The organism is Nonomuraea turcica (assembly GCF_030718205.1).
GTDB lineage: Bacteria > Actinomycetota > Actinomycetes > Streptosporangiales > Streptosporangiaceae > Nonomuraea.
On the sequence record NZ_JAUZQF010000006.1, the window covers coordinates 224,233 to 335,823 of the forward strand.

A 111,591-nucleotide genomic window follows, 5' to 3' on the forward strand; every position below is an offset into this window, starting at 1 on the left:
GGTAGCCGTACTCGAACCCCTCGGCGATGTTCACCCGCGGCCGGAGCATCTCCTGGAGCCATTCGCCCGGCACGATCCCGCGGCCGCCGTCGAGCACGAGCTGCCCGATGGCGGCCAGGTCGACCGGCCGCAGCCGGATCCCGGCCGCAGCCGACACCACCCCGTGCATTCCCTTGGACCAGTCGAAGTCGGTGATCCCGAGCGGCCGGAAGAGCGCCGTGGCGGCGTAGTCCTCCAAGGGCTGCCCCGTCCCGCGCGCGATGATCCCACCGAGCAGCGCGGTCGCGCCCCCGCAATAGTGCCAGAACTTTCCCGCCTCCTCGACGACCGGCCGCTCCAGAACATAGCGGTAGCGGTCGGGGGCGAACTCCATCGCGATCTCGCTGTTGGCCGTGCTCGTGTAGGGGGCGTCCTCGTTCCATTCGAGTCCGAGCGTCATGGTGATCGCATGCTCGACGGTGAGATGAGCCTTCTCCGGATCCTCCACCAAATCCCGATATTCCGGAAACTGCGCCACCAGCCCCGCCCCCGGCTCCGGTACCAGCCCATCGCCCAGCGCGATGCCGTACAGCAGCGCCACGATGCTCTTGGAGACCGACCGCATGTCGTGCAACGTGTCTCGATCGAACACGACATGCCCCAGTGAATCACCCAGCCGGTAATCGACCCCCGCCCCGTAACGCTCGAGAACGACCTCCCCACCCCGCATCACCACGAGCCCGTGGAAGCCAGGCGCCCCACCCGCCTGCAGTACCTCATCAACTCGCTCCGCCATCTCCACGATGTTCCTCCTCGAAGTAGGTACATCTGGCATACCTCCTCACACAGTGTCAGGCTCAAGCTCGTTTCCAGCCCGGCAAGGGCGCTGCAGCACGCAAGAGCTCAAGGTCATGCGGCCCGCGTCACCCCGGCGGTCGTCAGCGGCGCCGCGATGGCCTCCAGCCCCTTCCGCTCGGCCTTGACCCCGAGGAACAGCTCGACCAGCCCACCGGCGATCATCACCAGCGCGCCGATGGTGAATGCGAGCGCGGTGTCGCCGGGCACGCCGGTCTCCACGAGCGAGGCGAAGATCAGTGGACCCGCGATGCCGCCGCCGGCCGTGCCGATCGCGAAGAAGAACGCGATGGCCATGGCCCTGGTCTCCATCGGGAAGATCTCGCTGACAGTCAGGTACGCGGAACTCGCCCCCGCCGAGGCCACGAACAGCACCGCCGACCAGCATGCGGTCAACGTGACCGCGGTGAGCGCGCCCTCGTTGAACAGCCAGGCTGTGCCGAGCAGCAGCAGCCCCGACCCGATGTAGGTGGCCGAGATCATGGGGATCCTGCCGACGGTGTCGAAGAGGTGGCCGAGCAGCAGCGGGCCGAGGAAGTTCCCCATCGCGATGACCGCGAAGTAGTAGCCGGTGTTCGTGTCGATCTTGTAGAACGTGGACAGGATCTGCGCGTACCCGAACGTGATCGCGTTGTAGAGGAACGCCTGCCCGATGAAGAGGGAGAAACCGAGCACGGTCCGTTTGGGGTAGAGCGCGAACATCGTGTGCGCGATCCTGATGAACCCGATCGACTTGCGCTGGTGCACGGTCATCGACTGATCGGGCTCAGGCAGGTCCTTGCCGATCTCCCGCTCGATCTGGTCGACGATCTCCTCGGCCTCCCTGTCCCGGCCGTGGATGAACAACCAGCGCGGGCTCTCCGGCACGTGCCGCCGGACCAGCAGGATCGCCAGCCCCAGCACCACGCCGAGACCGAACGCGACCCGCCAGCCGATGTTCACGGGCAGGTCGTTCAGCAGCGGCACGGTCAGCAGCGCGCCACCCGCCGCGCCGAGCCAGTAGCTGCCGTTGATGATGATGTCGATGCGCCCCCGGTGCCGGCTCGGGATGAGCTCGTCGATGGCCGAGTTGATGGCCGCGTACTCGCCGCCGATGCCGAACCCCGTCATGAACCTGAACAGGAAGAACCACCACGCGCTGAACGAGAACGCCGTCATCAGCGTCGCCACCAAGTAGACGATCAGCGTGATGATGAACAGCTTCTTCCTGCCGAACCTGTCGGTCAGCCAGCCGAAGAACAGCGCCCCCGAGCAGGCCCCCGCCACGTAGAGTGCCGCGGCCAGGCCCGCGACCTGCGCTTGGGTGATGTCCACGCCGCTGCCCGGCTTGGCCAGCTGGGCGGACAGGTTTCCGACGATGGTGACCTCGAGCCCGTCGAGTATCCAGACGGTGCCGAGACCCATGACGATCATCCAGTGCCACCGAGACCACGGCAACCGGTCCAGCCGCGCGGGCACCTTGGTGCTGATCGTGCCGGTTTCCACGTCGCTCATGGAGAGCCATGGATACCCAGCGGACCGGCGGCAAACGTTTCTCTCAGGAAGGTTTGCGAGCTTCGAGAATGTCCGTGCGGAACCACGGGCCGCCGTGCCAGAAGCGCCAGCCGGCGTCGCGGTGACGGACGTCCACGACGCCGAGCCCGCGTAACGCGGTCTCGTACGCGGGCGTGTGCCGGGAGTCGGCGATCAGCATTAGCCCGCCGGGCCGCAACACGCGGTGCGCCTCGCTGATGACCCGCTCGCGCCCCTGCGCGTCGTGAATCTTGTGGATGGCCAGGCTGGACACGACCACGTCGAAGGCGTCGTCACCGAACGGCAGGTCGCGCAGGTCGCCCGTGACCAGTTCGACGCGGTCCTCGACGCCTTCGGCCGCGGCGTTCGACCTGGTCGCCGACTGCCCGTTGGCGGACTGGCCCCGTCCACTGGAGCCCGGCCACAGATCGACACCCGTCGCTCGGCCGGTGTCCAGTCGCTCGGCCGCCAGGAGCAGCACCGCGCCCCGCCCGCAGCCGAGATCGAGCAGCCGCTCATCGCCGCCCAGCCGCTGGAGCTCCTCGGCCCAGACGGCGAACTTGCCGCGCCGCGTCGTGTAGAGGTAACTGACCGCACTGGCCACGGTGTAGAGCGCGCCGAACAGGAACACGACGCCCGCCGCCAGGATGTCCACGGCGAACGAGATCACGGCCAGGGCGACCAGCACGATCGCGCCGAAAAGCAAACCCACCATGGCCCACGGAGCGTCCAACCCATAGCTACCGTGTCGTTTGCGCACATTCACGTTATATCTCAAGGAGGTCTTGACGGTGACTTGACCGACACCTTCCCCTTCGCACCGTCAATCACGCACATCCCATTCCTAGGGTTGCGTGGATAGCCACGTAATGGGGGTTTGACCAGGCATGACGGAGAAAGAGCGCGGTATCGGCCTGGGGGCGAGCATCGCGCTGACACTGGCGTCGGCGGTGCTGTGGGGGGTGGCGCATCTGGCCGTCGAGCGCCGCAAGGCCGGCCTGGCGCTCATGGCGGCTCATGTCGTGATGCTGGCCGGGATCCTCACCGTGTTCACCGCGTTCAGCACGAACCTCCTGTCTCTCGCCGTACAGCCTCGCTGGCTCGCCTGGCTCACCGTGGGACTGGTGGCGATCGCCCTGGCCTGGACCGGTGTGATCGTCTGGTCCTTCGTGCTGGTGCGCCCGCCACGCCCGGACAAGATCGGCCGTTTCCTGACCACCGCGCTGACCATCGCGCTCTGCGCGCTCGTGCTGGCGCCCACCGTCTACGCCGCCCGGGTGGCCTACCTCTCGCGCGACGTCGTGACCAGCCTGTTCACCGCCACGGGCGCCTCCCCCGTCATGGCCGACGACCCGTGGAACGGCGCGCAGCGCGTCAACTTCCTGCTTCTCGGCGCGGACTCGGCGCCGAGCAGGCCCGGCGTGCGTACCGACAGCATGACCGTGGCCAGCGTCAACGTCGAGACGGGCGCGACCACCCTGTTCGGCCTGCCGCGCAACCTCCAGCGGGTGCGGTTCCCCCGCGGCCCGGCCAGGGACCGCTTTCCCTGGGGCTTCACCGGCAGCGGCACCGAGACTCCCGGCCTGCTCAACGAGGTCTTCCAGTACGCCGAGGACAACCCGGACGTGGTGTCCCGCGCCGGACGCGACAAGCCGGGACCGACCCTGCTCAAGCAGACGATCGGCGACATCCTCGGCATCCCCGTGAACTACTACGCAATGATCGACATGAAGGGCTTCGCGGAGATCGTCGACGCCATGGGCGGCGTGCAGGTCACGATCAAGGACCCCATCGTGTACGGCCGCCACCGCGAGGGCCTCATCCCCGCCGGCACCCGCAAGCTCTCCGGCGAGCAGGCGTTGTGGTTCGGCCGCTCACGGACCGACAGCGACGACTACGTCCGCATGGGCCGCCAGAAGTGCCTGCTCAACGCCGTGGCCAAGCAGGCCGACCCGATGACCGTGCTCAACAGCTTCGAGAGCCTGGCCGCCGCCACCAAGCGCGCCATCTCCACCGACATTCCCCAGGACCTGCTTCCGGCCATCGTGGACCTGGCTCAGAAGGTGAAGGGCACCAGGATGCGCAGCCTCAACTTCGTGCCGCCGCTGATCAACACCGCCTACCCCGACTGGTCCTTCATCCGGCGCAAAGTCTCCGAGGCGCTGGACGACCGCCGCTCAGCCAAGTCGGCCACCTCGGCCCGGACCCCCGAGCCACACACGGACGACCCGGTCAATTTGGACGCCACCTGCGGCTAGACCGTCTCGTCCAGGTTGTCCGCGTAGTACGCGATGGCTCGCTGGTAACCGCCGGTCTTGTCCGACTCGGCGACGACCTTGAGCAGCGTCGAGACCGCCTCGCCCGACCGTCCGGCGTTGTGCAGCGCCATCGCCATGAACGTGCGCAACGCCGGATTCCCGGGAAACTCCGCCAGCCCGCGCTCGAACGCCGCCAGCGCCTCCTCGAACCGCCCGAGCACCCGCAACGTGCTCCCGTACCCCGTGTGGGCTCCGAGCCGGTCCTCCTCGCTCAGCCCTTCGCCCGCCAGCGCCCGCTCATAGTGGGGCACCGCCTCGGCCTCCAGCCCGAGCGAGTCGTGCACCCACGCGGTCTGATAGGCCACGTCGACGTCGTCGGGATACTGCCGCACCAATTCAAGCAACAATTGCCGGGCTTCGTCCTTTTTGCCCTCTTCTCGCAGCCGCGCCGCCTGCGCCAATTCCTCGTTATGCATGATCCGAGTGTGGCATGATGGTGGCGACCCATTCGGAAACGATTTTCATCCTCACCATGGAGTTCCCGTGAGAGTGGCCTTCGTCGGCAAGGGCGGCAGCGGCAAGACCACGATGTCGGCCCTGTTCGCACGGCACGTGGCGAGCCAGGGCGCGCCCGTGGTCGCCATGGACGCCGACATCAACCAGCACCTGGCCCTGGTCCTCGGCCTCGACCGGCAGCCCGAGCCGCTCGGTGCCCATCTCACCGAGATCAAGGACCGCCTCCGCGGCGCCAACCCCCGCATTTCCTCCGCCGCGGCCATGGTCAAGACCACCCCGCCGGGGCGCGGCTCCACGCTGCTGAGCTTCAAGGACCTGGCCGCAGACCCCTACGGCCTCACCACGCCCGACGGCGTGCGCCTGCTGGCCACCGGCCCGTTCACCGAGGAAGACCTCGGCGTGGCCTGCTACCACTCCAAGGTCGGCGCGGTGGAGCTGCTGCTCAACCACCTGATCGACGGCCCGGGCGAATACGTCGTGGTGGACATGACGGCGGGGGCCGACTCCTTCGCCTCGGGCCTGTTCACCCGCTTCGACCTGACGTTCCTCGTCGCTGAGCCCACGCTGCAGGGCGTAGGCGTCTACCGGCAATATCGCGACTACGCCGCCAAGCACGACGTCGCGCTCGCCGTCATCGGTAACAAGGTCCACGACCGGTCCGACGTCGACTTCCTGCGCGAGCACGTGGGCGACGACCTGCTCACCTGGATGGAGCACTCGGCCGCCGTGCGCGCCATGGAGCAGGGCCGCCACTTCACGCTCGACGACCTGGAGCCGGTCAACGCCGACGCGCTGGCCCTGCTCCGCAAGACCCTCGACGAGCAGGACAAGGACTGGGAGCGCTTCGGCCGGCAGACCGTCGAGTTCCACCTGCGCAACGCCCGCGCATGGGCCAACGAGCGGACCGGGACCGACCTCGCCGAGCAGGTGGACCCGGACTTCGTCTACGGCCCCTGATCACATGACTGTGCCCGTCAGGCATCTGGAGATTTCCCCTCGCTCACCTAGCGTCAGTTCCGACCCTTTCGAGAGGAGACAGCATGTCGCTGACCGTTCCGAACGATCTGCTCGACCAAGCCAGGGCCGGTGACGTCGACGACGCGGCGTTCCTCGCCTGCGTACGCGACTCACTTCCCTACGCCTGGTCGCTGATCAGCGAGCTGGTCAAGCAGCGTGAGCACACCGGGGCCGAGTTCGCCGACAACCAGGTGCCGCCGCCGTCCGAGGAGGCCCGCGGCGAGCTCCTGCGCTGCCTGGCGAGCGACTCGATGCGCGGCGCGCTGGAGCGTCACTTCGGCGTACGGCTGGCCTTCCAGAACTGCCATCGGGTCGCGGTCTTCGACCCGGCGGCGGCCAAGGCCCTGGCCGACTTCGTCACCCCGCGAGCCCAGATCCTCAACCAGAAACCGGAGCTCGTGGACTGCTGAGCGCTTCCGGCGAGCCGGCCAGGCCGGCTCGCCGGACCATCGGCAGCACCTCGTGCCCGAGCCGGCGCACGTTCTCCAGCGTGCGCCGGTGCTCTCCGAGGCCCTCGACCATCAGGATGACGTGCTCGATCCCGGTGTTCGCCGCGGTACGCAGTATGGCCTCGGCGCAGTGCTCGGCCGATCCGACCGGGTGGATGCGGGTCAGCAGGTCCACGTATGCGCCGACGTCGCGCGAGGGCGCTGGCCGGCCGTCCACCGGCGTGTATCCCGCCAGCCCCGGCCCCAGCCACTTCGGCATCGACTCTTTGAGCTCGCGCACCGCCTGCGCCGTGGAGTCGGCCACGTAGCCGACGGCCGCCGCGATGTGCCCGCCGGCGCTTCCGTGGCGCGCCACCATGGACGCCTTCTCCGCGTCGCCGATGTGCATGCCCAGCAACATCGGCAGCCCGCGCTCGGCCGCCATCGCGACGGTCGGCTCCGAGGTGCACGCGACCACCGGCCGCATGCGGGCCTCCGGCACCATCCGCACCTCACGGAAGCGGAAGAACTCGCCCTCGGCGGCGACCCGATCCCGGGAAAGCGCGTCGAGCAAGAGGTCGAGGGACTCCCCGAACCCCCGCTCGAACCGCTCGAGACCGGTCCCGAACACCTCCAGATCCACCCACGGCCCGCCCCTGCCGACGCCGAGGGTGAACCGCCCGCCCGACAGGTGGTGCAGCATGGCCGCCTGCTCGGCCAGCGCCACGGGATGGTGCGTGGACAACACGCTGACGGCGGTGCCGAGCCCGATCCGCGTCGTCCGGCCGGCCGCGACGGCCGCCAGCGTGATCGCGGACGGGCAGACGCCGTAGGACATGAAGTGGTGCTCGGCGATCCACGCGTCGTCGAATCCCGCCTCCTCGGCCGCCGCGATCAGCTCCACGGTGTCGGCCAGCACCCGCCCGGCCTCCTGGCCGGGGAACTGCGCCGCGATGAGAAAGACCCCGATGCGCACCCACCCGATGATGCCAGGCCCGTCAGCTGAACAGAGTGACCTGGCCCTCGCACGCGAGCGGGTCCCGATGGAGCTTCAGGTGCCGCCACTGCGGAAGATCGTCCAGGTAGGACCACGAGAGCCGGTGATGCGGTGTGGGCCCCAGCCGGGCCAGGGCCTCCTGGTGGACCGGTGAGGGGTAGCCGGCGTTGTCGGCGAAGGCGTATTCCTCGTGCCCGATCGTCCCCATGTAGGCGTCCCGCCGGACCTTGGCCAGCACGGACGCGGCGGCGACCGAGACGCTGGCCGCGTCCCCCTTGACCTCCAGGCGCACCGGCCAGGGGGCGCCGATGTAGTCGTGCTTGCCATCCAGGATCACCACGTCCGGGCGGGCGGGGAGCGCCTCCAGGGCGCGCCTGGCGGCCCGGCGCAGGGCCTCCGTCATGCCGAGCGTGTCGATCTCCGTGTGCGTGGCCTCGCCGTACCCGATGCCGGCCGCCCACGCGGCCAGCTCGGTCGCCAGCGGCCCGCGTCTGGCGGCGGTGAGCTGCTTGGAGTCCGTCAGTCCCAGTGGCGGCTCGGACAGGTCGGTGACGACCGCGCACACCGTGACAGGACCGGCCCAGGCGCCCCGGCCCACCTCGTCGACGCCCGCGACCGTGCGGACGCTCGGCTGGGAGAGCAGCAACTGCTCGATCTCGTACGTCGGCCCCATGACAGCAGACGCTACCGCCAGCGGCGTTCTCCCCGGGTGCCGAAACCTAGTCGTCGTCGGTCCTGTGCCGATCCGCCAGCCGCAACGGCTCCAGGTCGGCGGCGATGTACCGGGCGGCCACGTGGATCGCCCGCAGCGTGACCGACACCGAGGGCCGGTGCACGCTGGAGCCCCGGGCCACGGCGTGCACGTCGCGCCCGACCGGATTACCGGGGAAATGGCGCACGGCGAGCCCGCGTATCCCTGCCGACAGCGCGAGCGCGGGCACGGCGGCGATGCCGATGCCCTTGGCGACGAGCGAGAGTATCGTCCCAAGTCCCTCGAACTCCCACGGCGTCGGCCGGGTGCCGCCCACGTCCACCAGTAGCCGGTCCACCGCCAGCCGCGACGGCTCACCGTCAGGCGTGGCCATCCACGGCTCGTCCCGCAGCTCGCGCAGATCGAGCGGCACGTCAGGATCGGCCAGGCGATGTTTACGCGGCACCACCAGCACCAGGGGATCGCGCAGCAGCGGGAAGACGCGCAGGCTCTCGCTGTCGCGGACGCGCCCGTACCAGTCGTCGACCAGCGCGATGTCCACCTCCCCCGACTGCACCTCCCGCATGCCCCGCCCTGACCTGCTCTGCCGCAGCCGCAGCGTCAGATCGGTGTGCCGGCGCAACGTGCGCGCCAGCGCGGGCGCGAAGGCCACCGCCGCCGTGGGGAACGCGGTGAGCACGACCCGCCCCGCCGGGGTGCCCGCGTGCGCCGACAGGTCGGACTCGGCCTCCTCGACCATGGACAGGATCCGCTCGGCGTGTGCGACCAGCCGGCGGCCCGCATCGGTGAGCTCGGCACTGCGCGCGGTGCGGTCGATCAGGGCCGTGCCGGTCTCCCGTTCAAGCGCCACGAGTTGTTGCGAAACCGCCGACGGGCTGTAGCCGAGCGACGCGGCGGTCGCGGCGATGCTGCCCCGACGGGCGAATTCGCAGATCAGCACCAAACGTCGCAATTCGAGCATCGGACTTCCTTATGCCTACCCACCAAAAGCCTCGCTTGTGGTGATGCCTTCATCCAACCACCCTGGGAACGTGACAACTATGAGCGTGACCCTCTCCGCCACTTTGGCGGCAAATGAGGACATCGAGCGAAGACGACGCGCCGGGGAACGTGTGCTGCACTTGGCCTTCGGTGAGGCGGGGCTGCCCGTCCACCCGGCGCTGCGCGACAAGCTGGCCGCCGCATCAGAACGCAACGGCTACGGGCCGGTCGCGGGGGCGCCCGAGTTGCGGGCTGCGGCAGCGGGCTACTGGGAACGACGGGGGCTCATCACCGACCCCGGGCTGGTCGTCTGCGGACCGGGCAGCAAGTCGCTGCTGTACGGCCTGCTCCTGGCGATCGGCGGAGACATCGTCCTGCCCATGCCCAGCTGGGTCAGCTACGCCGCACAGGCCGACCTTGTGGGCTCGCGCCCGATCCTGGTGCCCGCACCACCAGGAGAGGGCGGAGTTCCGGACCCCGATCTCGTGGCCGCCGAAGTGCATCTGGCCAGGGCCCAGGGCAGGACCGTGAGATCCGTGCTGGTCACGCTGCCCGACAACCCGACGGGACGGCTGGCCACGCCGGAGAGCATCCGCCGCCTGGTGGACCTCGCCCGAGAGCTCGACTTGATGATCATCTCGGACGAGATCTATCGGGATCTGATGCACGACCCGGACCTGCCGTACACCTCGCCTGCCGATCTCGCGCCCGAGCGCACGATCATCACCACCGGGCTGAGCAAGAGCCTGGCGCTGGGCGGCTGGCGGATCGGCGTGGCCAGGCTGCCCGCGGGCGCACACGCGCTGCACAGGCAACTACTGGCGGTGGCCAGCGAGATCTGGTCGGCGCCCGCCGCACCCGTCCAGGAGGCCGCGGCCTACGCCTTCGAGGAGCCCGCGGAGCTGACCCGGCGCATCGCGCTCAGTCGCCGGCTGCACGGCACGGTGGCGCGGGCGGTCTATGAGAGGTTCACCGAGATCGGCGCCGCCGTGCCGGTGCCGCAGGGCGGTTTCTATCTCTATCCCGATCTGAGCCACCTGCGACTCGGCGGCTCCGCCGAGATCACCAAGATCCTGCTGGAGGAGCACGGCATCGGCGTCCTGCCCGGCCACGCGTTCGGCGACGACCCGGCCGCGGCCAGGATGCGGGTGGCGGTCAGCCTCCTCTACGGCGAGACCACCGAACAACGCATGGCCGCTCTGACCAGCCAAGACCCGCTCCAACTGCCGTGGATCGCGGGCAGCCTCGACCATCTGTCGACGGGTCTGAAGGAGCTCGCTCTGGTACGGCACTGACCACTGCCCGGGCGCCATGTCACAGTTAGGCGAATCTTTCCCCAAGAACAGGTTTACCATCCCTCAAAAGGGGGCTCTGACCTGCGGAAACACCCTGTCTGCAGAAACCTGCAAAAGATCTTCCTAACTGCATGGTTACGTGCACGGTGCGCACCCTCCATCATGTGCACATGCCCGCTCTTGTCACCCTGTCCGGGCGCTCCGTGCGCCTGGAACCTCTCAGCCTCGCGGCGGTCGATGACCTTGTCGCGGCGGCGGGTGAAGACCGTTCCACATACGCCTTCACTCGTGTCCCGCATGGCCGGGACGAGATGGTCTCCTACGTGGAGGCCGCTATGGCTGAGCAGGCGGAGGGCCGCACGTTGCCCTTCGCCATCCGGTGGCTGAACACCGACCGCGTGGTCGGTGCCACCCGTCTCATGCACCTGGAGTATTGGCAGGGCCCCATGCCCTGGCCTCCGGGTGCACGCGGTGCGGTGGGCGATGTCCCGTCCGTGGCCGACATCGGTTACACCTGGCTGGGCGCCTGCGCCCAGGGCACGGGGGTTAACCGGGAGAGCAAGTTCCTCATGCTCTCGCTCGCCTTCGAGACATGGAACGTCCACCGCATCACCCTGAAAGCAGACGTACGCAACACCAGATCCCGGGCCGCCATCGAGGCCCTCGGCGCACACTTCGACGGGGTGCGGCGAGCGGATAGCCGAGGCGCCGACAACACGGTCCGAGATACCGCGTTCTACTCGATCCTGAACTCCGAATGGCCGCTCGTGCGGGAGCGCCTGGCCATGCGGCTGGGACTGGTCGAGGCAGCCTGAGAACCCGTCCACCACGGCCCCGCCCCAGTTTCCTGGGCGGGGCCGGTATTTTTTCCTGCCTGCCGTCGCTCTGCATGACACGCCCCCGCGGTGCGTCATGGCCCAAGCCGACACCCATCAGCATCCGGGGGCATGCTCAACACCTAATTAAAGGCGGATCAACAGGTCAGTTAACGATCAACCTGGATCTAGGTGACGGGCAAGGATAGACCTATCATTTGGTAACAAATCGTTCCATTGGCTTGGAGACAGACGGCATGGCTGGTCAGAGCGTTGAGGGCGGGCTGCGGTTCGCCGTGCTCGGTCCTGTCCGCGCGTGGCGTGATGGCCAGGAACTCGACCTGGGCACCCCGCTGCAGCGTTCCATTCTCGGCATGCTGCTCCTGCGGGAAGGCCGCGCGGTCACACCCAACGAGATGATCGACGCGGTCTGGGGCGAGGAGGCCCCGCCGCGCGCCCTGGGAGCACTGCGCACCTACGTCTCCAGGCTGCGTACGGTGCTCGAGCCGGAGCGGCCGGCCCGCTCCCGTCCGGAGCTGCTGACCTCCATAGGCCGGGGCTACGCGCTGCGCCTGCCCGAGGACGGGCTGGACCTGACCAGGTTCGAGCGCGGCATCGCCGGCGCCGAGACCGCGCGTAAGGGCGGCCGGCTGCGCGAGGCCGCCGAGGGGCTGCGGGCCGCGCTCGCGTTGTTCGAGGGCGAGCCGCTGGGCGGCGCCGTGGGACCGTACGCCGAGCACCAGCGCGATCGGCTGATCGAGCGGCGCATCAGCGTGGTCGAGACGCTCATGGACGTGGACCTGGAGCTGGGCAACCACGCGAAGATCGTCTCCGAGCTGATCGCGCTGACCGCGGACCACCCGCTGCGCGAGCGGCTGCGTGCCCAGCTCATGCTGGCCCTCTACCGGTGCGGGCGGCAGGGCGACGCGCTCAACGTCTTCACCGAGACCCGCGAGGCGCTGATCGACGAGCTCGGCATCGAGCCGGGGCCCGAGCTGGCCGCGCTGCACCAGCGCATCCTGGCCGCCGACCCGGCGCTCGCCGCCGCGCCCCTCGCCGCCGAGGCGCACGCCGACGAGCCCGCCGGCGAGGAGGAGCCGCCGCACCCGCACGAGCTGCCCCGGCCCGCCCAGTTGCCCGCCGCCGTCAACGACTTCACCGGCCGCAAGGAACTGGCCGGACGCCTGCGCTCGCTGCTGTCGGTCCAGCCGTCCTCGGCCGAGGGCGTGCCGGTCGCGGCGATCTCCGGCATCGGCGGCGTCGGCAAGACCACGCTGGCCGTGCACGTGGCGCACGCGGCGGACGACCTGTTCCCCGACGGCCAGCTCTATGCCGACCTGCAGGGCTACACCGACGAGGCGACCGCGCCCGAGTCGGCGCTCGGCGGGTTCCTGCGCGCGCTCGGCATCCCGCCGGACGTGATCCCCGACGGGCTCGCGGAGCGGTCGGCGCTGTTCCGGTCGATCCTGGCCGACCGCCGCATCCTCGTGCTGCTGGACAACGCCCGTGACGCCCGGCAGGTCGCCCCGCTGCTGCCGGGCTCGCCCGGATGCGCGGCCATCGTGACCAGCCGGGGCAAGCTGGCCGACCTGCCGTCGGCCAGGCTCATCGACCTGGACGTGTTGGAGCCGGACGAGGCGTTGTCGCTGTTCGCGGCGGTGGCCGGGCCCGAGCGGGTGGCGGCCGAGCACGGCGCGGCCATGGACGTGGTGGCCGCGTGCGGCTTCTTGCCGCTGGCGGTGCGGATCGTGGCCGCCAGGCTGGCCGCGCGCCCGTCGTGGACGGTGGCCTCGCTGGTGCCCAGGCTGGCCGACGAGCAGCGCCGCCTGGATGAGATGCGGGTGGGCAACCTGGCCGTGGAGGCCACCTTCGCGCTCGGCTACGGGCAGCTGGACCCCGCCCAGGCGCGGGCGTTCCGGCTGCTGTCGCTGCCCAGCGGACCCGGCATCTCCGCCGGTGCCGCGGCGGCCGTGTTGGGGATGAGCGCGTTCGAGGCCGAGGAGGTGCTGGAGTCGCTCGTGGACGCGAGCCTGCTGGAGGCGCCCGCGCCCGGCCGCTACCGCTTCCACGACCTGCTCAAGCTGTTCGCCCGCCGCGAGCTGGCCAAGAGCGAGCGGCCGCAGGCCCGTGCCCTGGCGCTGCGCCGGCTGCTCGGCTTCTACCTGGCCTCGGCCCAGTCCGCGCATCGGCTGGCCTACGAGGGCAGCATGATCCCGGCCAATCTGGTGGTGGTCGGCAGCGGGCGGGCGTTCGGCTCCGCCGACGAGGCGGTGGCGTGGCTGATCTCCGAGGGCGACTCGTTGTTCGCGGCCATCAACCAGGCCGCCGCGACCGCGCGTACCGGAGAGCAGCTGCTGCCCGCCGCCGACCTGCTGGTCGCGATGGAGCCGCTGCTCGAGTCCGGCACCCACACGCGCGAGTTCGACCAGGGCACCCGCGCCGTGCTGGCCGGCGCGCAGAACATCGGCGATCAGGCGAGCGAACTGCGCGCCCGTTACGTGCTGGGCCGGGTCCTGTTCGCCGGCAACCGGCTGCGCGAGGCCGAGGAGCAGTTCAGGCGCGTGCACGATTTGTCGGCCGAGCGCGGCGAGAAGATCGTCATGGGCGAGGTGCTCAACGCCCTGGCCGTGGTCGTCGGCAGGCAGCGCCGCCACACCGAGGCGCTGGCGCTGTTCGACGCGGCGATGGACTTCTACCGCGAGAACGGCGTGCCGGCCGGCGAGGCTCTGGTCCTCAGCTATTCGGCCCGCGACCACCTGGGCCTGGGGCGGCCCGAGGACGCCATCGCGGCCGCGGAGAAGGGCCTGGCCATCTTCACCGAGATCGGCAGCGGCGCCGGCACCGCCCGGGCCCGCTACCACCTCGGCATCGTCCTGTCCCGGGTCGGCCGGCTCACTGAGGCCGTGCACCACCACGCCGAGTGCCTGGCCTTCTTCCGGGCCAGCAAGCAGCGCGTCTGGGAGCAGCGCGTGTGCTCCCGGCTGGCCGAGACGTTCATCGCGGCCGAGCGTCACTCCGACGCCGTACGCCACGCCGAGCAGGCTCTGCTGGTCTCCCGCGAGATCGGCCACCCCTACGGCGAGGCGCTCTCGCTGACCGTGCTGGGCAAGGCGCTACGCGGCCTCGGCAGCGTGACGAGGAGCTCGGACTGTCTACGGCAGGCCTTCGAGATCTTCTCCAGGCTCGGCGCTCCGGAGGCCGGCGATCTCAAGGTCCTGCTCGACAGCCTCCCCGACCCCGCCGGGAAGGTCGTCGAGTCCTGAGTACAGCTCGTCGTCCAGACGTGTCATCCACACATGGTTGATCAAGGCTGTCCTTAGGGAGTCACGAGGGCGCTCGTGAACGGCATCAAGCGATTCAGCCCGGCCGGTCATCTTCACCACCACGCGTCGCTAGGGGGCCCGGTTATCCGGATGCTCCGCGTGGCGGCTAGCCGCCTCACACAGACGACCGGCCGGACCTGACACGGCCCTCGAACCCCCCAGGTCCGTGTCCTGACTAGAGACTCCACCCGGGGGGTCAACGTCCAATCAACGGCGGATTAAAGCACGAAGTAACCCTCGGCGATGAGGGGCCGGACCGCGTCGGAATCGGCGATCTCGCCGTCGCCCACCAGCTCGGCGATGACGTTGAGCAGCGGGCCGAGCGCCAGCTCGCCGTCGCACACGCCGGCCAGGGCGGCCTCCACCGTGCCGACCTCCCGGCTGCGCCGCAACCCCTGCGTCTGACGCAGCACGATGCGGATCGGGTCCTCCGCGCCCGGCAGCCCGATCCGCTCGTCGAGCAGGCCGTCGACGGTACGCAACCGCGCGGCGTCGAGCCCCTGTGCCCGGTGCGCGGTGGCGATCGAGTCGAGCACGGAGTCCACGTAGTCGCCGACCGGGAGCACGACCTGGTGGGCGAGATGCTCGACGCGGACGACCGGGTCGAGCGTGCCGGAATTGCGCATAGTGATCCAGCCGAAGCCGATGCCCTCGACCTTGTGCTCGTCGAACCAGGCCAGCCAGCGCTCGTAGAGCTCCGCGTAGCGGGCCGTGCCCTGCTCGGCCGCGTCCCTGAGCCACAGCTCGACGTATTCGGCCGGGTCCTGCACGTCCCGTTGGACGACCCAGGCGTCGCAGCCCGTCTCACGCAACCAGCCGCCCACCCGGTCGTGCCAGTCTTCGCCCTCGACGTGCAGCCAGTTGGCCAGGAAGTGGGCCTGGCCGCCGGGATTGAGGTGGCGGGGCGTCCGGCGTACGAGGTCGCGGCAGAAGCCGTCGCCCTCGGCGCCCGACTCGCGATAGGTCAGCATCCGCTCCCGAGCGGGAGCGATGACGAACGGCGGGTTGCTCACGATCAGGTCGAACCCCTCGTCCCCGACCGGCTCGTACATCGAGCCCACCCGCGCCCGGACACCCTCGACGCCGGACAACTCCCAGCTCAGCCTGGCCAGCTCCAGGGCCCGCGGATTGAGATCGGTGGCCACGATCTCCTCCGCCCTGCCGGCCAGGTGCAGCACTTGCACGCCGCAGCCGGTGCCCAGATCGAGCGCGCGCTGGACCGGGCGGCGGGTGACCAGCTGCGCCAGGTTCGCCGAGGCGCCGCCTGCCCCCACGACGTGGTCGGGGCGGAGAGTGGGGTCTCCCGGCCGCACCTTACGGTCGGAGACCAGGTAGCCGCCGGTCTCCCAGGGCTGGAGGTGGACGTTCGCGCGGACCTGGTCGCCGTCGGCCGTGACCAGCCCGGACTCGAGGACCTCCGGCGCCACGTCCGCGGCGGGGACGGGGACGCCCAGCCACCACAACCTGATCAGCGTCGCCAGCGGGTCGCCGTCCGCGGTCGCGCGCAGGGCCGGGACCACCTCCTCGCGGGCCAGGGCCGACGCGGCCATGCTCCCTAGTCGATCGCGTACGCCGTCGATGGTGTAACCGGTCTCCAGGAAATGATGGCGCAGTCGTTCCACAAGTCCATCCTTTCACCGCAGACGCCCACGCATGATCTGATACCGATGCGATGGTCCCCAGACTCACTGCGCTCAGTGCCCATACTGTTACTTAAATAGCCAAGCAATCTGCAAGCGGGAAACAAGTGGGGCGCGGTATCTCTATGGATGCCAGCACGTCATCCCGAGGAGTGGACCCCATGCTGATCCCTTGCTTGGCTTGCGAGTCCCGCTTCGGGCCGGACGAATACTTCAGCGCCTGCTCCGACTACAACCGCGGCTTGGACCTGGTCTCGTGGACGTGCCCCCGCTGCGGGAACCGCGACGACCTGCGCGTGTTGCCCGGGGAGCTGGGGTTCGGCTATCCGCACCGCGGCAGGTTCAACGTGCACGACCGGGTCCGCGTGCCCGGCCTGCGCAGGCAGCGCGGCGATCTGCGCCTGGACATCTCACTCGACCGGGCGAGCTGGCGCGTGCCCACACGCCTCCGGCAACCGGCTTGACCGGACGGGGGCTACGCACGCGTGTCGGCGAGCTCGGGTTCCGCCGCTACGCACGCGTGGCGGCGAGCTCGGGGTCCTCTCCGCCCAGCAGCCGGGTGATGTCCGCTACCAAGGCCTCCGCCAGCTCCTCCCTGGTCTCCCCGGTCGCCTCGCTCAGGCGGGGCGTCAACACCACGTTCGGCAGGCCGATCAGCGGATGTGACGGGTCGAGCCACTCGCCTTCGAAGTGGTCGAGACCCGCACCGCCCACCTGGCCCCGGCGCAGCGCGTCGACCAGTGCCGTCAGGTCGTGCAGCGCGCCACGCGAGGTATTGAGGTAGATCGCCCCCGGCCGCATCGCGCCGAACTCGGCGTACCCGAACAGGCCCCTGGTCTCGGCGGTGAGCGGCACGTGCAGCGACACCACGTCCGCCTCCGCCAGGAGCGCGGGCAGCGTGTGGGTGGCCTCGGGCTCCTGCGGATCACACGCGATCACCCGCATCCCGAGGCCCTCGCAGCGCCAGCGCATCGCCCTGCCGACGCGTCCAAGCCCGACGATGCCGAGCGTCCTGCCGGTGAGCCGGCGGCCGCGATGGCGTTGCGCCGGCGGCACCTTGCTCCGGTAGACGTGCCCTCGACGCACCTCTCGGTCGGCCGTCACGATGTGCCGGCTGACGGCGAACATCAGCGCCAGCGTCAGCTCGGCGATCGCGTCGGGGTCGCGGTCGCGGGCGTGCAACACGCTGACGCCGTATTCGGCGGCCAGGGCCAGGTCGACGCTCGTGGGCGGGCCCATGACGGCCACGACGTCCAACTGCAGGCTGAGCACCGACGCGCGAACCTGGTCCCCGTCGGTGACGAGCACGGTCGCGCCGGTCTCGACGACCAGGTCGGCCAGCTGTTCGTCGGTGAAACCGAGGCTCGGGCGTGCTGGAGTCTCGATCAGATCGGTCACCTCGCCCAGGCGGGCGAGCGCGCGCTCCGGCAAAGCGGGCAATACCAGCGCCCGGGGTCGTCTCACATTTAGGACAATAACACCACAGAGCGTACTCGGATCATCGCTCCCCGCATTGGCCCGGCGGTCCCCGGGCAGGTGGGGCGCTCGCTTCGCATGATCTGGGCCGGGTGTCACTCCGGGCGCTGGCGGAGGCTGTGCCAGGCGGCCTCGCCCAGGCCCTTGATCTCCTCCTCCGTCGGCGTGTGCGCACCGGCGAACCACAGCCGGCACATCTCCTGCGCGGGTCCCAGCCACAGCACGTAGCACATGGTCGGGTGGACGGTCTGGAGCAGGCCGTTCTTCATGTGCGGGCGCCACCAGTCAGAGACTTGGCGGAAGAACGCCCGCCGCTGCTCGGCCACCTCGGCCCCGCCCGGCTCCTGCTTGCGCGGCGGCCGCTCGCTGATCAGCAGCCGGGCCCGCTCCGGATGCTCTCCCGCCCACCGCATGTGGAAGGCCACGACGGCCTCGATGCCGTCGCGCGCCTCCTGATGGCTGACCAGCTCGGCGAGGAAGGCTTCCTGATAGGCGGTGAGGATCTCGCCGTACAGCACACCGAAGACGTGTTCTTTGCTGGCGAAGTGGTGGTAGAAGCTGCCGACGCTTACGCCGCTCTCCTCGCGGAGGCTGGCCAGCGTCGTGGCCGACACCCCGTCCTGGCTGAAGCGTCGGAGGGCACCCTCGATGATGCGGGTCCGGCCGTCGCGTCCGTTCTTGACACTCTTCACACTGTCAATGGTGTGGCACCAGAACCTTGTTCCGCAAATAAGGCGGCTTGATCGATCATAGCGGTAACCTCAACCGACCCGGAAGTGACCTTCATCTCAGCGTCCGGCCACAGGCGGCGGATGAGGCTGAGCACTCGCCGGTTCTCCCCCATTACGTCCATGCCCACGGTCCTCGCACCCCGTACGGCGGCCCTGAGCAGCAGCGTCTGGATCAGCCGCGGCCCGAGCCCGAGCCCCTGCCACTGGTCGGTCACCACCACCGCGATCTCCACGTCGGCGCATTCGCCCTTGTAGCTCATGGCGTGGCCGATGATCTCACCCCCGTCGATCGTCGCCACGAGCGCGTCCCTGCGCTCGTCCACCGCGATCAGCTTGTGCACGAGACCGGTGGCCGGCGTGGTGATGCCGGTGAAGAACCGCAGCGTCTGGGTGTGCAGCGACAACCCGGTCAGGAAGCGTCTGATCCGTTCCTCGTCGTCTGGACGGGCCGGCCGGATCTGAGTTCCATGCATAGACCCAGCCTGCCGCGCGAGGCCTGAGTCTGTCAATTGAACTCAGGTATAATACAAAGATGAACGTTCCCTTCCGGGTGAACAACTGCTCGATCGAGCGCACCCTGGACATCGTCGGGGAGAAGTGGACCTTCCTGGTGCTGCGCGAGGCGTTCAGCGGCGTGCGAAGGTTCGCCGACATGCAGGCGATCACTGGAGCCCCCCGCCAGGTGCTCAGCGCGCGCCTGGCTCGCCTGGTCGACGAGGGCCTGCTCCGCAAGGAGCCCTACCGCGAGCCCGGACAGCGGCAGCGCGACGAATACCGGCTCACCGAGAAAGGCCGCGATCTCTATCCGCTGCTGGTCGCGCTCATGCACTGGGGCGACAAATATCTGGCCGACGAGGAGGGCCCGCCCGTGCTCCTCACACACCGCGACTGCGGCGCCCCCATCGAGCAGCATTTCCGCTGCGCCGAGGGCCACGAGGTCGCCGGGCCACGCGAGGTGACCTCCCTGCCCGGGCCCGGCGCGGAGCTCCAGAGCGGCGAGCTTGGGGCGGAGAGCGGCAGCTTGCGTGACCAACGGAGCCCCGTGCGAGCGCGACCATAGACACAGAGCGGCGAGCCTGGGGCGGAGAGCGGCAGCTTGCGTGACCAACGGAGCCCCGTGCGAGCGCGACCATAAGCACAGCGCGGCGAGCCTGGGGCGGAGAGCGCCTGAGGCGCGTTAAGGGGCACCGGTGGCGGTGCCTACCCTTGAAAGCGTGTACCGGTTCCTTCTGACGCCCCGATGGCTGGCGCTGCACCTGGTGGTGCTGCTGGTCATTCCCGCCTTCGTGTTCCTCGGGCGGTGGCAGTTCGGGCGTTTCGAGGAGCGGTCGGCCAACAGCGAGCGGGTCACCGCCAACATCGAGGCCGCGCCGGTGCCGCTGGAGCGGTTGGCGACACCGGGGCAGCAGGTCAAGGAGAGCGACCGGTTCAGGTCCGTGACCGCCGCCGGCACCTACGACCCGTCCCACGCCCTCGTCGTACGCCGCCGCCCCCAGGAGGGCCGCAACGGCTTTTACGTCCTGACCCCGCTCGTCACCGGCAACGGCACGGCCGTCCTCGTGAACAGAGGCTGGGTCCAAGCGGGCGCCACCGCCGACACCCCGCCCGACGTGCCCCCTCCGCCCACCGGTCAGGTGACTGTCACCGGGCGGCTACGGCTCAGCGAAACCGAGGAATCCAGCGGGATCCGCGATCTGCCCGGACTGCCGACCGGCCAGGTGCTGCTGATCAACGCCGACAAGATCGGGCAAGGGCTGCCGTACCGGCTGGTGGACGGATACGTGGAATTGACCGCCCAGCAGCCCGCGACCTCCCCGGCGCCCGCACCGGTGCCCGAGCCCGACGTGGGCTCCGGAGGCGGGCTGAACCTGGCGTACGGGGTGCAGTGGTGGTTGTTCATCGCGATCGCGATCGGCGGATGGATCCTGCTCATCCGGCGTGAGCTCGCCGAGCGCCAGGCCAAGGAGCGCTCCGGCGAGGCGTCACCGGCCCAGGAGGCGGGAACGCCTGCCCCGTAAGGTGTTGGGGGTGATCCGCCACATTGAATTCAGCAATCTCTGCAATTTCCGTGACGTGGGTGGATATGCCACCAATGACGGCCGCACCGTCCAGTGGCAGCGGCTTTATCGTGCCGACTCCCTCGGCTGGCTGGCCGGGGACGACCTCACGGCCTTCCGCGCCCTGCGCGTGCGTACCGTCATCGACCTGCGGCACGCCTTCGAGGCCGAGAAGGCCGGGCGGGTGCCTGAGACCGAAGGGCAGAGCTACCACAACCTGCCCATCGAGGGCCGCCGCTGGGAGACCGCCGTTTACAGCGAGGAGGTCGGCGTCGCCCGCTACCTGGCCGATCGTTACCTCGAGATGACCGAGGACCGCGTTGAGAACCTCAGAACGGCCCTGGAGACGATCGCGAAGTCGGACAACGCGCCCGTGGTGATTCATTGTGCGGCGGGCAAGGACCGCACCGGCGTGCTGGCCGCGCTGGTCCTGTCGCTGGCCGGCGTGGGCGAGGACGACATCGTGGCGGATTACGCGCTCACCGGCCTGGCCACCGAGCGTTTCATCGCCGACTGGCGCAGGCGGCATCCCGGCACGCCCCTGTGGCCGGGATTCGGGCTGGCGCCCGCCGAGACCATGCGCTTGTTCCTGGCCGACCTGGCGAGCCGGCACGGCTCCGTGGAGGCGTACGTCACCCAGGTCCTCCAGGTCTCCCCCGCCACGATCAGCGACCTACGCGACCATCTCCTGACTGAAAGCACATCGGAGGGGTAGCGGGTGGCCGGGGTTCGCATGAGCAGCACCCTCTCTCAGCGGACCCCACAACGCCCGGGATCGCCCGCAATCCCCCTCCCGGCGGTCCCGGGTGCCGGCGACTCGGATATCCAACGGATACGTCGCAGCTTGTTCGACGTTATCCCCTCGTCGTACGGTTACCTGCGTGACTACGCCGCTGCTTCCCGACCCTGACCCGAGGCGGCGCGACTATGTGATCATCTCCGCCGACGATCACCTGATCGAGCCTCCCGACCTCTTCGAAGGCCGGCTGCCGGAGAAATATGCCGAGGTCGCGCCCAAGGTCGTGGAGACCGAGGCGGGTCACCAGGTCTGGCGCTACGGCGGGGCCACCTACCCGTGCGCCGGCATGGACGTCGGCGCCGGGCTGCCCCGCGAGCAGTGGACGCTGGACCCGGTGCGGTTCGAGCACATGCGTCCGGGCTGCCACGACATCGAGGCCCGCATCAACGACATGGACGTGGCGGGCATCTGGGCGGCGCTGTGCTTCCCCGGCATGCTGGCCGGGCAGTCGGGCATGCCGTTCGCCAGGACCCGCGACCAGGAGCTCGGCCTGGCCCTCGTCAGGGCGTGGAACGACTGGCACATCGACGTCTGGGCGGGCACCTACCCGGAGCGGATCATCGGCCTGCAACTGCCGTGGCTGCCGGATCCCGACGTGGCGGCCAAGGAGATCAGGGCCAACGCCGCGCGGGGTTTCAAGGCCGTCGTCTTCCCCGAGTTCCCGACCCGTCTGCGGTTGCCGTCCATCCACACCGGCCACTGGGACCCGTTCTTCGCCGCCTGTGAGGAGACCGGCACCGTCGTGTGCCTGCACACCGGCGACTCGTCCTGGTCTCCCGTGCCCTCGCCGGACACGCCCATCGAGGCGATCACCACGCTGATGCCCACCAGCGCCATGTTCGCCTGCGCCGACTGGCTCTGGTCGGGCGTGCCGCTGCGTTTCCCCTCCCTGCGCATCCTCATCGTGGAGGGCGGCGTGGGCTGGTTGCCGATGCTGGCAGAGCGCGCCGACTACGCCCTGGACCACCCAGTGGCCGGCGAGGCGTCTTGGGACGGCGGGCTCAAGCCCAGCGAGGTGCTGCGCCGCAACTTCTTCTTCGGCACGCTCGACGACCACGCGCTGTCGGGAGTGCGCCTGGCCGTCGGACTCGACCACGTCCTGCAGGAGAGCGGCTACCCGCACTCCGACTCGACCTGGCCCGACACGCAGAAGTCCGTGGCCCGCAACCTCGGCTCGCTCCCGCCCGCCGACATCGCCAGGGTCGCCTACGGCAACGCGGCCCGCCTGTTCGGGCACCCGCTGCCGTCCCGCGCCTGGTTGCGGATGGAGGAGATCTAACCTTCCTGCTCGGCGAGCCTGCCCTGGATGATGCGGCGCTCGTGCTCGACGTAGCGCCCGCTCTCGCCGAGCAGCGAGGCCATCAGCCACAGGAACACGCCGAAGTCGTCGGCGACGCCGATCACCATGAGGAATTCGGGCAGGACGTCGATCGGGGACAGGATGTAGACAACACCCATCGCCATCAGCGCGAGCCTGCTCTTGCCCATCCCCGCGTACCGGCCGCGCATCACCGCGCCGATCATGCGCGGGATCGCCCGCACCCGGGTCATCACGCCGGGCGAACCAGGCTTGGTCACCTCGCGGTACGTCCGCCACGCCGCCGCCGCCCGTGCTGCCTTCGCCATCATGTCGAACCCCCTACCCCCGCCTTTTCACGACATAACGTGTCGCTCAGGCGAGAGGTTCCATCGCGGGATGATCGAACGGCCTGACCTGTTCGATCTGCGCCGCCACTCTGATCAGCAGGTCCTCCCTGCCGGTAGCCGCGACGAGCTGCACGCCTACCGGCAGGCCGGCCGCGGTCCTGTGCAGCGGCAACGAAATGGCCGGCTGCCCGGTCGCGTTGACCGGCGAGGTGTACGACACGGCGTGCCCCGTCCTGCCGAAGGCGAGGCTGAGGTCGTCCGGCGTGATCCAGCCGAGCGGGAACGGTGCGACACCGAGCGACGGCATCAGCAGCAGGTCGTGGCCGGCTCGCCACCACGTGGCCATGCGGCGGCGGAAGACGTCCATCCACTGCGTGGCCCGGATGTGGTCGACCGCGCTGTGCGTGCGCGCGACGCTGACCATGGCGGCGTTGCGCGGCTCCAGTTCCTCCAGCTCGACCGGCTTGCCGCGGAGCTCGCCCAGGCTCGCAACCTGCGCGGCGAGGTTGTTGGCCACGATCGCGCCGAAGTGCCCGGAGAAGTCGCGGTCACCGAGCGCTTCGGGGCCGCCCGGCGCCACGTCATGGCCGAGCGACTCCAGCAGCGCCGCCGCCCTGGCGACGGCCTCGGTCAGCTCGGGCACGTCGGGCACGTCACCTCTCGGGTGCGTGGTGACGTACCCGATCCGCAGCCGCCCCGGGTCCCTGCCGACCTCGGCGGCCAGCGGCCCCGGCAGGGCGGGCGCGTCGTACGGGTCGCCGGGGTGGAAGCCCGAGACGACGTCGAGCGCCGCGGCCGTGTCGCGGACTGTCCTGGTGACGAACCCCGGGCACGAGAAGCCGCTCCAGCCCTCCCCCAGGGCCGGCCCCAGGCTCACCCGCCCGCGCGACGGCTTGAGCCCCACCAGCCCGCACAGGGACGCGGGGATGCGGATCGACCCGCCGCCGTCGCTGGCGGTGGCCAGCGCGACCATCCCCGCCGCCACCGCCGCGGCCGAGCCGCCGCTGGACCCGCCGGCCGAGTACGCCGGATCGTACGGGTTCCGCGTCGGCCCGAACGCCACCGGCTCGGTGGTGATCGTGCTGCCGAACTCGGGCGTGTTCGTCCGCCCGAGCACCACGAACCCGGCCTCGCGCAGCCGCGTGACCCCATAGCCGTCCTCGGCCACCTCGACACCGTCCCGCACCGCGGAGCCCGCGGCGTACGGCTCACCCACCTGCCGCCACCCGAGGTCCTTCAGCAGGATCGGCACGCCCGCGAACGGCCCACCCGCCGGTACGGAGTCGAGCTCGGCCAGCGCACGCTCGAAGCGGCGGTGGACTACGGCGTTGAGCTCGCCGTCGCGGGCCTCGATGGCGGCGATCGCGGCCTCGGCCAGCTCTCGTGGTGACACCTGGCCGTTCTTGATCGCCAGCGCCTGCCCGACCGCGTCCAGCCTCAGTACGTCACGCATCCGCTACTCCTTAGGCGCCAGGTCCCGTACAGCCTGCTCGATGGGAATCTCCCCGCCCGGGATGGGGGCGAGGACGGGGGTGTCGAGCCCGTTGTCCACGTACTGCTGGATCCTGGCCCGGCAGGTGGCCGCGTCGCCGTGCACGATCAGCGCGTCCACCACGTCGTCGGGGATGGCCTTGAGCGCCGCCTGGCGGTCGCCGGCCGCCCACGCCTCGTGCATGGGACGCAGCACCTCGCCCCGGCCCAGCCAGTCGTGGAACGCGGCGTACACGGGGACGGTCAGGTAACTGGCCAGCATCCACCTGGCCATTTCGCGCACTTTGTCGGTGTCCTCGCTCACGCACACGAACAGGCGGGCGATCAGCTCGGTGTCCGGGCCGATCTCGGCGCGTACCCGGCGCACGTCCTCGGGGGAGAGCCAGTTCGTGATCGCGCCGTCGGCCTCCTCGGCGGCCAGATGGAGCATCCGGGGCCGCAGCGCGGCCAGCACGATCTTCGGCGGGACCTTGGGCGCCCGCTCCAGCTTGAACCCCTTGATCTCGAACGTCTCGTACGCCTCCGAGACCTTCTCTCCGGCCAGCGCCTTCTTCAGGAAGCGCAACGTGTCGCGGGTACGCGCGTACGGCTTGGTGAACTCGCCGGCGTTCCAGCGCTCGACAATCGCCGGCGAGGACGCGCCGATGCCCAGCACGAACCGCCCGGGCGCCAGGTCGGCCAGCGTGGCCGCGGACATGGCCAGCAGCCCCGGGCCGCGGGTGGAGACGGGCACGATGGCGCTGCCCAGCCTGATCCCCGGCGCCCACTGGGCGGCCAGGGCCAGCGGCGTGAACCCGTCGGCCCCATTGACCTCGGCCGACCACGCGTCGGTGTAGCCGAGCCCCGGCAGCTCCGCGATGAGTTCCTGGGACCTCGGCAGGGAGCGGTCGTAGAAGGGGATCGTCATGCCCCAGTTCTGCGTCATTCACGGCCTCCAGATCTTTAAGGCCGACCATACCAACCGCTCGGTATGTTCCCCTAGGCGCGCAACTCGTGGACCGCCGCGATGAAGTCCTTCGTGATGCCCCGCAGCCCGGGCAGGTGGGACAGCCCGACCAGCCGGTCCACCAGCGGCACCGTGACCTCGATCAGCCGGTACGTGCGTGCGCAGCCCGGCGAGGTGTCGTGCACCCAGAACAGGACCATGCCCATGAACAGCAGCCAGAGCAGCTCGGGCAGCTCCTCCCGTAGCTCGGCGTTCATGCGGTCACGCGATCCCTCGACGACCTCGCGGTAAAGGGCGATGGAGGCCTCGCGGGCCGGGGACGACTGCGCGCTGAACGGGCTCAGCGGGTTGGTGGGCTCGGCCGCGTGCTTGAAGAACTTCACGGCGAACTCGTGGTAGGGCTCGGACACGCGTACCCACTCGCGCAACACGCCGCTCAGCCTGGCCGCGAACAACGTCTCGGTGGCCAGGAACTCCCTGCAGGCCTCCTCGTGCTCGGCCTGGGCGCGGTCGTAGTACGCCTGGATCAACGCCTCCTTGCTGTCGAAGTAGTAATAGGCGTTGCCCACGGAGACCCCGGCCTCGGCGGCGATGGCGCGCATCGTGGTCGCGTCGAAGCCGCGTTCCCTGAACAGTCGCAATGCCGTCTCGACGATGACCTCGCGGGTGCTCTCCGATCCGCGGTTTCGGGTTTGGGACACGTCCGTCACTTTACGTCCGTATGAGCCTTCGAGCAGGAAACCTGTTCATCACACTGCCGTCCCAGCATCGCGCCGGTCAGGACCGCGGCGGCCGTCCGATTTCGCAGGCTTCCTGCTCGTTGGTCATGAAGGCGCACGGTGATCACCGCCACAAGGCAAAGTTGCATCCGCGACAGGAGTTATCTCCTGTGAATGGTGGGATTGTCGATTGTGGCGGAAGGGCTATTTCCGCGAAAAGGCATCGACATGTGGATACGTGGAACAGTGCGCCTCACCGTAGTCGCGCTCCTCGGCATAGAAACCACCATAATCGCGCTCGCCTCGGCCGCCTCCGCGGCCACCCACCCCGATGGGGGCCCGGCGGTGAGCAGCCCGTACGAGGCCGAGCTTCGCAACGGGCCGCCGCAGTCCGAGCATCCGGCCGTGATGGCGGCGCTCTCGGACGCGCTCGGCCCGCAGACGGCCTCCAACTGGACGCTCCAGCGCCTCATGCTGGCCAAGGGACACGTTCAGGATCTCCATGAAGGGCCGCCGGCGTACGACGCCGGCCCGGCCTCGCCCGCGCAGGACATGAGAGGGCCTCAGGAGAGCCAGGAACGCCTTCCTGCGGCCCAGGAGGGCACTGAGGCGTACGCGCCCCAGGAGGAGACGCAGCCGCGCTCTCCGGCGATTACGGCGGCGCACACGAAGAAAGCCGCTCAGACGCGGGCGCAGAAGGACGAGCCCCGAAACCGGGCCGCAGGCAAGGGCCGCGCGGCGGCCAAGGCCCGGCAAGGTTCGGTGCGTAACGGTGTGCTGCGCATTCCGCTGGGCCGCAAGAACCTGCGCATCGACCTGAACCGCGTCATGCCCAGGCAGGCGGCCGTGCGCATGTCCCACACCACCGCCGCCGGCTGGCTGAAGAGCGCGGGACTGCGGACGACGTCCACCGGCAACTGCACGAGCAAGCACGGGCACAACTGCACGTCGCTCGACGAGGTGCGGACCGGCACGATCGTCCAGGCCATCGAGCTGAAGCAGCAGAGCGGCTGCCCCATCATGGTCACGGGCGGCACGGAGGCAGGCCACGCACCGGGCTACTTCAGCCACGGCAACGGCTACAAGCTGGACATCAGCCGCAACGCCTGCATCGACCGCTACATCACCGCGAACCATGAGAGGGTCGGCACCCGCAGCGACGGCGCCCCGCTCTACCGCTCCGCCTCGGGCACGACGTTCGCCAACGAGAGCGACCACTGGGACATCCTCTTCAAGTGACGGACGTCTTCATGTGACAAACAGCTGTGGTGACGCCTTTGGTGACGCCTGGTGGTACGGGCGCCGTCAAAAAGAACGTGGACGCCGCACGAAACGCACGGCGCCCACCACCACCTGGGGTTTTACAGCTCGGTCGCGACCAGCTCGGCGATCTCCGCCGCGTTGAGCGCCGCGCCCTTGCGCAGGTTGTCACCGCACACGAACAGGTCGAGCGTGTTGGGGAAGTCGATCGCCTGGCGAATCCGTCCCACATAGGTCGGATCGGTGCCCACCACGTCGAGAGGCGTGGGGTAAACACCGTTCGCCGGGTCGTCCATGAGGACCACCGTCGGCGCCGCCTCGAGAACCCGATGGGCGTCCGCGACCGTGATCTCGCGCTCGAAACGAGCGTGCACGGCCAGCGAGTGCGTCGTCACCACCGGCACGCGTACGCAGGTCGCGGAGACCTTCAGGTCGGGGATGCCGAGGATCTTGCGTGACTCGTTGCGGAGCTTGAGCTCCTCGGACGCCCAGCCGTCCTCCTTGAGCGAGCCGGCCCACGGCACCACGTTGAAGGCGATCGGCGCGGGGAACGGCGAGTCCGCAGGCAGCTTGTTGGCCAGCACCTTGCGGACGTCGCCGGCCGCCTGACCGACCGTGCGGTCGCCCGCCAGCGCCTCGACCTCGTCGTAGAGGCGGGCCGAGCCGGCCACGCCGGCGCCCGACACCGCCTGGTAGGACGCCACGACCAGCTCCGTGAGCGTGAACTCGGCGTGCAGCGCGCCCATGGCCGCCATCATCGACAGCGTCGTGCAGTTGGGCGTGGAGACGATGTTGCGTGGGCGGTTGCGCGCGTCGAGCGGGTTGACCTCGGGCACCACCAGCGGGACGTCCGGGTCCATCCGGAACGTGCCGGACTTGTCGATCGCGATCGCGCCACGCTCGGCCGCGATCGGCACCCACACGGCCGACACCTCGTCCGGCACGTCGAAGATGGCGATGTCGATGCCGTCGAACACCTCGGGCGCCAGCGCCTGCACGACGACGTCCTCGCCGCGCACCCGCAGCACCTTGCCCGCCGAGCGGGGCGAGGCGACGAGGCGGATCTCGCCCCAGATGTCCTCACGCGTCGAGACGATGTCCCGCATGACGGTGCCCACGGCACCGGTGGCGCCGATCAGAGCCAGATTAGGCCTAGTCATCGTCCAGTCCCTCCATACACCACGGCTTCGACCTGGTCGGCGTCGAGATCGAAGGCGCGGTGCGCGGCCGCCACGGCCGCGTCGATCGCGTCCTGCTCGACGATCACAGAGATGCGGATCTCCGAAGTGGAGATCATCTCGATGTTGACCCCCGCGTCGGCGAGGGCCGCGAAGAACGTCGCCGTGACGCCGGGGTGCGAGCGCATGCCCGCGCCGATCAGCGACACCTTCCCGATCTGGTCGTCGAAGAGCAGCGACTCGTAACCGATCTGGGTCTGGATCTTCTTCAGCGCCGCCAGGGCCGTCTGCGCGTCGGCCGTGGGCAGCGTGAAGGAGATGTCCGTGCGGCCGGTGGCCGCGGCCGAGACGTTCTGCACGATCATGTCGATGTTGATCTCGGCGTCGGCCAGCGTTTTGAAGATCGAGGCAGCCTCGCCGACCTTGTCGGGGACCCCGACAACAGTGATCTTGGCCTCGCTCCGGTCGTGTGCGACGCCGGAGATGATCGGCTGCTCCATCTCGGTTCCTTCGGTGTCTTCGGTGTATGGGTCGGAGACGACCCAGGTGCCTTCCTTGGTGCTGAACGAGCTGCGCACGTGAATCGGCAGGTCGAACCTGCGCGCGTACTCGACACAGCGGAGATGCAGGATCTTGGCGCCGCAGGCGGCCATCTCCATCATCTCGTCGTAGGAGATCCTGGGGATCTTGCGGGCCGGCGGCACGATGCGCGGGTCGGCGGTGAAGATGCCGTCCACGTCGGTGTAGATCTCGCACACGTCGGCCTCGAGGGCCGCCGCCAGCGCCACCGCCGTGGTGTCGGAGCCGCCGCGGCCCAGGGTGGTGATGTCCTTGGTGTCCTGCGAGACACCCTGGAAGCCGGCCACGATCGCGATGTGGCCCTGGTCGATCGCCTCCCGGATCCGGCTGGGCGTCACGTCGATGATGCGCGCCTTGCCGTGCGTGGAGTCGGTGATCACACCGGCCTGCGAGCCGGTGAACGAGCGGGCCTCATGGCCGAGGTTGGCGATCGCCATCGCCAGCAGGGCCATCGAGATGCGCTCGCCCGAGGTCAGCAGCATGTCGAGCTCGCGTGCGGGCGGCAGCGGCGACACCTGCTCGGCCAGGTCCAGTAGCTCGTCCGTCGTGTCGCCCATGGCGGAGACGATCACGACCACGTCGTTGCCGGCTTTTTTCGTCGCGACGATCCGCTGCGCGACCCGCTTGATGCAGGACGCGTCGGCGACGGACGAACCACCGTACTTTTGCACAACGAGCGCCACGAGAGTCTCCCGGTCTGGACTGTGAGCTGCCAGTCTACTGGGGCCCTCTCATGCGCCTGATGGCTCATACCACCATGTGGACGATCATCAGACCGTGGTGGCTTCCTCCGCCACGTCGAGGCGCGAGTGCGCGGCAAGCGCCTGCAGCGCGCGCATCGCGGCGCCCGCGTGGTTGCCCCAGGTGTTGAAGTAGGAGTATTGCCACCACCACAGCGCCTCGTGGGGACGGCCGGCATGATAGTGGCGCAGGCCGTGGATGAGGTCGGCGGCGACCGCGGTCAGATCGTCGGACAGCCGGTACGGCGTGACGCCGGTGTCCTTGTACGGGTCGAACACCTCGGCGTAGTCGTCGACGGGCCCGAGCCGCTCGGCCAGTGCGGTGCGCACGCCGTCGATGTCGGGATCATCGCTCATCGCCGGCTCGTAGTTGCCGGCGAGGATCACGTCCCTGTTCGCGCCGAGCTTGGCGCCGGCCAGGCTCACCTGCGCGACCTCCACCAGCAGCAACGACCAGATGGCGTCGCCGCCCTCGCCGCCGGCGACCCTGGTCAGGCCGTCCACGTAGTCCTGCGCGTGCACGGAGATCTCTTCCGCCAGCGCGCTCCACTGGTCAGACATCCAGCAGCCTCCGTCCTTCGAACGCACGGCCCAAGGTCACCTCGTCAGCGTATTCGAGGTCACCGCCAACAGGGAGACCGCTGGCCAATCGTGTCACTTTGATGCCCATCGGCTTGACCAGACGGGCGAGGTAGGTAGCCGTCGCCTCACCCTCGAGATTGGGGTCCGTGGCGAGGATGAGCTCGGTGACCCGGCCGTCGGCCAGGCGCGTCATGAGCTCGCGAATGCGCAGGTCGTCGGGGCCGATGCCGTCGATCGGGCTGATCGCGCCGCCGAGCACGTGGTAGGTGCCGCGGAACTCGCGGGTCTTCTCGACCGCCACGACGTCCTTCGGCTCCTCGACCACGCAGATCACATGCATGTCGCGGCGGGTGTCGCGGCAGATGCGGCACTCCTCCTCGGAGGCCACGTTCCCGCACACCCGGCAGAAGCGGACCTTCTCCTTGACCTCGAGCAACGCGTGGGCCAGCCGTTTGACGTCGGCCGGATCGGCCGCCAGCAAGTGGAACGCGATCCGCTGCGCGCTCTTGGGACCGACGCCGGGCAGCAGCCCCAGCTCGTCGATCAGATTCTGGACGACCCCCTCGTACATGCCTAAAACCCTGGCAACTGTCCGAGGCCGCCGCCACCCAGCCCCTGAGCGAGCGGGCCGAGTTTCTCCTGCTGCAGGTCGGCGGCCGCGCGTACGGCGTCGCGGACGGCCGCGATCACTAGGTCGGCGATCGTGTCGGCGGTGTCCTGCGGGTCGCCGGCGTCGATCACACTCGGGTCGATCTTGAGCTCGAGCAGCTCGCCAGAGCCGTTGACGACGGCCGTGACCAGGCCACCGCCTGATGAGCCCTCGATCTGCGCGTCGTTGAGCTCCTGCTGGGCGCTCACAAGCTGCTGCTGCATGAGCTGTGCCTGCTCCAGCAGCTGCTGCAGGTTGACATCCCCTGGGTTCACCGTCGTGCGCTCCTCGTGGCTCCGCGTTCTTGACTGCCACGAGCCTACGGTGTTTGGGCCGCGACATGCACCGGGGGCGTCCCCATGTTTCGTCACCGGCCGTCGTCCGGCACCGGCATTGATGCCTGATGCGCCACGTGAGACTGATGTTCCTTGTCCTGGTGTTGTGTTCTGGCCGGATCCCGGCCCCCCCTCCAGTGTCCGAGACCCGGCCATCACGCCGACGGAGCGGCCGCACCACGCCGACGCGTCGGGAAGCACGTTAGCCGGGGCAACGTTGCACACAGGTTGCGATCGTTCAACCACCCTCCGCAATCACTAGAACCAGTTGCAAAGATTGCCAGTAAGGCGGATGCTACTAATTGACTACCTGGAGTGACCAATGAGTTACGCCCATCTCGACGCGTATTCCCGCCTGCTGCGCGGAGCGTACGAAGCCGCGATGACCAAGCAGCGCTGGCCGGTGGCCCCCCGCCGCCCGATCGAGGCGTCCTGGCATCGCTCGCTCGCGGCAGGGATCGACCCGGGGATCACGAGCGCGCCTCTGGTCTACGACCTGGACTACATCGACGACGTTCGCCAGGCCCATCCCCTTCACCCCCTGCTGCCCCTCCTGTCTCGCACGCTCGCCGGCCTGGCCGACGAGATCGGCCACGTCATGATCGTCACTGACGCCCACGGCCGGGTGCTGTGGCGCGAGGGCGGCACCGCGGTCCTGCGCCGCGCCGACCAGATCGGCCTGTCCGACGGCCACCAGTGGGAGGAACGCAACGTCGGCACCAACGGCATCGGCACCGCCCTCGCGGTGGGCCGCCCGATGCACGTTTACTCGGAAGAGCACCTGATGCGGGCGCTGCACGTCTGGTCGTGCAGCGCCGCGCCGATCGTCGACCCGGACTCCGGCCGGGTCATCGGCTGCGTCGACATCAGCGGCACCGCCCGCACCCTGCACCCCTCCACCGTCGCCCTGGTCGGGACCGCGGCCAAGCTCGCCGAGAGCGAGCTCGCCCTGCGCATGCACGAGCGCGACGACCGGCTGCGCCGCCGCTACGAGTCACTGCGCGGCCGGCCCGGCATCCTGCTCTCCCCGACCGGCCGCGTCATCTCCGGCGACCCGGCGGGCCGGCTCGGCGAGCGGGTTCCCCTCCTGGACAGTCATCTCACGGACGATCCCGATCCGCCCAGCGATGGCATCCTCCTCCCCATCCGTCCCGGCGAGCACGTGCGCGTGTCCGGTCAGCGCATGATCCTGCGCGACGGCACGGTCGGGCTGCTGGAGTCGTTCTCCGACGGCTATCTGCTGCGCACCGTTCCCACCGCCACGCCGCCGGCGCTCGCCCTCTCGTTCCTCGGCGAACGACCGCCCTTCGTCACGTTGGGAGATCGTGAGCAACCGCTGTCGCTGCGGCACGCCGAAATCCTCGCCCTACTCGCGCTGCACCAGCACGGGCTGACGGCCGAACAGCTCTCGTTCCACGTCTACGGCGACTACGGCAATCCGGTGACGATCAGGGCCGAGATTCACCGGTTGCGCGCGCAACTGGGCAACGCGATCGCCGCGAAGCCTTACCGGCTGGCCTGTCCGATCGAGGCCGACTTCCTCGCCGTGCGCCGCCATCTCGCGGCCAAGGATCCGGCTGCGCTGGCGCGCACGTACTCGGGGCCGCTGTTGCCGCGTTCGGAGTCGCCGGAGATCCGGCGGGAGCGGGACGAGCTCGAGGCCCAGGTGCGGGCTTGCCTGCTGCGCTACGGCTCTCCCGAGCACTTGTGGGCGTACGCCCAGACCTCCAATGGCCGCAACGACTACGAGATCCTGGAACGCCTCGCGGCCCTTCCCTCCACCGACGCCCGCTCCGCCGCCGCGCGCGCCCGGCTTGCCTGATTTTCCCCCACACGCCTGCGCCTTGATCGCTTCCGGGTGCGAGGGCGCGGACCACAACGTCACGATGGCGCCCACCTCAGCGACCACGCCGGACCGGCGGGGCGCTTGGTCAGGTGTGGTCGATTTCGCCGATGACTCTGGCGCCGAGTTCGCGCTCCAGGAGCGCCATGCCCGTGACCGCATCCACGTCGGCGTCCGCGTCGTTCAGCGGGTCGACCTCGTCCGAGTCCGATCCCTTGGTGCGGCCGGGAACGGTCTCCGGCCAGGCCGCGGCACCAGTGCGGGACGACGAGGCCCGGGGACCGGCCTGGGCCGCCGCCTTCGCCGCCGATCGCGCGGCCGCCAGGCCCGCGCCCGGCGAGGATCCGGCGACGGGCACGGTCCTGGTGGGATCCGGAGTCGGGGGGATGCCAGGGCTGAGGTCGTCGGGGGCGTCGGGCCAGGACTCGTCTGTGGTCTGCCGCCCTGGAGAGGCCGCCGGAGGCTGGTCGGAGCCGCCCTGTTCGCCCTGTTCACCCTTGCCGCTTTGGCCGCCTTGTTCACTCTGGCCGCCCTGGCCGCCCTGGCTATCGCGAGAGGAGCCGTGTGACGCCGTGCGTCCCTGGGCGCCCGGCACACCCGGCGCACCGGACATGCCCTGGGGACCCGACTGGCTCTGGGGACCCGGCGCGCCCTGGGAGCCTGCGTGCGCGTGCTGAGGACCGGTCGCCGGCCCTGTGCCTGCGGAACCGCCCGGTCCAGGTCCGCCTGGCGACGCGGGAGCACCGTGGGACGGTGGCTGCGGCGGACGGCCTCGGGACGACTGCGGCGCAGGAGCGTTGCCGACGACGGCCTCGACGCGCCAGGTGCCGCCGAGCACGTCGCTGAGCGCGCTGGCCACCACGGCGTCCTTGCCGCCGCCCGTGAAGTTCTTCATCGCGCCGACCTGGCTGAAGCCGAGCGTGACCAGGTTGCCTTCCACGCCCACCACTTGGGCGTTGGTGCTCACATTGGCCCAGACCACGATGCTGCGCTGCTTGAGCGCGGCCAGCACGGAAGGCCACTGCTGCTGCATGCCCCCCAGACCAGTGCCACCCTGCCCGCTATCGGAAGACGGGGCGCCACCGGCAGGCACCCGCGGACCCCCGCCGGAAGCCTGCGAGCCACCGCCGGCCGTCTGCATGCCGCCACCAGCCACCGCGGGGGACGCCGGCCCTCCGCCACCCGCAGCCGGAGCACCGGGGCGGGCAGGCTCCGGCCAGTCGTTCGCACCCGCCGACGCGGCGGCCTGAGCCTGAGCCGGCTGAGCACCCGCAGGCGGCTGAGCACCCGCAGGCGATGGAGTGCCACTGGCAGACTCGCCTGCCGCAGCGCCGCCGACGGCACCAGTGTGCTGCTGCACCACCGGGACGCCATGGGCGCCGGCGGACGGCCCGGCCGCCGGAACGGCCGGCGTGGCCGCAGATGCTCGAGCGGCCATCTGGGCGACGGCGCCGCCTCGTTCCAAGCGTTCGAGGCGCGCGAGCAGGGCCTCCTCGCCGTGCGAGGCGCCGGGGAGCAGAACCCGGGAGCACATCAGCTCCAGCAGCAGCCGCGGCGACGTCGCGCCACGCATCTCGGTGAGGCCGGCGTTGAAGACCTCGGCCGCCCGCGTCAGCTCGGCGGGCCCCATCGAGGACGCCTGCTGGACGAGCCGCTCCAGCTCGTCGGCGGGCCGGTCGAGCAGGCCGCTGGAGGCCGCCTCGGGGACGTTGGCGAGAATCACCAGGTCGCGGAAGCGCTCGAGCAGGTCGGAGGCGAAGCGGCGGGGGTCGTGGCCACCCTCGATCACCCGGTTGACCGTGTGGAACACCTGGCCGCCGTCGTGGGCGGCGAACGCGTTGACGACCTCGTCGAGCAGGTCGCCGTCGGTGTAGCCGAGCAGGGAGACGGCCTTGGCGTAGGTGATGCCGTCCTCTTCCGCCCCGGCCAGCAGCTGGTCCAGGATCGACAGCGAGTCGCGCGCGGAGCCGGCGCCCGCGCGCACGACGAGGGGCAGCGCGGTCGGCTCGAAGGGCACGTTTTCGGCGGTGAGGATCTCCTCCAGCAGCCCGCGGAGGGTCGCGGGCGGCATCAGCCTGAACGGGTAGTGATGCGTACGCGACTTGATCGTGCCGATGACCTTTTCCGGCTCGGTCGTCGCGAAGATGAACTTCAGGTGCGGCGGGGGCTCCTCGACGAGCTTGAGCAGCGCGTTGAACCCCTCGCGGGTCACCATGTGCGCCTCGTCGATGATGTAGATCTTGTAGCGCGCGGAGACGGGGGCGAAGAACGCCCGCTCACGCAGGTCACGCGCGTCGTCCACACCACCGTGCGAAGCGGCGTCGATCTCGATGACATCGAGATGGCCGGGCCCCGTCGGGGCGAGCGCGACACACGACTCGCAGACGCCACAGGGATCGGGCGTCGGGCCCTGCTCGCAGTTGAGAGAACGCGCCAGGATGCGCGCACTGGAGGTCTTGCCACACCCCCGGGGGCCGCTGAACAAGTAGGCGTGGTTGATCCGGCCCGTACGCAGCGCCTGCCGGAGCGGGTCCGTGACGTGCTCCTGACCCTTGACCTCGGCGAAGGTCCCGGGTCGGTACTTGCGGTAAAGCGCAAGGCTCATGCGACCATCCCGCCTGCGAGGGGGCTCCCAACGAAGAGACCCCCCGCACACCCGCCAGAGCCCGCTTATCCTTGCTGCCTTCCGGCCCTGGGGAGGTTCACAGGATGACGCCGCGCGAGGGGTCCCTGGACAGTCTAGCCGGACACGGCAGTGCTCGCTCCACGCTCCCGCCACCCGATGAACGCGAAAAACGTGGTCTGCGCACGCCCGGAAGTCCGGTAAGCTCGACGGCGGAGGATTCGCCTAGTGGCCGAGGGCGCACGCTTGGAAAGCGTGTAAAGGGCAACCTTTCGGGGGTTCAAATCCCCCATCCTCCGCCAGTTCAGAAGGGGTGCGCCGGGATCGCGGCGCACCCCTTCTGGCGTTCCAGTCTCAGTTTTGGTCCCAGTTGGCGTCAGCGCGTCGCCTCGCTTCGGTGAACGGTGGCGGGGCGGACAACGTCATAGCAGTGTGAAGCCCATCCATTGGATCAGCGTCGTCGCGGCGGCTGTCCTGCTGCTCGTCGCGGTCGTCCTGGCTCCGGGCACGGTCGGTGAGCCTGCGCCGCCGATGCCGGCTTCGTGTCCCCAGCGATGGGACAGCGACGAGATCGGCCACTGGGTGCCGGATGCGGCCGACCTCGACGGGGTTGAGGACTCGCTCGTGCCCGGTACGCCCATAAGTGCGTTGATCTGTGCCTATCCCGGGCAGAACTCGGATCCGGGCAGGGAGCCGCTCGCCGGATCACGGACCTTGACTGATCAGGCCAGGTCGATGGCCTACGACCTGGGCTACCTTCCGGTCACCACCGATCGCGTCGGAAAGGCGTGCACGTTGATGGGCGGGGCGATGACGAACTATCTCATCCGGTTCGCCTACCGCGATGGCCAGGCGCTGTGGGTGGGCAGCGCCGAAGAGATCAACTCCTGCGTCACGACCACCAACGGCACGGTCGTCAGCAACTCGTACGTTGGGCGCAGCATCACCGCTGCCTACCGCACCGGGACCTGGCAACGCCCCCAGCCGAAGAACCCTTGCGACCCTGCAACTGGACGGCGAGGCCAGAACGACCAGATGGTGCCCGATGGCGCGATCAAGGTGCTGATCTGCAGGAATGAACAGAGCGGGAGCTCCACACCGCGCCCGTCTCACGGGGCGGAGCATGGGGAGCAGCAGGCGCGTGTGCTGGCTGCGGAGCTGAACTCACTGGACGCCGAATCGGGCGGGAACACGTGCAGAGAAGTCGGTGGTGGACGACGGGAGAGGTTCATACTGCACTTCGGTTACGAGGAGGGACCGCCGGCCTCGGTGCGGATCACTCCCCATTGCCGACCCTCGGTGAACAACGGGCTGCTTGTGGGGGATCTGGACGATGCGCTTCTTGACCGGATAGGTCGGCTGGCGCCGCCCGCCTGAAGCCTGCCTGCCCTGGCAAGGCACGCCGAGCACATTGCCCAACCAGCACCATCGTGGCGAGCGGAAGGGCGATGGAAACCAGGGCCGGCGTTTGACTCGCCGAGCGTGGGACCAACCCAGATGATCTCACGTGCCGAACGCTTCGGCCTACTGCGAAACGGACGTTATCCGGCACGGCAGACGGCACACTCCATCTACTCTATGGTGATCATGGTCAATGGGAGGTCGCCGTGGACAGGTTCGGCCGACGAAGCTTTGTGTCCGTATCCCTCTTGATGATCGCGGTGGTTTCGCAACCGGTCTACACCGCCGTGGCCTATCGAGAGCCTCCTATTGCGCATTTAGAGGTATCAACGAGAATCACGAAGCTGCCTGCCCCGCCTCTCCCGAAAAAGCTCTCGGAGCCGATCCGGTATGCCAACTTCCCCTGTGATGACTTCGCGAAGCCGTGTGGCATGTGGCATGTGGTCACCACCTCCGGGAAGCGGTGGACAGTCCCCGACGCGCTGACGGATGAGGAGATGGGCGATGTCGCCGTGTCACCGGATGGCGTCTTGCTCGCTTACCTGCACGCCAAGAGCGAACGCCTCATGATCCGCGACCTGGAGCGAGGGACGGTCCGTGTCGTTCCCACCCCGAAGGGCTGGGAAGGATGGGAGATGTCCTTCGGTTTCTCCCGCAACAGCCGGTGGTTGGCAGTCGATTCGATAGAGCACCCCAAGTCGCGCGCCATCCGCTATGACGTGAAAACCGCCAAGGTTCTCACCCTCCCGCGGGCGTGTTGTGTCATCGGCATCGCCGATGACGGCACCACCTTCGTGGGCGTTCACAAGGACTCCGCCAAAGTGACGGAGGCGAGCGCCGTGCGTCCGGGGAGGACGTCGAAGGTCCGATTTCCCATTCACCCTTACCTGATGCTGGCGAAGACCCACGTCTCTCCCGACGGCCGCCTAGTGGCATTCGTCGGCCAAGGGCTTGGGGTGCCATCCCGAAGCGTCGGCACCTTGGACGCGAAGACCGGCCAGATCGTTAGCCGCGTCACGCCCGACATTGACGGTCTATGGAAGATCGAAAGCTTCGTCTACTGGTACGACGCCGACAGGGTGCTCATTCACATCGAGACACAGCCGTATGAACGTCGGCTCTACCTGGTCAACGTCCGTACCGGCCAATCGGAGCGAGTGCGGTTGGCGGAGGAGGCGTTCGACCTCCATTCCGTGATCGTGAGCGCACAGGTCGAGGTCGCCAAGTGAGGTTCTAACTGTGCAGCGACACAAAGTCGATCAACCCTGGCAGGCCGTCCCGTCCCAGCGACATTAAGGGCTGTCACCGGCTGAGCCTCTGAACCCGTTTTGTCGGCGACTGCTGCGATCATGCCCCTCACGCGATCTCTCCCCCAGAGGAAGTCCTCCGCCGGTTCGGCGTGGACGAGGACACGATGGAGGAGGTGGCATTCGACCCAGAGGGATGGCAGATCGCCGTCGACTCCGATGCTTCCGGACGCGCGATCGGGCAGCGATCCGGACCGCTTCATCGAAAACATGCGCGACGTCGGACTGGACCCCAACCACGACATCGATGGACCGGGATCGACTACCCCGTGATCGGCAGATCGCTCCGCCAACCCCTGCGAGGACGTCCGCCGCCGCTGCCACGCCCCAACGTGCGGCGCAACGCCTCTGGGACGAGCGGGCATCGTCCCGTGCGGCTTTCAGCTCGAACGTGCCCAGACGTCATACGGATGGCGGCCAGGCCGGAAGCCTTGGGCTTCCACCATCGCCACCGCGACGGCGAAATCGTGTGCAAGCCCAGCCGGGCTGTGGGCATCGCTGCCAAAGGTGACCGCTTCTCCGCCTTCGTCGCGCCACCAGCGGACGATCTCCGGATCGAGTCGCCCGCGCGTGTTCACCTCCAAGGCCCGACCGCTGTCGGCTAGCGCGCGCAAGGCATGACGGAACTCGTCCTCGAAAGCGTTCGGATCGAACGGCCCGGCCTGCGTCGGCCAGTAGCGGATCGCGTAATCAATGTGGGCGAGCACGCCGAACGTGTCCGAGCTCTTGATCAGACGCGGTATCTCGGCCAGATAGTCCCGGACGACCTCGGCCGCTGGCCGGTGCCGGTACAGGTATGGCGGCTCGGAGAACCGCTGACCGACCGGAAGGCAATGCAGCGAACCGAGCACCCGGTCGAACTGCCCGGCGTCAAGCAGCCTCGCGACCTCATCGCCGTACCAATGCGGTTCGCCCAGTTCGACCCCGGTGATGATGCGCAGGCACGGGAACCGTTCGCGGCAGCGCTGCACGCACTCCAGATATCCGTCGAGATGGAATTTGGGCGGAGCCACCGTCCCGTCCGACGTGAGGAACGCCTGGAGATGCTGATGGTCATCGAGGTCACCGGCAAGAACCATCCAGGCCGTGAAATCCACGTGCTCGGTGAACGCGACTGCGGGGAGACCTATCTCGACCGCCCGCGCGCACGTCCGCTCCATTGAGCCGTCCGGCGCATCCCAGGACCACTCGCTGTGAACATGACCATCCGTTGGTAGCACCACGATCTCATCCCTTCCACCGGTGGGTGGACAGTCGCCCGTGCTCGGCGCGTCAATCGCTGCCCCTGGATGGGAGGCTCGCAGGTCCGAGCCTTACAGCATCGAGGCGACGCCGCAGTCGGTCTTCGCCGGCGATGTGGTTCGACCGGTGAGCGAGCGGGTCCCTGGCTTCCCCGCGGAGGCCAGGGGTCTGCTCAGGCGCTCACCACGGCCTTGGAGCGGTCGGTCGCCATGCTGATCGCGAAGCCGCCGAGCACCGTGCCCATGACGTACCGCTGGATCCGCACCCAGAGCGGGCGGGCGGCCAGGAATGCCGCCAGGCTGCCGGCCGAGATCGCGATCAGGCCGTTGACGGTGGTGGCGACGACGATCTGGACCGATCCGAGCGCCAGGCTCTGCAGCAGCACGTGACCCATGGCCGGGTCGATGAACTGCGGAAGCAGCGACAGGTACAGGATGGCGATCTTCGGGTTCAGCAGGCAGGTCAGCAGGCCCATCGAGAAGAGCTTGGCCGGGCGCTCGACGGGGAGGTCGCGCGGCTGGAAGGCCGACGTGCCGCCGGGCTTGACGGCGTTCCAGGCCAGCCAGAGCAGATAGGCGGCGCCGGCCAGTTTGAGCGCCGTGTACGCGGCCGGCACGTAGGCGAAAAAGGCCGTCAGGCCCAGGCAGGTCGCCGTGAGGTAGACGGTGAAGCCCAGGAAGACGCCGGTGAGGGAGATCAGGCCCGCCCTGCGGCCTTGGGCGATCGAGCGGGAGATCAGGTAGATCATGTTCGGGCCGGGGGTAAGCACCATTCCCAGCGAAACCAGCGCGATTCCGATCAAGGCACCCGTCATGTCGGCAGATTAGCTGACATGTACGGAATGTCGGCGAACCGCCCCCCGTAGCCGGCATCCCGCCCCAGGTCCGAGCGCTGGGTGGCCAAGCGCGGCAGGGCCGTCCCCGGACCGACCCTTTGTCCCATACCGTGCGTATTGGATCCGTTACGGGGGATGAAGTGCCTCGGGGGGACACATGCAGTTCGATGACGATGCGCAGCTCGACCCGTCGCAGGTCGAGGACGTGCGGGCCGGGGGCCCGCAGCGGCGCGCAGGTGGCGGCATGCCGGGCGGCTGCATGCTGCCGATCGGCGGCCGGGGCGGCGGATGCCTGATGCTGCTTCTGGGGGTGGCCGCGTTGTTCGTATTCGGGGTAGTCCCTTCGCCGTTCACCGGCGACGAGGGCGGTCAGCAGGGAGGCGGCCGGCTGCCCAGCGCTCCGCCGCAGCTGACCCCGAGCGGCAACCTGGCCGAGCGCTGCCGCACCGGTGCCGACGCCGACCAGTCGGAGGACTGCCGCATCGTGGGCACGGTCAACAGCATCCAGGCGTACTGGCGGCAGGAGTTCGAGGAACGCGGTCAGAGAGCGTATTCACCGGCCAAGACGGTGCTGTTCTCGCAGGCGGTCAACACCGGCTGCGGCACGGCCGACTCCTCCGTCGGCCCCTTCTACTGTCCCGGCGATCGCAAGGTCTACCTCGACCTGACCTTCTTCGGCACGCTCCAACGCGACTTCGGCGCCGAGGGCGGCCCGTTCGCCCAGGCGTACGTGGTCGCCCACGAGTACGGCCACCACGTGCAGAACCTCCTAGGCACCATGAACAAGGTCAGCAGGAACAGCAGGCCCGGCGCCGACAGCCCGTCCGTACGGCTCGAACTGCAGGCCGACTGCTATGCCGGCGTCTGGGCGAACAACGCGGTCAAGACCGGTTTCTACCGGGACCCGTTCTCCCAGAGCGACATCGACCAGGCGCTCAGCGCGGCCGCCGCGGTCGGCGACGACAGCATCCAGCGTCGTGCCCAGGGTCGCGTCACCCCGGACGCCTTCACGCACGGCACCTCGCAACAGCGCGAGAAGTGGTTCAGCACCGGGTACGAGACCGGCGACCCCAGGCGCTGCGACACGTTCTCCGGGCGCATCTAGACGGCCCTTCGGGGCAGTGGTCCCTGCGGGCGCCCCCGGAAGGAACGTCAGTCATGGACTTCAGGGACCAGGTCGACCTCGATCCCTCGCAGGTGGAGGACGCCGGCACAGGCGGCTCCGGCGGCGGCTTTCCTGGCGGCATGGTCGTAGGAGGCGGCGGCATCGTCAGCCTGATCATGCTGGTGCTGGTCTTCGTGCTGAACAACGTGGGCGGCGGCACGGAGCCGGCCCAGCGTCAGCCCCCGTCGAACCTGGCCGACCAGTGCCAAACGGGCAAGGACGCCGACCAGTCAGAACGGTGCCGCGTGGTCGGAGTGGTCAACAGCATCCAGGACTACTGGAAGCGTGAAATTTCCGAATATCGCCTGTCCAAGACCGTGCTGTACTCGGGCAGCTTACGCACCGGCTGCGGCGCAGCCAGCTCGGCCGTCGGCCCCTTTTACTGCCCCGGCGACCAGCGCGTCTACCTCGACCTGAGCTTCTTCGACCAGCTTCAGAGCGACTTCGGCGCCAAGGGCGGCCCCTTCGCCCAGGCGTACGTGATCGCTCACGAGTACGGCCACCACGTCCAGGACCTCCTCGGCGAACTCGAGTCCGGCAGCTCGGTCCCCGTCGAGCTCCAGGCCGACTGCTACGCCGGAGTCTGGGCCCGCAACGCCGTCACCACCGGCTTCTACGAAAAGCCCTTCACCCAGGCGGAAATCGCCGAGGCCCTCGATGCGGCGGCCGCGGTCGGCGACGACAGAATCCAGCGGAGCACCCGCGGCAGAATCGATCCTGAATCGTTCACCCACGGCTCCTCCGAGCAACGCGTCGCCGCCTTCCAGCGCGGCTACAAGACCGGCGCACCCGCTGACTGCGCGCAAGCGGACCTGGGCCGGCTCCCGGCCTGACGAGGCCGGATAGCGCAAGGATTCCGATTCTCTCCTAAAATCAGGGGGTGATCTTCAAGCTTGTCGGCGACGGACGCCCATATCCCGAACACGGTCTGACGAACCGAGAGTGGGCGCAGATTCCTCCACGGCAGGTCCGGCTCGACTCATTGATCACCACGAAGGCCATGCTGGACCTGCATTCGCTGCTCGCCGCCGACTCCACCTTCTACGGGGATCTTTTCCCCCACGTAGTCCAGTGGCAGGGCGAGCTCTATCTGGAGGACGGTCTGCACCGCGCGTTGCGCGCGGCCCTGCATCAACGATCGATCCTGCACGCCAGGGTCCTGGAACTGCCCAACTGAGAAAGGAAAAAAGGGAGCCGCGATTCGCGGCTCCCTTTTTGTTATGTCAACCATCAGGAGGACTCGGGCGTCACAGCAGCACCTTTCAACATCGTTTTGGAGAATGCCGTGTCCTACCCGCAGCAACCGCCTGGGCAGCAGCCACCGCAGGGACACGGATACGGCTATGGTCCACCGACGCAGCCCGGCTACGGCCACCAGCCGCCGCCTCCTCCGCCGCCTCCCGACAAGAGCGGCAACCTGGGCGTGATCCTGCTGCTGGTCATCGGCCTGCCGCTGCTGCTGCTCGGCGGCTGCGGCGCGGTCTTCTTCGTACTCACCGCCGACCACGGCAGCGTGGCCGTACGGGATGTGCTGGAGACGGAGGCCGACGACAACCCGCCGGACGTGCAGCTCGATCCCGGCACTGGCCCGCCGGCGAGCGCCGCACCCCAGCAGAGCACCGCACCCGAGCAGAGCACCGTGCCCGAGCAGACCGCGGCGCCCGAGCAGACCACCGCCCAGCAGCAGTCCGCGCAGACACAGCCGCAGACGGCCAAGATCGGTGACTCGATCACCTTGGAGGGCCGTGACCCCGGGCTGAAGGTCGCCGTGACCGTCAGCCAGGTCGTCTCTCCCGCGACCCCGGCCGACAGCTTCACCAAGCCGAAGACCGGCCAGCGGTTCGTGGCCGTCCAGGTGACGCTCACCAACCAGGGGCAGGCCGTCTACAGCGACTCGCCGACGAACGGGGCCTGGCTGATCGACGCCGAGGGCCAGCAGTATCGAGCGTCGATCATCGCGAACGTGCGGGAAGGCCAGTCGTTCGGCGGCACGGCCACGATCAACACCGGCGACAGCAGGAAAGGGGTGATCGTGTTCGAGGTGCCGGAGACGGCCAAGCCCGCCAAGTTCCAGTTCGCGCTCAACAGCGGCCTCGCCGACCAGAAGGGCGAGTGGGAGCTGAGCACAACGTGAAAGAGCCCCCGGATCTCCGGAGGCCCTCTCATAAACGGCGGTGGTGGTGGGATTTGAACCCACGGATGAGTTGCCCCATCACACGCTTTCGAGGCGTGCGCCCTCGGCCACTAGGCGACACCACCGCGAACGAGCTTACCGGATCCGCCGAGTGGCAAAGAACTGCTTTAGGAGAGCCGAGCACTCCCCTGCCAGCACCCCCATGACGACCTCGGGCCGATGGTTGAGCCGGCGATCGCGTACGACGTCCCAGAGCGAGCCCACGGCTCCGCCCTTCTCGTCAACGGCCCCGTACACGATCCGATCGACCCTGGCCTGCACCGCGGCCCCGGCGCACATCGTGCACGGCTCCAGCGTGACGACCAGCGTGCAGCCGGTCAGCCGCCACTGGCCGCGCGCCGCGGCGGCCTGTCTGAGCGCGAGGATCTCGGCGTGGGCCGTGGGGTCGGCGGTGGACTCGCGGTCGTTGCCCGCCGCGGACAGGACCTCGCCGCCCGGCCCGAGCACCACCGCGCCCACGGGGATCTCCTCCCTGGCGGCCGCCGCGACGGCCTCCTCCAGGGCCAGACGCATGGCCTCTTCGTGGGTCACCGGTCCGGCGGGGTCACCGCAGCCGGTCGAGCTCGTCGGCGAACGACAGCCGCTCGGCGATCACCGACAGGATGTCGGCAGGCAACAGGCCCTCTTCCATGCTGAGCTCCAGCAGCTCTTCCGAACTCACGCCCAGGTCGCTGAGCAGCTCGAAGTCGCCGGCCGGGCGGATGCCGAGTCCGTTGCCCTCCTTGTCCGGAACCACCCCGGCGAACTCGGCGAACAGCTCGCCCAGGCTGTCGGAGACCACGGCGTGCACGTCGGACAGGAACACGCGCGGCTCCTCCTCGCCCAGGTAGCGGGCGATGGCGAACCACTCGTCCTCGACCTCGACGCACAGCAGGGCCAGCTCGTCGCCGGTCAGCCCCAGCGCCTCGGTGACGGCGTCGCCGAAGTCATCGACGATCTCAGCATCACTCAGATCGACCTCGGCACCGCTCCAGCCGTCGGAGGTCCTGACGAAGGCAGCAGAGAAGGTGTTGGACGCCATGTCCGCGCTCCAGGGGGTCAGCCGAAGACCGATTCGATGGCACGCTCGAACGGCTCAGAGAAGCCGAGCCGCGCGGCGATGCTGGACAACACATCTTCGGGAAGCAGATCGATGTCGCCGGAGAGGATGCCCAGCTCCATCTCGTCCAACCCGAGATCTGCGAAGATCGACAGATCTCCGGCGGGGAGCACGGTCTCCTCGTCCTGGAGGATCTCGTCGAGCTCCTCCTCATCCGGTACGGGCACGTCCAGGTAGTCGAGCGCCTGACGCGCCAGCGGGAAATCCCATGAGGCGGCGATGTCGGACAGGAAGACGCTGACCCGATCACCCAGCACCCGCAGCGCCACGAAGAACTCGTCCCCCACGGCGACCAGGCCGATCGTGCCGCTCTCGCTGGGCTGCTGCCGCAGCGCGTGGATCAGTCCCTTCAGATCGGACGTGAGCGTGACAGGCAGCAGCTCGGCATCCCAGCGATCATCCTCTCGATAGACCACGATGGCGAAGTCGAGCGCGTCTTCGTCTGTCATCGCCATGCCCACCCGATCTCTGACCCGACAGATATCACCAGGACCCAATCGTTCCAGAACCGGCCACTAGGCGTGTGCCTCTCCGACCAAATTGTGATCAAAACCAATACCGCGAGGTGCTGTCACTTGCCCCACAAGATAGCGTTGTCCTCTATGGAGACCCTCGTTGTTGATCATCCGCTCGTGGCGCACAAGCTCACCACGCTGCGCGATGTCCGCACCGACTCGCCCACCTTTCGCAGGCTGGCTGACGAGCTGGTGACGCTGCTGGCGTACGAGGCCACCCGCGACGTGCGGGTCACCGACATCACCGTCCAGACGCCCGTCGCGCCCGCCAAGGGCGTGCACCTGGCCAGGCCCTACCCGCTGGTCGTGCCGATCCTGCGGGCCGGGCTCGGCATGCTCGACGGCATGACGAGGCTGCTCCCCACGGCCGAGGTGGGGTTCCTCGGCATGATCCGCGACGAGTCCACGCTGCAGGCGGAGACCTACGCCACGCGTCTGCCCGACGATCTGTCCGGGCGGCAGTGCTTCGTGGTCGACCCCATGCTGGCCACCGGGGGGACGCTGGCGGCGGCCGTGCAGTTCCTGTTCGACCGGGGAGCCGTGGACGTCACCGCCATCTGCCTGCTGGCCGCCCCGGAGGGGCTGGCGCACATGGACAAGGTGTTCGCCAACTCCGGCAAGCCGATCCGCGTCGTGACCGCCGCCCTTGACGAGCGGCTCAACGAGAACGGCTACATCGTGCCCGGACTCGGCGACGCGGGCGACCGCCTCTACGGCGTCGTCTGAGGCACCCCTATTTCATCACTCTCCGTCGTCGCTTCGTTACATAATGTGGTTGAGTGGGTACGAAGAGACGGGAAGGCAACTTCCGCATGCGCGTGGGGGAGCACGATGAGCTACATGCCCGGTGCCGAGGTGTCCTCGTGAACGAGCACATCGAGGCGGATCCGACTCCGTACGCGGAGGTCGAGGCGATGCTCCGCGAGGAGTTCGCCGGCGTTCACTCCACGACCACGGTAACGCGCTGCGTCGAGGCGGCGCACTATGGCGCGCTGGAGGTCACCGGCTACGCCCATCCGAGCCTTGTCGAACGCATCGCGCGCAAGCACCTCCACGTCCTGGCCCTGGTGGCGAGCGAACGTGGCTAACAAGATCAGAACCAACCTGCCAAGTCACCTTTACCCCGGCATCGGGGTGGGTAATGTATACGGCGGGTGGAGCGGGTAAGTGGCACGGAGGCGACGGTGCAGGTCAAAAAAGTCCTTACATACGGTGGTATCGCATTTGTGGCGTACTACCTCTTGGCCCGACCAACTGACGCCGCCAACGCGGTGAAGGGGGCGTTCGACACGGTGGTCAACGCGGCCGACTCGCTGGCCCAATTCGTGAACAGTCTCTCATGAGACTTGTGACCCACGGGGACTCCGCCCCGGCGTCGGTCAGTCGTTACCTTCTCCCCACCGAACAACAACACCTCATGGTGCGGCGGCATCCCGCCGTCCTGCTCCGCCCGGTTGCCGAGGTGTTCGCCGGCTTGATCGTCGCCGGCCTGCTCAGCAAGTTCTTCGGCGACAACCAAGGAGGCGGCACGGCGCTGGTCGTCGTGTGGTGGTTGTGGCTCCTGCTGTTGATCCGTTTCGTATGGAAAGTCGCGGAGTGGTCGGTCGATTACTTTGTGGTGACCTCGAAACGGATGTTGCTCACCACAGGCCTCATTACTCGCAAGGTCGCGATGATGCCCTTGAGCAAGGTCACCGACATGAGCTTCCAGAGAACTCTCCTTGGGCGCATGCTCGGTTACGGTGAGTTCATCCTGGAATCGGCCGGACAAGACCAAGCTCTGTCAACGGTTGAGTACATTCCGTATCCGGAGACCCTCTACCTCGAGGTCTGCCAGATGCTTTTCCCCAGCAAGGACGACGGCGACGATTAATCCCCGGGTGGAGAATTCTTCACGCGGGGATACCAGATTCGGCTACTTCATGCAATCATTGCGTGTTGTTGACCCTTCCCCGCCTTGAGAGATGAGATGCCGAGTCAGGGAACCATCGGTGACCGCGTCCGTGGACTGCGGCTGAACAGGCGGATGTCACAGGCCCAGCTGGCCGGACCCGACCTGTCTGACAGTTATGTCTCGCTCATTGAGTCGGGCAAGCGCACGCCGACTCCTGTCGTGGCTCGGCTGCTGGCCGAGCGGCTTGGATGCACAACCGAGTTCCTCCTTCACGGGATCGAGCCTCGGCAGCGCATCGACACCGAGCTCGGGTTGCGCCATGCCGAGCTCGAGCTGCACCACGGCGACGCCACTGTCGCCGCGGACCGCTTCACGGAGATCGTGAAGGCGGCCGACGAGGAAAACGCCATGCTGACCGCGCAGGCCCGTTTCGGCCGGGCCCGTGCCCTCGAGGCCCAGGGTCGCCTCGGCCAGGCGGTGGAGGCCTTCGAGCGTCTGCGCAGAGAGGCCGCGGCTCACCCCGAGCGGCTGGCCGACCTCCCGCTCACCATCGCGCTGAGCCGCTGCTACCAGCGGGCCGGCGACCGGCTGCGCGCTCGTGACCTGGCCACATACGCGCTGGAGCAGGCCGAGCGGCTGTCCATCACCGAAGGCGAGATCGCCGTCGACCTGGCCACCGCGCTCATCGAGGCACGCGGCGAGCAGGAGAGCGGCTCCCCCGAGCTGGCATACGTCAAGCGGGTGCTGGACACGGCAGGCGTACCACAAGTTATGGACCGTTCCGGAGAGATCCGCACGTTGTGGCACGCGAGTGCCGCAGCCGCGGCAGGCGAGGACTCCGCGCTGGCCGTGCGCCTGGCCGACGACGCGATCATGGCTGGTCGCGCGTCCCGGCTCGCGCTGCAGCTGGCCCGGGCCGCCATGCACTGGTCCAGGATGGCCACCGCGCCGATCTACGAGGCCGAGCCGCTCATCACGGCCGCTTCCCAGGTCTTCGCCGGCTTCCCCAGCGCCACCCGCGAACACGGCGAGAGCCTCATCGTGCACGCGCGGGTGAGACTGCGGGCCGGCGACCCCGTGCGGGCCGCCGAGCTGGCTCATGCGGCGTTGGAGCCGTCGTCCGACCAGGCAGGCATCACGCCTGTCGAGGCGCGCCTGGTGCTCGCCACCGTGGCGCTCGACCAGGGCCAGGACGCCACGGCGGATCTCGCCGCGGCTTCTCGGATGCTGAGCGCGCTGGACCGGCCGGTGTTCGGCACCGACCGGCAGGTCGCTCGCTGCTGGCGCGAGCTGGGCGACCTCTACGGCAGGGTCGGGTCCGTGGCGCACCAGACGGCGGCATATCGTAAGGCCCTCGAAGCCGCCGGAGTCCGCTCCGCCATGGCGGGAGTCACGGTCGACGCCATAGTTTCTCGCTGAACCTCCGGAGAGCTCCAGATTTGGCTTTTGAGTCTGGAATAATTAGGGTCTACCAGTCATTGACTCATAGGATGATTGGTTACCCCGGAGGAGGCGGACTGTGAGTCTGCGTACGGCGCAGCGGGCTTCGCTTGTCGACCAGGTGATCGACCAGCTCAAAGAGCAGATCACCTCAGGGTCGTGGCAGATGAACGGCAAGATCCCGACTGAGACCGTGCTCGCCGAGCAGCTCGGAGTGGGTCGTAACACCGTTCGTGAGGCCGTACGCGCGCTCACGCACGCCGGGCTGCTCGAGTGCCGTCAGGGGGACGGCACTTACGTCCGCGCGACCAGCGAGCTATCCGGCGCCATGCTGCGGCGGCTGAAGCAGGCCGAGCAGCTGGAGATCCTCGAGGTACGCCGCGCGCTCGAGGTCGAGTCGGCGCGCCTGGCCGCCACCCGGCGCACCGACGAGGACATCGTCCACATCGAGGCGGCGCTGGCGGAGCGCGACCGCGCGTGGGAGCTGGACGACCCCGACTTCTTCGTCGAGGCCGACCTGGCCTTCCACATGGCGGTGGCGCACGCCACGCACAACCTCGTGCTGATCGACCTGTATGAGGACTTCTCGGCGGCCCTGCGCGCCAGCATCACGGCGGCGGGCACGTCGCTCAACAAGACCTACATCCCGCACGACGCGATCGCCCGCGCCATCGCGGCCGGGGACGCGACGGCGGCCGAGCGGGCCGGGCACGCCTGCATGGAGCACATCCTCATCGCGCTCACCGACTCCTGAGCCGGTCGGCGTGGTCTTTCGCGAAGTCGGTGAATGACCTGCCGGGGCGGCCCGTCACGTCCGTGAACGCCGGCGTGGTGTAGTCGCCCCAACCCTGCGCGTACGCCGTGAGGTATTCCTTGGTGACCGCCGCGTCCCACTCCGGCAGCCCGGCCGCTTGCATCGCACGCTCCGCGTCGTCCACGGTGACCGGCTGGTAGTCGATCGGCGTGCCGTACACCTCGCTCAGTGCGACGGCCGCGTCCCCCAGTGAGATGCTGGCCGGGCCCGTGAGAGTGTAAGTCTTGCCCTTGTGCGGCGCCGGATCACGCAGGACCGCGGCGGCGAAGTCGCCGATGTCGCGTACGTCGATCATGCTCAGCCGGCCCTCGCCCGTCGCGCCGTAGAGGGTGTCGCCGTTCACCGAGCCGAAAAGGTTCTGCATGAAGAAGGCCGGGCGGATGACGGTCCAGCCGAGACCCGAGGCCGCGAGCTCGACGTCGGACAGGGCGTGCAGCCGGCCGTTGCGGGTCGGCGCGTCGTGGGCGGCGCCGATGGCCGACATGCGCACGATGTGGTCCACCCCGGCCTCCCTGGCCGCCCAGACGGCGTTCATGCTGGCATGGGGCGCCTGCGGGCCCATCGCGGTCAGCAGCCACAACGTGTCCACGCCCTTGAACGCCTGGCCGAGTGTGGCGGGGTCGTGCAAGTCGCCGACCGCCACCTCGACACCGGACGGCGCCTTCGCCGCGTCCCGCACCAGGACCCGCACATCCTCCGTGCCCGCCAAGGACCGCAGCACCGCGCTGGAAACGGTGCCGGTGGCGCCGGTGATCAAAATGGTCATCGTATTGTCCCCTCTTCCATGGACACGAGCTCGTCGATCAGATCGAAAAAGGCCTGGATGCCAGGCAGGTTCGCGCCTTTGGCGCGGGAGGCGGCGAAGTCCTCCGGCGTGCGCCACTCCACGATGTCCAGCCACTCGCCCTCGGACACGCGGACCAGCTTGGCGCTCAGGAATCCCGTCCGATCGGCCTGGAAGTCCGCGACCATCCGCGGGCGTGCCGCCAGAAGCAGGTCGGCCTGCTCGGGGGCGACACGGAACCTGGTGAGTTCCACCGTTGTCGTCATGCCACGAGAATATAGTAATGATTAGTGACGGTCAAGATTAGTGACTAAATGGAGGGTGTGAGGTGCGCAGGAGCCAGCGCAAGCAGGAGGAGCCCGATCTCGGCATTCTGTCCAGCCGGACCCTTTTCAGCCTGCAGCGGGAGCTGTTCACCCGGCTGAGCGAGCAGGGGCATCCGCAGGTGCGGCCACGGCACGGTGCGGTGATCGCCTACCTGGACGAGGAAGGCAGCAGGGCCACCGACCTGGCGGCGCAGTCCGGGCAGCACAAGCAGGTGATCGGCACCCTGGTGGACGAGCTGGTGGAGCTCGGGTATGTGGAACGCCGGCCGGACCCGGCCGACCGCCGTGCCAAGCTGATCGTGCCTACCGAGAAGGGCCGCGATCACATGGCCAAGTCGGACGCGATCCTCGCCGCGATGGAGGCGGAGCATGCGCAGGCGGTGGGTGAGCAGGCGTATGCGGACTTCAAGCGGGTCTTCAAGGCGGTGGCCGACCGCCAAACCGGAAAGGACCGCACCGACGTGCCACCCCGGGACTGACCCCGCCCCGGCGCCCCGCCTTCCCCGGCTGAAGCGGCCGGTCGGCGTTTGCAGGGAGGCGCCGGCCCCGGGGGGCAGAGTGCGTCTCCCGCGCGAAGCCGCAGGGTCCTTACTGCTGGCGGAGAGACATGACCAGGTAGCGGAAGGACGGGGCGGCGTCGCCCGGAACGTCCTGGATGAGGGCGGGCCTGGTCGGCGACTCCATGTTGATGCGGGCCAGGTCGCTCTCGATCCCCACCAGCCCGTCCAGCAGGAACTGCGACTGGAAGGCGATCTGGATGTCCTCACCCCGCAGCTCGCACTCGACCACCTCGGTGCCGCGCCCGATGTCGCCGCCGCCCGCCTGGATCAGCACCTGCCCCTGCGCGAACGACAGCCGGATGGCGGTGTTGCGCTCGGCCACCAGCGCCACCCGCTTGATCGCGTTGACGAACGGCGTCACCGGCACGTCAGCCCTGATCGACCAGTCGTTGGTCAGCCTGGCACGGTAGTCGATGAACTGCTCGTCGAGCAGCCGCACCGTCGTGCTGCGCCCCACGCTCTCGAACCCGGCCACCCCGTCGCCCATCGCGATCCACACCTCGCCGCCGCGCAGCGACTTGGCCACCTCGACCAGCACCCGGGCCGGCACCATCGCGGAGACGGCCACGTCAGGACTGGCCGGACGCCAGGTGAAGTCGCGGGCCGCGATGCGGTAGCGGTCGGTCGCCGCCATCGCCACGGACTCGCCCTCGATGTCGACCCTGATGCCGGTGAGCATCGGCAGCGTGTCGTCGCGGCTGGCGGCTGGCGCGACCTGGCCGACGGCCGAGGCGAACACGCCGCCGCCGACGGCGCCGATGGCCGGCGGCATCGTGGGCAGGCTCGGAAAGTCCTCGACCGGCATCGTGACGAGCCCGAACTCGGCACTGCCACAGGTCAGCACCGCCTCAGCACCTTCGGTGACGATCTCCACGTCGTCCGCGGGCAGGCTCCGGCTGATCTCGGCCAAGAGCCGGCCGGGGATCAGCACGCTGCCTTCCTCGGCCACGTCGGCGTCGATGACGGCCCGGGCGGAGACGTCGTAGTCGAACGCGGACAGGCTCAGATCCTCGCCTGCCTCCAGCAGGAGCCCGGACAGGACGGGCACTACAGGGCGGCTGGGCAGGACTCGGGCAGCCCACGCCACCGCCTCTGCGAGTACATCGCGGTTAACCCGGATTTTCACCTGTTACACCCCTTCGTCGCGCCGTGCCTCTATGAAAATATCCGAGAGGACCGACAACTCAGGGCCACGTTGTCAGCCGCGGCTGTTGAGGTACGTGAGCACGGCCAGCACCCGCCGGTTGTCGTCGTCCGACGGCGCGAGGCCCAGCTTGGCGAAGATGTTGGCGGTGTGTTTGGCGACGGCGCTCTCGCTGAGGTAGAGCCGCTGGGAGATCGCCGCGTTGGAGCGCCCTTCCGCCATGGCCTCGAGCACCTCCCGTTCCCTCGGCGTGAGCGCGGCCAGCGGCTCGTGCCTGGCGTTGCTGGCCAGCAGCTTGGCGATGACCTCCGGGTCCATGGCGGTGCCGCCTTTGGCGACCCTGCGTACCGCGTCGATGAACTGCTCGGCGTTGAAGACCCGATCCTTGAGCAGGTAGCCGATCCCGCCTGAGCCGTCGGCCAGCAGCTCGCGGGCATACAGCTGCTCGACGTGCTGGGACAGCACGAGGATCGGCAGGCCCGGCACGGACTTCCTGGCCGCGAGCGCCGCCTGCAGTCCCTCGTCGGTGAACGTGGGCGGCAGCCGCACATCGACGATCGAGACGTCCGGGCGCAGCTCGATCAGGCCCTTCAGCAGTTCGGGGCCGGATTCCACCGCGGCGACGACGTCGAAGCCGTGGGCCTGCAGCAGGTGCACCAGGCCGTCTCTGAGCAGGTAGAGGTCCTCGGCGATGAGCACACGGTTCATAGGCATGGGCGCCAGGGCTTGGTCGGGGTCGCTTCCACCATCCAGCGCTCCCTGTTGTGGGTCACGGGGATACGAATGGCCATGAAGTGCATGCTAAGCCCAAGCGCGATCATGCCGATGATCGTCGGCCACTGCCAGACCTCGGGGAGGTGCAGCGCCAGGAACCAGGACTTCTCGTCAAAGTCGATGATCTTGAAGATGGCCGGCACGAACCCCTGCGGGAACGTCGGGCACCAGGCCGTCGCCCACAGGAAGCCGAGCAGGATCGCCTTTCGGCGGGGAAGCCTGCCCAGGTCGCCCGACCAGTGCTCGGGCAACGCCCTGGGCAGCTCCATCGTCACCGTGGTGGGGCCGCCGGGCGGGCTGTTCAGCGCGAGCACACCGTCGAACGCCGCCAGCCTCCGCTCGATGCCGGACAGGCCGCTGCCCTTGGCCGGATCGGCGCCGCCCATACCGTCGTCGGTGACCGTGATGCGCAGGTCAGGGCCGTTGGAGCTGAGGTCCACGGTCGCCGACCTGGCGTCGCCGTGCCGGGCCGCGTTGGAGAGCAGCTCGCTGACAGCGAAGTACGCCGCCGCCTCGACCGGCGCCTCCGGCCGATGCGGCAGGTCGACGTCCACGGTGACCCGCATCGGGCTGTCCATGGCCAGGGCGCGGACGGCGTCGCCCAGTCCGCGTTCGGCCAGCACCGGTGGGTGGATGCCACGGATGACCCTGCGCAGCTCGGTCAGCGTGTCGGAGGAGGCGTCCCTGGCCTTGGCCAGCAGCGCCTTGGCCGCCGACGGGTCCTTGTCCATCAGCTCCTCGGCGGCGCCGAGCGTCATGCCGATCGCCACCAGCCTGGCCTGCGTGCCGTCATGCAGGTCGCGTTCGATCCTGCGCATCTCGGCCGCCTGGGAGTCGGTCGCCAGGTTGCGGGTGCGCTTGAGATGGCTCACCTGGCTGGCCAGGCGGCTCGCGGCCGTCGCGCCGAGCAGCAGGTTGCTCCAGAGCGCGTAGAGCCGCAGGCCCAGCTCCGGCACCAGGACGAACAGCGGCAGCAGCGTCGCCTTGACCAGCGGGTCCAGCAGCAGCCAGAGATCGTCGCGCCAGGTCGCCGGGTCGGTGATCAGCCACTTCCAGCGATCGTTCCAGGCGGGGATACGTGGCGTCCGGTAGAGGGTGCGGTCCGAACGGTACATCCCGTCCGGTCCCGGCACGGGAGGCGGGGGCTTGGGCAGGTAGGGGGCCTCGATCGGGATGCCCGTCCACGCGCGCAGGAGCCGCCTGTTGAGCTCGGCCAGCCTCCTGACCATCCGAACCTGCGGCTGGAAGAGGAACACCATGCCCATCGCCACCGCCAGGACCAGCATGACGACGGACAGGAGGATCAGCGGCACCTCGACGACGAGTAGCGCGAGCAGCACCGTGACCTGACCTAACCTCCGCAAGAGCATGCCTTCAGTCTGCGACAGCGAGGGCGCCTCGGTCACTGCACCTAGCTACACCCTTGCTGGGCAGCTAACGAGATTCCGCGACAACTCCCGCGTTCCTAGCGTCGATGCCATGAAAATCATCGAGGTCAGGAACCTGCGCAAGCAGTATCCGAACCATCTGGCGGTCGACGACGTGTCGTTCGAGGTCGCCGAGGGCGAGATCTTCGGCGTCCTCGGCCCGAACGGCGCAGGCAAGACCACCACCGTGGAATGCGTCGCCGGCCTGCGGGCGCCGGACGGCGGCACCGTACGAGTGGCCGGGCTGGACCCGCAGCGGGACCGGGACGAGCTGCGCCGGGTGCTCGGCATGCAGCTGCAGAGCGCGGCCCTGCCGGAGAAGATCAAGGTGTGGGAGGCTCTGGACCTCTACGCCTCCTTCTACCCCGACCCGGCCGACTGGACCGAGCTGATGGAGCGGGTCGGGCTCGGCGACAAGCGCGACACCACCTTCAAGAAACTGTCCGGAGGGCAGCGCCAGCGGTTGTCCGTGGCGTTGGCGCTGGTCGGCAGGCCGCGCGTCGCGGTGCTCGACGAGCTGACGACCGGGCTCGACCCGCAGGCCCGCAGGGACACGTGGGAGCTGGTCGAGCAGATACGCGAGTCGGGGGTGACGATCGTGCTGGTCACCCACTTCATGGAGGAGGCCGAGCGGCTCTGCGACCGGCTCGCGCTGATCGACGCCGGCAAGGTGGTCGCCACCGACACGCCGGCCGGGCTGATCGCGCAGGTGGGCGGGGAGCAGCGGGTGCGGTTCCGGCCCTCGGCGCCGGTCGACGACGCCGTGCTGCTGGCCCTGCCCGAGGTGCGTGAGGTCAGCAGGAGCGGCGAGCAGATCACGGTCAGCGGCTCGGGCGACCTCGCGCCCGCGGTCACCCTCGCCCTCGCCCGGCACCAGATCGTTCCCGGGAACCTGCGCACCGAACAGGCCACGCTCGACGACGCGTTCCTCGCGCTCACCGGAAGGAAGTTGTCATGAGGAAGATCCTCTTCGTGGAGACCAAGCTCCACCTGCGTGACTGGCCGACCATGTTGTTCACCATCGGCCTGCCGGTCATGCTGCTGGTCGTGCTGGGGGTCAGCATCCCGGCGCTGTCCAAGACCGGCGCGTCCGGACTACGGGGCGTGGACGCGCTGCTGCCCGCCATGATGACGTTGCTGTCGCTGCTCGTGCTGGCCTGCAGCGTGGTGCCGGCCGTGCTGACGTCGTACCGGGAGCAAGGGGTGCTCAAGCGGATGTCGACGACGCCCGTGCATCCCGCACGGCTGCTGGCGGTGCAGCTGCTGATCAACCTGGGCACGGGCACCGTCGCCACGGCCGTTCTCATCGTGTCGGCCCGGCTGGTGTTCGGCGCTGCGCTGCCGCGGCATTGGGGGTGGTTCGTGCTGGTGTTCCTGCTCGGCACCGCCGCGCTGCTGGCGATCGGGCTGGTGATCGCCGCACTGGCGCCCAACGGGAAGACCGCGCCCGGGATCGGCGCGGTGGTGATGCAGCCGCTGATGCTCCTGGGCGGTGTGTGGATACCGCACGAGGTCATGCCGGACGCGCTCCGGAGGATCAGCGACTTCTCCGTGGCCGGACCGGTCACCCAGGCGATCAAGGACGCCTGGGCCGGCCAGGCCCCGCAGCCGCTGCATCTGGCGGTGATGGTCGGCGGGCTGGTGGTCTTCGGGGGCCTGGCCGTGCGCTTCTTCCGGTGGGAGTGAGGCTAGCGCCCGGCCCAGACCGGGCGCGCGCCCGTCACGTTGGTCATCAGCGAGTAGAGCGAGGTCGAGGCGGTGATGAACATGCGGTTGCGCTTGAGCCCGCCGAACACCAGGTTGGCGGTGGACTCCGGCAGTTTCAGCCGGCCGATCAGGGTGCCGTCCGGGTCGTAGCAGAGCACCGCCTTGCCGGCCGCGGCCCAGATCCGGCCGGTGTCGTCCAGCCGCATCCCGTCGAAGATGTCGTCGGCGCCACCCTCGGCGAAGACCTTGCCGCCCGCCAGGGTGCCGTCCTCCCGTACGTCGAACACGCGCAGGTGCCGCTCTCTGGTGTCGGCCACGTAGAGCAGGCTCTCGTCCCGCGAGAACGCCAGGCCGTTGGGCCGGTTGAAGTCGTCGGCCACGACGCGGACCTCGCCCGTCACCGGATCGGCCCGGTAGACGTGGCAGCCGTCGATCTCCTGCTCGGCTGCGTGCCCCTCGTAGTCGCTGAGGATCCCGTACGGCGGGTCGGTGAACCAGATGGACCCGTCCGAGCGGACGACCACGTCATTGGGGCTGTTGAGCCGCTTGCCCTCCCACCGGTCGGCGATCACCGTGATCGAGCCGTCATGCTCGGTGCGGGTCACGCGGCGGTTGCCGTGCTCGCAGGAGATCAACCGGCCCTCGCGGTCGAGCGTGTTGCCGTTGACGTAGCCGGACGGCCGGCGGAACGGCCCGACCACACCCGTCATCTCGTCCCAGCGCAACAGCCGCTCGTTGGGGATGTCGCTCCACACCAGGAACCGGCCTGCCGGGAAGTACGCCGGGCCCTCCGCCCAGCGGGTGCCGGTGTAGAGCACCTCGATCACGTCGTCTCCTCCGACTGCGGCGAACCGCTCGTCGAGCACCTCGAACTCGGTGGGAATCGTCTTCGTCATGGTTCTCACCATACGCCGTTCGGCTTGCCGGGAAAATGACGAGATATCATCCTGCGGTGGACGATATCGACAGAATGCTGATCGAGCTGCTCCAGGAAGACGCGACGCAGTCGTACGCCGTGCTCGGCCGGGCGGTGGGGCTGTCCAGCGGGGCGGCCCACGAGCGGGTGCGCAAGCTGCGCGAGCGGGGCGTGATCAGGCGGACCACGATCGAGGTCGACCAGGCCGCACTCGGGCGGAGCGTGACGGCGTACGTGCTGGTCGAGGGCAGCACGTGGATGGGCGACAGCGCTGACCGGCTGGCGGCGATCGGCGAGATCGAGGAGGCGCACGTCATCGCCGGACCCGCGTCGGTGCTGCTCAAGGTCCGTACGGCGGGCACGCGGGAGCTGCAGGACGTGCTGCGGCGGGTGTTCGAGGTGGACGGCGTGACGGGGACGCAGACGGTCGTCGTCCTGGAGACGTTCTTCGAACGAACCCTCAAGTAAGCTCCAGGTATGACCAAGGTCGCCTGGAACACCAAGGAGCTGACCGTCGGCCAGCTGGCCGAGCGCAGCGGCGTCGCCGTCTCCGCCCTGCACTTCTACGAGGCCAAGGGGCTCGTCAAGAGCCGTCGCACGGCCGGCAACCAACGTCGTTACAGCCGCGACAGCCTGCGCAGAGTCGCGTTCATCAGGCTGGCGCAGCGCATCGGGATCCCGCTCAAGACCATCAAGGACGCGCTGGCCGAGCTACCGGACGAGCGCACGCCCACACGCGACGACTGGGCGAGACTGTCTGCCGCGTGGCGGAGCGAGCTGGACGATCGGATCCTGCAGTTGCAGCGGCTGCGTGACGACCTGACAGAGTGCATCGGATGCGGCTGCCTCTCCCTCGACCGGTGCCCCGTGGCCAACCCGCACGACCGGCTGGGCGACGAGGGGCCGGGCGCCCGGCGCATCGACACCAAGCTGTGCCCGCCCCAGGCGTGCTGCTCGGTCGAGCCGGCCGCCGCGGCCGCACAATGACCCGTTGAGCCTTGATCGGGCGGGCCTAGCGGGGAGTCTTGGCCGGCGGGACGATCAAGGTGGGCCGGTGCGCGTGATGCAGCACATGGTTGGAGACGCTGCCGAGCAGCACCGACCTGACCCCGGCCAGGCCACGCGAGCCCGTCACGATCAGCGAGGCGTCGAGCTCGTCGGCGACGTCCACAATCGTCTTCCAGATCGACTCGTTGTCGGCGACCGCCCGGTAGGTCACGTCGGCGAGCCCCGACGCGATCGCCAGCTCGGCGCCGTCCTTCGCGTGCTGTTCGGCCTGGGCCTGCGCCTCGTCCCCGGTGCCCGGGTCGAGCGCGGCCGCCGCCAGTGGATATCTGCGCAGCTGCACGAGCAGCGGTTCCCACACCGTGAGAACTACGGTCGGCTCGGCCGAGAGATGCTTGGCGGCGAACTCGATCGCGGTCCGCGCGTCGGCCGAGCCGTCGTAGGCGACAAGGATGGTCATGGCGTGCTCCTCTTCGCTTCAGTCATCCGCTAAAGCACCGGAGTGATCACGCCAATTCCGTGGGACCTTGTCTGGTTTGTCACATCGTTCCGAAGACCAGGTCGAGCCTTTCGAGGCGGTCCGGGTCGGACAGGATGTCGAAGGCGACGATTCTGCCGTTGCTGATGGTGAAGCTCAGGACGCCCTTCGGCTGTCCGTTCTCCAGGCTGACGAGCCCCACGGCGCCGTTCACCAGCACCGGCTCCACGCGACGTGCGGTCGTGTAGCGCTGGAAGTTGACTGCCTGTCCGGCCACGGCCTCGGCGCCGCGGATCGTCCACAGCCCGCCTTCGGCGTCAACACGCATCACGACGTCGGGGTCGAGGATTTCGAGCAGCGCCTGGAAGTCGCCACCGCGCGCGGCGGCCAGGAAGGCGTCGACGACCTGCCGCTGGCGCCCCAGGTCGGGCTCCGGCGGCGGGACGGTGCCGCGTACGCGCTGGCGTGCGCGGCTGGCCAGCTTTTTCGCCGCGTCCGGCGAGCGGTCCACGATCGCGGCGATCTGCTCGAACGGCACCGCGAACATGTCGTGCAACACGAACGCCAGCCGCTCGGCCGGGCTGAGCGACTCCAGCACCACCAGCAGCGCCAACCCGACGGCGTCGGCGATCAACACCTGCTGCTCGGGATCGCCGCCGTCCTCGCGGCTGACGACCGGGTCCGGCAAGTGCTGCTCGAAGGGCGCCTCGCGCCGTGCCGTACGGGCACGGAGCATGTCCAGGCACACCCGGCCGACGACCGTGGTGAGCCAGCCGCCCAGGTTGCCGATCGCGCCGCTGTCCGTACGGCTCAGCTTCAGCCACGCCTCCTGCACGGCGTCCTCGGCCTCGGCCAGCGAACCCAGCATCCGGTACGCCACCGCCTTGAGATGCGGGCGGTATTCCTCGAACTGGCCGGCCAGAAAGTCGTCAGTGTCCACGGTCACATCCTTCGTCAGGGCTCCTACGTCCTTGACGTAGCGGACCCGGCAAACGTGACACCTGTAGGGTCCGGCGCATTGTGGCATAGGCCGGTCCTCCGAACAGGGCGTCGGCTGGTCGTCCAGTTGATGGCGTGGCTTGGCTGGTCGGCTGACCGAGGTGCTCAAGAGGTAACTTTCGTAGGGGGTGCCGGTTGACGATCGGCGGATGATCCATCCGGCTCGCCCCTGACAGGCTCGCCGCCGTGCATACCTACTTTCCCGGACGGTGGATCGGCGGCGCGACGCTCGTCCTGGGCCCGGTCGTCCTGTGCGCCGGATACCTGCTGCGCTACCTGAGCACGATCATCGCCCTCACCCCACAGCAGCAGGCGTGGGCCGAGGCGCAGCCGTTCGCCGCCTACGGCCAGCTCCTCGCCTACACCTCAGAACCCGCCCTACTCACCCTCTCCTACGCAGTCTTCGCGCTGGGGGCGCTGCTGCTCTTCCCCGCTTTCGTCGCCCTGGCTCAGCGCATTGGTGGCAGCCTCGCCTTCTGGGGCGCCACCCTGCTGGTCGCCGGGCTCTTCTCCCGCCTGTACTCCGCCGGCGCCGACCAGACCGCCTTCCAGCTCACCGAGGTCATCGGACTGGACCAGGCGACGAACGCGATCATGAAGGAGTATGTGGACATTTCCTACGGCCCGTGGCGGGTGAAGTCATGGGCCTCGGTAGGTCAATACGCGGGCTCGCTCCTCTTGGCCATCGCCGCCTGGCGCTCTGGCCTCTTCGGCACCGCCCGCGCCGTGATGCTGCTGCTGGCAGGAGGCACCTGGATGGGCGTGCTGAAGGGCGCCTCGATCCCCGATGCGCTGGTCACCGCCCTGCTCTGCGTGGCCCTGGTCCCGCTGGGCGTGCGGATGCTCCGGGACCGGCTGCCGGTTCCGGCTGGACATCCGAAGGTGCTGAGCTGGTGAGCGTCCGCAAATCCTGATACCAGGGTGTTCGACCGGTGAGAAGATCGGGGGTGCTCCGAATAGCAAACGCCGTACTCGCAAGATTGCCGGAACCGCTGCACGCACTTGCGCTGAAGCACCGTGAACTGCTGAAGTTCGCGGTGGTGGGCGGAACAGCGTTCTTAGTGGACAACACGGTGTTCTACGGGCTGAAGCTGACCATTTTGGAACCGAAGCCGGTGACCGCGAAGATCATCGCGGTGCTCGTGGCGACGATCGTGTCCTACGTGTTGAACCGCGAATGGTCGTTCCGGACCAGGGGCGGCCGCGAGCGCCGTCACGAGGCCGCGCTGTTCTTCCTGGTCAGTGGCGTCGGTCTAGTGCTCAGCTCCGCGCCGCTATGGATCTCCCGGTACGTATTTCGCCTGGAGACCCCGGACGTGAGCCTGGTGATCCAGGAGATCGCCGACTTCATGAGCGCGCAGGTCATCGGCACGCTGATCGCCATGGTCTTCCGCTTCTGGGCACTCCGGAAGTGGGTCTTCCCCGACGAGAAGGCCCAGTCCGGCCGCGTGCGACTGGCTCCCACCCCCGATTCCACGGACGAGGCGGCTTGATGACAGCGAATCCAGAAGCCGTTTCGGCGGTTGGACTGCTTCATGCCGCTGCTGCGCGCCACGAGCCCGGCCCCGCGGATGACCGCCGAATAGATAGCGAGCAAAAGTCCCGTAGGACCGACATCACAGGGCGTTATCAAAGCTCATGATCAGCCGCACTTGCTCACGGAACCGCGGATCCTACACACGCCACGTCAGTGCTGAGCCATGTCCACGAACCGGCTGTAGTGGCCCTGAAACGCTACCGTCACCGTGGCCGTGGGGCCGTTACGGTGCTTGGCGACGATGAGGTCCGCCTCGCCCGCCCGCGGCGACTCGCGCTCGTACGCGTCCTCGCGATGCAGCAGGATGACCATGTCCGCGTCCTGCTCAATAGATCCGGATTCGCGAAGGTCGCTCACTTGGGGACGTTTATCCGTTCGCTGCTCGGGACCACGGTTGAGCTGGGAGATCGCGATGACCGGAACCTCGAGCTCCTTGGCCAGCAGCTTGATCGCACGAGAGATCTCCGAGACCTCGTTCTGGCGGCTCTCTGTCTTCTTCGGCGAGCTCATCAGCTGGAGATAGTCGATGACGACAAATTTGAGGTCGTTGCGCTGCTTGAGCCGCCGGCACTTGGCCCTGATCTCCATCATCGACATGTTGGGCGAGTCATCGATGAACAGCGGCGCCTCGGCCACCTCGCTCATCCGCCGAGCCAGGCGCGTCCAGTCGTCGTCGCCCATCATCCCCGACCGCATGGCATGCAGTGCGACCCGGGCTTCGGCAGACAACAAACGCATGGTGATCTCATTGCGGGACATCTCCAGCGAGAAGATGACCGTCGTCATCCCATGCTTGATCGCCGCAGAACGCGCGAAGTCCAGCCCCAACGTGCTGTTGTGCGTCGGGACCCAGGCTCGCCCGGCCAGATACAGGTGTGCCGAGTTGTCCACCTCCACGCAGCGGACGGGAACGCTCTCTACGGGCCGTACCGCGGTGATGTAGCGGGAAACCTGCTCTCGACCCCACTCGTGCCTCGCGTGATGCGCCTTCCGAGGCAGCCTGGCCAACGCCATTGGAGCAGGCACGATGACGTCCCAGGAATCACGTGATGTGCGGCCTGCACGGACCCGACCGACTCGGCGGTGAACCTGAGGTACGCATCCAAGGCTCCGGACGAGTTCCAGAAAATCGTCCACCAGGCGCTCGTTGGCATTGGTGAAGCGGTAAGCACCATGCCCGTCGACATATCCGTCCGAGTCGATCAACCCTTGGACGAGAGCGAGTCGTTGCGGCTGAGATGCGCGTAGGTACGCCTTCGGAACGTGCTTTCCCTTGTCCAGCCCCAGAGAACGCCACTTCTCCCGCAGGCCACGCACGCCGAAGTGTCCCGGATCTGTGTACGCCACCGCGTCGTAGCCGGCCGACCGGAACTCGTTGACCAGCCATTCCCGATCCTGCGGATCGCACGCGACGCGTCCACTTCCCACGGTGTCCCCGTCGCCAAGCAGGTAGCCGAGCACATATGGGTCGAAGGGCAGGTCGCGGACAATGGCGTCCAGGGCACGCGCCGCCGGGACAGCGTGATTGTGCTGTCCTCGGACTTTCAATGTCTCGCTGATCTCCCGAGTGGTGCGCGGCTTCACCACCGATTCGCGCCGATCGCACGGCTCGGGCCGATTCCACTGCTGCTGAACCGCAACGGCGGTGCGTCCCATCAGTACGCCGATTTGGCCGGCCGTCATACCTTGCGCGCGCAACGCTCGCATCCGCGCTCGCTCACCGGAGCCGTACTTCGTCCGAGACGCGGAAGATGACGCCCATGCGGCCCAGTTGGCGGGATAGGCGGGATCACCCGGCTTGCGGTGATAGTCGTATGCCTTGCGCAGCTTATTGTCCCAAGTCACCCATTGGTGATCGGCGTCCGCGACGACCACCGTGCCGTCGCTGAACTCCACCTCATAGCACGGCCTGCCGTACATCACCTCAGTGGCCGCTACCACCTGAGTCGGCCTGCCATCCGCCCCAATGAGCTGATCGCCGACTTCCACCTCTCCCATCGTCGTCCAACCTGTCGGCGTGGGCAGAGGCGTGGCGAGCGCGAGCGCCTTTCCGATGGCCGGCCGGGCGGCCACGACGATCATCTGGCCTGGATGGAGGCCGTTGGTGAGCTGGTCGAGGTCCTGGAAGCCGGTCGGCACGCCGACCATCTGGCCGCCCCGGCTGCCGATGGCCTCCAGCTCGTCCAGGGCGCCGGGCATGATGTCGGCCAGGGGCGCGTAGTCCTCGGAGGTGCGGCGCTCGGTGACCTTGTAGATCTCTGCCTGGGCGCGGTCGACGAGGTCGTCGACCTCTTCGTTCTGGCCGCCGTAGCCGTAGGAGACGATGCGGGTGCCGGCCTCGATGAGGCGGCGAAGGATGGCCTGCTCGCGGACGATCTTCGCGTAGTAGCCGGCGTTGGCGGCGGTGGGGACGACGGCCGTGAGCGTGTGGAGGTAGGCGGCGCCGCCCACTCGGGCCATCTCGCCGCGCTTTTGCAGCTCGTCGAAGACGGTGACGGCGTCGGCGGGCTCGCCCCTGCCGTAGAGGTCAGTGACGACGTCATAGATCATCTGATGGGCGGGACGGTAGAAGTCGTCGGCCCGGATGATCTCCACGACGTCGGCGATCGCGTCCTTCGACAGCAGCATGCCGCCCAGCACCGACTGCTCCGCCTCGATGTTGTGCGGCGGCGTGCGCTCGAAACCCGGACCCGCGTCGGTCTCTTCGTCAATGCTCACCGCGCCCCCTCGAACAACCTTGCAGGCGGTCGCACCACCCCCACTTGTAGTCGACCGGTGTGACAGTTTCGCGGAGTCGGGGTCCGTCGGCAACGTGGCCTGTGGACAACCCTGTGGTCAAGCTGTGCACTACCGGCCCCAGGGTGTGAACGGCCTGTGGACGGGGCTGGGGATAACTCTTTCCGATATTCACCAAAGTGCCGCTGAGCTGGGAGAACAGTGTCCACCGGCTGTGGAGAAAAGAAAGTTTCGCCGACACAGCAGGTAAGGGCCATAATAGACAAATGCTCATTACACCCAGAGACCGGGAGATTCTGCGGCTGGCCGTACCGGCGTTCGGCGCGCTGGTGGCCGAGCCGCTCTTTCTTCTCGCCGACTACGCCATCGTCGGGCACGCGCTCGGCACCACGGCGGTAGGCGCTCTGGGTGTGGCGGGCACGGTCCTGGCGGCGCTGATGAACCTGTGCGTCTTCCTCGCCTACGGCACGACGGCTGCCGTGGCCCGGCAGACCGGCGCGGGAGAGCATACGCGGGCGATGCGCAGCGGTGTGGACGGCATCTGGCTGGCGCTGGGCATCGGGGTCGCGCTGATCGCGGTGTTCTGGCCGCTCGCCCCCGCGGTCGTGGAGTTGTTCGGGGCGAGCGCGGGGCAGAGCGCGCAGGCCGTGACGTACCTGCGCATCAGTTTGCTGGGCGCGCCCGGCATGCTGGTCGTGCTGGCGGGCACGGGCGTGCTGCGCGGACTGCAGGACACGGTCACGCCGCTGGTCGTGGCCATCGGCTCGTTCGCGCTCAACGCGGCGCTCAACGCCTGGTTCGTGCTGGGACTGGGGTGGGGTATCGCCGGGTCGGCGTGGGGCACCGTGCTGGCGCAGACGCTCGGTGGGGCCGTCTACCTGGTCGTGGTGGTCAAGGGTGCGCTGCGGCTCGGCACGCCCCTCACGCCCGGGCTGGCCGGGCTCAAGCAGGCAGGTACGGCGGGGTTCGCACTGTTCGTCCGCACCCTCTGCCTGCGGATGGTGGTGACCGTTGGCACGATGATCGCCACGAGGATGGGCGAGGCCGAACTGGCCGCGTACGCCCTCGCCACCCAGGTGTGGACGTTGCTCGCCTTCGCGCTGGACGCCATCGCCATCGCCGGCCAGGCCATCACGGGACGTGCGCTCGGGGCGGGAGACGTCGCCGCCACCAGGGCCGCGACCAAGCGCATGGTGCAGTGGGGCGTCTGGTCGGGGATCGTGTTCGGCCTGCTCGTGCTCGCCGCCGGGCCGGTGTTGCCGGGGTTGTTCGACGCCGAGCCGCGGGTCGCCGAGCTGCTGCTGGCCCTGTTGTGGCCGGTGGCGCTGTTCCAGCCGGTGTGCGGGGTGGTGTTCGTGCTCGACGGCGTGCTGATCGGCGCCGGCGACCAGCGTTACCTGGCCTGGGCAGGGGTGTGGGCGACGCTGGCGTACTTGCCGGCTGCCTTCCTCGCCTCCGGCCTGGGCGTCGTCGTCCTGTGGTGCGCGCTGGGGGTGTGGATGATCGCGCGGCTGATCACCCTCGTACGCCGCGCCGCCGATGACGCCTGGCTGGTAACCGGGGCGTAGGCGCCGTACGGCCTGCTAGTAACCGGGGCGTAATCGTCTCGTGCTTGCTGTTGTCCAAGTGGTGAGACATTGTGGGCGATGTCCCTGAGCGGGGTGTTCCTTGTCCACGATTCTGCGACGACTGCCGCCTTCCGAAGCGACCGGCTTACGCACCGGCGCCCGGCACAGCCTGGCCGAGCTCTACCGCCCGGCGGACCTGGTGGTGCTCGGGCTCGGTGTGATGATCGGCGCGGGCATCTTCTCCATCGCCGGTCAGCAGGCCGCCACCACGGCCGGCCCCGGCGTGATCCTCTCCTTCATGATCGCGGGGATCGCCTGCCTGCTGGCCTGCCTGTGCTACGCCGAGCTGTCGTCCACGATGCCGACCTCGGGCAGCGCCTACACCTTCACCTACGTCATCTTCGGCGAGGTCTGGGCCTGGATCATCGGCTGGGCGCTGATCCTGGAGCTGCAGTTCGCCGTCGCCGTCGTGGCCAGGGCATGGGGCCTGATCGCGGTCGGCGCGATCGCCAACCTCGGCGTCCGCGTGCCGGATCCCGACCTCGTCGCCGACATCCTCGTGCTCGTGATCCTGGTGCTGCTCACCGGCATCGTGGCGCTGAGCGCCAGGGTCGGGTTGCGCGCGCTGTGGGTCATGGTGTCGGCCAAGCTGCTGGCCATCGGCGCGGTCATCGTCGTCGGCCTGCCGCACCTCGACGCCGCCAACTTCGGCGAGTTCTACGTGCCGCCCAAGACGTTGACGACCGCGCCGGCCACCGTGCTGGAGGTCCTTGTCGGCGAGAGCAGCGCCTTCGGCTGGTTCGGGATCTTCTCGGCGGCCTCGGCCATCGCGTTCGCGTACATCGGCTTCGACGTCGTGGCCACCGCCGCCGAGGAGACTGTCAACGCGCCGCGCGCGGTGCCCAGAGGCATGATCCGCAGCCTGGTGATCGCCACCGTCATCTACATCGCGGTGGCGCTGGTCATGATGGGCATGGTCTCGTACACGAAGATCTCGGTGGAGGCGCCGCTGGCCAGCGCGTTCCGCGCGGCCGGCGTCGGCTGGATGGCGCACGTCATCGACGTGGGCGCGGTGCTCGGGCTGACGACGGTGATCATCGTACTGATCGTGGGGCAGACGCGGGTCTTGTTCTCCATGGCCCGCGACGGGCTGATCCCCCGGGGCCTGGCCATGGTCAGCCGCCGCTACCACACGCCGTCGCGGGTGACGCTGGTGATCGGGCTGGTTGCGATCGTGCTGGCCGAGTTCGTGCCGGTACTCACGCTGCAGGAGCTCGTGGTGATCGGGACCCTGTTCGCGTTCGCGTTCGTGGCCGCCGGGGTGATCGTGATGCGGCGTCGCATGCCGCATCTGGAGCGTGGATTCCGCGTGCCGCTCTCGCCGCTGGTGCCGGCGCTCTCCCTGGTGGCCACGCTCTGGCTCATGGTGAACCTGCGGGTGCTGACCTGGGCGTACTTCGTCCTGTGGATGGCCTTCGGCCTGCTGGTCTACCTCGTGTACGGCCGCCGCCACAGCCTCCTGGGCCGCCCGGTCGAGACCCCACGCGGCCGCCACCGGCGCTAGAACCTCCTCGTCTCCAGCACGCTTCGCAGGAACTCCCTGGTCCTGGCGTTCTCGGGGTCCGTGAAGATCTTGTCCGCGGGCCCCTTCTCGAGCAGCACACCACCGTCGAGAAAGCACACCGTGTCCGAGATCTCGCGGCAGAAGCCCATCTCGTGCGTCGTCAGGATCATCGTCATGCCCGACTCCTTGAGCTCCCTGATGATCCCCAGCACCTCGACCACCAACTCGGGGTCGAGTGCCGAGGTCACCTCGTCGAGCAACATCAGCTTGGGCTGCGTGGCCAGCGCCCGGATGATGGCCACCCGCTGCTGCTGCCCGCCCGACAGCCGGTCGGGGTACGCCCGCGCCTTGTCCGCCAGCCCGAACCTGGCCAGCAGCTCGTGCGCCTGCTCCTCGGCCTGCTCCTTGGCCACGCGGTGCACCTGGCGGGGCGCGAGCGTGATGTTGTCCAGCACCGTCATGTGCGGGAACAGGTTGAACGCCTGGAACACGATGCCCAGCCGCTTGCGCACGTCGTCGACGTTCACCCGGGGGTCGGTGATCTCCTCACCATCCAGGAAGATCATGCCGTCGTCCACCGTCTCCAGCAGGTTCACGCAGCGCAGCAATGTGGACTTGCCCGAGCCGGAGGCCCCGATCAGGCTCACGACCTCGTGCGGATGCACCTCCAGGTCGATGCCGCGCAGCACGTGGTGGCCGTGGAAGTTCTTCCACACCCCGTCGATCGTCAGAAGACTCATGCGCCCCGCCTCCTGCGGGTGCGGGCGGCCAGGTGGTCGGTGAGCCTGGCCATGGGGATGGTGAGCAGGATGAACAGCAGCGCCGCCGCCAGATAAGGCGTGTAGTTGAACGTGCTGGCGACGTGGATCTGCGCCTGCCTGAGCGCCTCGAGCGGGCCGATGGTGGCCACCAGCGCCGTGTCCTTCTGCAGCGAGACGAAGTCGTTCAGCAGCGGCGGCACGACCCTGCGGGTGGCCTGCGGCAACACCACGAACCGCATGGTCTTGGCATGGCTCAGCCCGAGCGAGCGGGCCGCCGCGACCTGGCTCGGGTGGATGGACTCGATGCCGGAGCGGAACACCTCGGCCACGTACGCGCCGTACGACAACGTCAGCGCGATGATGCCCAGCGTCGCCAAATCGGACGGAATGCCCTGCAGCCTGAGCGCCGGCAGCCCAAACCCGATCAGGTAGATCACCAGGATGGTCGGCACGCCGCGGAAGACGTCGGTGTAGAGCGTGGCCAGCGCTCTGACGGGGAAGAACGCAGGCGTCTTGATCCCCCTGGCCAGCGCCACCAGCAGCCCGACCACCAGGATCAGCACCTCGGCGATCAGGAAGATCTTGACGTTGAGCAGGAACCCGCTCAGCACGTCCGGCCACGCCGAAACGAACCACTCGGCGTTGAAGAACGTCTCCCGCACCCGCGGCCAGCCCGGCGAGCTCGTCACGGCCCACACGACCAGGACGATGAACAGCAGCGTCGAGGCCGTCGCGATGGAGGCCGAGCGGCGGGCGTACGACCTGCGTACCTGCTCACGCTGGAGTTGCCGCTCGGATTTGACCAAGTCGCTCATTTCAGCTCGGGAGCGCCCACGGCCGAGCCGAGCCACTGCTGTTCGATCTTGGCCAGCTCACCCTTGGACTTCAGCGCGTCCACGGCCTTGTCCACGCACGGCTTGAGCGCGCTGCCCTTCTCCATGACCAGCCCGAACTCCTCGGGCGTGCCGCCCGTCGAGCTGAACTGGCCCACGATCTTGGAGTCTTCCACCTGCGCGGCCGTCACGTAGAACGCCGTCGGCAGGTCCACGACCAGCGCGTCCACCTGCTTGTTCTTCAGCGCGTTCACGGCGTCGATCTGCTCGTTGTACACGTTAGGGTCGTCCGCCGGCTGGATGATCTCCTTGACGGCGGACAGCGAGGTCGTGCCCACCTGTACGCCGATCTTCGCGTCCTTCAGCTCGGCCAGGCTCTTGGCCCCGGCGTACTTACCGCCCTCAATGGCCACGACAGCCTGCTTGACCGTGTAGTAGCCCTTGCTGAAGTCGACCGCCTGAGCCCGCTCAGGAGTGATCGACACCTGGTTGATGTCGAAGTCGAACTGCTTCTCACCGGGCGCGAACGCGGAATCGAACTTGACGGTGCTCCACTGCACCTCGCTCCGATCGAAGCCGAGCTCCCCCGCCACGGCAAAGGCCACAGCACCCTCGAAGCCCTGCCCGTTGCTCGGGTCGTCGTCCTTGAACCACGGCTCGAACGCCGGTTTGTCCGTCCCGATCGTCAGCTTTCCGGGATTGATGAGTGCGAGCTGCTCCTTGGTGCAGGCAGTGGACGTCGCCGGACTGGCTGACGTCGTGCTCGCCGTGTTGTCCACAGGTGCACAACCGACGACCGCCACGGCCAACGCAAGCAGCATGAAGGAACGGGCCATGGCCTTGCCTCCAGGGGGAAACGTGCTAAGAACTAAGGCATTCTATGCTGCATCTGCCACGGCAATCGGCCAGGCTGGGCTCGCGTAACGGCGCTCAGCCGGTGAAGGGTCAGAGGCCGTTCCCTGGAGGGCCATCAGCCGAAGTCCGGCGAGTGGCGGGCCACGGCACCGCGTAACAAAGAAAAGGGCGAGCGACCACGGCGGCGCAACAGACCACGGCGCTGTAACAGACCACGGCGGCGCAACAGACCACGGTGCTGCAACAGACCACGGCGGCGCAACAGACCACGGTGCTGCAACAGACCACGGCGGCGCAACAGACCACGGTGCTGCAACAGACCACGGCCGCACATGAAAAGGGCCCCGCTCCTGACGGAGGGGGCCCTGATCACACAACGGGTCAGCCCGCGACGACCTCAACATCCACAGAGGCGGAAACCTCGGGGTGGAGCTTGACGGTGACGCGGTGGGCGCCGACGCTCTTGATCGGGTTGGGGATCTCGATGCGGCGGCGGTCGAGCTGGGGCCCGCCTGCGGCCTTGACCGCGTCGGCGATGTCGCCCGTCGTGATCGAGCCGAACAGGCGGCCGGACTCACCCGCGCGGGTGGTCAGGCGCACCCGCAGGGCGCCGAGCTGGCCGGCGACCTCCTTGGCGGTGCCCAGGTCGCGGATCTCGCGGGCGTCACGAGCCTTCTGGAGGGTCTCGATCTGCTTCTCGGCCCCGCGGGTCCAGCGCATGGCGAAGCCACGCGGAATGAGGTAGTTACGGCCGTAGCCGTCCTTGACCTCGACGACGTCGCCAGGGGCGCCGAGGCCGGAGACCTCGTTGGTGAGGATGAGCTTCATATCGACAAGTCCTCCTTAGCGCGCGGTGCTCGTGTAGGGCAGCAGGGCCACCTCACGGGCGTTCTTGATCGCGGTCGCCACGTCGCGCTGGTGCTGGGTGCAGTTGCCCGTCACCCGGCGCGCACGGATCTTGCCGCGGTCGGAGATGAACTTCCGCAGCAGCGCCGTGTCCTTGTAGTCGACGTAGGAGATCTTGTCGTGGCAGAACAGGCAAACCTTCTTCTTGGGCTTGCGCAGTGCCGGCTTAGCCATCGTGGTGCTCCTTTCAGAGCCCCGCCTTTGGGGCGGGAATGGACTCGGACTTGTGGATGTGGACTAGAAGGGAGGCTCGTCGCTGAAGTCGTTGCCGCCGCCGCCGCCGAAGCCGCCGCCGCTGGCCTGCTGGCCACCGCCGCCGTAGTTGCCGCCGCCACCACCCTGGTAGCCGCCGCCCCCCTGGGGCGGGGCGGGGGTCGCGGAGGCCCACGGGTCGTCGGCCGGACCGCCGCCGAAGCCGCCGCCGCCACCGCCCTGACGGGAGGTGCGGTTGACCTTGGCGGTGGCGTTGCGCAGGGACGGGCCGACCTCGTCGACCTCGACCTCGTAGACCGTGCGCTTCTCGCCTTCCTTGGTCTCGTAAGACCGCTGCTTGAGCCGCCCCTGCACGATGACCCGCATGCCGCGCTGGAGGCTCTCGGCGGCGTTCTCCGCCGCCTGCCGCCACACGTTGCAGGTCAGAAAGAGGCTCTCGCCATCCTTCCACTCGTTGGTCTGGCGATCCATGAACCGCGGAGTGGATGCGATGCGGAATCGAGCCACCGCTTGCCCCGTCGGGGTAAAGCGCAGCTCCGGGTCGTCGACGAGATTGCCGACGATGGTGATTACGGTGTCGCCTGCTGCCATGGCTAGCGCTCGCCTTCCTGCACGCCTTCGCTTGGGTTACGGCTCAGACTACGGGTGTTCCCCGACAAAAAGCCGGGGTTAGTGCACGTCCGGACGCAGGACCTTGGTGCGCAGGATGCCCTCGTTGAGGTTCATCTGGCGGTCGAGCTCCTTGACCGTCGCGGGCTCCGCCGACAGGTCGATGACGGCGTAGATGCCCTCGGACTTCTTGTTGATGTCGTAGGCGAGCCGGCGACGGCCCCAGACGTCGACCTTCTCCACGGTGCCGCCGTCATTGCGGACCACGGTGAGGAACTGGTCGAGGGACGGCGCGACGGTGCGCTCATCGAGCGAAGGGTCCAGGATGACCATTACTTCGTAACGACGCATGCGGACTCCAACCTCCTCTGGACTCTTGCGGTCACGACGCTCTGCCGTGACAGGAGGACGCTGACGTTTGGACCGGGGCACCCACTTCGGTGCCTCGGGGCGACGGGTCACCCATCACAACGCAGCTTGTCCAGGTTACCAGCCACGAGTACGTGGGAAGGCCTCTAGGAAACCTAAGGGGGTGGTGGCTGTGCCACATGTGCTCCAACCCTCCGAGAGGGAGCGGTTCAGGCTCACGCTCAACACGGACGGACGTTCACACCCCGTCGAGAACGTCCTGGCCGTCGTCACATTCGTGTGCGGCGTCGTAGCGTTCGTCTCGACGTTCTGGACCTCCGCGCACGCCATCTCGGCCTGGTTCGGCACATTCGGCTTCGGCGTGGGTCTCTACTCTCAATACCTCTCCGCGACCACGCCGCAACGTTCGCTCAACATCGTCGGACTCGTGGGATCGTTCGTGGGGGCCGCGCTCGGCATCGCCCACGGCGGATTCCTCCCCCACTGACGAGGGACGGCCCCGGTTCCATGGGAATTCCGGGGCCGTTCTCCTGTGTCGTTCATCCAATGTGCAGATCTATGCCGAGCAGGACCAGGAACCAGAGGAACACCGCGAGCAACGCCTCCGCGAGGTCCCTCAGCAGCCCGACCGTGATGTAGTCGTAGACCCAGGCCACGTAGATCCCGATCGCCACGTAAATGAATAAGATCAGCGCCCGCCAGCGCCAGCCTGCCATATCGTTTCTCCTCGGGTAGGGGGCGCCTTGCGACTGCCCTGACGCTGTCAGAGCAAACGCGCTCATGGTCGCGCTCGCACGGGGCTCCGCCCCAGGCTCGCCCCTCCGGTTAAGCTCGGGGGCATGGTGCGCATCGGAGCTCATGTCGATCAGGACGACCCCGCCGCTCACGCCGAGGCGGTCGGGGCCGAGGTGGTGCAGTTCTTCCTCGGCGACCCCCAGGGATACGACAAGCCCGTGCTGCCCGCCAAGCCGGTCGAGGGCGTGGACATCTACATCCACGCGCCTTACCTGATCAACGTGGCGACCACCAACAACCGCATCAGGATCCCCAGCCGCAAGCTGCTGGAGCAGCACCTGCAGGCCGCCGCGGGGCTCGGCGCCAAGGCGCTGATCGTGCACGGCGGCCACGTCAACAAGGACGACGACCCCCAGAAGGGGTTCGACAACTGGCGCAAGGTGTTCGAGCGCATGGAGTGCCCGATCCCCGTCCTGATCGAGAACACCGCGGGCGGCGGCAACGCGATGGCGCGCAAGCTGGAGCGCATCGCCCGGCTCTGGGACGCGCTCGACGGCTTCGACGTGGGCTTCTGCCTCGACACCTGCCACGCCCACGCGGGCGGCGAGGAGCTGGTCGACCTGGTCGACCGGGTCAAGGCCATCACCGGCCGCATCGATCTGGTCCACTGCAACGACTCGCGCGACGACTTCGACTCGGGCGCCGACCGCCACGCCAACCTGGGCCAGGGGAAGATCGACTCTGAGCTGATCCTGGCGGTCTGCCGGGCGGCCGGGGCGCCGATCGTGGTCGAGACGCCCGCCGTCGGCCAGGCTGACGACATCGCGTTCCTGAGGAAAAACCTCTAGGCAATACACACAGCCTGTGGATAACTTCCCTGGATTACCGAGACGGAGAAGCGGGTATACGTATCAGCCCGCCCACGCCCCACTGAGGAACCGGGCGGTGTTCACGATCATGAGCGGCCCCGAGATCAGCCCGTAGAGCGCGAGCACCCACGCCTTCCTCGTCCCGACCTTGGCGACCAGCACCCACAGCGGGAACCACAACACCAGCGAACGCGGGATCGACAGGTAGTACGCCGAGGTCATCAGCGCCGCGGCCTGCGCCCCCGTATAGGCCAGCTCGCTCCACCGACGCAGCACGAGCAGCCACACCAGCACCGCCACGGCCACCACGGCTCCGGCGATCTCCATACGGAAGGCCACCGCGAAGTCGTCGGTCCCCATCGCCGAACGCCATGTCGTCTGCCACGCCTCCCACGGCCACTCGAACTCGCGCCCCCAGCCGGACTCCTGCGCGTGCTTCCACGCCAGCCAGTCACCCGACCTGCTGTAGTGGTAATACGAGTACGCCATCAGCGGCAGGAACGGCACGACCAGCCAGCCGGCCCGCCGCGGCGACTCACGGCTCACGGCGAACTCCACGACGAGCGCGAGCGCCAGGAACAATCCCGTGATCCGCACGCACGAAGCGCCCGCCGCGAGCAGCACGGCCTGCGCCCAGTGTCCCTGCCTGGCGGCCAGCCACGCGGGAATGGCGAAGGCCAGGAAGAGCGCCTCGCTGTAGCCCGCGACCAGGAACACCGCCATGGGGAAGGCCAGCAGCGCCAGCACCGCCATCCACCCGTTCGCGCCCTCGAACTCGGCCAGCCTGGCCAGCGCCACCATGGCCACCGCGCCCGCGACCAACGAGACCAGCAGCCCGGCCGCCGCCCAGTCCGGCACCATGAAGTGCACCAGCCGCAGCACCGCGGGCAGGCCGGGGAAGAACGCGGGCAGCCCTTCGTCCGGCGGCCTGCCGGGCTCGCCGTCGTAGCCGTACTGGGCGATCGTGATGAACAGCCCGGCATCCCACTTGCGCCACTTATCCAGGTATTCGCCCAGCGTCGCGCCGAACAACGTCGCGATCAGCAGCCCCGCCCGCGAGCCGAACCAGAGCAGCAACGCGTCCCGGCGGGCCGAGCGGGTGATCATCGTACGGCGGACGCCAGCGTGAACCGATCAGGCGCGTCGTCGAAGACACCGCCCCCTTGGTCGTCGATGTCGGCCTGCCTCACCACGTCCTTGTCCGGCCGCAGGATGTCCCGCACCACGAACGCCATCATGATCCCGATGGTGATGATGCGACCCCAGACGGCTGTGAAGTACGTGTCATCACCGATGCCCAAGTCGTCCCGGTCCAGCGGCGGCTGGGACAGCAGATAGAGCCAGATGGCGGCGAAGTACCAGACCTCGGCCAGCTGCCAGAGCGCGAGCGGCTTCCAGTTGGGCCTGGCCAGCACGGCGAACGGCACCAGCCAGAGCACGAACTGCGGCGACCACACCTTGTTCGTCATCATGAAGGCGGCCAGCGCCAGGAAGCAGATCTGCGCCAGCCGCGGCCGGCGCGGCGCGGCCAGCGTCAGCACGGCGATGCCCAGGCACAGGAGGGCCAGCGACACCATGCCGAGCGTGCTGACGTCCCACTCACCGAGGATGGGCCAGCCCTTGTTCTGGAAGAACAACCACGGCGAGCCCCAGTCGATCCCGCGCTCCTGGGAGAAGACGTAGAACCGGCGCCACCCCTCCCAAGCGAAGATCATGAACGGCGCGTTGACCACAATCCATGCGCCCACCGCCGAGGCCATCGTGACAAGGAACGGCCGCCATCGCCCGGTACGCCACGTGAGCAGGAACAACGCGCCCACGAACATGAGCGGGTAGAACTTCGTCGCGATCGCCAGCCCCAGCAGCACTCCGGCCAGCACGTGCCGGCGCCGCGCCCAGGCCAGCAGCATGCCCATCGACAGCGCGCCCGCGACAAGGTCCCAGTTGATGTACGCGGCCAGCACCACGGCCGGCGAGATCGCGTACCAGAGCGCGTCCCACCGCCGCGTCGGCCCGGCCACCGCCGCCATCAGCAGCACGCCGGCCACGAGGCACATGCCGAGCAGGATCACCGTCAGGTCGTAGAACCTGACCGCCTGCGCGACCCTGTCGACCTCCAGAGCCCGGGCGATCCAGCTGATCACCTGCATGACCTCGCCCAGCACCACCGGGTACTCGACCTGCTTGTCGAAGGTGACGTTGGCGAAATAGGGGTTTTCGGTGGCCAGTTGCCGGTCGAAGTAGAGAGGGTAGATGTCGGTGTAGCAGAAGTTCGTGTATGTCGTGACCTGGTCGTTCCAGCCCCCGGTGCGGCACGGCAGCCGCACCACGTACGCGAGCGTCGCCCCCAGGGCCGCGATCACGCCCAGGGGAAGGTACGGCACGGCACGCGCCAGCAGGGGGACGCGTGCCTCAGTGCTCGTCACTGCCCCTCTATCCGGCCAGAGGGCCGCGGGGCCGGCGCCACGCCGCCGCCCAAGCCGCCTCCGTCGTCGCCGCCCTGCGGGAACCCGTCGTCAGTGGTGCCGTCGTCGACGGGAGGCCCGCCTCCGTTGTCGGTGTTGCCGCACGGAGGGAAGAGGCAACCGTTGTCGCTGTTGCCCGGGTCGTCGGCGAACGGGTCATCATCGGTGAACGGATCGTCGTCGGCGCTGGGCGTCGGCGTGGGCGTCGGGCTCGGCACGATGTTCTCGGGTGTGCCGATCTCGGCCTTCTGCGGGAACTGCTCGATCGGCTTGCCCTCGTGCGCGAGCAGCATGAACTTCCGCCACGCGGCGGTGGGCGGACCGGCGCCCTCGAACTCCAGGGACACCTCGTAGGGCGTGGTGTACGGATTGGCCGGCGTGTACTTCTTCTCCTTGGCCGGATCCTTGCCCCGGTACCACGGGCAGTTGTTGTGCTGGGGCTCGACCACCTTGCCGGTCTTGGTCCTGCACTCCTCGCGGTAGAAGCCGACCGCGGTGGAGTATTGAGGCGTGTAACCGACGAACCAGGCGCCGTTCTCGTCGTTGTTCGTCCCGGTCTTGCCGGCCGCCGGGCGGCTGCCCAGGCCCTGGCCCCTCGCGGTGCCTCTCTGGAGGACCGCCTGCATGGCCACCGTGGCGTCGGCCGCGACGCCGGGGTCGACGACCCGCTTGCTGACCATCTGCTCGCGCCAGCCGACCCTGCCGGTGGGGTCCCTGACTTCCTTGACCACGTGATAGCGGGTGTACTTGCCGCCGTTGGCGAAGATCGCGTAGCCGGCGGCCTGCTCGACCGGGGTCACCGGGGCACTACCGATGGCGAACTGATACTGGTGGTCCGCGATGTCCTTTTCCATGTCCTTCTGGTTGAACCCGGCCGCCTCGACGAGGTTCTTCAGGTCGTCGATCTTGTTGGGCAGGGCGTAGGCCATGGAGACGAACGCGGTGTTGACCGAGTCGGCGGTGGCCTTGACCACGTCGACGGCGCGGCCCACGTTGTGGCTGTTCCTGATGCCGCGCTCGAAGCCGGGGATCTTCTCCGGCACCGTCTCGCTGCCAGGCACGTAGCTCTTGAGCGAGTAGCCGGCCTGCAGCCAGGCGGCCAGCACGTACGGCTTGAACGCGGAGGCCGCCTGCTTCTTGGACTCGAAGGGCTCGTTCCACGGGTCGGTGACGTAGTCGGAGCCGCCGTAGAACGCCACCACGCGGCCGTTCCTCGGGTCCACCGCGGCCAGTCCGGCGTGGAACTCCTTGTTCATCCCCCTCATCGTGGTCGTGACGGCCTCCTTCGCCGCCTGCATGAGATCCTTGTCGAAGGTGGTGACGATCTTGTAGCCGCCGCTCTCGATCTCGTCGGAGGTGAGGCCGCGGGGCTCCAGCTCCCTCAGGACCTCCTCCACCATGTAGCCCTTGAGGCCGCCCAGCACGTTGCTGTCCTTGTACTTCGTCGTCTTCGGGAACTGAGCGGTCTGCTTGAGCTGGCCGTACTTGTCGGGCCAGAGCTCGGCCATGTTGTCGATGACGTTCTTGAAGCGGGCCCTGAGCGCGGGCTCGTCGGCCTGCCAGTTCGGCTGCTGGATACGCGCGGCCAGGTAGGCGCTCTGCTCGGGGGTCAGCTTCGCGGCGGTGACGTGCTTGCCGAAGTACGCCCTCGCGGCGGCCTGGACGCCGTAGGCCCGGCCGAAGTTGACCGTGTTCAGATAGGTCTGAAGGATCTCGTCCTTCGACATGGTGTCGTCGAGCTTGACGGCCACGAAGATCTCGTTGACCTTACGCTTGATCGACACTTCCTGGCTGAGGCCGTCGAAGTAGTTGCGGGCCATCTGCTGGGTGATGGTCGAGGCGCCCTGGAGCTGCTGGCCGGTCGCGGTCATCCACAGGGAACGAACCATGCCGGGGATCGAGATACCGGAGTCTTCATAGAAGGTCTGGTTCTCGATGGCGATCGTCGCGTCCCTGACGGTCTGCGACATCTGGTGGAGCTTGACGCTCTCACGCTTCATGCCGAGCCGGGCGATCTCTCTTTTTCCGTCGCTGTAATAAATCGTGCTCTGCTGCGCGGTCGCCGCGTCCTGGGTGCCGGTGGGCACCTCGGTGTTGGCGTACGCCACCATGATCATGCCGAAGAGGCCGGCCATGATCACCACGACGCCGGCCACGATGACCTTCCAGCTGGGCACGAACCTGCGCCAGCCCCCGCCACCGCGGGTCTTCTTCGGCGGCCCCGGTGGGCCGGGCGGCTCCGGTGGCCCGCTCTGCGCCGCCCGCCTGCGCGAGCGCCGGGGACCCTCGGCGACCATGGTGTCCTGATTACTCACCGTGTGCGTGTCCTGACGGGCACGCGAACGCGAGCGGGGCGGCGGCGGCTGCTCACCGCGCTGGGGCGCGGGGTCCTCACGCCGGGGCGGCGGGCCGTCGTACGGCTGCGCGGCCATGGCGCCCGTCTGCTCGAAGGCGGCTTCCGGACGACGCTGCGCCTGGCCGGGACCCCCGGGGGATTCGCCGGTTTGCGGTGGAGAACCCTGGGGCACAGAACGGGATGAGCTGGACCGACGGCGCCTTCCTGGGCGAGCCGTCCCCTCATTCATGCTGTTACTCACACGTCCTCGCACTGTCGTCGGAACAAAAACGGCGGTTGGGCGTGAGGTTCCTCGCCGCCCTCGATCTTCACGCTTGGCCGTTGAGGTCAGGCGGTCCGTTGCCGAGGACGTACGAAACCGTCAGGTGGTTCCAGGAACAACCTTGGCAGACCTCGACGACGTACACCCGGAACTCATCGTAATCATGAGCCATGGCGACGAGTTCCGATGCGACCTTTGCCTGTCCGGCATGCCGTCCGAGCGCATCCCCGTAGACATAGGTCACGTTGGTGACGTTCTCCCTCTCGCAGACCGGGCAGAGGCGTTCGGTTGGCTCGCCGAAGTGGCGCGCCGCGCGAAGGAGGTAGGGCTGTGCGTCACAGAGGTCGCCGCGCGAGGTACGCCCGGCGCGGAAGGAGCGGACCACCGCCCTTTTTGCGAGGCCGTAATCCACCACCCTTCGCTGTGACCACATGAGCGTCAGACTACGGCGTTTCTGCGGATCGTCCCAACGACTTGGCAAATCAGCAGATTGCAGCGATATAGCGAGGAGACGTATCCTGGAGATGTATCGGCTCGATACATCGACGCGAGAGGAGGGCGGTTCCCCATGGCCGGCGGACAGGGCAGGGTCTTGGAACTGGCCGTGCTCGGGTCGCTGCACGAGACTCCCCTCCACGGCTATGAGCTGCGCAAACGGCTCAACGCCCTGCTGGGGATGTTCCGCGCGTTCTCCTACGGCTCGCTCTACCCTTGTCTTCGATCGCTTCTGGCCCAGGGGCTCATCGCGGAGGAGCAACCTGCTCCCGCCACGATCGTCGGGGGCAGATCAAAGATCGTTTACAAGCTGACCGCGGAGGGCAAGGAACGGCTGCAGGAGATGCTGACGCAGGCCGGGCCTTCCGCGTGGGAGGACGAGAGCTTCGGTGTGCACTTCGCGTTCTTCCGGCACACCGAGGCAGAGGTGCGCTTGCGCATACTCGAAGGCCGCCGTAGCCGGCTTGAGGAGCGGCTCGACGCCGTGCGGACGGCGCTGGCGCGCACCAGGGAGCGCCTCGACAGTTACACGCTCGAGCTGCAGCGTCATGGGCTCGAGTCGGTCGAGCGCGAGGTGCGCTGGCTGAACGAGCTGATCGCAACGGAGCGTCGGGCCTCCTCTGAGGAGAGGCCCGAAAGAGATACCACGTCAACTGATGAGTAAGGGAGCGAGTGCGATGGGTTCGGTTCGCGTGGCCATTGTCGGTGTCGGCAACTGCGCGTCGTCGCTGGTCCAGGGCGTTCACTACTACAGGGACGCCGACCCGGACGTACGGGTCCCGGGCCTGATGCACGTGAAGTTCGGCGACTACCACGTCGGCGACGTCGAGTTCGTCGCGGCGTTCGACGTTGACGCCAAGAAGGTCGGACGGGATCTGTCCGAGGCGATCGTCGCCAGCGAGAACAACACGATCAAGATCACGGATGTGCCGCCGCTGGGGGTGACCGTCCAGCGCGGTCATACCTTCGACGGCCTGGGTGAGTTCTACCAAGAGATCATCGAGGAGTCCGACGAGGCGCCCGTCGATGTGGTCCAGGTGCTCCGGGAGGCCCAGGTCGACGTCCTGGTCTCCTACCTTCCCGTGGGCTCGGAGGAGGCGGACCGTTTCTACGCGCAGTGCGCCATCGACGCGGGTGTGGCGTTCGTGAACGCGCTGCCGGTCTTCATCGCCTCCGACCCGGAGTGGGCGGAGAAGTTCACCGAGGCCGGGGTGCCGATCGTCGGCGACGACATCAAGTCGCAGGTCGGCGCCACGATCACGCACCGCGTGCTGGCCAAGCTGTTCGAGGACCGTGGCGTTGAGCTGCTGCGCACCTATCAGCTCAACTTCGGCGGCAACATGGACTTCATGAACATGCTGGAGCGCAAGCGGCTCCAGTCCAAGAAGATCTCCAAGACGCAGTCGGTCACCTCGCAGATCCCGCACGAGATGGGCAAGGCCGACGTGCACATCGGGCCGTCGGACCACGTGCCGTGGCTGGACGACCGCAAGTGGGCGTACGTGCGGCTCGAGGGGCGGTCGTTCGGCGACACTCCGCTCAATCTCGAGTACAAGCTCGAGGTTTGGGACTCGCCCAATTCGGCCGGCATCATCATCGACGCCGTCCGGGCCGCCAAGATCGCGCTGGACCGGGGCATCGGCGGGCCGATCCTGTCGGCGTCGTCGTACTTCATGAAGTCGCCGCCCCAGCAGTTCTCCGACGATGAGGCTCGGGACTACGTCGAGAAGTTCATCCGGGGTGAGGTCGAGCGCTGATCCGCTGACCACCCTGTCCACGGCGCCGCGCCCACGCTCGGGGGCGGCGCCTTGCGTTTCCCGGTCCACGCCTGTTTCCTGGCGCACCTTCGCTCAGGTGCATCCCTGCACACGGACACGCCTCACACGCATAGGGCGCCGACGACTGGGCGACATCGCCACTCGGCCGCCCATGGGCCAGCATCGCGAATCTGCATCCCCGCCACTTACGCCCACCTGCCCCGGCCGGCCTGTGAACAAGCGCGCTGTCGAGTCGCGCGGGTCCTGAGGGAGAGTCGGGGAACTCGGCGGGCAGGCCAGGGGCGTGGGACCGGCTAGAGGCGGGCCGCCAAGGGGAGGTCGGCCGGCGAGGCGGGTTTCCAGGTCAGCGGGTCGGAGCCGAGCTCCATCAGCAGCGGCACCTGCTCCCGGCACCAAGGCGAGATCGCCAGCAGCCCGCTCTGGACCCCCTCGGCGAACTCCTTCCACGGCATCCACCGCGCCTCCCCCACCTCCTCCGGGTTCGGCGCGACGGGACCGTCGACCATGACGCGATAGACCGGGCAGAGCTCGTGCTCGACAATGCCGTTGGCCATGACGGCCCGGTAAGCGAAGGCGGGCAGCAGCAGATCCACCCGCTCGGCCGCGAGCCCGAGCTCGTAGGAGAGCCGGCGTACGACGGCCCACTCCAGCGCCTCCCCGGGCAGCGGGTGACCGCAGCAGCTGTTGGTCCAGACCCCGGGCCACGTGAGCTTGTGATCGGCACGCCTGGTGAGCAGTACGTGGCCTTCATGATCGAAGACGTAGCTGGAGAACGCCAGATGGAGCGGCGTCTCGCGACCGTGCACCGACGTCTTGGGCGCGGTGCCGAGCGCGCGGCCGTCACGGTCGACCAGCACGACGTGTTCCTCGATCGTCACGCTATGAAGCGTACGAGATCATGACGACCACTTGGAACCCTGTGCCTACCAGTGCCTCATCCTAGAGGACGGCCGCTTGGCTAGGCTGGCGGCGTGTCATTCGTCGCCGACCTCCGCGTGGTGCTCCGCGGCAGAGATTTCAGAAGGTTGTTCGGCACGCGACTGGTCTCCCAGTTCTCGGACGGGATCTTCCAGTTCGGCGTGACCGGCTTCGCCTTCTTCAGCCCTGAGAGCCAGACGACCGCGCTCCAGGTGGCCGCGGGCCTGGCGGTGCTGCTGTTGCCGTACAGCATCCTCGGCCCGTTCGTCGGCGTGTTCATCGACCGCTGGTCGCGGCGGCAGATCCTGGTGGTGGCGCCGTTCGTGCGCGGCGCGCTGCTGCTGGTCGCCGCCGGGCTCGTGGCGGCCGACGTACCCGACGCCGCTTTCTACGGGGCGGCGCTGGCGGTGCTCGGCGTCAACCGGTTCTTCCTGGCCTCGCTCGGCGCCTCGCTGCCGCACGTGGTGCCCGCCGACCGGCTCATGGCGGCCAACGCGGTCGTGCCCACGTCGGGCACCGTGGTGACGTTCTTGGGCGCCGGGGTCGGCTTCCTGCTGCGGAAGGTCTTCGGGGGCGACGACCAGGGCGTGGCGCTGCTGCTGATCATCTCGGGCGTGGTGTTCGGGCTGAGCGCGCTGGTCGCGCGGACGATGGACCGCCGCCTGCTCGGGCCGGAGTCCGACCCCAGCAGGCCGCAGGCGCGCGAGGCGGTGCGCCATGTGGTCGCCGGCCTCGTGGACGGCGCGAAGCACCTGGTCAATCATCGCGTCGCGGCCGCCACCATAGGCGCGATGGCCGCGCACCGCTTCTTCTACGGGATGGCGACCGCGCTGGGCATCATCCTCTACCGCTACTACTTCTACGACGGCGACCCCGACGCCGCGCTGGGGGGAGTCAGCCTGGTCGTGGCCACCTCCGCCGTCGGCTACTTCCTGGCCGTGATCGTCACCCCGTACGCGACCGAGCGGTTCACGATCGAGCGCTGGGTGCCGATCGCGCTGTCGGCGGCCGGCGTGCTGACGGCGGCGCTGGTGCTGCCGTTCCAGGAGTGGGGGCTGCCGATCGCGGGGTTCGTGCTGGGCGTGGCCGGGCAGAGCGTCAAGATCTGCGCCGACACCACGGTCCAGCGCGATGTCGAGGACATCTACCTGGGCCGCGCGTTCTCGATCTACGACATGCTGTTCAACGGCATGTACGTCCTCGCCGCGGGCCTGTCGGCGATGATCCTGCCCGCGAACGGCAAGTCCTACCTCGCGGTCGCCATCGCCGCGATCGGCTACCAGATCGCGGCGATGGCCTACCGGATGATCACGCGCCCGCGGCGTTCGCCCGCGCCCACTCCTGCAGGGCCTCGGTAGCCGCCTCCTTGCCGATCATGCCCTTGTCGAGCCTGAGCTCGAGCAGGAACTTGTATGCCTGCCCCACCACCGGCCCGGGCCCGATGCCCAGGATGCGCTGGATCTCGTTGCCGTCGAGCTCAGGCCTGATCTTGGCCAGCTCTTCTTCCTCGGCGAGCCTGGCGATGCGCTCCTCGAGGTGGTCGTAGGTCCGCGACAGCGCGGCCGCCTTGCGCTTGTTGCGCGTGGTGCAGTCGGCCCTGGTCAGCTTGTGCAGCCGGTCCAGCAGGTGCCCGGCGTCGCGTACGTAGCGGCGCACGGCGCTGTCGGTCCACTCGCCCGTCCCGTAGCCGTGGAAGCGCAGGTGCAGCTCAACCAGCCGGGCGACGTCGGACACCACGTCCTTGGGGAACTTCAGCTCGCTCATGCGCTTCTTGGTCAGCTGAGCGCCGACCACCTCGTGGTGGTGGAACGACACCCGCCCGCCCGCCTCGTGACGGCGGGTCTTCGGCTTGCCGATGTCGTGCAGGAGCGCCGCCCAGCGCAGGATCCGGTCCGGCTTGCCGTCCTCCTCCTGCGCGATGGCCTGGTCGAGCACGGTCAGCGAGTGCTCGTAGACGTCCTTGTGCCGGTGGTGCTCGTCGATCTCCAGGCGCAGCTTGGGCAGCTCGGGCAGCACGTGCGCGGCCAGTCCGGTCTCCACCAGCAGTCGCAGGCCCTCCCGCGGGTTGGCGCCGCAGACGAGCTTGTCGAGCTCGTCGCGGATGCGCTCGGCTGAGACGATCTCGATGCGCTCGGCCATCGCGGTCATGGCGGCCACCGCCTGCGCGTCCACGGCGAACCCGAGCTGCGAGGCGAACCTGGCGGCACGCAGCATGCGCAGCGGGTCGTCACCGAACGACTGCTCGGGGGTGCCGGGCGTGCGCAGCAATTTGGCCGCCAGGTCGCCGAGCCCGCCGTACGGGTCGACGAACGCGTGTCCCGGCAGGCGCACCGCCATGGCGTTGACCGCGAAGTCACGCCGCTCCAGATCGGTCTCCAGCGTCTCGCCGTACATGACCTCGGGCTTGCGCGACTTCGGGTCGTAGGCCTCGCTGCGGTAGGTGGTGATCTCGAGCAGCCAGTTGCCCTTGCGCAGGCCGACCGTGCCGAAGTCGATGCCGATCGTCCACACCGCGTCGGCCCAGGCCCTGATGATCTCCAGCACCTGCTCGGGGCGGGCGTCAGTGGTCAGGTCGAGATCGTTGCCGCTGCGGCCGAGCAGGAGGTCGCGCACGGGACCGCCCACGAGGGCCAGCTCGTGGCCCTTCGCAGCGAAAAGGCGGCCGAGCTCGTCGGCCACCGGGGCGATCTTGCGGAACAGGTCGGTCATGGCCCGCTGCTGGCTTTCGGTCAAAGTTGAGTCGGACAAACCGGGTCGGGTCCTTTGTCGGTCTGAACTTCCGGAACATATCCCCCGAGCCACACCGGGTCCGGGTTACCGTCGGTCAAGGGACCGTCGGGGGCCATGGCAACGAGGCTGAGGCTAGGAGGTCTATATGAAGGACGCCCTCGCGATCCACCGCTGGCTCCTCGCACACCAGGTCCATCATGAGATCGTACGCCTTCCGCGCCCTATGACTTGCGCGGACGAACTACCCGAGACGCTCTCCGCCGCGCCCGAGAGGTGCCTGATGGTCACGGTTTTCGAGGTCGCCACCAGGGTCGGCGGCGAGGCCGTCGTCGCGGTCGCCTCCTCGGTCGCGACTCCCCCACGTCCAGGAGCCGTAGGCGGACTGCTGGGCATGCGCCAGGTGCGGCCGGCCCCGGCCCACATCGTCAACGCGGCCACCGACTACGCCCACGGGCTGGTCTGCCCGCTGCTGCTGCCGGAGTCGCTGCCGATGCTCATCGACGACCGGCTACGCGCCGACACCGAGCCCGTCTTCTCCGCCACCGGCGAACGCCACACCGCCCTCGCCATTCGCGCGCTCGACCTGCTGACCCTTCTGCCAGGCAAGACGGTCGACCTGTGCAGCACACGCCCCAGAGGATCACGTGAGGCGGTCGCGCGGCGGCACTGAACCCGTAGCATTGCGGGCGTGCGTCGTCGTCCTCCAGCTCGGGCATCCGCGTGATCCGTAAGACCACGCTGCTCGCCGTGCTGTCCGCCGCGTTGCTCGCCCCTATGGTGGCCGCGGCGCCGAGCACGGCTGCCGCGATCACGAGCAGGCAATCGTTCGCCGTGACGATCTCGTCGATCACTCCGGACATCCCGAAGAACCTGACCGATGTGATCAAGTTCACCGGCACGGTGCGCAACGACACCGGCGCGCCGCAGTCGGGGTTGCGCGTACGGCTGCGTTATACGGCGCAGAAGTTCACCGACCGCGCCTTGATGGCGGCCTACCAGACCGATCAGACCACCGCGACGCTGCCGAGCACGCCCTCCAGCAACTCGGCCAAGGACATCCCGCCGCTCGCGCCCGGCCAGACGGCGCGCTGGGAGTTCACGGCGACGCCCGTGCAGCTGGGCCTGCGCGAGTTCGGCGTCTACCCGATCGCCGTGGACGTGTCGCAAAACCTGGTCTCACTGGCGGCCCAGCGGACCTACCTCACCTACGCGCCGACCACGGTGCCCAAGCCACCGCGCAACAAGATGGCCATCGCGCTGCCCGTCATCGACCAGCCGCACCGGGCGACCGACGTCGACCCGGCGGCGGGGGCGAACGGCGAGGCCCTGTTCGTCGACGACAAGCTGAGCCAGTCGATCACCGGCAAGGGGCGGCTGGCCGACGTGGCGACCATCGCCCAGTCCGCGCCCAGCAGCGTCACGTGGTTCGTCGACCCCGCACTGCTCGACGACCTCGACATGATGACGAGAAACTACCGGGTCAGGACCAAGGACGGCGCGGAGCGCAAGCCGGCCAACGCCGAAGCCGGGCAGTGGCTGACGTCCATGCGCACCGCGCTGGCCGCCTCCCCCGTGGTCGCGGTCCCCTACGCCGATCCCGACGTGGCCGCGCTCGCGCACCAAGGGCTGGACGACCTGCCTAACAGAGCGATCCAGCTAGGCGGGCAGAAGGCGAAGGCGTTGCTCAACCGCGACGACGTGAAGACCACCGTCAACTGGCCGGCCGCCGGATTGCTCGACCCCGACGCACTCGACCTGCTCTCAGTCAGCGACGACAAGGTGGGCACGGTCCTGCTCAACTCGACCAACCTGCCGCCGCAGCCGCCGGTCACGTTCACACCCGACGCCGCCACGACGCTCGACTCGGTGAACGGCCCGGTCACCGCGCTGGTCGCGGACGCCGAGCTGAGCCGCCTGTTCGAGCCGACGGCCCCCACGTCCGTGCTGCTCAGCACCCAGCGCTTCATCGCCGAGACCGCGATGATCTCCGCAGAGGCCGGCCAAACCCAGCCGAGGTCGCTGGTCGTCGCCCCGTCGCGACGCTGGGATCCCAACCCGACGCTCGTCACCAGCCTGATCAAGGCCGCCAACCGCCTGCCGTGGCTGGAGCTGACCTCGCTGGAGTCCATCAAGCCGGGCAAGGCGTCGGTCCCGCGCGCCGGCCTGACCTACACCGATGAGGCGCGCAAGGAAGAGCTGAGCGGCAAATACCTGGGGCCGGTCAAGGAAGTCGCGTCGAAGGCGCAGCTCACGGCTCTGATCACGACGACGAGGACGCAGTCGAGCTTCGACGCGGCGGTGCTCAGGCTGACCTCGTCGGCCTGGCGCAACAGCACGCGCATGGGCCGCTCGGTGACCAACCGGGTGAACACGGCCGTCACTGAGCGGATGGACAAGGTCGAGATCGTCGAGGCACGGCCCGACCGGCCTAAGACGCTGGCCGGCAGCAACGGCGTCGTCCCCATCAGCGTGCGCAACTCCCTGGGCGCCCCCATCGCCCTGTACATCGACGTCAAGTCCAACAACGAGAAGCTGCTGCAGGTCAACTTCAAGCAAGACGAGCCCTTGTCCATCGGCGTCGGGCAGAGCGGCACGGTGCAGGTGCCGATGACCGCCACCAGTGGCACCAGCGGCGACACGACCGTGACGGTCCAGCTCAAGACCGCCGACGGCAAGGCTTATGGCGAACCGCAGCGGCTGACCATCCGCACCACCGGCTACACCGGCGTCGCCTCGGTCATCGTGGGGGCGGCGCTCACCGTGATGCTCGCCGCCGTGGTGACGCGCGTGGTGCGGCGCAGGTCGGAGCGCAAGAGCGCGCGGGCCTCCAGGAACCGGGAAAGTGAGACCGTATGAGCCGCATGTTGCGTGCCAGCGCCATCATGGCGGCGGGCACGATGGTGTCCAGGGTCACCGGGTTCGTACGGACCATGGTGCTCGCGTACGCCATCGGCACGGCGGCTCTGGGCGACTCCTACAACGCGGCGTACGCGATCCCGTACAGCATCCTCGACCTGCTGCTTCTGGGGGTGCTGAGCAGCGTCATCGTGCCGATGATCATCCGGGCGCAGCAGCACGACCCCGACGGCGGCCAGGCCTACGAGCAGCGGCTGCTGACCGTGGCCACGGTCACGCTCGTGGGCGTCGCGGTGCTCGCGGTGTTCGCCGCGCCGCTGCTCATCGACCTCTACACCGACTGGGCGCCGGGCAGCGCGAGGTTCGAGGTCGCGGCCACGCTGGCCCGTTTCATCCTGCCGCAGCTGGCGTTCTTCGGGGTGGGCGCGGTGGCGGGCGCCATACTCAACACCCGCGACCGCTACGGCGCTCCCATGTGGGCGCCGGTGGTCAACAACCTCGTCGTCATCTGCGTGTTCCTGGCCTACGCAGTGGTGAGTTCGGCCAAGGGCGACATCGATCGGGTGAGCGACGGGGATCTGGCGCTGCTCGGCCTGGGCACCACGGCCGGCATCGTGGCGCAGGCGGCCGTGCTGATCGTCGCGTTGCGCCGGGCCGGCTTCTCGTTCGTGCCGCGCTTCGACGTGTGGAACGCCCGGCTCGGCGAGATGGCCAAGGCCGGGATCTGGACGATCGGTTATGTGATCGTGACCCAGCTGGGTTTCTTGCTGACCGTCAATCTGTCGAGCCAGGCCGGCGTGGAGGTGCCGGGTCACGGCATCAGCCCCTACACGCTGGCGTTCCAGCTGTTCCAGCTGCCGTACGGCGTCATCGGCGTCTCGGTGATCACGGCCATGCTGCCCCGGATGAGCCGGGCCGTCGGGGAGGGCCGCTTCGACGACGTGCGCAGCGAGTTCGGGGCGAGTGTGCGGCTCGTCTGCGCGATGATGGTGCCGGTGTCGCTGCTGCTCATGGTGCTCGGCCCGGCGATCACCGTGCCGATTTACGGCCATGGGGCCAACACCGTGGCGGACGCGGTCTACATCGGCAACGTGCTGCAGGTCTACGGCCTCGCGCTGGTGCCGTTCTCGGTGTTCCAGCTGCTGCTGCGGGTCTTCTACAGTTTCGGCGACACCCGGACGCCGGTCTTCGTCGGGGCGGGCACGACGGCAGTCAACGCGGGGCTGATGGTGGTCTTCTACGTGCTGCTGCCGGCCGAGTACGCGGTGATGGGGCTGGCTCTGGCGTACGCGGTCGCGTACGGGCTGGGCGCGATCCTGGCCTGGTGGCTGGCCGGCCGCCGGGTGCAGGGGCTCGGCGGGTGGGCCGTCGGCATGGCGCTGACCAGGATGTATCTCGCCTCGCTGCCCACGGCCGTGCTGGCGCTGGCCGCGGTCTGGGTGGTCACGCAGGTGTTCGGCGGTCTCGGTTTCGTCAATTCGCTGATCGTTCTGGCCGTCGGCGGGGGCCTCGGGCTGGTGCTGTACCTCGGCGTGGCGCACAGAATGCGCATACCAGAGGTCAACTCGATCGTTGGGATGGTCGCGAGACGGGTAGGTCGGTAAAGAAACTCGGCACTACGATGGAGGCCGACACGCGCGAATGGAAGCAGGAGGGGCGTGGGCGGATCCACCCGGCATAGCGTGCCTTCGTGGGACACGACCACGCAGGTGAGTCGAACCATGAGCACGCCCGATCGGCCAAGTGGAGTGAGCCTGTGAGCACGTCGGCCGTCGAACCCGGCACCCGCCTCGCCGAGCGCTTCCGGCTCGAGGACCGCGTCAGCGAGTCCGACGGAGCCACCTTGTGGAAGGCCATTGACGAGATCCTGGCCCGTCCGGTGGCCGTGCATACTTTCTCGCCGGACTTCCCCCGCGTGCACGAGGTCGTCACGGCCGCCCGCGCGGCGAGCCGGCTCACCGACCCGCGCCTGACGCAGGTCTTCGACGCGGCCGAAGACGACAAGCACGCCTATGTCGTGAGCGAGTGGGTCACCGGCGAGACCCTCATCGACCTGCTGGCCTCCGGCCCGATGGAGCCCGAGCGCGCTGCCGGGCTGGTCGCCGAGGCCGCCGAGGCGCTCGCGCACGCCCACAAGGCCAAGCTCTACCACCTGTGCCTGCGTCCCTCGCACCTGGTGTGGACGACCGGAAACACGGTCAAGGTGCTCGGCGTCGCCGTCGATGCGGCCATGTACGGGCTGACCACCGACCAGCCGGCGCTCGACGACGCCGAAGGGCTGGGCCGGCTGCTTTACGCCGGCCTGACCGGCCACTGGCCGGGCGACGAGGAAGAGGGCGGGCTGCCTGCCGCTCCCATGACCGACGGCCACTTCTGCACGCCCCGCCAGGTCACCGCCGGCGTGCCGGGCTACCTCGACGCGGTGACGGTGCGGGCGTGCCTGCCCGAGTCCCGCAAGGGCCAGGGCGCGCTGTCCAGCCCGGCCGAGGTCGCCGAGGCATTGGCCGACGTGGCCAGGCCCATGCCGATCCCGATCGCCTACCCCTCGACACCCGCAGTGGCCTCCGCCTCGCACACCGAGGGCCTGGACATCGCCCACCGCCAGCACCTCCACGTCCCCCAGTCGCGGCCCACAGGCCCCCGGCCGCGGCGGCCGTCCGGCGGCGGCAGCACCCTCAACAGGGTGTTGATGACGCTGGTGGTGCTGCTCGTCATCGCCGCGGTCGGCGTCGGCGCCTGGACGATCGGCCGCAGCCTGGGCAGCCCGACCGGCCCCGAGGCCAAGAGCGCCACCCCGACCACCACGGCCACGGCTTCGACCCCTGTCCAGGCCGCCGAGCCGGAGAAGGCCCAGGGCTTCGACCCGCTCGGCGACAACGACGAGAAGTCGGACAAGGCCGGGCTGGCCATCGACGGCAAGCCCAGCACCTTCTGGGAGACCGAGGGCTACACCAGCGCCGAGCTGGGCAACCTCAAGAAGGGTGTAGGCCTGCTGCTGGACATGGGCAAGTCCGTTCAGATCAGCGACGTGGTGGCTACGCTGGCCGATACGCCCGGCGCGACCGTCGAGCTCAAGGTCGGCGACTCGCCCGATCTCGGCGCTCTGAAGACGGTGGCGACCGAGAAGGACGCGGCAGGCAAGACCACACTGACCCCTGATCAGGCGGCAAGCGGGCAGTACGTTTTGATCTGGTTTACGCGTGTTCCGGCGGATGCAGGCAAGTTTCATGGCACCATCTATGAAGTAGTGGTGCACTCTCCCGGATCGGCATAATCAGGAATCTCTCTTGTGAACTCCCCACCCGAGACACCCTCAGCAGCGGATCGGCCGGCGGTCACTGACGCCGAGCTGCTGACCGCGCACATCAACGGGGATCCTCACGCCTTCAGCGAAATCGTCAAAAGGCACCGCGATCGCATGTGGGCGGTCGCCCTGCGGACGCTCGGTGACCCTGACGAGGCCGCCGACGCCGTGCAGGACGCCTTCGTCTCCGCCTATCGCAAAGCCGCCACGTTTCGCGGCGAGGCAGCCGTCACCACCTGGCTGCACCGCATCGTGGTCAACGCCTGTCTCGACAGGATGCGCCGCAAGTCCGTCCGGCCGGTGGCCGACGACGAGCTCATCGAGGCCGCCGAGCGCGAGTCGCCCCTGCCCGACCAGACCGTCGAGCGCGAGGTCTCGATGGAGGTTTCGGCCGCGCTGAAACTCCTGCCCGCCGACCAGCGTGCGGCACTGGTGCTCGTCGACATGATGGGCTATTCGGTCGAAGACGCAGCTCAGGTGCTCGAGGTGCCCAGCGGCACGGTGAAGAGCCGGTGCGCCCGAGGGCGCGCGAAACTTGCCCCAATTCTTTCGCATCTGCGGAACCGATCGGACCTCAATCGCGTCTCATCCGCGAAGGGAGCAGAACTTCGTGACGGGTGATACGCACTACGATCTGGACACCCTGGCCGATTTGGCCGAGGGTCTCCTGGACGTCGCCACGGCGCGCCAGGTCCGCGAGCATCTCGCGGTCTGCGACCCCTGTGGGGAGCTACTGGCCGATCTGGCGGCGGTTCGCGAGGTGCTCGCGGCGACCCCCACACCGGCCATGCCGATGGGTGTCGCACTGCGCATCGACAAGGCCCTGGCGGCCGAGTCCGAGTCTCGGCGCGGAGGCGTCGGCCTCGTGGAAACACCTGACTGGGACGAGCTCATGCGGGACGCCCCGTGGGAGCGGCCGGTCGTGGCCCCCGAGCCCGAGCCTGTGCGCTTGGGAGTGGTCTCCGACGACGGCACCATCGTCCCGGCCAAGCCAAGACCCGTCAGGCGGCGCCGGTGGGCGTTGCCCGCGGTCGCGGCCGCGGCGGCCGCCGCCGTGGTGGGCACGGCCGCGGTCTCGGCAGGTCTGCTCGCCTCCGGCGGAGGCGGCGGCACGAGCGCGCCCCCGCCCCTCGCGCAGCAGAGCAAGGAGGAGACCAAGAGCCCGGAGAAGGCCAGGGCGTACACCGTGACCGACAGCGGCTACAACTACAGCGACAACGTGTTGCGGCAGCCGCTGGAGAGCCTCTTCGGCTTCGCCACGGTGCTGGGCGGCGACGGCGCCAGCGCCGACCAGGTCGCCAAGTGCGCGAGCAAGGTCAGCAGCCGGAGCAAGCTCGACGTCTTCGCGGTCGACCAGGGGCAGTACAACGGGCAAGAGGCCCTCATCTTCGCCTCATGGAAGAACAAGCCGGCCAAGAAGATCCGCATCGACATCGTCGACCCGTTCTACTGCAAGAACCTGCGCAAGCCCACCATGGGCCGCTGGTAGGAGACATCCGCGAAAGAGCCCGCTACGGCGGGCTCTTTTGTTTGCCGTAGAGTACCGCCCCACGCTGTTGCCGCAGGTCAGGTGGTCCTACGAGGGCCACGCCGGCGAAGGACTTCCGTTTCGCCAGGGCGTCGTGGGTAGGGCAGGGAATCACGGCGGCCTAGGATCTGTTGACGCCGGTGCAACAGCAGACGAGGAAGGCGTGGAGCGTTGAGCGACGTTCGTAACGTGATCATCATTGGGTCCGGCCCAGCTGGCTACACCGCGGCCGTCTACTCCGCGCGCGCCGAGCTCAAGCCGCTGATCTTCGAGGGCTCCGTCACCGCGGGCGGCGCGCTCATGAACACCACCGACGTGGAGAACTTTCCTGGGTTCCCCGACGGCATCATGGGCCCCGACCTGATGGACAACCTGCGTAAGCAGGCTGAGCGGTTCGGCGCCGAGCTGGTCGCCGACGACGTCGTCGAAGTGGACCTGGAGGCCAACCCCAAGGTCGTCAAGACGCACACTGACACCTACTACGCCAAGTCCGTCATCCTGGCCATGGGCTCCGGTTATCGCGAGCTGGGCCTGACGAACGAGAAGCGCCTGTCCGGTCATGGTGTGTCCTGGTGTGCCACCTGTGACGGCTTCTTCTTCCGTAACAAGGACATCGTTGTCGTCGGTGGCGGCGACACGGCGATGGAGGAGGCCACGTTCCTGACCCGGTTCGGGCGCATGGTGACCGTGGTGCACCGCCGCGACACGCTGCGGGCCAGCAAGATCATGCAGGACCGGGCGCTCGCGAACGAGAAGATCCGCTTCATCTGGGACTCCGAGGTCGTCGACGTGCTCGGTGACACCAAGGTCGAGGCGGTGAAGCTGCGCAACGTCAAGAACGGCGAGGAGTGCGAGCTCGCCACCGACGCGCTGTTCCTCGCCATCGGCCACGACCCACGCACCGACCTCGTCAAGGGCCAGATCGACCTCGACGAAGACGGCTACATCAAGGTGGCCTCCCCGACCACCGCGACCAACATCCCCGGCGTCTTCGCCGCGGGTGACGTCGTCGACCACACCTACCGCCAGGCCATCACCGCGGCCGGCACCGGCTGTGCGGCCTCGCTCGACTCCGAGCGCTGGCTAGCCGACAACGAGAAGTAAGGAGCGCACCGTGAAGGCTGTCACCGACGCCACTTTCGAAGCAGAGGTCCTCAAGAGCGACAAGCCTGTGCTGGTCGACTTCTGGGCCGAGTGGTGCGGCCCGTGCCGTCAGGTCGCGCCCATCTTGCAGGAGATCGCCAACGAGCACGGCGACAAGCTGGAGATCGTCAAGCTCAACATCGACGAGAACCCTGAGGTTCCGCGCCAGTACGGCGTGCTCCAGATCCCCACGCTGAACGTCTACAAGGGTGGGGAGGTCGTGAAGCAGATCATCGGCGCCAAGCCGAAGGCCATGCTGCTTCGCGAGCTCGACGGCATCATCTAGTTCGCCTGTTACGGCGCGCTTCGCCAGGCAGAGCCCCCCGCGGTCGTATCCGCGGGGGGCTCTCGCGTACGGCTTGGGCATGGCCTGGGCGGCGGCGTATGGGGCTGAACGGGGGCTTACGGGGCTGAACGGCAGCGTGTGGGGCTGAGCTGGGCTCAGACGGGGCGCAGCGCGCGTTCCGGGCTCATGGAGCCCAGGAGCCGCTCCAGAGCCACCTCGACGTCCTCACGCCACGAGACGGCGGTCTTGAGCTCCAGGCGGAGCCGCGGGAATCGCAAATGCGGACGAACTGTCTTAAACCCCACAGAAAGCAAGTAATCCGCAGGAACTACACAACTAGGCTCTTCCCACTTGAGGTCCCCGAAAGCTTCTATGGCTTTGACCCCGCGCCGCGTCAGGTCTTTGGCCACACCCTGGATCAGCATCCGCCCGAGCCCGCCGCCCGAGAACTCGGGAATGATGTGAGCCGTCATCAGCAACACGGCGTCGGCGCTGACCGGCGAGGTGGGAAAGGCCACCGAACGCGGGCTGTAGAGCGGCGGGCTGTACAGCACGAACCCCGCGGGCACGCCGTCGACATAGGCGATTTTCCCGCAGCTCCCCCACTCCAGCAGCGTGGCGGAGATCCAGGCTTCCTTCTCCAGCCCTGGGTCGCCCGAGTCCACCGCGCGGTCCCCGCTGACGGGATCGAGCTCCCAGAACACGCACCGTCGGCAGCGCCGCGGCAAATCTTCAAGATTGTCCAGGGTTATGTTGACCAGTCGGCGCGACAACTACCGCCCCTATCGTTGACCCGGAAAAGCGCGCGAAAACCGCGTCCACACCTGGCATCGTAGCCGAGTGAAGATGCCGCCAGCGGACACCACGACGGTTGAGCCCGGTCACGTGCGACATGTCCGTCTGGCGTAATCTGGTATTCCGCCCCGTATGACACCTAGGAGGTGGGCCGTGACAGAAGAGCTGGATCACGGTCAGACACCCGCGACCCAAGGGTCGCGCATCGACGCCTACGTCGATCGGTACGCCGCGCGAGCTACCGGGATGGTCGCCTCCGAGATCCGAGCTCTTTTCGCCGTCGCGTCGAGGCCCGAGGTGGTCTCGCTCGCGGGCGGCATGCCGTACGTCACGGCCCTCCCCCTCGACATGGTCGGTGAGCTGGTCTCCGACCTCGTGACCAGGCGTGGCCCGGTCGCGCTGCAATATGGCTCCGGCCAGGGCGACCCGCACCTGCGCGAGCAGATCTGCGAGGTCATGCGGCTGGAGGGGATTCAGGCCGGGGCGAACGACGTGGTCGTCACCGTGGGGTCGCAGCAAGCGCTTGATCTGATGACCCGCATCTTCATCGACCCGGGCGACGTGGTGCTCGCCGAGGGCCCGTCGTACGTCGGAGCGTTGGGCACATTCGCCGCCTACCAGGCCAAAGTGGTCCACGTCGCCATGGACGACCAGGGCATCGTGCCCGAATCGCTGGCCCAGACGATCTACGCGCTGGAGACCGCGGGCGCGCCCATCAAGTTCCTCTACACGATCCCGACCTTCCAGAACCCCGCTGGCGTCACGCTCAACCTCGCCCGCCGGCAGCAGGTGCTCGACATCTGCCAGCGGGCCGGGGTGCTGATCATCGAGGACAATCCCTACGGGCTGCTCGGCTTCGACGGAGAGCCCATGCGCGCCCTGCGGGCCGACAATCCCGACGGCGTGGTCTATTTGGGGTCGTTCTCCAAGACGCTCGCCCCCGGCTTCCGGGTCGGCTGGGCACTGGCCCCGCACGCCATCCGCGACAAGCTTGTGCTCGCCATGGAGTCGGCCGTGCTGTCGCACTCCTCTTTCACGCAGCTGGCCGTGGGCCAATACCTGGCCACGCAGCCATGGCGGGAGCAGATCAAGTCGTTCAAGGAGCTCTACCGTGAGCGCCGTGATGCGCTCGTGGACGCCCTCGACGCCTTGATGCCACCCGAGGTCACCTGGACCCGCCCCGGCGGCGGCTTCTTCGTCTGGGCCACCCTGCCGGAAGGGCTCGACTCGAAGGCCATCCTGCCGCGGGCGGTGGCCGAGCGCGTGGCGTTCGTTCCCGGCACCGGGTTCTTCTCAGACGGCAGCGGGGCGCGGCACATGCGCCTGTCCTACTGCTTCCCCGAGCCGGACCGCATCCGGGAAGGGGTGCGGCGGCTGGCTGGGGTGATCGAGCAGGAGATGCAACTGCGGGACACGTTCGGGACCGGCTCGGTGCGCGAACACCCCGGCGTGGACACTCCCGGCCCGGATCTGGCCTAGTAACCGCCCACTCGCCGGCACAGTGCCGCTGGACCGTGTTGACAGCGGATTGGGCTGAGACGACGCCTCGCCGGTGTCGTCGAGTCGCGGGCGAGCTCGGTCACTCAGCCTCCTTGGGCTCGCCTCGCATCCCGGGCGAAGCCGTCTCGGTGGAGACGACTTCGCCCGGGCCGTTTAGCCCGAGGACACATGGGCCGCGCGTCGCGGTGACACGCATCCCAACACCAGTCCTCATTCCGGCACCGGCCCGCTCGTCACCAACCCCCTTCTGCCGCTGCAGCAGCGCATCCGGCACCCCGTGGGGGCAAGTTCACGCGTGCCGCAATGAGGCCTGCCCAATCACACGGGCGGAGTCGCAAGGAGGCAGCCGCTTCCTCTCGGCGCGGTCGCCTTGCTCATCGCCCGGCATCAACTGCCAGATAGGAGGGATAAGAAGGGACCGACGACAACGGCGACTACGTGAGTTCCCGTGTGCACGGAAATCCCACGAGCATGGGCAGACTCGCGGGGAGAAGCACCTCACGTACACCATTCGCCCCCGACGCCGGTACGGTTGGACAGCGTTCGATCAGCAGAGGAGATGTGATGAGCGATCTGGGCCACGTGCTCGTGCTGGCCGGAGGCCTCTCCTATGAGCGGGAGGTGTCTCTGCGCTCGGGTCGCCGAGTCAGTGAGGTGCTGCGTGCGGCAGGCATCGACGTGGAGACCCGGGACACCGACGCATCCCTCGTGCCATCGATCCTCGCCGACCCTCCGGACGCGGTGTTCGTGACCCTGCACGGGGGCGCGGGCGAGGACGGCGCGATCCGTTCCGTCCTGGAGCTCCTCAATGTGCCGTACGTCGGCGCCGATCCGGACGCCTGCCGGGTCGCCTTCGACAAGCCCACCGCCAAGGCCGTCGTCCGCTCCGTCGGCCTTCGCACCCCGGAGTCCGTCACCCTCCCCAAAGAGACGTTCCACGACCTTGGTGCCACGGTGGTATTGGGCCGCATCGTCGAGCGACTCGGCCTGCCCTTGTTCGTCAAGCCGGCCCGGGGCGGCTCGGCACTGGGCGCGTCGATCGTACGCACAGCAGAAGAGCTCCCCGCCGCCATGGTCGGCTGTTTCGCCTACGGCGACACTGCTCTGATCGAGCGTTACGTGGAAGGCGTGGAAGTGGCGGTCTCGGTGGTGGACCTCGGCAACGGCCCCGTGGCGCTGCCAGCCGTGGAGATCGTCCCGGACGAGGGGGTGTACGACTACGCGGCCCGCTACACGGCTGGGCACACCGAGTTCTTCGCCCCGGCCCGGCTCCCTGCCTCCGCGGCTGCGGCGTGCGCGGAAACCGCCGTAACCGCCCACACCGCTCTGGGCCTACGTGACATCTCCCGCACAGACCTGATCGTGGACGCTGCGGGCGTTCCCCATTTCCTTGAGGTCAACGTGGCTCCCGGAATGACGGAGACCTCACTCCTGCCGATGTCCGCTGAGGCCGCCGGCCAGGATCTGGGGGACCTGTGCCGCACCCTCCTCCAGAACGCCGCCGCCCGCTCCCGTACCTGACATCACCCAGCACACCACGAGCAGCCACAGAAGCTGCTCAGCCACTCGTACCGTCCTGGCCGAGACACCGAGACCGTGAGCCTGCGGATCGCCGGTCAGAGAGCCACCAGGCAAGCCACGGGTCGTAGCCTTACGATGTGCTGATCGATTCGACGTACCCAAAGAGTTTCGCCAGCGACAACCACGCAGGCGTGCACCCCGACATCCTCGAAGCCATGGCAGCGGCGAACCACGGCGACGCGCCCGCCTATGGAGACGACCAATGGACCTCGGATTTCGAGGAAAGGATCAAAGAGTCGTTCGGCCCAGGCGCGGAAGGCTTTGCGGTTCTCAACGGAGCAGGCGCCAACATGGTCGGGTTGGCGCTCATGCTCGGCCGCTACGACGCGATCATCTGTCCCGACAGCGCCCACATCGCCACCCATGAAGCCGGGGCGGCGGAGCGCCTGCTCGGCGTGAAGCTGATGACGATCCCCACCAAGCACGGCAAGCTTCAACCCGCCGACATCAAATCCCGGCTGTCCGGGATCGGCAACCCCCACGAATCGCAGCCAGCGGTCGTCTCCATCTCTCAAGCCACAGAGCTCGGCACGTGCTACTCCCCCGAAGAGATCGCCGACCTCGCCGAGGCCACGCACACGGTGGGCCTACGGCTTCATGTGGACGGCGCCAGGCTCGCCAATGCCGCGGCCTACTTCGGCTGCGACTTGAAAACCATCACGACTGACGCCGGAGTGGATGTGTTCAGCTTCGGCGGCACCAAGAACGGCGCCCTCGCCGCGGAGGCCGTCGTGGTCCTCGACCCATCGCTGACCGACGCCGTCCCCTTCCTGCGACGGCAATCGCTTCAGCTGGCCTCGAAGATGCGCTTCATCTCGGCACAACTTTCCGCCCTCCTGACGGACGACTTGTGGCGCCGGAACGCCGCACACGCCAATCAGATGGCCATGCGTTTGGCTGACGGCATCGCGGACATCCCCGGGCTGGCCCTGGCTCAGCCGGTCCAGTCCAATGCCGTCTTCGCCACCCTCCCACCCGCCATCACGACGACTCTCCGCCGCCGCTACCTCTTCCATCCTTGGGACGAGGCGACGGGAGTCGTCCGCTGGATGACCGCCTTCGACACGGCGCCTGAACACGTAGACGACTTCCTCGACGGCATCCGCAAGGCCGCCGCCTCTCTGTAGACCACGCGCTTCCTTGGACCTCCGTTTCACGTGAAACACGTCGTACTCCCACGGCGGTCTCCCTAACCCCCATCGCGCCCACTCCACACTCCCCCTGCCCTTCCCAGGCTCCATGCCGACCGCTCCGCTGTTTCACGTGAAACAGCGAGCGCCCGAAGATGGCGCCGTCCCGGCCGCACGCCGCGAGCACGAGCACACGGCAAGCACGAGTACCCGCTCAAGCGCGGGCCGCCGGCACGACGCACCCGCGGCGCAGGGTCAGGACGGGCGGGGGTGGGGTGGGCACTGACGCGGCGCCGAGTCAGGCACGGGCAGGGGTGGCGCGGGCGCAGGCACGCGCCACAGCGGCGGCATGGCGCGGCACAAGCGGGACATTGACATCGCACCGCCCAAACGCATGCCTGGCAGGGGCGCAGGCGGCGGCGCACGCTTGAGCGCACGGCGAAACGCGCAGGCGCGGGGCGCATGGCCGGAGCCAGACGTGGAGAGGGGGACGCGCGGCGCGTGGCGTGGGTGTGGGTGTGCGCGCGACACCTGGCGTGGGCGGCGGCACAGGCTTGAGCGCACGGCGGAACGCGCAGGCGCGGGCGCATGGCCCGGGTCCAGAGGCATGCCAGGCGGGCGGCGCGACGCGTGGCGTGGGCGTATGGCGCGTGGCGTGGGCGTATGGCATGGGCGCGTGGCGCAGGAGGCGGCGCACCTTGAGCGCGCGGCGAAACACGGAGGCGCGCGCGTATGAGCGCGGGGCGAGACGCGAGCAAGGGCGGACGGCGCATGGCGTGGACGCATGGCGTGGACGCATGGCGTGGACGCACGGCGTGGACGCGCTTGGCGTGTGGCGCCTGGCGCAGGCGCGGGCGTATGGCCCGGGGACGGACGCGGGGAGGCGGACGCGCGGCGCGTGGCGTGGGCATGGGGCCCATGGGATGGCCGTGGGCGTGGCCGCGCGACGCCTGGCGCACGCGGCGGCGCAGGCTTGATCGCGCGGTGGAACGCGCGGGCGGGAGCGTATGGGCGCGGGGCTAGACGCATGCGAGGGGGGGACGCCGGCGCGCGGCGCGTGGCGAACGGCGGACGCGCACGGCGTGGCGAATGGCGCGGCGTGGACTGCCCAGTGCTTGGCAGTGGCCAGTGGCGCTGGCGCGCAGCGCGTGAAGCGGAGAGAGGCGCACGGTGGAGGCGTGGATACAGGCGTTGATCCCAGCCTGCTCGCACCCAACACCGGCGCGTTTCACGTGAAACATCGACCCAGCCGAATAGCCGCCAAGCCAGCGGGCCGGAGCGTCGACTGAAGTGGAGTACATCCGTCTGGCCCGGCGAGTAACTCCACCGAGCCGGTTCCAATACAGGTCGGCCGACTTCGCGTTGGATGGGCGCAGCGCCGGCAAGGAGCCTCGTTGTTTCACGTGAAACCGTGAGACGCAGTCGGCGTCCCCTAACCCGTACGGCGTTAGCCCTCCCGCATTGCGCGGACCGCCTCTGGCGCCATGGTGCCGATGATGCGCTCCAGGTCGTCGATCGTCGCGAACTCCACGACGATCCGGCCCTTCCGGCGTCCCAGGTCGACCTTGACCTTGGTTTCGAAGTGGTCCGAGAGACGGTCGGCCAGATGGGTCAGGCCGGGCGCCGTGGGCTTGGCCGACTGCCGCTCGCGAGGCGCCTTCTGGGCGGCCTTGGCGCTACCCATGGAGACGATCTCCTCCACGGCCCGCACCGAAAGCAGCTCCGCCACGATGCGCTTGGCCAACTGAATCTGCTCCCCGGCCGAGGCGAGGCCAAGGAGGGCCCGGGCGTGGCCGGCGCTGATGATGCCGGCGGCCACCGTGCGCTGGACTTCAGGTGGCAGGTTCAGCAGGCGCAAGGTGTTGGTGATGTGAGAGCGAGAGCGCCCTACCCTCTGCGCCAACTGCTCGTGCGTCGCCTGAAAGTCGTCGAGGAGCTGCTGGTACGCGGCCGCCTCTTCGAGCGCGTTCAGCTGCTCGCGCTGAAGGTTCTCGATAAGAGCGTCCCGCAGGAGATCAGTGTCCTGTGTGTTGCGGACAATGGCCGGAATCGGGTCCAGACCGGCCTGCTGGCACGCACGCCAGCGCCGCTCCCCCATGATCAGCTCATACTGACCGCCGCCAACCGACCGGACCACGATCGGCTGTAGCAGACCGACTTCGCGGATGGACGCGGCCAGTTCCTCGAGTCGCTCCTCGTCGAAGATCTCACGTGGCTGGCGAGGGTTGGGAACGATCGCCTTGAGGGCGACCTCCTTGAAGTACGCTCCGGCAATCGGCTTGGGGCCGGTCTCCGCCGGCGATCCGTTGCCCGACGCCGGCGCCGACCCCGTGCTGTCAACGATAGGTCCGGTCGGGATGAGCGCCCCGAGTCCCTTGCCCAATCCCCGCCGCTGCTGACTCACTGCGTCTCCTCACCACCCGGCCGATTCCGGTCACTCCAGGAGAGGTTACCGGTGCGCGCCCGACGGAGCGCCCCCTCGCCACACTCCGTCCTATTGGATTTGCACCGACACGGTCACATACCTGCCTAACGAGTGACTGTCCCCAGGGCCCACCGCCACCCTTGGCCCGCGCAGGGAGCCGGAGGCAGGAGCCGGAGGCAGGAGTTGAGGCACGCGCAGTCCGACGCTGGCGAGGCGCACCGGGCTTTGCGCCCTCACCGACAACGGTCCCCGCACGCGGTGCTCTCAGACGCGGTTCGGCGTAGAAGACGCCGCTCCCCGATCAAAAGCGCAACCCAAGGAACCCGGGGCAGGACCATACGGCCCGCACCTCCGAACGACGTCGGGATGAGAGGAAATGATCCTGAGGTGATCGTCAGGCTACGGTGGCGCGGTGCGCGATCTCCCGGGCGGCGTCCATGTACGCCATCGCGCCACTCGACCCCGGATCGTACGTCATGACCGACTGCCCATAGCTGGGTGCCTCCGACAGGCGGACGCTCCGTGGGATGACCGTGTTGAGCACCGTGTCACCGAAGTGGGCTCGCACTTCGTCCGCCACCTGCGACGCCAGTCGGGTACGCCCGTCGTACATCGTCAGGACGATGGTCGACAACCGAAGAGTCGGGTTCAGGTGAGCCTTGATGAGATCCACGTTCCTGAGGAGCTGACCGAGGCCCTCGAGCGCGTAGTACTCGCACTGGATAGGGATCATGACCTCGTCCGCGGCCACCAGCGCGTTGACCGTCAGCAGGCCGAGCGACGGCGGGCAGTCGATGACGATGTAGTCCAGGTCGATCGCGTCGTAGGCCCCCAGCGCCCGGCGGAGGCGGGCCTCACGCGCGACCAGGGACACCAGCTCGATCTCCGCTCCCGCCAGGTCAATGGTGGCCGGAGCGCAGTAGAGGTTCGGCATGTCGGGGACCTGCTTGACGATGTCCGCCATGGGCAGGTCGTCGACCAGGACCTGGTAGACGTCCGGCACGTCACCCCGATGCTCGGTGGCCAGTGCCGTGGAGGCGTTGCCCTGCGGGTCCAGGTCCACCACGAGGACCCGCTGGCCGTGCATGGACAGGGCGGCGGCGATGTTCACCGACGTCGTGGTCTTGCCTACGCCACCCTTCTGGTTGGCGACCGCGATCACCCGACACTTGGCAGGGCGCGGCCAGGTGCCGTCGCCATCGCCTGGGGTCTCGCCTGCCTGGGCAGCGGCCATCGGGGTTGCGGATGTTTCACGTGAAACCACTGAGCTGAGCGCCTCTCGTACCAACGGCGAATCACCGGGGTTCAGGGGGGTCTGGGTCACGATCGCCATCCTTTCAACCAGTGGTATGCCGGTGCCGGGAATTTGCTGTCGCGACACGCCCATTTCGGGCCAGCCAACCCCGGTTGCACTCTCCGAAGAACGGTTGCCCGGCCATCCAAGACCGCATGACGCGACTGGCACAACCGTCACCTCCTTCGTCGCCGCCTTGCTTGCTCCGGCGGGCGACCCGCTACCACCCGAACCAATGTTGCAGGCGGCTCGACCTTACCGCGCCCGACGGTCACAAGCTCAGCCGTTCGGGCTCCGCTGGCCCGCAATTGCTCCTCCGCCTCGGCCAGCTCACCGGCGGCCCGCTCCCCCTTCATGGCGATCAGCTCGCCGCCCTCGCGGAGCAGCGGCATCGCCCACGTCAGGAGCCGGTCGAGCGGCGCCACGGCACGTGCGCTCGCGACGTCGAACACGCGCTTGCCCGCCAGCTCCTCCGCCCGCCCCCGCACCACCTCGACGTTGCCGAGCTTCAGGGCATCGACGCATTCCTCCAGGAACACGGTACGGCGTAGCAGCGGCTCCAGCAGCGTGACCGTGATATCCGGCCGGACGATCGCCAGGACGAGCCCGGGCAACCCCGCGCCCGACCCGATGTCCACCAGGTGCACATCCGGCCGAACGACCTCGGCGACCACCGCGCAGTTGAGCAGGTGGCGATCCCAGATCCGCGGCACCTCCCGCGGGCCCAGCAACCCGCGGACCACGCCAGGACCCGCCAGCAGCTCGGCGAACGCGTTCGCGCGATCCCAAGCCTCCCCGGCGAAGACGTCCCGCGCTATGTCCGGCGGCGCCGGAAGCTCATCGCTCACTGGTTGATGGCCCTTTCTTGGTGCTAGGTCGTAGCCGGGAGTGAACGCACTGACAGGGAGGGGCGAGGCTAGGTCGGAAGCTGGAGCCAGGGGCATGCCCCAAGGTTCGAAGTCGGTCCCTACCCAAGGCTAGAGGGGCGATCACAAAGGAAGACTAGCGGGCTGGCCCAAAGGTGACCCTCGAGCACGCCGCCACCGCGTCGAGCCCCCGGAATACCCGGCAGTGCTTTATAGGCATATAGGCGCAAATACCGGCTGATATCAGCCGTACGCACCACGTACAAGGATAAAAGGAAAACGGCCGCCCACCGCGCACGAAGGCGGGGCAGACGGCCGCGTCGGATGACACTCAGGCAGGCAGGACCACCACGTACCGGTGGGGCTCCTCACCCTCGGACTCGCTGCGGAGCCCGGCGTCCGCGACCGCGTCGTGGACGATCTTGCGCTCGAAGGGCGTCATCGGCTGCAACGCCTTCGGCTCGCCACTCTCCCTGACCTGCCCGGCGACCTCGGTGCCGAGCTTGGTCAGCTCCGCACGCCGCCGCTCGCGATAGCCGGCGACGTCGAGCATCAACCGCGAGCGCTCCCCCGTCTGCCGGTGCACGGCCAGGCGGGTCAGCTCCTGCAGAGCCTCCAGGACCTCCCCCCCGGGTCCCACCAGCTCCGAGCTCTTGAGCCCGACCACGGAGACCAGGGCGCGGTCGCCCTCGACGTCCATGTCAATGTCGCCGTCGATGTCGGCGATGTCGAGAAGCCCCTCGACGTAGTCGGCAGCGATCTCGCCCTCTTGCTCGAGTGCGGCAAGATCAGGAGCCTTCTTCTCCTCGGCCTCGGTCATGGCCGGCCTCTCCTTCGTGTTCAAGACTTCTTGCTGCCGGTGCGCTTGCTGCGGGGCTGGCGGCTCGGCTGCTGCCTGATGATCTTAGGCTCCGGCGGGGGCGGAGGCGCCTGCTCTTCCGGCGGCGGGGTCTTGCGGAGCTTGGCGATCAGCCCCTGCTTCGGCGGGACGGGAACCACGTTGCCCTTGGCGTCGAACTCGGGCATCGGGTGCCGGCTGTAGAACCAGTGCTGCTGGCCAAGCGTCCAGACGTTGGTGGTGACCCAGTACATGATCAGACCGAGCGGGAAGTTCAGGCTGAAGAAGGCGAACAGCGGAGAGATATACATCAGGATCTTCTGCTGCTGCGCCATGGGGTTGTCCGGCATCTGCGCCATGGAGCGGGTGACGCTCTGCCGGACGGTGAGGAACGTCGTCAGCGAGCTGATCGCGACGAAGATCCCCAGGACAACCTTGGTCTGTACGACGCCCGCATCGAAGCCCGCGATGTCCGTCGAGGACATGAAGAAGTTGGCCGGCAACGGCGCGCCGAAGATGTGCGCCGACCGTGCGCTGTCCACCAGTTGCTGGCTCATGCCGTACACCGGGCGGCCGTTGGCCATCGCCTGCAGCACGGTGAACATGGAGATGAAGATGGGGAACTGCGCGACGATGGGCAGGCAGCCGCCGAGCGGGTTGGCGCCGGCGCCCTGGTAGAGCGCCATGACCTCTTGGTTCATGCGCTGCTTGTCGTTCTTGTAGCGCTTGCGGATCTCCTGCACCTTGGGGGCGAGTTCCTGCATCTTCCGCGACGAGCGCATCTGCTTCAGGAAGAGCGGGAAGATCAGGACCCGCATGAACACGGTCAGCGTGATGATCGTCAACGACCAGGTCAGCCCGCTGTCCGGGTTGAGGACCGTGCTGTAACCAGTATGGATCCAGATGATGACTTGGGCTACGGCTTCATACAGCCAGCTCAGCCAGGACAGCTCCACCGAGCTATCTCCCTTGCGTTTCGTGAGACCGGACCGGGCGTGGGGGCACCGGGTCTATACCTCCGGGATGGAATGGGTGGCACCGCCCGATGCGCCGGACAGTCAGCCAAATGCCGCGCACCGCTCCGTGCACGGCAATCGCCTCGAGTCCGTATGCACTGCATGACGGGTAGAACCGGCAGCGCGGACCGAGCATCGGGCTGATGAACGCCCGATAGAACCGGATCGGCATGATCAGCACCCGTGCGGCGAGGCTCGGCGCCTCGCTCGGCGCCTCTTGCGCCTGCTCCGTCATCTCTGTCCACCCGTCGAGGACTCGCGCCGCCTGAGCAAACGATCCAGCGCGGAATCGAGCTCGGCGGCCAGTTGCTCGAATCGCGCGGACGCGGCCGGTGGATTGGCGCGTACCACAAGCAGGCTACCTCGCGGCAGCCGGTGCAGACGGTCCCGCATCAGGTGTCGGAGCCGTCGCTTGACCTTGTTTCGGGTAACGGCGCCGCCGACGGCCTTGCTCACCACGAAACCCACCAGAGGTGACTCTTCCCCGGACGTGCCGAGATGCACCACCAGAGTCGGGCGACCCGCGCGCTTGCCGCGCCGGACCGCCGCCTCGAAATCCTCCCCGCGCCGCATGCGGGATTGCCGGGACAGCACCGTATACGCCTATCGCCCGCCGGCGAGATTCACCGGCGGGCCAGCTGGTCGGACGAGAAACCTGCTCGTGGGACTGCCTCCCTACTGTCGTGCCCGATCAAGGCCCGGGCGGCAGTCCATGTGACGGATCTCTCGTCAGGCGGACGCGGAACGGTCAGGCCGACAGCTTCTCGCGGCCCTTGCGGCGGCGAGCGGCGAGGATGGCGCGACCGGCCCGGGTGCGCATCCGCAGCCGGAAGCCGTGGGTCTTCGCGCGGCGACGGTTGTTCGGCTGGAAAGTACGCTTGCTCACGGGTGGGCTCCAGGCTTGATGGTGCGCCCCAGGGACGCTTAACACACATGGATGGCCTGTCAGGAATGCGAGGGCACGCGAAATAGCCGTCGCGTGACAAGCCGACCGTCGTACGTTACGGGGGAAGGCCACCCCAGGTCAAACCGGAACGGTTATCCACGGATCCACAGCCCGGTTTTCCACCGCCCGGCGGCGTCCACAGTATGCGCACCCGGGTGCCACTACGCTGTGGACAACGTCTTGAACACAGCTGTGCACAGGGCTACTGTCGGCCCTTCCGGACCCGCAGAAACCCTGTGCACAGCTGTGGAGATCCTGTGGAGATCCTGTGGAGGGGCTGGGTACGAAACCCGGCCGCCACGCTGTGGACGAAGGGCCGCCGAGTGACCGGGCGGCCCGCGCCATGTGGATAAACGATCGCGGGGGGCCGCGAGAGGGAGGAGGGGAACCGCACTGTGAATGGTGTCGACCTTGGCACGGTATGGGCGAGGGCCCTGGGCAACTTCCTCAACGAAAACGTGCCGATCCAGCAGCGCACCTGGCTGTCCATGGTCCGGCCGATCGCTCTGGCCAACGACACGATCGTGCTCGGCGTCCCCAACGACTTCCTCAAGGACCTCATCGAGGGCAAGCTGCGCCCGCTCGTGGCGCACGCGCTGTCCCAAGAGCTGGGCCGGACCATGCGGCTGGCCGTGATGATCGACACGACGGCGCCGGAGCAGACTTCGGGCGACCCCCATCAACAGCCTGTGACTCACAGTTATCCCCAAGGTGTGGAGAGTCAGCTGCGTTATTCACAGGCCGCGCAACCCCAGCACAACCCGGCTTCTGAGCCCCCGCAGTTCTATTCTCCACAGCCCGAGCCGACGCAGATATCCACCGACTATCCACAGCCTGGGTTCGCTTTTGAACAGGCACAACCGCCTGTGGAGAAAGCCCCTGAACCGGCGCCGAACCGGTGGGAGGCCAAGAGCAATAAGCCCAGCGAACCCGCCCGGCTCAACCAAAAGTACACATTCGAGACATTCGTCATCGGAGCCAGCAATAGGTTCGCCCACGCGGCGGCGGTGGCCGTCGCCGAATCGCCGGCGAAGGCGTACAACCCGCTCTTCATTTATGGCGACTCGGGCCTGGGGAAGACGCACCTGCTCCACGCGATCGGGCATTACGCCCAAAGCCTGTACGACGGCGCACGGGTCAGATACGTGAGCTCCGAGGAGTTCACCAACGACTTCATCAACAGCATCCGCGACCACAAGGCCGACGGGTTCCGCGGCCGCTACCGGGCGATCGACATCCTGCTCGTGGACGACATCCAGTTCCTGGAGGGTAAGGAGCAGACGCAGGAGGAGTTCTTCCACACCTTCAATACGCTGCACAACGCCAACAAGCAGATCGTCATCTCCAGCGACCGCGCCCCCAAGCAGCTGATCACGCTGGAGGACCGGCTGCGCAACCGGTTCGAGTGGGGCCTGATCACCGACGTCCAGCCGCCCGAGCTGGAGACCCGGATCGCCATCCTCAGGAAGAAGGCGATCCAGGAGGGCCTGGCCGCGCCGCCCGAGGTGCTGGAGTACATCGCCAGCCGGATCTCTACCAACATCCGCGAGCTCGAGGGCGCGCTGATCAGGGTGACCGCGTTCGCCAGCCTCAACAGGCAAGGCGTGGACCTGCAGCTCGCCGAGGTGGTGCTGAAGGATCTGATCACCTCGGAGTCCGACACCGAGATCACCATCGCGGCGATCATGGCCGAGACCGCCGACTACTTCGGCATCAGCATCGACGACCTGTGCGGCACCTCGCGCAGCCGCGCGCTCGTGACCGCCCGGCAGATCGCGATGTACCTGGCGCGCGAGCTGACCGAGTTGTCGCTGCCGAAGATCGGTCAGCAGTTCGGCGGCCGCGACCACACCACTGTGATGCACGCCGAGCGCAAGATCCGGTCGCTCATCGCCGAGCGCCGGTCGATGTACAACCAGGTCAACGAGCTGACAATGCGGATCAAGCAGACACAGCGTGGATCTTGATAGTCATGCACAGCCTGTGGAAAACACTGTGGAGCAGCGAAAACGCCGGAAGGACGCGGCCGTACGCCCGGCGATGGCGTGAAAAATCCGCCCACAGGGGCTGGGGACAATGGTGGGGACATCTCCCCCAGATCTGGGGACGACTCGTGGATAACTTGTGGACGGCCTGTGAACAGCCGATCTGGGACTCCAGAAGGCCCCCGATTACCCCGTGGATAAGCTGTGGAAACCTCGTGGATAACCCCGCTTCCCCCGTGGATGAACGGACCATGATCTGGGGAAGACCTGTGGGCAAAATTTCGCCGTCCCCAGGCACCGAAGTTTCCCCCAGGCTCCACCCACAACCGCAGTGGATGAATAAAGTGCCGCTGACCAGCCACAACGCTGGTTGTCCACAGTTCCCACAGCCCCTAGTGTGATGACCTCTTCTATCTCTAACTAAGAACTCAAAGACCCATAGTTGGGCTTCTCCCGGAGCGCGAGCGCGGGAGGGTGGATCCTTGAGATCCTTGAATCAACGACGAACCAGGAGGCTGATCACCGTGATGTTCCGAATCGAGCGAGACGTCCTCGCTGAGGCGGTGGCATGGACGGCACGCAGCCTCCCGGCGCGCCCGTCGGTGCCCGTTCTCGCCGGCATGCGCCTGGAGGTCACCGACGAGCAGCGATTGAAGCTGTCCGGATTCGACTACGAGGTCTCCGCTGAGGTGACGCTCGAACTCCACACAGGGGAGCCGGGAGTCGTGCTGGTCTCGGGCAAGCTGCTCGCCGAGATCACCCGCGCCCTTCCCGCACAGCCTGTGGACTTCGTGGTGGACGGCGCCAAGGCGGTCGTCACCTGCGGCAGCGCTCGATTCACTTTGCTGACCATGCCGGTGGAGGACTATCCGTCGCTCCCGGCCATGCCGCCGGCCGCGGGCCGGGTCGGCAGTGACGTGTTCGCCTCCGCCGTCGGCCAGGTCGCCGTCGCCGCCGGCCGGGACGACACGCTGCCGATGCTCACAGGTGTGCGCATGGAGATCGAGGGCGACACCGTGACCCTCGCCGCGACCGACCGCTACCGGCTGGCCGTACGCGAGCTGAAGTGGCAGCCGGGTCAGCCCGACTTCGCGGCCATCGCGATGATCCCCGGCAAAACGCTCGCCGACACGGCCAAGGCCCTCGGCAGCACCGGCGCGGAGGTCGAGATCGCGCTCAGCTCCGCGGGCGGCACCGGCGAAGGCATGATCGGTTTCTCCAGCGCGGGCCGGCGGACCACCACACGGCTGCTCGACCCTGAGTTCCCCAAATACCGGTCGCTGCTGCCCACCGAGTTCTCCGCGCGCGCCGACTTGTCCACAGGCCCGTTCGTGGAGGCGGTCAAGCGTGTGGCCTTGGTCGCCGAGCGCAACACGCCGGTACGGCTGGCGTTCAAGAGCGGGGAGGTCGTGCTCGAGGCGGGCAGCGGCGACGAGGCGCAGGCCGTCGAGGCCCTGCCTGTGGATTACGAGGGCGAGGAGATGAACATCGCCTTCAACCACCAGTTTCTGCTGGAGGGCCTGGGCGCCATCGACTCGGACGTGGCCAGGCTCCAGATGACCACATCGACGAAGCCCGCTATCCTCACCGGTGGCAAGCCTGTGGAGGACGGCGCCGCCACCGACTACCGTTATCTGATCATGCCCATCCGCCTGTCAGGCTGAACCTGTCATCGGGGATGATGGAAGCCTGACAAGGGGGTAGGACAACATGCAGATCGGCATGGTCGGACTGGGCAAGATGGGCGGCAATATGGCCGAACGGCTGCGCCGCGGCGGTCACGAGGTCGTCGGCTATGACCGCGATCCGTCGATCAGCGACGTGACCAGCCTGAAAGACCTGGTCGAACGTCTGCAGGCGCCGCGCGTGGTCTGGGTCATGGTCCCCGCGGGCAAACCCACCCAGTCCACGATCGACGACCTTGGCGAGGCGCTCGATGAGGGCGACATCGTCGTCGACGGCGGAAACTCCCACTATGGGGACGACCAGAAGCACGCCGCCGAGCTGGCCGAGAAGGGCATCGGCTTTGTCGACTGCGGCGTCAGCGGCGGCGTCTGGGGACTGACGAACGGCTACGCGCTCATGTGCGGCGGCGACCAGGCCAACGTCGACCGGCTGATGCCGATCTTCGAGACGCTCAAGCCCCAGGGCGAGGACGGCTTCGTCCACGCCGGCGAGGTCGGTGCCGGGCACTTCGCGAAGATGGTCCACAACGGCATCGAATACGGCATGATGCAGGCCTTCGCAGAGGGCTGGGAGCTGCTGGAGGCCTCCGACGTCGTCAAGGACGTCAAGGGCTCCTTCAAGAGCTGGCGCACCGGCACCGTGATCCGCTCGTGGCTGCTCGACCTGCTGGTGCGGGCACTGGACGACGACGAGCACCTCGACCAGTTGCGCGGTTATGCACAGGACTCCGGCGAGGGCCGGTGGACGGTGCAGGCGGCTGTGGACCACGCGGTCCCGCTGCCGGTCATCACCGCCGCGCTCTACGCCAGGTTCGCCTCGCGCCAGGACGACTCCCCCTCGATGAAGGTGGTCGCGGCGCTGCGCAACCAGTTCGGCGGCCACGCCATCACCTCGACCGAGGGCAGCACGGGCAAAGGCGCTGACGCACCGGGCGCGGACGTGACGCCGCCCCGCGAGACCGACCGATAGCAAGCGTGCCGTGACCCCGGTGATGGGCGGGGCGCACTAACCTTCTTGGGGTGCACGTCGCCCACCTGTCGCTGACCGACTTCCGGTCCTACGCCTCCGTGGAGCTCGGCCTGGAGCCGGGCGCCACGGCCTTCGTGGGGCCCAACGGCCAGGGCAAGACCAACTTGGTCGAGGCCCTTGGCTATGTCGCGACCCACTCCAGCCACCGGGTGGCGAGCGACGCGCCCCTGGTGCGCAGGGGTGCCGAGCGGGCGATCATTCGCTGCGCCGTCCACAGGGACGACCGGCGGGCGCTCATCGAGCTGGAGATCAACCCGGGCCGGGCCAACCGCGCGCGGCTCAACCGCTCCCCCGTGTCCAGGGCTCGAGACGTCGTCGGCCTGTTGCGCACGGTGCTGTTCGCGCCGGAGGACCTGGCGCTGTCCAAGGGAGACCCCTCCGAGCGCCGCCGTTTCCTCGACGACCTGTTGGTGGCCAGGGCCCCCAGGTTCGCCGGTGTCCGCGCCGACTACGACCGGGTGCTGAAGCAGCGCGGCGCCCTGCTGCGTACGGCCGCGCAGGCCCGCAGGGGCAGCAGGGGCAGCAGGAGCGCCCGGCGCAAGGAGAGCGACACCGCGTTCGCCGCCGCGGGGGCGGGGGACGTGCTGAGCACGCTGGAGGTGTGGGACGCCCACCTCGCCAGGCACGGCGCCGAGCTGCTGCGAGCGCGGCTGGAGCTCATCGAGGCACTGCGGCCGCTGGTGGCGGGCGCGTACGCGGCACTGGCCCCGGCGAGCGCCCCGGCGACGCTCGCGTACCGGAGCACGTTGTCCACAGGTGGGGATGCCGATGAGGGGGGTCCGGAGGGTGAAATCGCCGGTGAGCGCGGATCTTTC

The 111,591-nt window shown here is 68.4% G+C and carries 113 protein-coding genes, 2 tRNA genes and 1 other RNA gene (2 of these 116 cut by a window edge); 56 read left to right on the forward strand and 60 right to left on the reverse strand.

Annotated elements, in window-relative coordinates; genetic code table 11:
• The 3 genes from Q9G87_RS17790 to Q9G87_RS17800 form a co-directional block, all read right to left on the reverse strand.
• Nucleotides 1-775, reverse strand: partial view of a serine hydrolase domain-containing protein gene (locus Q9G87_RS17790; RefSeq protein WP_305917485.1) — the 5' portion only. 170 nt of this gene lie to the left of the window's left edge; only the first 775 of its 945 coding nucleotides appear in the window; the start codon lies at nucleotides 773-775; its stop codon lies beyond the left edge, outside the window.
• Between the two features lie 113 nt (nucleotides 776-888).
• Nucleotides 889-2,328 (reverse strand): MFS transporter, encoded by a 1,440-nt coding sequence (locus Q9G87_RS17795; protein ID WP_305917486.1) that lies wholly within the window; start codon nucleotides 2,326-2,328, stop codon nucleotides 889-891.
• A 43-nt stretch (nucleotides 2,329-2,371) separates the two neighbouring features.
• Nucleotides 2,372-3,061 (reverse strand): class I SAM-dependent methyltransferase, encoded by a 690-nt coding sequence (locus Q9G87_RS17800; RefSeq protein WP_305917487.1) that lies wholly within the window; start codon nucleotides 3,059-3,061, stop codon nucleotides 2,372-2,374.
• A gap of 172 nt (nucleotides 3,062-3,233) precedes the next feature.
• On the opposite strand from Q9G87_RS17800, the gene Q9G87_RS17805 reads away from it, so the two are divergent.
• Nucleotides 3,234-4,604: an LCP family protein gene (locus Q9G87_RS17805; RefSeq protein ID WP_305917488.1), complete on the forward strand. Its 1,371-nt coding sequence runs from the start codon at nucleotides 3,234-3,236 to the stop codon at nucleotides 4,602-4,604.
• Here the strand turns inward: Q9G87_RS17805 and Q9G87_RS17810 are convergent.
• Nucleotides 4,601-5,080, reverse strand: a complete 480-nt coding sequence (locus tag Q9G87_RS17810) for a tetratricopeptide repeat protein (protein WP_305917489.1) — start codon at nucleotides 5,078-5,080, stop codon at nucleotides 4,601-4,603. The two genes, Q9G87_RS17805 and Q9G87_RS17810, sit on opposite strands and share 4 nt — an antisense overlap.
• A 67-nt stretch (nucleotides 5,081-5,147) precedes the next feature.
• On the opposite strand from Q9G87_RS17810, the gene Q9G87_RS17815 reads away from it, so the two are divergent.
• Nucleotides 5,148-6,077, forward strand: coding sequence for an ATP-binding protein (locus Q9G87_RS17815; RefSeq protein ID WP_305917490.1), 930 nt, complete (start codon nucleotides 5,148-5,150; stop codon nucleotides 6,075-6,077).
• Nucleotides 6,078-6,160: 83 nt separating this feature from the next.
• A complete protein-coding gene (locus Q9G87_RS17820) occupies nucleotides 6,161-6,547 on the forward strand; it encodes an SCO5389 family protein (protein WP_305917491.1) in 387 nt (128 codons plus the stop codon).
• On the opposite strand, the gene Q9G87_RS17825 is transcribed toward Q9G87_RS17820, so the two are convergent.
• From Q9G87_RS17825 to Q9G87_RS17835, 3 genes are read right to left on the reverse strand one after another with little or no spacing between them, the layout of a single operon-like run.
• Nucleotides 6,516-7,541 carry an LLM class flavin-dependent oxidoreductase gene (locus Q9G87_RS17825; RefSeq protein ID WP_305917492.1) on the reverse strand — a complete coding sequence of 342 codons (1,026 nt, stop codon included), beginning with the start codon at nucleotides 7,539-7,541 and terminating at the stop codon, nucleotides 6,516-6,518. The two genes, Q9G87_RS17820 and Q9G87_RS17825, sit on opposite strands and share 32 nt — an antisense overlap.
• A 22-nt stretch (nucleotides 7,542-7,563) precedes the next feature.
• Complete coding sequence (locus Q9G87_RS17830; protein WP_305917735.1) at nucleotides 7,564-8,256, reverse strand: ribonuclease HII; 693 nt, start codon at nucleotides 8,254-8,256, stop codon at nucleotides 7,564-7,566.
• Between the two features lie 25 nt (nucleotides 8,257-8,281).
• Nucleotides 8,282-9,235: a LysR family transcriptional regulator gene (locus tag Q9G87_RS17835; protein WP_305917493.1), complete on the reverse strand. Its 954-nt coding sequence runs from the start codon at nucleotides 9,233-9,235 to the stop codon at nucleotides 8,282-8,284.
• A gap of 79 nt (nucleotides 9,236-9,314) precedes the next feature.
• Here Q9G87_RS17835 and Q9G87_RS17840 point away from each other — a divergent pair, with 79 nt between their 5' ends.
• From Q9G87_RS17840 to Q9G87_RS17850, 3 genes are all read left to right on the forward strand, one after another.
• Nucleotides 9,315-10,550, forward strand: coding sequence for a pyridoxal phosphate-dependent aminotransferase (locus Q9G87_RS17840; RefSeq protein WP_305917494.1), 1,236 nt, complete (start codon nucleotides 9,315-9,317; stop codon nucleotides 10,548-10,550).
• 170 nt (nucleotides 10,551-10,720) lie between these two features.
• Entirely contained in the window at nucleotides 10,721-11,365 is a 645-nt protein-coding gene (locus tag Q9G87_RS17845; RefSeq protein WP_305917495.1) for a GNAT family N-acetyltransferase, read from the forward strand.
• A gap of 257 nt (nucleotides 11,366-11,622) precedes the next feature.
• Nucleotides 11,623-14,628, forward strand: a complete 3,006-nt coding sequence (locus Q9G87_RS17850; RefSeq protein ID WP_305917496.1) for an AfsR/SARP family transcriptional regulator — start codon at nucleotides 11,623-11,625, stop codon at nucleotides 14,626-14,628.
• Nucleotides 14,629-14,906: 278 nt separating this feature from the next.
• Here Q9G87_RS17850 and Q9G87_RS17855 read toward each other — a convergent pair whose 3' ends face one another.
• Entirely contained in the window at nucleotides 14,907-16,310 is a 1,404-nt protein-coding gene (locus tag Q9G87_RS17855; RefSeq protein WP_305917497.1) for a DUF7059 domain-containing protein, read from the reverse strand.
• 179 nt (nucleotides 16,311-16,489) lie between these two features.
• On the opposite strand from Q9G87_RS17855, the gene Q9G87_RS17860 reads away from it, so the two are divergent.
• Nucleotides 16,490-16,792, forward strand: coding sequence for a hypothetical protein (locus Q9G87_RS17860; RefSeq protein ID WP_305917498.1), 303 nt, complete (start codon nucleotides 16,490-16,492; stop codon nucleotides 16,790-16,792).
• Nucleotides 16,793-16,838: 46 nt separating this feature from the next.
• On the opposite strand, the gene Q9G87_RS17865 is transcribed toward Q9G87_RS17860, so the two are convergent.
• From Q9G87_RS17865 to Q9G87_RS17875, 3 genes are all read right to left on the reverse strand, one after another.
• Nucleotides 16,839-17,792, reverse strand: coding sequence for a 2-hydroxyacid dehydrogenase (locus Q9G87_RS17865; RefSeq protein WP_305917499.1), 954 nt, complete (start codon nucleotides 17,790-17,792; stop codon nucleotides 16,839-16,841).
• Nucleotides 17,793-17,899: 107 nt separating this feature from the next.
• Nucleotides 17,900-18,496, reverse strand: a complete 597-nt coding sequence (locus Q9G87_RS17870; RefSeq protein ID WP_305917500.1) for a TetR/AcrR family transcriptional regulator — start codon at nucleotides 18,494-18,496, stop codon at nucleotides 17,900-17,902.
• Complete coding sequence (locus Q9G87_RS17875) at nucleotides 18,493-19,008, reverse strand: GNAT family N-acetyltransferase (protein WP_305917501.1); 516 nt, start codon at nucleotides 19,006-19,008, stop codon at nucleotides 18,493-18,495. The genes Q9G87_RS17870 and Q9G87_RS17875 overlap by 4 nt, the downstream gene beginning before the upstream one ends.
• A gap of 59 nt (nucleotides 19,009-19,067) precedes the next feature.
• On the opposite strand from Q9G87_RS17875, the gene Q9G87_RS17880 reads away from it, so the two are divergent.
• From Q9G87_RS17880 to Q9G87_RS17895, 4 genes are all read left to right on the forward strand, one after another.
• On the forward strand, nucleotides 19,068-19,595 hold the full coding sequence (locus Q9G87_RS17880; protein ID WP_305917502.1) for a winged helix-turn-helix transcriptional regulator: 528 nt from the start codon (nucleotides 19,068-19,070) through the stop codon (nucleotides 19,593-19,595).
• 154 nt (nucleotides 19,596-19,749) lie between these two features.
• Entirely contained in the window at nucleotides 19,750-20,553 is an 804-nt protein-coding gene (locus tag Q9G87_RS17885; RefSeq protein ID WP_305917503.1) for an SURF1 family cytochrome oxidase biogenesis protein, read from the forward strand.
• 10 nt (nucleotides 20,554-20,563) lie between these two features.
• Entirely contained in the window at nucleotides 20,564-21,307 is a 744-nt protein-coding gene (locus tag Q9G87_RS17890; RefSeq protein ID WP_305917504.1) for a tyrosine-protein phosphatase, read from the forward strand.
• 166 nt (nucleotides 21,308-21,473) lie between these two features.
• Nucleotides 21,474-22,670, forward strand: a complete 1,197-nt coding sequence (locus Q9G87_RS17895) for an amidohydrolase family protein (RefSeq protein ID WP_305917505.1) — start codon at nucleotides 21,474-21,476, stop codon at nucleotides 22,668-22,670.
• On the opposite strand, the gene Q9G87_RS17900 is transcribed toward Q9G87_RS17895, so the two are convergent.
• The 4 genes from Q9G87_RS17900 to Q9G87_RS17915 are packed head-to-tail and all read right to left on the reverse strand — an operon-like array spanning nucleotide 22,667 to nucleotide 26,176.
• A complete protein-coding gene (locus Q9G87_RS17900) occupies nucleotides 22,667-23,020 on the reverse strand; it encodes a YkvA family protein (RefSeq protein WP_305917506.1) in 354 nt (117 codons plus the stop codon). The two genes, Q9G87_RS17895 and Q9G87_RS17900, sit on opposite strands and share 4 nt — an antisense overlap.
• Before the next feature lie 43 nt (nucleotides 23,021-23,063).
• Nucleotides 23,064-24,491, reverse strand: coding sequence for an amidase (locus Q9G87_RS17905; RefSeq protein WP_305917507.1), 1,428 nt, complete (start codon nucleotides 24,489-24,491; stop codon nucleotides 23,064-23,066).
• Between the two features lie 3 nt (nucleotides 24,492-24,494).
• On the reverse strand, nucleotides 24,495-25,454 hold the full coding sequence (locus Q9G87_RS17910; RefSeq protein WP_305917508.1) for an LLM class F420-dependent oxidoreductase: 960 nt from the start codon (nucleotides 25,452-25,454) through the stop codon (nucleotides 24,495-24,497).
• A gap of 53 nt (nucleotides 25,455-25,507) precedes the next feature.
• On the reverse strand, nucleotides 25,508-26,176 hold the full coding sequence (locus Q9G87_RS17915; protein WP_305917509.1) for a TetR/AcrR family transcriptional regulator: 669 nt from the start codon (nucleotides 26,174-26,176) through the stop codon (nucleotides 25,508-25,510).
• A gap of 264 nt (nucleotides 26,177-26,440) precedes the next feature.
• Here Q9G87_RS17915 and Q9G87_RS17920 point away from each other — a divergent pair, with 264 nt between their 5' ends.
• Nucleotides 26,441-27,433, forward strand: coding sequence for a hypothetical protein (locus Q9G87_RS17920; protein WP_305917510.1), 993 nt, complete (start codon nucleotides 26,441-26,443; stop codon nucleotides 27,431-27,433).
• A 122-nt stretch (nucleotides 27,434-27,555) separates the two neighbouring features.
• On the opposite strand, the gene Q9G87_RS17925 is transcribed toward Q9G87_RS17920, so the two are convergent.
• The 5 genes from Q9G87_RS17925 to Q9G87_RS17945 form a co-directional block, all read right to left on the reverse strand.
• Entirely contained in the window at nucleotides 27,556-28,614 is a 1,059-nt protein-coding gene (locus Q9G87_RS17925; protein ID WP_305917511.1) for an aspartate-semialdehyde dehydrogenase, read from the reverse strand.
• Nucleotides 28,611-29,894, reverse strand: coding sequence for an aspartate kinase (locus Q9G87_RS17930; protein WP_305917512.1), 1,284 nt, complete (start codon nucleotides 29,892-29,894; stop codon nucleotides 28,611-28,613). Before Q9G87_RS17930 ends, Q9G87_RS17925 begins: the two co-directional genes overlap by 4 nt.
• Before the next feature lie 87 nt (nucleotides 29,895-29,981).
• On the reverse strand, nucleotides 29,982-30,512 hold the full coding sequence (locus Q9G87_RS17935; RefSeq protein ID WP_305917513.1) for a DUF5063 domain-containing protein: 531 nt from the start codon (nucleotides 30,510-30,512) through the stop codon (nucleotides 29,982-29,984).
• The gene (recR, locus tag Q9G87_RS17940) at nucleotides 30,505-31,104 is read right to left on the reverse strand and encodes a recombination mediator RecR (RefSeq protein ID WP_305917514.1); all 600 of its coding nucleotides are present in this window, start codon (nucleotides 31,102-31,104) and stop codon (nucleotides 30,505-30,507) included. The genes Q9G87_RS17935 and recR overlap by 8 nt, the downstream gene beginning before the upstream one ends.
• 2 nt (nucleotides 31,105-31,106) lie before the next feature.
• A complete protein-coding gene (locus tag Q9G87_RS17945; protein ID WP_127937722.1) occupies nucleotides 31,107-31,457 on the reverse strand; it encodes a YbaB/EbfC family nucleoid-associated protein in 351 nt (116 codons plus the stop codon).
• Nucleotides 31,458-31,839: 382 nt separating this feature from the next.
• On the opposite strand from Q9G87_RS17945, the gene Q9G87_RS17950 reads away from it, so the two are divergent.
• Complete coding sequence (locus tag Q9G87_RS17950) at nucleotides 31,840-33,339, forward strand: helix-turn-helix domain-containing protein (protein ID WP_305917515.1); 1,500 nt, start codon at nucleotides 31,840-31,842, stop codon at nucleotides 33,337-33,339.
• A gap of 109 nt (nucleotides 33,340-33,448) precedes the next feature.
• Here Q9G87_RS17950 and Q9G87_RS17955 read toward each other — a convergent pair whose 3' ends face one another.
• Complete coding sequence (locus Q9G87_RS17955) at nucleotides 33,449-35,965, reverse strand: DNA polymerase III subunit gamma and tau (RefSeq protein ID WP_305917516.1); 2,517 nt, start codon at nucleotides 35,963-35,965, stop codon at nucleotides 33,449-33,451.
• 31 nt (nucleotides 35,966-35,996) lie between these two features.
• An RNA gene (ffs, locus tag Q9G87_RS17960) (signal recognition particle sRNA small type) lies at nucleotides 35,997-36,092 on the reverse strand.
• A gap of 105 nt (nucleotides 36,093-36,197) precedes the next feature.
• Between ffs and Q9G87_RS17965 the strand changes: the two genes are divergently transcribed.
• The 4 genes from Q9G87_RS17965 to Q9G87_RS60690 all read left to right on the forward strand — a co-directional run bounded on the left by Q9G87_RS17965 (nucleotide 36,198) and on the right by Q9G87_RS60690 (nucleotide 38,964).
• Nucleotides 36,198-36,285: transfer RNA gene (locus Q9G87_RS17965), tRNA-Ser, on the forward strand.
• A gap of 130 nt (nucleotides 36,286-36,415) precedes the next feature.
• The gene (locus tag Q9G87_RS17970; RefSeq protein ID WP_305917517.1) at nucleotides 36,416-37,360 is read left to right on the forward strand and encodes a hypothetical protein; all 945 of its coding nucleotides are present in this window, start codon (nucleotides 36,416-36,418) and stop codon (nucleotides 37,358-37,360) included.
• Between the two features lie 230 nt (nucleotides 37,361-37,590).
• A complete protein-coding gene (locus Q9G87_RS17975) occupies nucleotides 37,591-38,613 on the forward strand; it encodes a WD40 repeat domain-containing protein (protein ID WP_305917518.1) in 1,023 nt (340 codons plus the stop codon).
• A gap of 237 nt (nucleotides 38,614-38,850) precedes the next feature.
• Nucleotides 38,851-38,964 (forward strand): DUF6461 domain-containing protein, encoded by a 114-nt coding sequence (locus Q9G87_RS60690; protein ID WP_371825785.1) that lies wholly within the window; start codon nucleotides 38,851-38,853, stop codon nucleotides 38,962-38,964.
• A 107-nt stretch (nucleotides 38,965-39,071) separates the two neighbouring features.
• Here the strand turns inward: Q9G87_RS60690 and Q9G87_RS17980 are convergent, their stop codons facing one another.
• Nucleotides 39,072-39,914, reverse strand: a complete 843-nt coding sequence (locus tag Q9G87_RS17980) for a PHP domain-containing protein (RefSeq protein WP_305917519.1) — start codon at nucleotides 39,912-39,914, stop codon at nucleotides 39,072-39,074.
• 191 nt (nucleotides 39,915-40,105) lie between these two features.
• Complete coding sequence (locus Q9G87_RS17985; protein WP_305917520.1) at nucleotides 40,106-40,747, reverse strand: LysE family translocator; 642 nt, start codon at nucleotides 40,745-40,747, stop codon at nucleotides 40,106-40,108.
• A gap of 178 nt (nucleotides 40,748-40,925) precedes the next feature.
• Between Q9G87_RS17985 and ypfJ (Q9G87_RS17990) the strand changes: the two genes are divergently transcribed.
• The 4 genes from ypfJ (Q9G87_RS17990) (at nucleotide 40,926) to Q9G87_RS18005 (ending at nucleotide 44,067) form a co-directional block, all read left to right on the forward strand.
• The gene (gene ypfJ, locus Q9G87_RS17990; RefSeq protein WP_305917521.1) at nucleotides 40,926-41,873 is read left to right on the forward strand and encodes a KPN_02809 family neutral zinc metallopeptidase; all 948 of its coding nucleotides are present in this window, start codon (nucleotides 40,926-40,928) and stop codon (nucleotides 41,871-41,873) included.
• A 53-nt stretch (nucleotides 41,874-41,926) separates the two neighbouring features.
• Nucleotides 41,927-42,766 (forward strand): KPN_02809 family neutral zinc metallopeptidase, encoded by an 840-nt coding sequence (gene ypfJ / locus Q9G87_RS17995; protein ID WP_305917522.1) that lies wholly within the window; start codon nucleotides 41,927-41,929, stop codon nucleotides 42,764-42,766.
• Between the two features lie 47 nt (nucleotides 42,767-42,813).
• A complete protein-coding gene (locus Q9G87_RS18000) occupies nucleotides 42,814-43,110 on the forward strand; it encodes a type II toxin-antitoxin system VapB family antitoxin (protein ID WP_127937745.1) in 297 nt (98 codons plus the stop codon).
• A 108-nt stretch (nucleotides 43,111-43,218) separates the two neighbouring features.
• Nucleotides 43,219-44,067: a DUF4352 domain-containing protein gene (locus tag Q9G87_RS18005; protein ID WP_305917523.1), complete on the forward strand. Its 849-nt coding sequence runs from the start codon at nucleotides 43,219-43,221 to the stop codon at nucleotides 44,065-44,067.
• A gap of 38 nt (nucleotides 44,068-44,105) precedes the next feature.
• Here Q9G87_RS18005 and Q9G87_RS18010 read toward each other — a convergent pair.
• From Q9G87_RS18010 to Q9G87_RS18025, 4 genes are all read right to left on the reverse strand, one after another.
• Nucleotides 44,106-44,192, reverse strand: a tRNA-Ser gene (locus tag Q9G87_RS18010).
• 10 nt (nucleotides 44,193-44,202) lie between these two features.
• Nucleotides 44,203-44,658 (reverse strand): tRNA adenosine(34) deaminase TadA, encoded by a 456-nt coding sequence (gene tadA / locus Q9G87_RS18015; protein WP_305917524.1) that lies wholly within the window; start codon nucleotides 44,656-44,658, stop codon nucleotides 44,203-44,205.
• Nucleotides 44,659-44,671: 13 nt separating this feature from the next.
• On the reverse strand, nucleotides 44,672-45,148 hold the full coding sequence (locus tag Q9G87_RS18020; RefSeq protein ID WP_305917525.1) for a tRNA adenosine deaminase-associated protein: 477 nt from the start codon (nucleotides 45,146-45,148) through the stop codon (nucleotides 44,672-44,674).
• Nucleotides 45,149-45,165: 17 nt separating this feature from the next.
• Entirely contained in the window at nucleotides 45,166-45,681 is a 516-nt protein-coding gene (locus Q9G87_RS18025; RefSeq protein ID WP_371825786.1) for a tRNA adenosine deaminase-associated protein, read from the reverse strand.
• Between the two features lie 147 nt (nucleotides 45,682-45,828).
• On the opposite strand from Q9G87_RS18025, the gene upp reads away from it, so the two are divergent.
• From upp to Q9G87_RS18050, 5 genes are all read left to right on the forward strand, one after another.
• A complete protein-coding gene (gene upp / locus Q9G87_RS18030; protein WP_305917527.1) occupies nucleotides 45,829-46,467 on the forward strand; it encodes a uracil phosphoribosyltransferase in 639 nt (212 codons plus the stop codon).
• Nucleotides 46,468-46,604: 137 nt separating this feature from the next.
• Complete coding sequence (locus Q9G87_RS18035; RefSeq protein WP_305917528.1) at nucleotides 46,605-46,829, forward strand: hypothetical protein; 225 nt, start codon at nucleotides 46,605-46,607, stop codon at nucleotides 46,827-46,829.
• A gap of 251 nt (nucleotides 46,830-47,080) precedes the next feature.
• On the forward strand, nucleotides 47,081-47,614 hold the full coding sequence (locus tag Q9G87_RS18040) for a PH domain-containing protein (RefSeq protein ID WP_305917529.1): 534 nt from the start codon (nucleotides 47,081-47,083) through the stop codon (nucleotides 47,612-47,614).
• Between the two features lie 96 nt (nucleotides 47,615-47,710).
• Nucleotides 47,711-49,054 carry a helix-turn-helix domain-containing protein gene (locus Q9G87_RS18045; protein WP_305917530.1) on the forward strand — a complete coding sequence of 448 codons (1,344 nt, stop codon included), beginning with the start codon at nucleotides 47,711-47,713 and terminating at the stop codon, nucleotides 49,052-49,054.
• A gap of 100 nt (nucleotides 49,055-49,154) precedes the next feature.
• Nucleotides 49,155-49,829 (forward strand): FadR/GntR family transcriptional regulator, encoded by a 675-nt coding sequence (locus tag Q9G87_RS18050; RefSeq protein ID WP_305917531.1) that lies wholly within the window; start codon nucleotides 49,155-49,157, stop codon nucleotides 49,827-49,829.
• On the opposite strand, the gene Q9G87_RS18055 is transcribed toward Q9G87_RS18050, so the two are convergent.
• Both Q9G87_RS18055 and Q9G87_RS18060 read right to left on the reverse strand, forming a co-directional pair.
• Nucleotides 49,816-50,655, reverse strand: a complete 840-nt coding sequence (locus Q9G87_RS18055; RefSeq protein ID WP_305917532.1) for an SDR family oxidoreductase — start codon at nucleotides 50,653-50,655, stop codon at nucleotides 49,816-49,818. The two genes, Q9G87_RS18050 and Q9G87_RS18055, sit on opposite strands and share 14 nt — an antisense overlap.
• Complete coding sequence (locus tag Q9G87_RS18060; RefSeq protein WP_305917533.1) at nucleotides 50,652-50,939, reverse strand: antibiotic biosynthesis monooxygenase family protein; 288 nt, start codon at nucleotides 50,937-50,939, stop codon at nucleotides 50,652-50,654. The genes Q9G87_RS18055 and Q9G87_RS18060 overlap by 4 nt, the downstream gene beginning before the upstream one ends.
• Before the next feature lie 62 nt (nucleotides 50,940-51,001).
• On the opposite strand from Q9G87_RS18060, the gene Q9G87_RS18065 reads away from it, so the two are divergent.
• The gene (locus tag Q9G87_RS18065; RefSeq protein ID WP_305917534.1) at nucleotides 51,002-51,478 is read left to right on the forward strand and encodes a MarR family winged helix-turn-helix transcriptional regulator; all 477 of its coding nucleotides are present in this window, start codon (nucleotides 51,002-51,004) and stop codon (nucleotides 51,476-51,478) included.
• Between the two features lie 109 nt (nucleotides 51,479-51,587).
• On the opposite strand, the gene dnaN (Q9G87_RS18070) is transcribed toward Q9G87_RS18065, so the two are convergent.
• From dnaN (Q9G87_RS18070) to Q9G87_RS18080, 3 genes are all read right to left on the reverse strand, one after another.
• Complete coding sequence (gene dnaN / locus Q9G87_RS18070) at nucleotides 51,588-52,685, reverse strand: DNA polymerase III subunit beta (RefSeq protein ID WP_305917535.1); 1,098 nt, start codon at nucleotides 52,683-52,685, stop codon at nucleotides 51,588-51,590.
• Between the two features lie 72 nt (nucleotides 52,686-52,757).
• Nucleotides 52,758-53,417: a LuxR C-terminal-related transcriptional regulator gene (locus Q9G87_RS18075; RefSeq protein ID WP_371825787.1), complete on the reverse strand. Its 660-nt coding sequence runs from the start codon at nucleotides 53,415-53,417 to the stop codon at nucleotides 52,758-52,760.
• Nucleotides 53,408-54,847 carry a sensor histidine kinase gene (locus tag Q9G87_RS18080; RefSeq protein ID WP_305917536.1) on the reverse strand — a complete coding sequence of 480 codons (1,440 nt, stop codon included), beginning with the start codon at nucleotides 54,845-54,847 and terminating at the stop codon, nucleotides 53,408-53,410. The genes Q9G87_RS18075 and Q9G87_RS18080 overlap by 10 nt, the downstream gene beginning before the upstream one ends.
• 109 nt (nucleotides 54,848-54,956) lie before the next feature.
• Between Q9G87_RS18080 and Q9G87_RS18085 the strand changes: the two genes are divergently transcribed.
• Both Q9G87_RS18085 and Q9G87_RS18090 read left to right on the forward strand, forming a co-directional pair.
• Nucleotides 54,957-55,862, forward strand: a complete 906-nt coding sequence (locus tag Q9G87_RS18085) for an ABC transporter ATP-binding protein (protein WP_305917537.1) — start codon at nucleotides 54,957-54,959, stop codon at nucleotides 55,860-55,862.
• Nucleotides 55,859-56,590: an ABC transporter permease gene (locus tag Q9G87_RS18090; RefSeq protein ID WP_305917538.1), complete on the forward strand. Its 732-nt coding sequence runs from the start codon at nucleotides 55,859-55,861 to the stop codon at nucleotides 56,588-56,590. Before Q9G87_RS18085 ends, Q9G87_RS18090 begins: the two co-directional genes overlap by 4 nt.
• Before the next feature lie 2 nt (nucleotides 56,591-56,592).
• On the opposite strand, the gene Q9G87_RS18095 is transcribed toward Q9G87_RS18090, so the two are convergent.
• Nucleotides 56,593-57,507, reverse strand: coding sequence for an SMP-30/gluconolactonase/LRE family protein (locus Q9G87_RS18095; protein WP_305917539.1), 915 nt, complete (start codon nucleotides 57,505-57,507; stop codon nucleotides 56,593-56,595).
• Between the two features lie 56 nt (nucleotides 57,508-57,563).
• On the opposite strand from Q9G87_RS18095, the gene Q9G87_RS18100 reads away from it, so the two are divergent.
• Complete coding sequence (locus Q9G87_RS18100; RefSeq protein WP_305917540.1) at nucleotides 57,564-57,995, forward strand: Lrp/AsnC family transcriptional regulator; 432 nt, start codon at nucleotides 57,564-57,566, stop codon at nucleotides 57,993-57,995.
• A 9-nt stretch (nucleotides 57,996-58,004) separates the two neighbouring features.
• Nucleotides 58,005-58,514, forward strand: a complete 510-nt coding sequence (gene soxR / locus Q9G87_RS18105) for a redox-sensitive transcriptional activator SoxR (protein ID WP_305917541.1) — start codon at nucleotides 58,005-58,007, stop codon at nucleotides 58,512-58,514.
• A gap of 25 nt (nucleotides 58,515-58,539) precedes the next feature.
• On the opposite strand, the gene Q9G87_RS18110 is transcribed toward soxR, so the two are convergent.
• Both Q9G87_RS18110 and Q9G87_RS18115 read right to left on the reverse strand, forming a co-directional pair.
• Nucleotides 58,540-58,992 (reverse strand): universal stress protein, encoded by a 453-nt coding sequence (locus tag Q9G87_RS18110; protein WP_305917542.1) that lies wholly within the window; start codon nucleotides 58,990-58,992, stop codon nucleotides 58,540-58,542.
• A gap of 79 nt (nucleotides 58,993-59,071) precedes the next feature.
• On the reverse strand, nucleotides 59,072-59,950 hold the full coding sequence (locus Q9G87_RS18115; RefSeq protein ID WP_305917543.1) for a sigma-70 family RNA polymerase sigma factor: 879 nt from the start codon (nucleotides 59,948-59,950) through the stop codon (nucleotides 59,072-59,074).
• A 245-nt stretch (nucleotides 59,951-60,195) separates the two neighbouring features.
• On the opposite strand from Q9G87_RS18115, the gene Q9G87_RS18120 reads away from it, so the two are divergent.
• Together Q9G87_RS18120 and Q9G87_RS18125 are read left to right on the forward strand one after the other, a co-directional pair.
• The gene (locus Q9G87_RS18120; protein WP_305917544.1) at nucleotides 60,196-60,906 is read left to right on the forward strand and encodes a hypothetical protein; all 711 of its coding nucleotides are present in this window, start codon (nucleotides 60,196-60,198) and stop codon (nucleotides 60,904-60,906) included.
• Nucleotides 60,907-60,989: 83 nt separating this feature from the next.
• Nucleotides 60,990-61,502, forward strand: coding sequence for a GtrA family protein (locus Q9G87_RS18125; protein ID WP_305917545.1), 513 nt, complete (start codon nucleotides 60,990-60,992; stop codon nucleotides 61,500-61,502).
• Nucleotides 61,503-61,696: 194 nt separating this feature from the next.
• Here Q9G87_RS18125 and dnaB read toward each other — a convergent pair whose 3' ends face one another.
• Complete coding sequence (gene dnaB / locus Q9G87_RS18130) at nucleotides 61,697-64,264, reverse strand: replicative DNA helicase (RefSeq protein WP_305917546.1); 2,568 nt, start codon at nucleotides 64,262-64,264, stop codon at nucleotides 61,697-61,699.
• 284 nt (nucleotides 64,265-64,548) lie between these two features.
• Between dnaB and Q9G87_RS18135 the strand changes: the two genes are divergently transcribed.
• Both Q9G87_RS18135 and Q9G87_RS18140 read left to right on the forward strand, forming a co-directional pair.
• Entirely contained in the window at nucleotides 64,549-65,850 is a 1,302-nt protein-coding gene (locus Q9G87_RS18135) for an MATE family efflux transporter (RefSeq protein WP_305917547.1), read from the forward strand.
• A 100-nt stretch (nucleotides 65,851-65,950) separates the two neighbouring features.
• Nucleotides 65,951-67,414 (forward strand): APC family permease, encoded by a 1,464-nt coding sequence (locus Q9G87_RS18140; protein WP_305917548.1) that lies wholly within the window; start codon nucleotides 65,951-65,953, stop codon nucleotides 67,412-67,414.
• Here Q9G87_RS18140 and Q9G87_RS18145 read toward each other — a convergent pair.
• The 7 genes from Q9G87_RS18145 to rpsF all read right to left on the reverse strand — a co-directional run bounded on the left by Q9G87_RS18145 (nucleotide 67,411) and on the right by rpsF (nucleotide 71,942).
• A complete protein-coding gene (locus tag Q9G87_RS18145; RefSeq protein WP_305917549.1) occupies nucleotides 67,411-68,154 on the reverse strand; it encodes an amino acid ABC transporter ATP-binding protein in 744 nt (247 codons plus the stop codon). The genes Q9G87_RS18140 and Q9G87_RS18145 overlap by 4 nt on opposite strands.
• Entirely contained in the window at nucleotides 68,151-68,990 is an 840-nt protein-coding gene (locus tag Q9G87_RS18150) for an amino acid ABC transporter permease (RefSeq protein ID WP_305917550.1), read from the reverse strand. The genes Q9G87_RS18145 and Q9G87_RS18150 overlap by 4 nt, the downstream gene beginning before the upstream one ends.
• Nucleotides 68,987-69,844, reverse strand: a complete 858-nt coding sequence (locus tag Q9G87_RS18155) for an ABC transporter substrate-binding protein (protein WP_305917551.1) — start codon at nucleotides 69,842-69,844, stop codon at nucleotides 68,987-68,989. The genes Q9G87_RS18150 and Q9G87_RS18155 overlap by 4 nt, the downstream gene beginning before the upstream one ends.
• A 400-nt stretch (nucleotides 69,845-70,244) precedes the next feature.
• The gene (gene rplI / locus Q9G87_RS18160; RefSeq protein ID WP_305917552.1) at nucleotides 70,245-70,691 is read right to left on the reverse strand and encodes a 50S ribosomal protein L9; all 447 of its coding nucleotides are present in this window, start codon (nucleotides 70,689-70,691) and stop codon (nucleotides 70,245-70,247) included.
• Nucleotides 70,692-70,706: 15 nt separating this feature from the next.
• Entirely contained in the window at nucleotides 70,707-70,943 is a 237-nt protein-coding gene (gene rpsR, locus Q9G87_RS18165) for a 30S ribosomal protein S18 (protein ID WP_020543048.1), read from the reverse strand.
• 63 nt (nucleotides 70,944-71,006) lie between these two features.
• Nucleotides 71,007-71,573 (reverse strand): single-stranded DNA-binding protein, encoded by a 567-nt coding sequence (locus tag Q9G87_RS18170; RefSeq protein WP_305917553.1) that lies wholly within the window; start codon nucleotides 71,571-71,573, stop codon nucleotides 71,007-71,009.
• Between the two features lie 78 nt (nucleotides 71,574-71,651).
• Nucleotides 71,652-71,942 (reverse strand): 30S ribosomal protein S6, encoded by a 291-nt coding sequence (gene rpsF / locus Q9G87_RS18175; protein WP_055504125.1) that lies wholly within the window; start codon nucleotides 71,940-71,942, stop codon nucleotides 71,652-71,654.
• Between the two features lie 190 nt (nucleotides 71,943-72,132).
• Here rpsF and Q9G87_RS18180 point away from each other — a divergent pair, with 190 nt between their 5' ends.
• Entirely contained in the window at nucleotides 72,133-72,447 is a 315-nt protein-coding gene (locus Q9G87_RS18180) for a UbiA prenyltransferase family protein (protein ID WP_305917554.1), read from the forward strand.
• A 52-nt stretch (nucleotides 72,448-72,499) separates the two neighbouring features.
• Here the strand turns inward: Q9G87_RS18180 and Q9G87_RS18185 are convergent, their stop codons facing one another.
• The gene (locus tag Q9G87_RS18185; RefSeq protein ID WP_305917555.1) at nucleotides 72,500-72,676 is read right to left on the reverse strand and encodes a hypothetical protein; all 177 of its coding nucleotides are present in this window, start codon (nucleotides 72,674-72,676) and stop codon (nucleotides 72,500-72,502) included.
• Between the two features lie 123 nt (nucleotides 72,677-72,799).
• Between Q9G87_RS18185 and Q9G87_RS18190 the strand changes: the two genes are divergently transcribed.
• Nucleotides 72,800-73,543 (forward strand): deoxyribonuclease IV, encoded by a 744-nt coding sequence (locus Q9G87_RS18190; RefSeq protein WP_305917556.1) that lies wholly within the window; start codon nucleotides 72,800-72,802, stop codon nucleotides 73,541-73,543.
• Between the two features lie 63 nt (nucleotides 73,544-73,606).
• Here the strand turns inward: Q9G87_RS18190 and Q9G87_RS18195 are convergent, their stop codons facing one another.
• Genes Q9G87_RS18195 through Q9G87_RS18205 form a run of 3 tightly spaced genes read right to left on the reverse strand, consistent with a single transcriptional unit; the run spans nucleotide 73,607 to nucleotide 78,344 of the window.
• Nucleotides 73,607-74,671: a mannosyltransferase family protein gene (locus tag Q9G87_RS18195; protein WP_305917557.1), complete on the reverse strand. Its 1,065-nt coding sequence runs from the start codon at nucleotides 74,669-74,671 to the stop codon at nucleotides 73,607-73,609.
• On the reverse strand, nucleotides 74,668-75,990 hold the full coding sequence (locus Q9G87_RS18200) for a glycosyltransferase family 87 protein (RefSeq protein WP_305917558.1): 1,323 nt from the start codon (nucleotides 75,988-75,990) through the stop codon (nucleotides 74,668-74,670). Before Q9G87_RS18200 ends, Q9G87_RS18195 begins: the two co-directional genes overlap by 4 nt.
• Nucleotides 75,987-78,344 carry a transglycosylase domain-containing protein gene (locus tag Q9G87_RS18205; protein WP_305917559.1) on the reverse strand — a complete coding sequence of 786 codons (2,358 nt, stop codon included), beginning with the start codon at nucleotides 78,342-78,344 and terminating at the stop codon, nucleotides 75,987-75,989. The genes Q9G87_RS18200 and Q9G87_RS18205 overlap by 4 nt, the downstream gene beginning before the upstream one ends.
• A gap of 3 nt (nucleotides 78,345-78,347) precedes the next feature.
• Between Q9G87_RS18205 and Q9G87_RS18210 the strand changes: the two genes are divergently transcribed.
• Nucleotides 78,348-78,569: a hypothetical protein gene (locus tag Q9G87_RS18210; RefSeq protein WP_305917560.1), complete on the forward strand. Its 222-nt coding sequence runs from the start codon at nucleotides 78,348-78,350 to the stop codon at nucleotides 78,567-78,569.
• A gap of 124 nt (nucleotides 78,570-78,693) precedes the next feature.
• On the opposite strand, the gene Q9G87_RS18215 is transcribed toward Q9G87_RS18210, so the two are convergent.
• Nucleotides 78,694-79,080, reverse strand: a complete 387-nt coding sequence (locus Q9G87_RS18215; RefSeq protein ID WP_305917561.1) for a DUF5318 family protein — start codon at nucleotides 79,078-79,080, stop codon at nucleotides 78,694-78,696.
• Nucleotides 79,081-79,215: 135 nt separating this feature from the next.
• Here Q9G87_RS18215 and Q9G87_RS18220 point away from each other — a divergent pair, with 135 nt between their 5' ends.
• Both Q9G87_RS18220 and Q9G87_RS18225 read left to right on the forward strand, forming a co-directional pair.
• Nucleotides 79,216-79,806: a PadR family transcriptional regulator gene (locus tag Q9G87_RS18220; protein WP_138667899.1), complete on the forward strand. Its 591-nt coding sequence runs from the start codon at nucleotides 79,216-79,218 to the stop codon at nucleotides 79,804-79,806.
• Between the two features lie 13 nt (nucleotides 79,807-79,819).
• A complete protein-coding gene (locus Q9G87_RS18225; protein ID WP_305917562.1) occupies nucleotides 79,820-80,899 on the forward strand; it encodes an inositol-3-phosphate synthase in 1,080 nt (359 codons plus the stop codon).
• 314 nt (nucleotides 80,900-81,213) lie between these two features.
• Here Q9G87_RS18225 and idi read toward each other — a convergent pair whose 3' ends face one another.
• Nucleotides 81,214-81,798, reverse strand: coding sequence for an isopentenyl-diphosphate Delta-isomerase (gene idi, locus Q9G87_RS18230; RefSeq protein WP_305917563.1), 585 nt, complete (start codon nucleotides 81,796-81,798; stop codon nucleotides 81,214-81,216).
• A gap of 93 nt (nucleotides 81,799-81,891) precedes the next feature.
• On the opposite strand from idi, the gene Q9G87_RS18235 reads away from it, so the two are divergent.
• Nucleotides 81,892-83,196 (forward strand): MFS transporter, encoded by a 1,305-nt coding sequence (locus tag Q9G87_RS18235; protein ID WP_305917564.1) that lies wholly within the window; start codon nucleotides 81,892-81,894, stop codon nucleotides 83,194-83,196.
• Here the strand turns inward: Q9G87_RS18235 and Q9G87_RS18240 are convergent.
• Nucleotides 83,147-84,547: a CCA tRNA nucleotidyltransferase gene (locus Q9G87_RS18240; protein WP_305917565.1), complete on the reverse strand. Its 1,401-nt coding sequence runs from the start codon at nucleotides 84,545-84,547 to the stop codon at nucleotides 83,147-83,149. The two genes, Q9G87_RS18235 and Q9G87_RS18240, sit on opposite strands and share 50 nt — an antisense overlap.
• A 244-nt stretch (nucleotides 84,548-84,791) precedes the next feature.
• Here Q9G87_RS18240 and Q9G87_RS18245 point away from each other — a divergent pair, with 244 nt between their 5' ends.
• The 8 genes from Q9G87_RS18245 (at nucleotide 84,792) to trxA (ending at nucleotide 93,685) form a co-directional block, all read left to right on the forward strand.
• A complete protein-coding gene (locus Q9G87_RS18245; protein ID WP_305917737.1) occupies nucleotides 84,792-85,238 on the forward strand; it encodes an aminoacyl-tRNA deacylase in 447 nt (148 codons plus the stop codon).
• A gap of 50 nt (nucleotides 85,239-85,288) precedes the next feature.
• Complete coding sequence (locus tag Q9G87_RS18250; protein WP_305917566.1) at nucleotides 85,289-87,424, forward strand: DUF6049 family protein; 2,136 nt, start codon at nucleotides 85,289-85,291, stop codon at nucleotides 87,422-87,424.
• Nucleotides 87,421-89,028, forward strand: a complete 1,608-nt coding sequence (murJ, locus tag Q9G87_RS18255) for a murein biosynthesis integral membrane protein MurJ (RefSeq protein WP_305917567.1) — start codon at nucleotides 87,421-87,423, stop codon at nucleotides 89,026-89,028. The genes Q9G87_RS18250 and murJ overlap by 4 nt, the downstream gene beginning before the upstream one ends.
• 152 nt (nucleotides 89,029-89,180) lie before the next feature.
• Entirely contained in the window at nucleotides 89,181-90,698 is a 1,518-nt protein-coding gene (locus Q9G87_RS18260) for a protein kinase family protein (protein WP_305917568.1), read from the forward strand.
• Between the two features lie 15 nt (nucleotides 90,699-90,713).
• The gene (gene sigM, locus Q9G87_RS18265; RefSeq protein WP_305917569.1) at nucleotides 90,714-91,349 is read left to right on the forward strand and encodes an RNA polymerase sigma factor SigM; all 636 of its coding nucleotides are present in this window, start codon (nucleotides 90,714-90,716) and stop codon (nucleotides 91,347-91,349) included.
• The gene (locus Q9G87_RS18270; protein ID WP_305917570.1) at nucleotides 91,339-92,217 is read left to right on the forward strand and encodes an anti-sigma factor family protein; all 879 of its coding nucleotides are present in this window, start codon (nucleotides 91,339-91,341) and stop codon (nucleotides 92,215-92,217) included. Before sigM ends, Q9G87_RS18270 begins: the two co-directional genes overlap by 11 nt.
• A gap of 210 nt (nucleotides 92,218-92,427) precedes the next feature.
• Entirely contained in the window at nucleotides 92,428-93,360 is a 933-nt protein-coding gene (trxB, locus tag Q9G87_RS18275) for a thioredoxin-disulfide reductase (RefSeq protein WP_305917571.1), read from the forward strand.
• A 10-nt stretch (nucleotides 93,361-93,370) separates the two neighbouring features.
• Complete coding sequence (trxA, locus tag Q9G87_RS18280; RefSeq protein WP_138671814.1) at nucleotides 93,371-93,685, forward strand: thioredoxin; 315 nt, start codon at nucleotides 93,371-93,373, stop codon at nucleotides 93,683-93,685.
• Between the two features lie 155 nt (nucleotides 93,686-93,840).
• Here the strand turns inward: trxA and Q9G87_RS18285 are convergent, their stop codons facing one another.
• Nucleotides 93,841-94,458 carry a GNAT family N-acetyltransferase gene (locus tag Q9G87_RS18285; protein ID WP_305917572.1) on the reverse strand — a complete coding sequence of 206 codons (618 nt, stop codon included), beginning with the start codon at nucleotides 94,456-94,458 and terminating at the stop codon, nucleotides 93,841-93,843.
• Between the two features lie 154 nt (nucleotides 94,459-94,612).
• Here Q9G87_RS18285 and Q9G87_RS18290 point away from each other — a divergent pair, with 154 nt between their 5' ends.
• The 3 genes from Q9G87_RS18290 (at nucleotide 94,613) to Q9G87_RS18300 (ending at nucleotide 98,688) form a co-directional block, all read left to right on the forward strand.
• A complete protein-coding gene (locus Q9G87_RS18290) occupies nucleotides 94,613-95,959 on the forward strand; it encodes an aminotransferase-like domain-containing protein (RefSeq protein ID WP_371825788.1) in 1,347 nt (448 codons plus the stop codon).
• 585 nt (nucleotides 95,960-96,544) lie between these two features.
• Nucleotides 96,545-97,501: a D-alanine--D-alanine ligase family protein gene (locus Q9G87_RS18295; RefSeq protein ID WP_305917573.1), complete on the forward strand. Its 957-nt coding sequence runs from the start codon at nucleotides 96,545-96,547 to the stop codon at nucleotides 97,499-97,501.
• A 137-nt stretch (nucleotides 97,502-97,638) separates the two neighbouring features.
• Complete coding sequence (locus Q9G87_RS18300; RefSeq protein ID WP_305917574.1) at nucleotides 97,639-98,688, forward strand: threonine aldolase family protein; 1,050 nt, start codon at nucleotides 97,639-97,641, stop codon at nucleotides 98,686-98,688.
• A 1,450-nt stretch (nucleotides 98,689-100,138) separates the two neighbouring features.
• Here the strand turns inward: Q9G87_RS18300 and Q9G87_RS18305 are convergent.
• The 8 genes from Q9G87_RS18305 to rpmH all read right to left on the reverse strand — a co-directional run bounded on the left by Q9G87_RS18305 (nucleotide 100,139) and on the right by rpmH (nucleotide 106,016).
• On the reverse strand, nucleotides 100,139-101,095 hold the full coding sequence (locus Q9G87_RS18305; protein ID WP_305917575.1) for a ParB/RepB/Spo0J family partition protein: 957 nt from the start codon (nucleotides 101,093-101,095) through the stop codon (nucleotides 100,139-100,141).
• Between the two features lie 415 nt (nucleotides 101,096-101,510).
• Nucleotides 101,511-102,350 (reverse strand): ParA family protein, encoded by an 840-nt coding sequence (locus Q9G87_RS18310; protein ID WP_305917576.1) that lies wholly within the window; start codon nucleotides 102,348-102,350, stop codon nucleotides 101,511-101,513.
• A gap of 236 nt (nucleotides 102,351-102,586) precedes the next feature.
• On the reverse strand, nucleotides 102,587-103,258 hold the full coding sequence (gene rsmG / locus Q9G87_RS18315) for a 16S rRNA (guanine(527)-N(7))-methyltransferase RsmG (RefSeq protein ID WP_305917577.1): 672 nt from the start codon (nucleotides 103,256-103,258) through the stop codon (nucleotides 102,587-102,589).
• A 349-nt stretch (nucleotides 103,259-103,607) separates the two neighbouring features.
• Nucleotides 103,608-104,096, reverse strand: a complete 489-nt coding sequence (locus Q9G87_RS18320; RefSeq protein WP_305917578.1) for a Jag family protein — start codon at nucleotides 104,094-104,096, stop codon at nucleotides 103,608-103,610.
• Between the two features lie 20 nt (nucleotides 104,097-104,116).
• Nucleotides 104,117-105,070 carry a membrane protein insertase YidC gene (gene yidC, locus Q9G87_RS18325; protein ID WP_305917579.1) on the reverse strand — a complete coding sequence of 318 codons (954 nt, stop codon included), beginning with the start codon at nucleotides 105,068-105,070 and terminating at the stop codon, nucleotides 104,117-104,119.
• Between the two features lie 4 nt (nucleotides 105,071-105,074).
• On the reverse strand, nucleotides 105,075-105,365 hold the full coding sequence (gene yidD, locus Q9G87_RS18330) for a membrane protein insertion efficiency factor YidD (protein WP_305917580.1): 291 nt from the start codon (nucleotides 105,363-105,365) through the stop codon (nucleotides 105,075-105,077).
• The gene (gene rnpA, locus Q9G87_RS18335) at nucleotides 105,362-105,724 is read right to left on the reverse strand and encodes a ribonuclease P protein component (RefSeq protein ID WP_305917581.1); all 363 of its coding nucleotides are present in this window, start codon (nucleotides 105,722-105,724) and stop codon (nucleotides 105,362-105,364) included. Before rnpA ends, yidD begins: the two co-directional genes overlap by 4 nt.
• Nucleotides 105,725-105,878: 154 nt before the next feature.
• Complete coding sequence (gene rpmH / locus Q9G87_RS18340) at nucleotides 105,879-106,016, reverse strand: 50S ribosomal protein L34 (RefSeq protein ID WP_043614899.1); 138 nt, start codon at nucleotides 106,014-106,016, stop codon at nucleotides 105,879-105,881.
• Between the two features lie 494 nt (nucleotides 106,017-106,510).
• On the opposite strand from rpmH, the gene dnaA reads away from it, so the two are divergent.
• The 4 genes from dnaA to recF form a co-directional block, all read left to right on the forward strand.
• Nucleotides 106,511-108,043 carry a chromosomal replication initiator protein DnaA gene (gene dnaA, locus Q9G87_RS18345; protein WP_452449400.1) on the forward strand — a complete coding sequence of 511 codons (1,533 nt, stop codon included), beginning with the start codon at nucleotides 106,511-106,513 and terminating at the stop codon, nucleotides 108,041-108,043.
• 542 nt (nucleotides 108,044-108,585) lie between these two features.
• The gene (dnaN, locus tag Q9G87_RS18350; RefSeq protein ID WP_305917583.1) at nucleotides 108,586-109,725 is read left to right on the forward strand and encodes a DNA polymerase III subunit beta; all 1,140 of its coding nucleotides are present in this window, start codon (nucleotides 108,586-108,588) and stop codon (nucleotides 109,723-109,725) included.
• Nucleotides 109,726-109,771: 46 nt separating this feature from the next.
• A complete protein-coding gene (gnd, locus tag Q9G87_RS18355) occupies nucleotides 109,772-110,716 on the forward strand; it encodes a phosphogluconate dehydrogenase (NAD(+)-dependent, decarboxylating) (protein WP_305917584.1) in 945 nt (314 codons plus the stop codon).
• 50 nt (nucleotides 110,717-110,766) lie between these two features.
• Nucleotides 110,767-111,591: the 5' portion of a DNA replication/repair protein RecF gene (gene recF / locus Q9G87_RS18360; protein WP_305917585.1), read on the forward strand. The gene runs 429 nt beyond the window's last position; 825 of the gene's 1,254 nt are visible here — the first part of the coding sequence; its start codon is at nucleotides 110,767-110,769; the stop codon falls past the right edge of the window.

Excerpts from the sequence above, each read along its gene's own strand:
- Q9G87_RS17900 (WP_305917506.1), bottom strand. The coding sequence starts at position 23,020 with ATGATGGCGAAGGCAGCACGGGCGGCGGCGGCGTGGCGGACGTACCGC.
- Q9G87_RS18020 (WP_305917525.1), bottom strand. The coding sequence starts at position 45,148 with ATGGCGTCCAACACCTTCTCTGCTGCCTTCGTCAGGACCTCCGACGGC.
- Q9G87_RS18040 (WP_305917529.1), top strand. The coding sequence starts at position 47,081 with ATGAGACTTGTGACCCACGGGGACTCCGCCCCGGCGTCGGTCAGTCGT.
- Q9G87_RS18055 (WP_305917532.1), bottom strand. The coding sequence starts at position 50,655 with ATGACCATTTTGATCACCGGCGCCACCGGCACCGTTTCCAGCGCGGTG.
- Q9G87_RS18225 (WP_305917562.1), top strand. The coding sequence starts at position 79,820 with ATGGGTTCGGTTCGCGTGGCCATTGTCGGTGTCGGCAACTGCGCGTCG.
- Q9G87_RS17935 (WP_305917513.1), bottom strand. The coding sequence starts at position 30,512 with ATGTCTGACCAGTGGAGCGCGCTGGCGGAAGAGATCTCCGTGCACGCG.
- Q9G87_RS18245 (WP_305917737.1), top strand. The coding sequence starts at position 84,792 with ATGACTTGCGCGGACGAACTACCCGAGACGCTCTCCGCCGCGCCCGAG.
- rpsF (WP_055504125.1), bottom strand. The coding sequence starts at position 71,942 with ATGCGTCGTTACGAAGTAATGGTCATCCTGGACCCTTCGCTCGATGAG.
- Q9G87_RS18060 (WP_305917533.1), bottom strand. The coding sequence starts at position 50,939 with ATGACGACAACGGTGGAACTCACCAGGTTCCGTGTCGCCCCCGAGCAG.
- Q9G87_RS18135 (WP_305917547.1), top strand. The coding sequence starts at position 64,549 with ATGCTCATTACACCCAGAGACCGGGAGATTCTGCGGCTGGCCGTACCG.
- Q9G87_RS18170 (WP_305917553.1), bottom strand. The coding sequence starts at position 71,573 with ATGGCAGCAGGCGACACCGTAATCACCATCGTCGGCAATCTCGTCGAC.
- Q9G87_RS18145 (WP_305917549.1), bottom strand. The coding sequence starts at position 68,154 with ATGAGTCTTCTGACGATCGACGGGGTGTGGAAGAACTTCCACGGCCAC.
- Q9G87_RS17805 (WP_305917488.1), top strand. The coding sequence starts at position 3,234 with ATGACGGAGAAAGAGCGCGGTATCGGCCTGGGGGCGAGCATCGCGCTG.
- Q9G87_RS17800 (WP_305917487.1), bottom strand. The coding sequence starts at position 3,061 with ATGGTGGGTTTGCTTTTCGGCGCGATCGTGCTGGTCGCCCTGGCCGTG.
- Q9G87_RS18195 (WP_305917557.1), bottom strand. The coding sequence starts at position 74,671 with ATGATCACCCGCTCGGCCCGCCGGGACGCGTTGCTGCTCTGGTTCGGC.
- Q9G87_RS17925 (WP_305917511.1), bottom strand. The coding sequence starts at position 28,614 with ATGACTAGGCCTAATCTGGCTCTGATCGGCGCCACCGGTGCCGTGGGC.
- rpsR (WP_020543048.1), bottom strand. The coding sequence starts at position 70,943 with ATGGCTAAGCCGGCACTGCGCAAGCCCAAGAAGAAGGTTTGCCTGTTC.
- Q9G87_RS17880 (WP_305917502.1), top strand. The coding sequence starts at position 19,068 with ATGAACGTTCCCTTCCGGGTGAACAACTGCTCGATCGAGCGCACCCTG.
- rplI (WP_305917552.1), bottom strand. The coding sequence starts at position 70,691 with ATGAAGCTCATCCTCACCAACGAGGTCTCCGGCCTCGGCGCCCCTGGC.
- Q9G87_RS18025 (WP_371825786.1), bottom strand. The coding sequence starts at position 45,681 with ATGGCGATGACAGACGAAGACGCGCTCGACTTCGCCATCGTGGTCTAT.
- Q9G87_RS18295 (WP_305917573.1), top strand. The coding sequence starts at position 96,545 with ATGAGCGATCTGGGCCACGTGCTCGTGCTGGCCGGAGGCCTCTCCTAT.
- Q9G87_RS18290 (WP_371825788.1), top strand. The coding sequence starts at position 94,613 with ATGACACCTAGGAGGTGGGCCGTGACAGAAGAGCTGGATCACGGTCAG.
- recR (WP_305917514.1), bottom strand. The coding sequence starts at position 31,104 with ATGTACGAGGGGGTCGTCCAGAATCTGATCGACGAGCTGGGGCTGCTG.
- Q9G87_RS18080 (WP_305917536.1), bottom strand. The coding sequence starts at position 54,847 with ATGCTCTTGCGGAGGTTAGGTCAGGTCACGGTGCTGCTCGCGCTACTC.
- Q9G87_RS17835 (WP_305917493.1), bottom strand. The coding sequence starts at position 9,235 with ATGCTCGAATTGCGACGTTTGGTGCTGATCTGCGAATTCGCCCGTCGG.
- Q9G87_RS17845 (WP_305917495.1), top strand. The coding sequence starts at position 10,721 with ATGCCCGCTCTTGTCACCCTGTCCGGGCGCTCCGTGCGCCTGGAACCT.
- Q9G87_RS18185 (WP_305917555.1), bottom strand. The coding sequence starts at position 72,676 with ATGGCAGGCTGGCGCTGGCGGGCGCTGATCTTATTCATTTACGTGGCG.
- Q9G87_RS18150 (WP_305917550.1), bottom strand. The coding sequence starts at position 68,990 with ATGAGCGACTTGGTCAAATCCGAGCGGCAACTCCAGCGTGAGCAGGTA.
- Q9G87_RS17840 (WP_305917494.1), top strand. The coding sequence starts at position 9,315 with ATGAGCGTGACCCTCTCCGCCACTTTGGCGGCAAATGAGGACATCGAG.
- Q9G87_RS17950 (WP_305917515.1), top strand. The coding sequence starts at position 31,840 with ATGAGTTACGCCCATCTCGACGCGTATTCCCGCCTGCTGCGCGGAGCG.
- murJ (WP_305917567.1), top strand. The coding sequence starts at position 87,421 with ATGAGCCGCATGTTGCGTGCCAGCGCCATCATGGCGGCGGGCACGATG.
- ypfJ (WP_305917522.1), top strand. The coding sequence starts at position 41,927 with ATGGACTTCAGGGACCAGGTCGACCTCGATCCCTCGCAGGTGGAGGAC.
- Q9G87_RS18110 (WP_305917542.1), bottom strand. The coding sequence starts at position 58,992 with ATGACCATCCTTGTCGCCTACGACGGCTCGGCCGACGCGCGGACCGCG.
- Q9G87_RS18220 (WP_138667899.1), top strand. The coding sequence starts at position 79,216 with ATGGCCGGCGGACAGGGCAGGGTCTTGGAACTGGCCGTGCTCGGGTCG.
- gnd (WP_305917584.1), top strand. The coding sequence starts at position 109,772 with ATGCAGATCGGCATGGTCGGACTGGGCAAGATGGGCGGCAATATGGCC.
- Q9G87_RS18095 (WP_305917539.1), bottom strand. The coding sequence starts at position 57,507 with ATGACGAAGACGATTCCCACCGAGTTCGAGGTGCTCGACGAGCGGTTC.
- Q9G87_RS17955 (WP_305917516.1), bottom strand. The coding sequence starts at position 35,965 with ATGAGCCTTGCGCTTTACCGCAAGTACCGACCCGGGACCTTCGCCGAG.
- Q9G87_RS17910 (WP_305917508.1), bottom strand. The coding sequence starts at position 25,454 with ATGACGCAGAACTGGGGCATGACGATCCCCTTCTACGACCGCTCCCTG.
- Q9G87_RS18320 (WP_305917578.1), bottom strand. The coding sequence starts at position 104,096 with ATGACCGAGGCCGAGGAGAAGAAGGCTCCTGATCTTGCCGCACTCGAG.
- Q9G87_RS18190 (WP_305917556.1), top strand. The coding sequence starts at position 72,800 with ATGGTGCGCATCGGAGCTCATGTCGATCAGGACGACCCCGCCGCTCAC.
- Q9G87_RS17860 (WP_305917498.1), top strand. The coding sequence starts at position 16,490 with ATGCTGATCCCTTGCTTGGCTTGCGAGTCCCGCTTCGGGCCGGACGAA.
- ypfJ (WP_305917521.1), top strand. The coding sequence starts at position 40,926 with ATGCAGTTCGATGACGATGCGCAGCTCGACCCGTCGCAGGTCGAGGAC.
- yidD (WP_305917580.1), bottom strand. The coding sequence starts at position 105,365 with ATGACGGAGCAGGCGCAAGAGGCGCCGAGCGAGGCGCCGAGCCTCGCC.
- soxR (WP_305917541.1), top strand. The coding sequence starts at position 58,005 with ATGACCAAGGTCGCCTGGAACACCAAGGAGCTGACCGTCGGCCAGCTG.
- Q9G87_RS17820 (WP_305917491.1), top strand. The coding sequence starts at position 6,161 with ATGTCGCTGACCGTTCCGAACGATCTGCTCGACCAAGCCAGGGCCGGT.
- Q9G87_RS18215 (WP_305917561.1), bottom strand. The coding sequence starts at position 79,080 with ATGTGGTCACAGCGAAGGGTGGTGGATTACGGCCTCGCAAAAAGGGCG.
- Q9G87_RS17850 (WP_305917496.1), top strand. The coding sequence starts at position 11,623 with ATGGCTGGTCAGAGCGTTGAGGGCGGGCTGCGGTTCGCCGTGCTCGGT.
- Q9G87_RS17810 (WP_305917489.1), bottom strand. The coding sequence starts at position 5,080 with ATGCATAACGAGGAATTGGCGCAGGCGGCGCGGCTGCGAGAAGAGGGC.
- Q9G87_RS18090 (WP_305917538.1), top strand. The coding sequence starts at position 55,859 with ATGAGGAAGATCCTCTTCGTGGAGACCAAGCTCCACCTGCGTGACTGG.
- upp (WP_305917527.1), top strand. The coding sequence starts at position 45,829 with ATGGAGACCCTCGTTGTTGATCATCCGCTCGTGGCGCACAAGCTCACC.
- Q9G87_RS17985 (WP_305917520.1), bottom strand. The coding sequence starts at position 40,747 with ATGACGGGTGCCTTGATCGGAATCGCGCTGGTTTCGCTGGGAATGGTG.
- Q9G87_RS17905 (WP_305917507.1), bottom strand. The coding sequence starts at position 24,491 with ATGCGTGACGTACTGAGGCTGGACGCGGTCGGGCAGGCGCTGGCGATC.
- Q9G87_RS18085 (WP_305917537.1), top strand. The coding sequence starts at position 54,957 with ATGAAAATCATCGAGGTCAGGAACCTGCGCAAGCAGTATCCGAACCAT.
- Q9G87_RS18310 (WP_305917576.1), bottom strand. The coding sequence starts at position 102,350 with ATGGCCGCTGCCCAGGCAGGCGAGACCCCAGGCGATGGCGACGGCACC.
- Q9G87_RS18075 (WP_371825787.1), bottom strand. The coding sequence starts at position 53,417 with ATGCCTATGAACCGTGTGCTCATCGCCGAGGACCTCTACCTGCTCAGA.
- Q9G87_RS18240 (WP_305917565.1), bottom strand. The coding sequence starts at position 84,547 with ATGACCGACCTGTTCCGCAAGATCGCCCCGGTGGCCGACGAGCTCGGC.
- Q9G87_RS17875 (WP_305917501.1), bottom strand. The coding sequence starts at position 19,008 with ATGCATGGAACTCAGATCCGGCCGGCCCGTCCAGACGACGAGGAACGG.
- Q9G87_RS18155 (WP_305917551.1), bottom strand. The coding sequence starts at position 69,844 with ATGGCCCGTTCCTTCATGCTGCTTGCGTTGGCCGTGGCGGTCGTCGGT.
- Q9G87_RS17795 (WP_305917486.1), bottom strand. The coding sequence starts at position 2,328 with ATGAGCGACGTGGAAACCGGCACGATCAGCACCAAGGTGCCCGCGCGG.
- Q9G87_RS60690 (WP_371825785.1), top strand. The coding sequence starts at position 38,851 with ATGCTTCCGGACGCGCGATCGGGCAGCGATCCGGACCGCTTCATCGAA.
- Q9G87_RS18045 (WP_305917530.1), top strand. The coding sequence starts at position 47,711 with ATGCCGAGTCAGGGAACCATCGGTGACCGCGTCCGTGGACTGCGGCTG.